The sequence below is a fragment of the Pseudalkalibacillus sp. JSM 102089 genome, from assembly GCF_041366475.1.
GTDB classification, from domain to species: domain Bacteria; phylum Bacillota; class Bacilli; order Bacillales; family Guptibacillaceae; genus Guptibacillus; species Guptibacillus hwajinpoensis_B.
Genome location: NZ_JBEWYW010000010.1, coordinates 1 through 112,979, shown reverse-complemented (window position 1 = coordinate 112,979; position 112,979 = coordinate 1). Strand labels below are relative to the sequence as shown.

The 112,979-nt window shown below is 39.3% G+C and carries 118 protein-coding genes (1 of these 118 running past the window's edge); 80 read left to right on the top strand and 38 right to left on the bottom strand.

Features of this window, described 5'->3' with window-relative positions:
- From ABVF21_RS18430 to ABVF21_RS18395, 8 genes are all read right to left on the bottom strand, one after another.
- A protein-coding gene (locus tag ABVF21_RS18430; protein ID WP_194220030.1) for an ABC transporter ATP-binding protein crosses the window boundary here: on the bottom strand, window positions 1-404 show its 5' end (the start). The gene continues 694 nt to the left of window position 1, outside the view; 404 of the gene's 1,098 nt are visible here — the first part of the coding sequence; its start codon is at window positions 402-404; its stop codon lies beyond the left edge, outside the window.
- Between the two features lie 169 nt (window positions 405-573).
- Complete coding sequence (locus ABVF21_RS18425) at window positions 574-1,464, bottom strand: PucR family transcriptional regulator (RefSeq protein WP_283153047.1); 891 nt, start codon at window positions 1,462-1,464, stop codon at window positions 574-576.
- Between the two features lie 173 nt (window positions 1,465-1,637).
- Window positions 1,638-1,853 carry a hypothetical protein gene (locus ABVF21_RS18420; RefSeq protein ID WP_283153046.1) on the bottom strand — a complete coding sequence of 72 codons (216 nt, stop codon included), beginning with the start codon at window positions 1,851-1,853 and terminating at the stop codon, window positions 1,638-1,640.
- A gap of 57 nt (window positions 1,854-1,910) precedes the next feature.
- Entirely contained in the window at window positions 1,911-2,132 is a 222-nt protein-coding gene (locus ABVF21_RS18415; protein ID WP_194220027.1) for a DUF5342 family protein, read from the bottom strand.
- Between the two features lie 44 nt (window positions 2,133-2,176).
- Window positions 2,177-3,340, bottom strand: coding sequence for a YheC/YheD family protein (locus ABVF21_RS18410; RefSeq protein WP_283153045.1), 1,164 nt, complete (start codon window positions 3,338-3,340; stop codon window positions 2,177-2,179).
- A complete protein-coding gene (locus ABVF21_RS18405) occupies window positions 3,337-4,710 on the bottom strand; it encodes a YheC/YheD family protein (protein ID WP_283153044.1) in 1,374 nt (457 codons plus the stop codon). Before ABVF21_RS18405 ends, ABVF21_RS18410 begins: the two co-directional genes overlap by 4 nt.
- Entirely contained in the window at window positions 4,707-5,768 is a 1,062-nt protein-coding gene (locus tag ABVF21_RS18400) for a YheC/YheD family protein (RefSeq protein WP_371018737.1), read from the bottom strand. The genes ABVF21_RS18405 and ABVF21_RS18400 overlap by 4 nt, the downstream gene beginning before the upstream one ends.
- Before the next feature lie 12 nt (window positions 5,769-5,780).
- A complete protein-coding gene (locus tag ABVF21_RS18395; RefSeq protein ID WP_371018736.1) occupies window positions 5,781-7,139 on the bottom strand; it encodes a YheC/YheD family protein in 1,359 nt (452 codons plus the stop codon).
- A gap of 127 nt (window positions 7,140-7,266) precedes the next feature.
- Between ABVF21_RS18395 and ABVF21_RS18390 the strand changes: the two genes are divergently transcribed.
- Window positions 7,267-8,409 (top strand): DUF445 domain-containing protein, encoded by a 1,143-nt coding sequence (locus ABVF21_RS18390; protein ID WP_283153041.1) that lies wholly within the window; start codon window positions 7,267-7,269, stop codon window positions 8,407-8,409.
- 83 nt (window positions 8,410-8,492) lie between these two features.
- The gene (locus ABVF21_RS18385; RefSeq protein ID WP_283153040.1) at window positions 8,493-8,861 is read left to right on the top strand and encodes a YlbF family regulator; all 369 of its coding nucleotides are present in this window, start codon (window positions 8,493-8,495) and stop codon (window positions 8,859-8,861) included.
- Between the two features lie 187 nt (window positions 8,862-9,048).
- Here ABVF21_RS18385 and ABVF21_RS18380 read toward each other — a convergent pair whose 3' ends face one another.
- Window positions 9,049-9,270 (bottom strand): hypothetical protein, encoded by a 222-nt coding sequence (locus ABVF21_RS18380; protein WP_194220020.1) that lies wholly within the window; start codon window positions 9,268-9,270, stop codon window positions 9,049-9,051.
- Between the two features lie 196 nt (window positions 9,271-9,466).
- Here ABVF21_RS18380 and ABVF21_RS18375 point away from each other — a divergent pair, with 196 nt between their 5' ends.
- Both ABVF21_RS18375 and ABVF21_RS18370 read left to right on the top strand, forming a co-directional pair.
- Window positions 9,467-10,318, top strand: coding sequence for a Cof-type HAD-IIB family hydrolase (locus ABVF21_RS18375; RefSeq protein WP_371018735.1), 852 nt, complete (start codon window positions 9,467-9,469; stop codon window positions 10,316-10,318).
- A 164-nt stretch (window positions 10,319-10,482) separates the two neighbouring features.
- Entirely contained in the window at window positions 10,483-11,964 is a 1,482-nt protein-coding gene (locus ABVF21_RS18370; protein ID WP_194220018.1) for an aldehyde dehydrogenase family protein, read from the top strand.
- A 123-nt stretch (window positions 11,965-12,087) separates the two neighbouring features.
- Here the strand turns inward: ABVF21_RS18370 and ABVF21_RS18365 are convergent, their stop codons facing one another.
- Window positions 12,088-12,273: a YhzD family protein gene (locus ABVF21_RS18365; RefSeq protein WP_194220017.1), complete on the bottom strand. Its 186-nt coding sequence runs from the start codon at window positions 12,271-12,273 to the stop codon at window positions 12,088-12,090.
- A 145-nt stretch (window positions 12,274-12,418) separates the two neighbouring features.
- Here ABVF21_RS18365 and ABVF21_RS18360 point away from each other — a divergent pair, with 145 nt between their 5' ends.
- The 9 genes from ABVF21_RS18360 to ABVF21_RS18320 all read left to right on the top strand — a co-directional run bounded on the left by ABVF21_RS18360 (window position 12,419) and on the right by ABVF21_RS18320 (window position 23,624).
- Entirely contained in the window at window positions 12,419-13,315 is an 897-nt protein-coding gene (locus tag ABVF21_RS18360; protein WP_283153038.1) for an ABC transporter ATP-binding protein, read from the top strand.
- Window positions 13,308-14,558, top strand: a complete 1,251-nt coding sequence (locus tag ABVF21_RS18355) for an ABC transporter permease (protein ID WP_371018734.1) — start codon at window positions 13,308-13,310, stop codon at window positions 14,556-14,558. Before ABVF21_RS18360 ends, ABVF21_RS18355 begins: the two co-directional genes overlap by 8 nt.
- Before the next feature lie 179 nt (window positions 14,559-14,737).
- Window positions 14,738-15,979, top strand: coding sequence for a metallophosphoesterase family protein (locus tag ABVF21_RS18350; protein ID WP_371018733.1), 1,242 nt, complete (start codon window positions 14,738-14,740; stop codon window positions 15,977-15,979).
- Entirely contained in the window at window positions 15,979-18,762 is a 2,784-nt protein-coding gene (locus ABVF21_RS18345; protein ID WP_371018732.1) for an ATP-binding protein, read from the top strand. Before ABVF21_RS18350 ends, ABVF21_RS18345 begins: the two co-directional genes overlap by 1 nt.
- A 12-nt stretch (window positions 18,763-18,774) precedes the next feature.
- Window positions 18,775-19,440 carry a response regulator transcription factor gene (locus ABVF21_RS18340; protein WP_283153034.1) on the top strand — a complete coding sequence of 222 codons (666 nt, stop codon included), beginning with the start codon at window positions 18,775-18,777 and terminating at the stop codon, window positions 19,438-19,440.
- Entirely contained in the window at window positions 19,437-20,804 is a 1,368-nt protein-coding gene (locus ABVF21_RS18335) for a sensor histidine kinase (protein ID WP_283153033.1), read from the top strand. Before ABVF21_RS18340 ends, ABVF21_RS18335 begins: the two co-directional genes overlap by 4 nt.
- Before the next feature lie 57 nt (window positions 20,805-20,861).
- Complete coding sequence (gene yhaM, locus ABVF21_RS18330; RefSeq protein WP_283153032.1) at window positions 20,862-21,830, top strand: 3'-5' exoribonuclease YhaM; 969 nt, start codon at window positions 20,862-20,864, stop codon at window positions 21,828-21,830.
- A gap of 148 nt (window positions 21,831-21,978) precedes the next feature.
- Window positions 21,979-23,256, top strand: coding sequence for an MDR family MFS transporter (locus ABVF21_RS18325; RefSeq protein ID WP_371018731.1), 1,278 nt, complete (start codon window positions 21,979-21,981; stop codon window positions 23,254-23,256).
- 89 nt (window positions 23,257-23,345) lie between these two features.
- Window positions 23,346-23,624 (top strand): sporulation YhaL family protein, encoded by a 279-nt coding sequence (locus ABVF21_RS18320; protein ID WP_283153030.1) that lies wholly within the window; start codon window positions 23,346-23,348, stop codon window positions 23,622-23,624.
- 45 nt (window positions 23,625-23,669) lie between these two features.
- On the opposite strand, the gene ABVF21_RS18315 is transcribed toward ABVF21_RS18320, so the two are convergent.
- Together ABVF21_RS18315 and ABVF21_RS18310 are read right to left on the bottom strand one after the other, a co-directional pair.
- On the bottom strand, window positions 23,670-24,596 hold the full coding sequence (locus ABVF21_RS18315; protein ID WP_283153029.1) for a peptidylprolyl isomerase: 927 nt from the start codon (window positions 24,594-24,596) through the stop codon (window positions 23,670-23,672).
- Window positions 24,597-24,857: 261 nt separating this feature from the next.
- Window positions 24,858-25,040, bottom strand: a complete 183-nt coding sequence (locus ABVF21_RS18310; protein WP_194220063.1) for a hypothetical protein — start codon at window positions 25,038-25,040, stop codon at window positions 24,858-24,860.
- Window positions 25,041-25,163: 123 nt separating this feature from the next.
- On the opposite strand from ABVF21_RS18310, the gene ABVF21_RS18305 reads away from it, so the two are divergent.
- The gene (locus tag ABVF21_RS18305; RefSeq protein WP_194220006.1) at window positions 25,164-25,760 is read left to right on the top strand and encodes a YpmS family protein; all 597 of its coding nucleotides are present in this window, start codon (window positions 25,164-25,166) and stop codon (window positions 25,758-25,760) included.
- Between the two features lie 233 nt (window positions 25,761-25,993).
- Here ABVF21_RS18305 and ABVF21_RS18300 read toward each other — a convergent pair whose 3' ends face one another.
- Window positions 25,994-26,539, bottom strand: a complete 546-nt coding sequence (locus tag ABVF21_RS18300) for a DUF3267 domain-containing protein (protein ID WP_194220005.1) — start codon at window positions 26,537-26,539, stop codon at window positions 25,994-25,996.
- 235 nt (window positions 26,540-26,774) lie between these two features.
- Here ABVF21_RS18300 and ABVF21_RS18295 point away from each other — a divergent pair, with 235 nt between their 5' ends.
- The gene (locus tag ABVF21_RS18295; RefSeq protein ID WP_194220004.1) at window positions 26,775-27,116 is read left to right on the top strand and encodes a DUF1878 family protein; all 342 of its coding nucleotides are present in this window, start codon (window positions 26,775-26,777) and stop codon (window positions 27,114-27,116) included.
- On the opposite strand, the gene ABVF21_RS18290 is transcribed toward ABVF21_RS18295, so the two are convergent.
- Both ABVF21_RS18290 and ABVF21_RS18285 read right to left on the bottom strand, forming a co-directional pair.
- Entirely contained in the window at window positions 27,113-27,685 is a 573-nt protein-coding gene (locus tag ABVF21_RS18290) for an HTH-type transcriptional regulator Hpr (RefSeq protein WP_194220003.1), read from the bottom strand. The two genes, ABVF21_RS18295 and ABVF21_RS18290, sit on opposite strands and share 4 nt — an antisense overlap.
- A 71-nt stretch (window positions 27,686-27,756) precedes the next feature.
- Window positions 27,757-28,125 carry a YtxH domain-containing protein gene (locus tag ABVF21_RS18285; RefSeq protein ID WP_303533172.1) on the bottom strand — a complete coding sequence of 123 codons (369 nt, stop codon included), beginning with the start codon at window positions 28,123-28,125 and terminating at the stop codon, window positions 27,757-27,759.
- A gap of 169 nt (window positions 28,126-28,294) precedes the next feature.
- Here ABVF21_RS18285 and ABVF21_RS18280 point away from each other — a divergent pair, with 169 nt between their 5' ends.
- Both ABVF21_RS18280 and ABVF21_RS18275 read left to right on the top strand, forming a co-directional pair.
- Window positions 28,295-28,492 carry a hypothetical protein gene (locus ABVF21_RS18280; RefSeq protein ID WP_194220001.1) on the top strand — a complete coding sequence of 66 codons (198 nt, stop codon included), beginning with the start codon at window positions 28,295-28,297 and terminating at the stop codon, window positions 28,490-28,492.
- Between the two features lie 120 nt (window positions 28,493-28,612).
- On the top strand, window positions 28,613-29,011 hold the full coding sequence (locus tag ABVF21_RS18275; protein WP_283153027.1) for a YkvA family protein: 399 nt from the start codon (window positions 28,613-28,615) through the stop codon (window positions 29,009-29,011).
- Between the two features lie 35 nt (window positions 29,012-29,046).
- Here ABVF21_RS18275 and ABVF21_RS18270 read toward each other — a convergent pair whose 3' ends face one another.
- Complete coding sequence (locus tag ABVF21_RS18270) at window positions 29,047-29,565, bottom strand: tryptophan transporter (RefSeq protein ID WP_194219999.1); 519 nt, start codon at window positions 29,563-29,565, stop codon at window positions 29,047-29,049.
- 130 nt (window positions 29,566-29,695) lie between these two features.
- Complete coding sequence (gene serC / locus ABVF21_RS18265; RefSeq protein ID WP_303533166.1) at window positions 29,696-30,784, bottom strand: 3-phosphoserine/phosphohydroxythreonine transaminase; 1,089 nt, start codon at window positions 30,782-30,784, stop codon at window positions 29,696-29,698.
- Window positions 30,785-30,981: 197 nt separating this feature from the next.
- Here serC and ABVF21_RS18260 point away from each other — a divergent pair, with 197 nt between their 5' ends.
- Window positions 30,982-31,881 (top strand): hypothetical protein, encoded by a 900-nt coding sequence (locus ABVF21_RS18260; protein WP_303533164.1) that lies wholly within the window; start codon window positions 30,982-30,984, stop codon window positions 31,879-31,881.
- A gap of 29 nt (window positions 31,882-31,910) precedes the next feature.
- Here ABVF21_RS18260 and ABVF21_RS18255 read toward each other — a convergent pair whose 3' ends face one another.
- On the bottom strand, window positions 31,911-32,348 hold the full coding sequence (locus tag ABVF21_RS18255; protein ID WP_303533162.1) for an HIT family protein: 438 nt from the start codon (window positions 32,346-32,348) through the stop codon (window positions 31,911-31,913).
- Between the two features lie 536 nt (window positions 32,349-32,884).
- On the opposite strand from ABVF21_RS18255, the gene ABVF21_RS18250 reads away from it, so the two are divergent.
- The 3 genes from ABVF21_RS18250 to ABVF21_RS18240 are packed head-to-tail and all read left to right on the top strand — an operon-like array spanning window position 32,885 to window position 35,624.
- Entirely contained in the window at window positions 32,885-33,625 is a 741-nt protein-coding gene (locus ABVF21_RS18250) for an ABC transporter ATP-binding protein (RefSeq protein WP_194219995.1), read from the top strand.
- Window positions 33,622-34,836 carry an ABC transporter permease gene (locus tag ABVF21_RS18245; protein WP_371018730.1) on the top strand — a complete coding sequence of 405 codons (1,215 nt, stop codon included), beginning with the start codon at window positions 33,622-33,624 and terminating at the stop codon, window positions 34,834-34,836. Before ABVF21_RS18250 ends, ABVF21_RS18245 begins: the two co-directional genes overlap by 4 nt.
- A 47-nt stretch (window positions 34,837-34,883) precedes the next feature.
- Complete coding sequence (locus ABVF21_RS18240) at window positions 34,884-35,624, top strand: EcsC family protein (RefSeq protein WP_371018729.1); 741 nt, start codon at window positions 34,884-34,886, stop codon at window positions 35,622-35,624.
- A 52-nt stretch (window positions 35,625-35,676) separates the two neighbouring features.
- On the opposite strand, the gene ABVF21_RS18235 is transcribed toward ABVF21_RS18240, so the two are convergent.
- Window positions 35,677-36,111, bottom strand: coding sequence for a ferritin-like domain-containing protein (locus ABVF21_RS18235; protein ID WP_098446445.1), 435 nt, complete (start codon window positions 36,109-36,111; stop codon window positions 35,677-35,679).
- 182 nt (window positions 36,112-36,293) lie between these two features.
- On the opposite strand from ABVF21_RS18235, the gene ABVF21_RS18230 reads away from it, so the two are divergent.
- From ABVF21_RS18230 to ABVF21_RS18220, 3 genes are all read left to right on the top strand, one after another.
- Window positions 36,294-36,809, top strand: a complete 516-nt coding sequence (locus ABVF21_RS18230) for a type 1 glutamine amidotransferase domain-containing protein (RefSeq protein ID WP_303533146.1) — start codon at window positions 36,294-36,296, stop codon at window positions 36,807-36,809.
- 18 nt (window positions 36,810-36,827) lie between these two features.
- A complete protein-coding gene (locus ABVF21_RS18225; RefSeq protein WP_194219992.1) occupies window positions 36,828-37,175 on the top strand; it encodes a DUF3243 domain-containing protein in 348 nt (115 codons plus the stop codon).
- Between the two features lie 103 nt (window positions 37,176-37,278).
- Entirely contained in the window at window positions 37,279-38,025 is a 747-nt protein-coding gene (locus ABVF21_RS18220) for a phosphatase PAP2 family protein (protein WP_303533140.1), read from the top strand.
- On the opposite strand, the gene ABVF21_RS18215 is transcribed toward ABVF21_RS18220, so the two are convergent.
- Window positions 37,990-38,883: a diacylglycerol/lipid kinase family protein gene (locus ABVF21_RS18215; RefSeq protein ID WP_371018728.1), complete on the bottom strand. Its 894-nt coding sequence runs from the start codon at window positions 38,881-38,883 to the stop codon at window positions 37,990-37,992. The two genes, ABVF21_RS18220 and ABVF21_RS18215, sit on opposite strands and share 36 nt — an antisense overlap.
- Window positions 38,884-39,128: 245 nt before the next feature.
- On the opposite strand from ABVF21_RS18215, the gene ABVF21_RS18210 reads away from it, so the two are divergent.
- Window positions 39,129-41,360: a YhgE/Pip family protein gene (locus ABVF21_RS18210; protein WP_371018727.1), complete on the top strand. Its 2,232-nt coding sequence runs from the start codon at window positions 39,129-39,131 to the stop codon at window positions 41,358-41,360.
- Window positions 41,361-41,409: 49 nt separating this feature from the next.
- On the opposite strand, the gene ABVF21_RS18205 is transcribed toward ABVF21_RS18210, so the two are convergent.
- The 3 genes from ABVF21_RS18205 to ABVF21_RS18195 form a co-directional block, all read right to left on the bottom strand.
- Window positions 41,410-42,273: a formate/nitrite transporter family protein gene (locus tag ABVF21_RS18205; protein WP_308809529.1), complete on the bottom strand. Its 864-nt coding sequence runs from the start codon at window positions 42,271-42,273 to the stop codon at window positions 41,410-41,412.
- Window positions 42,274-42,461: 188 nt separating this feature from the next.
- The gene (locus ABVF21_RS18200) at window positions 42,462-43,220 is read right to left on the bottom strand and encodes a PRC-barrel domain-containing protein (RefSeq protein ID WP_371018726.1); all 759 of its coding nucleotides are present in this window, start codon (window positions 43,218-43,220) and stop codon (window positions 42,462-42,464) included.
- Between the two features lie 60 nt (window positions 43,221-43,280).
- Window positions 43,281-43,790, bottom strand: a complete 510-nt coding sequence (locus tag ABVF21_RS18195; RefSeq protein ID WP_194219987.1) for an antibiotic biosynthesis monooxygenase family protein — start codon at window positions 43,788-43,790, stop codon at window positions 43,281-43,283.
- Between the two features lie 159 nt (window positions 43,791-43,949).
- Between ABVF21_RS18195 and ABVF21_RS18190 the strand changes: the two genes are divergently transcribed.
- The 10 genes from ABVF21_RS18190 to ABVF21_RS18145 all read left to right on the top strand — a co-directional run bounded on the left by ABVF21_RS18190 (window position 43,950) and on the right by ABVF21_RS18145 (window position 57,180).
- On the top strand, window positions 43,950-46,148 hold the full coding sequence (locus tag ABVF21_RS18190; RefSeq protein WP_371018725.1) for a transglycosylase domain-containing protein: 2,199 nt from the start codon (window positions 43,950-43,952) through the stop codon (window positions 46,146-46,148).
- A 172-nt stretch (window positions 46,149-46,320) separates the two neighbouring features.
- Window positions 46,321-47,364, top strand: a complete 1,044-nt coding sequence (gene hemE, locus ABVF21_RS18185; protein ID WP_194219985.1) for a uroporphyrinogen decarboxylase — start codon at window positions 46,321-46,323, stop codon at window positions 47,362-47,364.
- Between the two features lie 21 nt (window positions 47,365-47,385).
- A complete protein-coding gene (hemH, locus tag ABVF21_RS18180) occupies window positions 47,386-48,339 on the top strand; it encodes a ferrochelatase (RefSeq protein WP_371018724.1) in 954 nt (317 codons plus the stop codon).
- Window positions 48,332-49,744 carry a protoporphyrinogen oxidase gene (gene hemY / locus ABVF21_RS18175; protein ID WP_303533121.1) on the top strand — a complete coding sequence of 471 codons (1,413 nt, stop codon included), beginning with the start codon at window positions 48,332-48,334 and terminating at the stop codon, window positions 49,742-49,744. The genes hemH and hemY overlap by 8 nt, the downstream gene beginning before the upstream one ends.
- A 187-nt stretch (window positions 49,745-49,931) precedes the next feature.
- Window positions 49,932-51,182 (top strand): ATP-binding protein, encoded by a 1,251-nt coding sequence (locus tag ABVF21_RS18170; protein ID WP_371018723.1) that lies wholly within the window; start codon window positions 49,932-49,934, stop codon window positions 51,180-51,182.
- Between the two features lie 10 nt (window positions 51,183-51,192).
- Window positions 51,193-51,768, top strand: coding sequence for a TetR/AcrR family transcriptional regulator (locus ABVF21_RS18165; RefSeq protein WP_303533116.1), 576 nt, complete (start codon window positions 51,193-51,195; stop codon window positions 51,766-51,768).
- Between the two features lie 188 nt (window positions 51,769-51,956).
- Complete coding sequence (locus tag ABVF21_RS18160) at window positions 51,957-54,284, top strand: YhgE/Pip family protein (RefSeq protein ID WP_371018722.1); 2,328 nt, start codon at window positions 51,957-51,959, stop codon at window positions 54,282-54,284.
- A gap of 187 nt (window positions 54,285-54,471) precedes the next feature.
- Entirely contained in the window at window positions 54,472-55,611 is a 1,140-nt protein-coding gene (locus ABVF21_RS18155) for an ABC transporter ATP-binding protein (protein WP_303533110.1), read from the top strand.
- The gene (locus ABVF21_RS18150) at window positions 55,604-56,266 is read left to right on the top strand and encodes an ABC transporter permease (RefSeq protein ID WP_194219978.1); all 663 of its coding nucleotides are present in this window, start codon (window positions 55,604-55,606) and stop codon (window positions 56,264-56,266) included. Before ABVF21_RS18155 ends, ABVF21_RS18150 begins: the two co-directional genes overlap by 8 nt.
- 14 nt (window positions 56,267-56,280) lie before the next feature.
- Window positions 56,281-57,180 carry a glycine betaine ABC transporter substrate-binding protein gene (locus ABVF21_RS18145; RefSeq protein ID WP_226616095.1) on the top strand — a complete coding sequence of 300 codons (900 nt, stop codon included), beginning with the start codon at window positions 56,281-56,283 and terminating at the stop codon, window positions 57,178-57,180.
- 47 nt (window positions 57,181-57,227) lie between these two features.
- On the opposite strand, the gene ABVF21_RS18140 is transcribed toward ABVF21_RS18145, so the two are convergent.
- Genes ABVF21_RS18140 through ABVF21_RS18130 form a run of 3 tightly spaced genes read right to left on the bottom strand, consistent with a single transcriptional unit; the run spans window position 57,228 to window position 60,205 of the window.
- The gene (locus tag ABVF21_RS18140; protein WP_371018721.1) at window positions 57,228-58,151 is read right to left on the bottom strand and encodes a glycine betaine ABC transporter substrate-binding protein; all 924 of its coding nucleotides are present in this window, start codon (window positions 58,149-58,151) and stop codon (window positions 57,228-57,230) included.
- An 11-nt stretch (window positions 58,152-58,162) separates the two neighbouring features.
- Window positions 58,163-58,996: a choline ABC transporter permease subunit gene (choW, locus tag ABVF21_RS18135; RefSeq protein ID WP_194220255.1), complete on the bottom strand. Its 834-nt coding sequence runs from the start codon at window positions 58,994-58,996 to the stop codon at window positions 58,163-58,165.
- Window positions 58,997-60,205 carry a quaternary amine ABC transporter ATP-binding protein gene (locus tag ABVF21_RS18130; protein ID WP_303533102.1) on the bottom strand — a complete coding sequence of 403 codons (1,209 nt, stop codon included), beginning with the start codon at window positions 60,203-60,205 and terminating at the stop codon, window positions 58,997-58,999. It lies immediately after the preceding gene.
- Window positions 60,206-60,530: 325 nt separating this feature from the next.
- On the opposite strand from ABVF21_RS18130, the gene ABVF21_RS18125 reads away from it, so the two are divergent.
- The gene (locus tag ABVF21_RS18125; RefSeq protein ID WP_308809528.1) at window positions 60,531-61,070 is read left to right on the top strand and encodes a GbsR/MarR family transcriptional regulator; all 540 of its coding nucleotides are present in this window, start codon (window positions 60,531-60,533) and stop codon (window positions 61,068-61,070) included.
- 86 nt (window positions 61,071-61,156) lie between these two features.
- On the opposite strand, the gene ABVF21_RS18120 is transcribed toward ABVF21_RS18125, so the two are convergent.
- Entirely contained in the window at window positions 61,157-61,885 is a 729-nt protein-coding gene (locus tag ABVF21_RS18120; RefSeq protein WP_371018720.1) for an amino acid ABC transporter ATP-binding protein, read from the bottom strand.
- Between the two features lie 222 nt (window positions 61,886-62,107).
- Here ABVF21_RS18120 and ABVF21_RS18115 point away from each other — a divergent pair, with 222 nt between their 5' ends.
- The 4 genes from ABVF21_RS18115 to ABVF21_RS18100 all read left to right on the top strand — a co-directional run bounded on the left by ABVF21_RS18115 (window position 62,108) and on the right by ABVF21_RS18100 (window position 67,837).
- Window positions 62,108-63,781 carry an alpha-glucosidase gene (locus ABVF21_RS18115; protein WP_371018719.1) on the top strand — a complete coding sequence of 558 codons (1,674 nt, stop codon included), beginning with the start codon at window positions 62,108-62,110 and terminating at the stop codon, window positions 63,779-63,781.
- A gap of 249 nt (window positions 63,782-64,030) precedes the next feature.
- The gene (gene tkt, locus ABVF21_RS18110) at window positions 64,031-66,031 is read left to right on the top strand and encodes a transketolase (RefSeq protein ID WP_371018718.1); all 2,001 of its coding nucleotides are present in this window, start codon (window positions 64,031-64,033) and stop codon (window positions 66,029-66,031) included.
- A 109-nt stretch (window positions 66,032-66,140) separates the two neighbouring features.
- Window positions 66,141-67,091 (top strand): sugar-binding transcriptional regulator, encoded by a 951-nt coding sequence (locus tag ABVF21_RS18105; RefSeq protein WP_371018717.1) that lies wholly within the window; start codon window positions 66,141-66,143, stop codon window positions 67,089-67,091.
- 5 nt (window positions 67,092-67,096) lie between these two features.
- Window positions 67,097-67,837 carry an MBL fold metallo-hydrolase gene (locus ABVF21_RS18100; RefSeq protein ID WP_371018716.1) on the top strand — a complete coding sequence of 247 codons (741 nt, stop codon included), beginning with the start codon at window positions 67,097-67,099 and terminating at the stop codon, window positions 67,835-67,837.
- A 159-nt stretch (window positions 67,838-67,996) separates the two neighbouring features.
- Here the strand turns inward: ABVF21_RS18100 and ABVF21_RS18095 are convergent, their stop codons facing one another.
- Window positions 67,997-68,191: a hypothetical protein gene (locus ABVF21_RS18095; protein ID WP_303533091.1), complete on the bottom strand. Its 195-nt coding sequence runs from the start codon at window positions 68,189-68,191 to the stop codon at window positions 67,997-67,999.
- A 170-nt stretch (window positions 68,192-68,361) separates the two neighbouring features.
- Between ABVF21_RS18095 and ABVF21_RS18090 the strand changes: the two genes are divergently transcribed.
- The 10 genes from ABVF21_RS18090 to paaX all read left to right on the top strand — a co-directional run bounded on the left by ABVF21_RS18090 (window position 68,362) and on the right by paaX (window position 76,860).
- Entirely contained in the window at window positions 68,362-69,351 is a 990-nt protein-coding gene (locus tag ABVF21_RS18090) for a lipoate--protein ligase (RefSeq protein ID WP_303533089.1), read from the top strand.
- A gap of 245 nt (window positions 69,352-69,596) precedes the next feature.
- A complete protein-coding gene (locus ABVF21_RS18085; protein ID WP_371018715.1) occupies window positions 69,597-71,123 on the top strand; it encodes a fatty acid--CoA ligase family protein in 1,527 nt (508 codons plus the stop codon).
- A 144-nt stretch (window positions 71,124-71,267) separates the two neighbouring features.
- Entirely contained in the window at window positions 71,268-72,200 is a 933-nt protein-coding gene (gene paaA / locus ABVF21_RS18080; RefSeq protein ID WP_303533243.1) for a 1,2-phenylacetyl-CoA epoxidase subunit PaaA, read from the top strand.
- Window positions 72,201-72,206: 6 nt separating this feature from the next.
- Window positions 72,207-72,548: a 1,2-phenylacetyl-CoA epoxidase subunit PaaB gene (gene paaB, locus ABVF21_RS18075; protein WP_303533085.1), complete on the top strand. Its 342-nt coding sequence runs from the start codon at window positions 72,207-72,209 to the stop codon at window positions 72,546-72,548.
- Complete coding sequence (paaC, locus tag ABVF21_RS18070) at window positions 72,548-73,324, top strand: 1,2-phenylacetyl-CoA epoxidase subunit PaaC (protein ID WP_371018714.1); 777 nt, start codon at window positions 72,548-72,550, stop codon at window positions 73,322-73,324. The genes paaB and paaC overlap by 1 nt, the downstream gene beginning before the upstream one ends.
- 18 nt (window positions 73,325-73,342) lie before the next feature.
- Complete coding sequence (paaD, locus tag ABVF21_RS18065) at window positions 73,343-73,816, top strand: 1,2-phenylacetyl-CoA epoxidase subunit PaaD (RefSeq protein WP_303533081.1); 474 nt, start codon at window positions 73,343-73,345, stop codon at window positions 73,814-73,816.
- A 25-nt stretch (window positions 73,817-73,841) separates the two neighbouring features.
- Complete coding sequence (locus tag ABVF21_RS18060) at window positions 73,842-74,162, top strand: EthD family reductase (RefSeq protein ID WP_194220243.1); 321 nt, start codon at window positions 73,842-73,844, stop codon at window positions 74,160-74,162.
- A 19-nt stretch (window positions 74,163-74,181) separates the two neighbouring features.
- Window positions 74,182-74,955: an enoyl-CoA hydratase/isomerase family protein gene (locus ABVF21_RS18055; protein ID WP_371018741.1), complete on the top strand. Its 774-nt coding sequence runs from the start codon at window positions 74,182-74,184 to the stop codon at window positions 74,953-74,955.
- Between the two features lie 140 nt (window positions 74,956-75,095).
- Window positions 75,096-75,872 (top strand): enoyl-CoA hydratase-related protein, encoded by a 777-nt coding sequence (locus tag ABVF21_RS18050; RefSeq protein WP_303533078.1) that lies wholly within the window; start codon window positions 75,096-75,098, stop codon window positions 75,870-75,872.
- Between the two features lie 94 nt (window positions 75,873-75,966).
- Window positions 75,967-76,860 (top strand): phenylacetic acid degradation operon negative regulatory protein PaaX, encoded by an 894-nt coding sequence (gene paaX, locus ABVF21_RS18045; RefSeq protein WP_303533077.1) that lies wholly within the window; start codon window positions 75,967-75,969, stop codon window positions 76,858-76,860.
- Window positions 76,861-76,902: 42 nt separating this feature from the next.
- Here the strand turns inward: paaX and ABVF21_RS18040 are convergent, their stop codons facing one another.
- On the bottom strand, window positions 76,903-77,427 hold the full coding sequence (locus ABVF21_RS18040; protein ID WP_194220240.1) for a gamma carbonic anhydrase family protein: 525 nt from the start codon (window positions 77,425-77,427) through the stop codon (window positions 76,903-76,905).
- Between the two features lie 170 nt (window positions 77,428-77,597).
- On the opposite strand from ABVF21_RS18040, the gene ABVF21_RS18035 reads away from it, so the two are divergent.
- The 10 genes from ABVF21_RS18035 (at window position 77,598) to ABVF21_RS17990 (ending at window position 88,042) form a co-directional block, all read left to right on the top strand.
- Entirely contained in the window at window positions 77,598-78,566 is a 969-nt protein-coding gene (locus ABVF21_RS18035) for an NAD(P)H-dependent flavin oxidoreductase (protein ID WP_303533076.1), read from the top strand.
- Between the two features lie 228 nt (window positions 78,567-78,794).
- Window positions 78,795-79,766, top strand: a complete 972-nt coding sequence (locus ABVF21_RS18030; protein WP_371018740.1) for an ABC transporter substrate-binding protein — start codon at window positions 78,795-78,797, stop codon at window positions 79,764-79,766.
- Window positions 79,767-79,869: 103 nt separating this feature from the next.
- Window positions 79,870-80,904 (top strand): ABC transporter permease, encoded by a 1,035-nt coding sequence (locus ABVF21_RS18025; RefSeq protein WP_371018713.1) that lies wholly within the window; start codon window positions 79,870-79,872, stop codon window positions 80,902-80,904.
- Complete coding sequence (locus ABVF21_RS18020; protein WP_194220237.1) at window positions 80,870-81,664, top strand: ABC transporter ATP-binding protein; 795 nt, start codon at window positions 80,870-80,872, stop codon at window positions 81,662-81,664. Before ABVF21_RS18025 ends, ABVF21_RS18020 begins: the two co-directional genes overlap by 35 nt.
- Before the next feature lie 213 nt (window positions 81,665-81,877).
- Window positions 81,878-82,273, top strand: a complete 396-nt coding sequence (locus tag ABVF21_RS18015) for a thioesterase family protein (protein ID WP_371018712.1) — start codon at window positions 81,878-81,880, stop codon at window positions 82,271-82,273.
- Window positions 82,274-82,298: 25 nt separating this feature from the next.
- On the top strand, window positions 82,299-83,399 hold the full coding sequence (locus ABVF21_RS18010) for a Glu/Leu/Phe/Val dehydrogenase dimerization domain-containing protein (protein ID WP_371018711.1): 1,101 nt from the start codon (window positions 82,299-82,301) through the stop codon (window positions 83,397-83,399).
- Window positions 83,400-83,422: 23 nt separating this feature from the next.
- Window positions 83,423-84,487, top strand: coding sequence for a pyruvate dehydrogenase (acetyl-transferring) E1 component subunit alpha (gene pdhA, locus ABVF21_RS18005; RefSeq protein ID WP_371018710.1), 1,065 nt, complete (start codon window positions 83,423-83,425; stop codon window positions 84,485-84,487).
- On the top strand, window positions 84,484-85,479 hold the full coding sequence (locus tag ABVF21_RS18000; RefSeq protein ID WP_371018709.1) for an alpha-ketoacid dehydrogenase subunit beta: 996 nt from the start codon (window positions 84,484-84,486) through the stop codon (window positions 85,477-85,479). Before pdhA ends, ABVF21_RS18000 begins: the two co-directional genes overlap by 4 nt.
- A gap of 14 nt (window positions 85,480-85,493) precedes the next feature.
- Window positions 85,494-86,645 (top strand): dihydrolipoamide acetyltransferase family protein, encoded by a 1,152-nt coding sequence (locus tag ABVF21_RS17995; protein ID WP_303533070.1) that lies wholly within the window; start codon window positions 85,494-85,496, stop codon window positions 86,643-86,645.
- Complete coding sequence (locus ABVF21_RS17990; protein ID WP_303533069.1) at window positions 86,645-88,042, top strand: dihydrolipoyl dehydrogenase family protein; 1,398 nt, start codon at window positions 86,645-86,647, stop codon at window positions 88,040-88,042. Before ABVF21_RS17995 ends, ABVF21_RS17990 begins: the two co-directional genes overlap by 1 nt.
- Window positions 88,043-88,340: 298 nt before the next feature.
- On the opposite strand, the gene ABVF21_RS17985 is transcribed toward ABVF21_RS17990, so the two are convergent.
- Entirely contained in the window at window positions 88,341-88,910 is a 570-nt protein-coding gene (locus ABVF21_RS17985; protein ID WP_371018708.1) for a helix-turn-helix domain-containing protein, read from the bottom strand.
- A gap of 113 nt (window positions 88,911-89,023) precedes the next feature.
- Between ABVF21_RS17985 and ABVF21_RS17980 the strand changes: the two genes are divergently transcribed.
- The 8 genes from ABVF21_RS17980 to ABVF21_RS17945 all read left to right on the top strand — a co-directional run bounded on the left by ABVF21_RS17980 (window position 89,024) and on the right by ABVF21_RS17945 (window position 94,277).
- The gene (locus tag ABVF21_RS17980) at window positions 89,024-89,728 is read left to right on the top strand and encodes an AzlC family ABC transporter permease (RefSeq protein WP_303533066.1); all 705 of its coding nucleotides are present in this window, start codon (window positions 89,024-89,026) and stop codon (window positions 89,726-89,728) included.
- Window positions 89,721-90,026, top strand: a complete 306-nt coding sequence (locus tag ABVF21_RS17975; RefSeq protein ID WP_371018707.1) for an AzlD domain-containing protein — start codon at window positions 89,721-89,723, stop codon at window positions 90,024-90,026. The genes ABVF21_RS17980 and ABVF21_RS17975 overlap by 8 nt, the downstream gene beginning before the upstream one ends.
- 91 nt (window positions 90,027-90,117) lie before the next feature.
- Entirely contained in the window at window positions 90,118-90,240 is a 123-nt protein-coding gene (locus ABVF21_RS17970; RefSeq protein WP_303533063.1) for a hypothetical protein, read from the top strand.
- A gap of 204 nt (window positions 90,241-90,444) precedes the next feature.
- Entirely contained in the window at window positions 90,445-91,317 is an 873-nt protein-coding gene (locus ABVF21_RS17965) for a Cof-type HAD-IIB family hydrolase (protein ID WP_303533061.1), read from the top strand.
- A 133-nt stretch (window positions 91,318-91,450) separates the two neighbouring features.
- A complete protein-coding gene (locus ABVF21_RS17960) occupies window positions 91,451-91,702 on the top strand; it encodes a hypothetical protein (RefSeq protein ID WP_303533058.1) in 252 nt (83 codons plus the stop codon).
- Window positions 91,703-91,914: 212 nt separating this feature from the next.
- The gene (locus tag ABVF21_RS17955) at window positions 91,915-93,183 is read left to right on the top strand and encodes a M48 family metallopeptidase (RefSeq protein ID WP_303533055.1); all 1,269 of its coding nucleotides are present in this window, start codon (window positions 91,915-91,917) and stop codon (window positions 93,181-93,183) included.
- A gap of 131 nt (window positions 93,184-93,314) precedes the next feature.
- On the top strand, window positions 93,315-93,737 hold the full coding sequence (locus ABVF21_RS17950; protein WP_303533053.1) for a YueI family protein: 423 nt from the start codon (window positions 93,315-93,317) through the stop codon (window positions 93,735-93,737).
- Window positions 93,738-93,740: 3 nt separating this feature from the next.
- On the top strand, window positions 93,741-94,277 hold the full coding sequence (locus ABVF21_RS17945; RefSeq protein WP_303533050.1) for a redoxin domain-containing protein: 537 nt from the start codon (window positions 93,741-93,743) through the stop codon (window positions 94,275-94,277).
- Window positions 94,278-94,333: 56 nt separating this feature from the next.
- Here the strand turns inward: ABVF21_RS17945 and ABVF21_RS17940 are convergent, their stop codons facing one another.
- Window positions 94,334-95,671: a DUF2254 domain-containing protein gene (locus tag ABVF21_RS17940; protein WP_303533048.1), complete on the bottom strand. Its 1,338-nt coding sequence runs from the start codon at window positions 95,669-95,671 to the stop codon at window positions 94,334-94,336.
- A 158-nt stretch (window positions 95,672-95,829) separates the two neighbouring features.
- Between ABVF21_RS17940 and ABVF21_RS17935 the strand changes: the two genes are divergently transcribed.
- A complete protein-coding gene (locus tag ABVF21_RS17935; protein ID WP_303533045.1) occupies window positions 95,830-96,003 on the top strand; it encodes a hypothetical protein in 174 nt (57 codons plus the stop codon).
- A 98-nt stretch (window positions 96,004-96,101) separates the two neighbouring features.
- Here the strand turns inward: ABVF21_RS17935 and ABVF21_RS17930 are convergent, their stop codons facing one another.
- Both ABVF21_RS17930 and ABVF21_RS17925 read right to left on the bottom strand, forming a co-directional pair.
- Window positions 96,102-96,323, bottom strand: a complete 222-nt coding sequence (locus tag ABVF21_RS17930) for a hypothetical protein (RefSeq protein ID WP_303533044.1) — start codon at window positions 96,321-96,323, stop codon at window positions 96,102-96,104.
- Entirely contained in the window at window positions 96,323-96,883 is a 561-nt protein-coding gene (locus ABVF21_RS17925; RefSeq protein ID WP_371018706.1) for a histidine phosphatase family protein, read from the bottom strand. Before ABVF21_RS17925 ends, ABVF21_RS17930 begins: the two co-directional genes overlap by 1 nt.
- A gap of 245 nt (window positions 96,884-97,128) precedes the next feature.
- On the opposite strand from ABVF21_RS17925, the gene ABVF21_RS17920 reads away from it, so the two are divergent.
- Entirely contained in the window at window positions 97,129-97,689 is a 561-nt protein-coding gene (locus tag ABVF21_RS17920; RefSeq protein WP_371018705.1) for a GNAT family N-acetyltransferase, read from the top strand.
- Between the two features lie 47 nt (window positions 97,690-97,736).
- Here the strand turns inward: ABVF21_RS17920 and cls are convergent, their stop codons facing one another.
- A complete protein-coding gene (gene cls, locus ABVF21_RS17915; protein WP_371018704.1) occupies window positions 97,737-99,236 on the bottom strand; it encodes a cardiolipin synthase in 1,500 nt (499 codons plus the stop codon).
- A 51-nt stretch (window positions 99,237-99,287) separates the two neighbouring features.
- Window positions 99,288-99,695, bottom strand: coding sequence for a DUF948 domain-containing protein (locus ABVF21_RS17910; protein WP_303533036.1), 408 nt, complete (start codon window positions 99,693-99,695; stop codon window positions 99,288-99,290).
- 217 nt (window positions 99,696-99,912) lie between these two features.
- Between ABVF21_RS17910 and ABVF21_RS17905 the strand changes: the two genes are divergently transcribed.
- The 4 genes from ABVF21_RS17905 to ABVF21_RS17890 all read left to right on the top strand — a co-directional run bounded on the left by ABVF21_RS17905 (window position 99,913) and on the right by ABVF21_RS17890 (window position 102,469).
- Window positions 99,913-100,611 carry an AIM24 family protein gene (locus tag ABVF21_RS17905; RefSeq protein ID WP_283152995.1) on the top strand — a complete coding sequence of 233 codons (699 nt, stop codon included), beginning with the start codon at window positions 99,913-99,915 and terminating at the stop codon, window positions 100,609-100,611.
- Between the two features lie 3 nt (window positions 100,612-100,614).
- Window positions 100,615-101,385 carry a GNAT family N-acetyltransferase gene (locus ABVF21_RS17900; RefSeq protein WP_303533032.1) on the top strand — a complete coding sequence of 257 codons (771 nt, stop codon included), beginning with the start codon at window positions 100,615-100,617 and terminating at the stop codon, window positions 101,383-101,385.
- 91 nt (window positions 101,386-101,476) lie between these two features.
- Window positions 101,477-101,917, top strand: a complete 441-nt coding sequence (locus ABVF21_RS17895) for a hypothetical protein (RefSeq protein ID WP_194220215.1) — start codon at window positions 101,477-101,479, stop codon at window positions 101,915-101,917.
- Between the two features lie 171 nt (window positions 101,918-102,088).
- A complete protein-coding gene (locus tag ABVF21_RS17890) occupies window positions 102,089-102,469 on the top strand; it encodes a KGG domain-containing protein (protein ID WP_194220214.1) in 381 nt (126 codons plus the stop codon).
- A gap of 107 nt (window positions 102,470-102,576) precedes the next feature.
- Here the strand turns inward: ABVF21_RS17890 and ABVF21_RS17885 are convergent, their stop codons facing one another.
- On the bottom strand, window positions 102,577-102,774 hold the full coding sequence (locus ABVF21_RS17885; RefSeq protein ID WP_194220213.1) for a DUF2188 domain-containing protein: 198 nt from the start codon (window positions 102,772-102,774) through the stop codon (window positions 102,577-102,579).
- Window positions 102,775-103,083: 309 nt separating this feature from the next.
- Window positions 103,084-103,446 (bottom strand): DUF4870 domain-containing protein, encoded by a 363-nt coding sequence (locus ABVF21_RS17880; RefSeq protein ID WP_303533028.1) that lies wholly within the window; start codon window positions 103,444-103,446, stop codon window positions 103,084-103,086.
- A gap of 314 nt (window positions 103,447-103,760) precedes the next feature.
- Between ABVF21_RS17880 and mnmH the strand changes: the two genes are divergently transcribed.
- Window positions 103,761-104,822 carry a tRNA 2-selenouridine(34) synthase MnmH gene (gene mnmH, locus ABVF21_RS17875; RefSeq protein ID WP_371018703.1) on the top strand — a complete coding sequence of 354 codons (1,062 nt, stop codon included), beginning with the start codon at window positions 103,761-103,763 and terminating at the stop codon, window positions 104,820-104,822.
- Here mnmH and ABVF21_RS17870 read toward each other — a convergent pair.
- Window positions 104,785-105,249: a hypothetical protein gene (locus ABVF21_RS17870; RefSeq protein ID WP_303533022.1), complete on the bottom strand. Its 465-nt coding sequence runs from the start codon at window positions 105,247-105,249 to the stop codon at window positions 104,785-104,787. The genes mnmH and ABVF21_RS17870 overlap by 38 nt on opposite strands.
- A gap of 348 nt (window positions 105,250-105,597) precedes the next feature.
- On the opposite strand from ABVF21_RS17870, the gene ABVF21_RS17865 reads away from it, so the two are divergent.
- The 5 genes from ABVF21_RS17865 to ABVF21_RS17845 all read left to right on the top strand — a co-directional run bounded on the left by ABVF21_RS17865 (window position 105,598) and on the right by ABVF21_RS17845 (window position 112,813).
- On the top strand, window positions 105,598-107,730 hold the full coding sequence (locus tag ABVF21_RS17865; protein ID WP_303533020.1) for an ATP-dependent Clp protease ATP-binding subunit: 2,133 nt from the start codon (window positions 105,598-105,600) through the stop codon (window positions 107,728-107,730).
- 359 nt (window positions 107,731-108,089) lie between these two features.
- Window positions 108,090-109,358: an ATP-grasp domain-containing protein gene (locus tag ABVF21_RS17860; RefSeq protein ID WP_303533018.1), complete on the top strand. Its 1,269-nt coding sequence runs from the start codon at window positions 108,090-108,092 to the stop codon at window positions 109,356-109,358.
- A 32-nt stretch (window positions 109,359-109,390) separates the two neighbouring features.
- Entirely contained in the window at window positions 109,391-111,361 is a 1,971-nt protein-coding gene (locus ABVF21_RS17855; RefSeq protein ID WP_303533016.1) for a hypothetical protein, read from the top strand.
- A 137-nt stretch (window positions 111,362-111,498) separates the two neighbouring features.
- Window positions 111,499-111,795, top strand: coding sequence for a Dabb family protein (locus ABVF21_RS17850; RefSeq protein ID WP_303533015.1), 297 nt, complete (start codon window positions 111,499-111,501; stop codon window positions 111,793-111,795).
- Window positions 111,796-111,817: 22 nt separating this feature from the next.
- Complete coding sequence (locus tag ABVF21_RS17845; RefSeq protein ID WP_371018702.1) at window positions 111,818-112,813, top strand: zinc-binding dehydrogenase; 996 nt, start codon at window positions 111,818-111,820, stop codon at window positions 112,811-112,813.
- Window positions 112,814-112,979 lie beyond the last annotated feature (166 nt).

Here is a 112,979-nt window from a genome sequence, read left to right as displayed (position 1 = left end):
AGTGCTTTGGGTTTACGATCTAATAGGCTTTCAAGGCCAAGAATACGAGCAGCGTCCGTTACGCGGCGCTCAATTTCTTTTTTGTCGAACTTACGTAGTTTCAATCCAAATGCCATGTTATCGTACACGTTCATGTGAGGATACAGGGCATAGTTTTGGAATACCATTGCGATATCACGATCTTTTGGTGCAACGTCGTTGACGCGACGATCACCAATAACGAGGTCACCATCTGAGATATCTTCAAGGCCGGCAATCATACGAAGCGTCGTTGATTTACCGCAACCAGATGGACCTACAAACACAATAAATTCCTTATCTTTAATATCCAGGTTAAAGTCTTTTACTGCCTCGAACTTGTTATCATATCTTTTGTAAATGTGATTGAGAGCGATCTCTGCCATGTTAAAGCCTCCTATGAAATGAACTCTTTTGCTAGTTCTAAGTCTACTCTATGAAAACGCTATCGTAAATTGGAAGCGTGCACAAAAATACCACTAGGATTTGTGCATTCTGAACGAATTGGCATTATTTATAGGGAACATTGTTGTAAAAAATAAAAAACTGCGTTCATTAACGCAGTTCCATCGCAAGAAGAGACAGGTAAACCATTACAGCTCCTTGAAAGCTTTTGACATCAATTCCTGTTTTCTCTATAAATTTATCCACACGATATTGAAGACTATTTCGATGTACATAAAGTTGTTTAGCTGCAAGAGTAATATTTAAGTTAGATTCTAAGTAGATTCGAATACTCTTCAAAAGCTCTGTGTCATGTTGTACGGGTTGGATAGCTTTAATTAAGTAATCAATCGATTCGTCACTTGCCTCGTGGAAGAGGACGGATGGGACTATATCCTGGTGCGTAAATACCATTTGTGATGGCATAAGATTTCGTCCTGTTGAGAACCATTTTTTTTCGGCTTTATAAATCCGTTTTAAATGGCTGTTATCATAATGTTGAATCGTTTGTCCGACAAAAAGAGACATGCCTGTGAAAAAGTCGGCAGTAAGTGCAGCAGCTGTTTGTTTAAGTTCATCTACCATCTGTTCGTCAAATTCATTTGTTTGAACGAGCAGACCTTCTTTGTCATTTTCAAATAGGAGTACAGTTTCTTCTGAGAATAAGCCGGTCATAGCTTCTGTGAAATCGGATAGATCTGATGGAGCATTTTTGAGGTTGAAATGTATGTATCGAATTGGGAGATCTATTGTAAGGTCAACGCTGAGATCGTCCTCCAAAAGAAGAGATGTCCATTTTTTCTGAGTAAGGGTCATGGACTCATTTTCCAGTCGGACAGTAGGGAAGAAGGCATTTAATAACTCATTTTCCTCGTTTGTTAGTCGCGTTTTACGTATGCCAAATCGTTCACCATCGGTTGTTCTATACCAGTGGAAAAGATCAGGTTGATCGGAGGTAACGACGAAATCATTTCCATATAGTTCAGCTAGTTTTGCATTCATAAGTGCCCCTCCTAAGTAACAGTTAACATATAGTATAACGTAATGATGAACACAAATTAATAATGAATCAAAGAAAAGAACCTCTATATGTATAAGAGGTTCTTTTCTAAATTAGCAGTGGTTGTCTTCGTTCAGTTTAAGTGAACGAATGAAAAGCATTTACTTTTATGTGATTATGAATAGTTTTGTTGATCATCATTTCTTCTTTGTTTACCTGAACGATGTGGAGGCTCCTGTTCCATGAGTGGAATAGCTTCCTCGATTTGAGCCTGCTTGTAACTTTGATGAACGGCACCGCCGGCCATTCCTTCATTAACCATACGGTCAATGTCCATATCGTATTTATCGCGACCTTCGTACTGAGAGTCTTCAGTTCTTTTGTTCGGCATCCTTTTTCATCTCCCTAATTCTTTGAATAGGGTTATTATGTGAAGAAATCAGGAGAATTATGAGTCCTGCTGTTCATAGACGTGAAAAAGCATGAGCTCATGAATTTGAGATTGCAGTTTGTTTTGCTCCGATTCAGGTGGAGCAGGTTGATACCATTCGAATTGGCCAGTATGGAGATAAAGAGTACGATAATATGTTCCCTGATAGAAAAAAGATACTTCCCATTTAGGTTTTCTTATTTTTGATCCAACTGATTTATATTGAAAGTGCGAAATCATGGTATTCCCCCAAATCACCTTTTTTATCATCATAACATAGGAAGCTAATACGCAGAATACGTTCGAAAAGAAGTGAGGAGAGAACGTATAAATGCTTGATGAATAAGTGGTTCATCAAAACGCATTGGTTTCGAATTCGCTTCAAAAATCCAGAAATGTCCTTCGCTGTCTTTTCCAATGTCCAAAGAGCATTCAAGCATCTTTTCTTTTTCTTCAAGTGATTCTGCAGTGCGAATAGCGAGCTCTCTTACCCGAATTTCATCGTCATTGGTGGCCACCTTATGAAAAGGGAGGATTTTTCCTCCTCTTGGAACATGAGTCGTCAGGCTGTTATTCTGTGCAGCTCTTATGCCGATACCTGTGACCTGCCAACTTTTTAATGGTTTTTGCAAAAGAATTCTAAAATCATAAGGATATTCATTATGAGTTGCGAGATCAATTTCACGTTGGATCAAATATTGCTCATGAATTAAGGGAGTGACATGTTCTTTAACTAAGGCGAGATTTGGAAAGAAACGAGTGTTTTCGTGATCGGTGAATAGAAAACCGGACTTAACAGTTTTAACTTTAAATATTCCTCTACCTTTGCTTCCAGATGCAGGTTTGCAGAAAATAGATGAATATGTTTTTAGAAATGTATTAAGATTCGCATCTGTAAAGCAAGCTGTTGCTGGAATGTGATGCATTAAAGCTTCATTCTCAGCTAAGTGATCGAGTATTTCATTTTTGAGGAAAAAAGATCTGTTAAAAAAAGGAATGGATTTTAACTTTAACAAGTTGAAAAAAGATCTCACTTTTGGAGTGCGTTCTTCTGCCCTGTCAGGAATTCGATTGTATACAATATTAGGATATGGGAAGCGAAAACCTGTCCATTTTTGAGATGTAGCATCATAGAGATAACCATTGATATATGACGGATATATGTCATCAGGTGTAAAAACAAACGAAAGTCCTCCGGTATCAGTCAATTCATTTTGAATTGATTTGAAGATCGCGGCATTACCACTGAAATGGTGGTGTAAGTTAGACCCTGCAAGAATGCCAACAAGAGGTCGAATGGCATCATGAGAAGTTTGAAGCTTTATGATAGAAGAAGCGAAAGCAGGAGAGGGAGAGAGCCTGGATGGCTCTTTCCCCCAATATACATATTGATAGCTACTTTTTTGATGCCACCGATTATTTTCTCTACTGTAAAATAATTCGATCATACTGGTATAACCAGCTGTTTTTCAATAGCAGATCTTGCCAAAAATATCGCGTATTCCATTGGTAATGTTCTCGTTTTGGCTTCTTCCGCTTTCAATCTAGGATGAGCAAAAATGCCTCTTCCAGGTTTCGAATTTGCTTCAAACAAATAAATGTCCCCTTCTTTCGTAATCCCGAGGTCAAAACCAATTTCGCCAATAAAGCCTGAAACTCTTTTATCTATGGCACGACTTAGTTGAAGGGAAGCTTCCATTAAATCTGTTTCTACTTGTTTTTTAATACCAAATTCAGAAGTGAGTTCTCCAATTGTCTTAACTGTTCCGTTAGAAGCCATGTGAGTGGTTAAACTTCCAGCTCCTGCAATCTTTGCAGCGATTGCACTAACTTCCCATTTCCCCTCTTTGTTTTTGTTTGTATGAACACGATAATCCATGGAACGCTGATTAATCCGATGTAAGTCAATTCCTTGTTGAGCAATTAAACCGTTCATGCCGTTTGGATATTGGGTTTTAAGAAGGCGTGCAAGGGATGTATATCTTCTTAGACGATTTTCTTTGTCCGTTCTGAACCTGCAATAATAATACTTCTCATCGGCTGGTTTTAGAATTTGTTGAATCCCAAGCCCAAGACTACCGTTGGCAGGCTTAATAAAGATCTGTTCGTAATCTTTTAACATACGTGAGATTATGGCGCTCTTAGGACTTAACACAGTTTCAGGTAAATACGGCTTAACGATTGAGTCTTCACGTAGCTTTTCGAACATCGTCCATTTATCGAAAAATCCTGGGTTAAACCAGGGGGTGAAATATTGGGATTGAAGTTTTTCCATTGTAGTGCTTACTTGTTCGATGCTTGCTGAGCTTCGATTCGGTAGGCGATCGTATACAACATCAGGAATAGGAACAGTTACTCTGTACCATCCTCGCTTGTTATACATCAATCCTTTAATGCTTCCCGTTTTCCAATCAATATGATGAGCACCAAATGCAAACCCAAAAGCACCGCACTTAGAGGTAGCGGATAGTAACTTGGCAAAATACATACTGCGCTCTCCGATAGGTCTCATACTATCCTTAGTAAATCCAGCAGTGAAAATACCTACCAAAGGTCCAATATGAAGAGAATTTCCTTTTTCAAAAAGGTGAACAGACATCTCTTCAGGAACACCTAGTATTTTCCATAAATCTTCTGAAATAAGGTATTCTTCTTTGTTACTAGGGTGAGGAGAAACCGTGCAGAATGAGCGTCTTGATCCAAAACAAAGTTGATTTGGAAAAGAAACTTGGTCAACCCATTCCTTAAACTTTGTTGGAGGAACATAGAAATTCCCTTGAGAATTAATGTCCTTTTTTAATGGAAGAATCGTATTCATGATTCGATAACCCCTTTCTTCTCATTCATGAGAGACAGGCAATATTGAAACGGTATAAAATGTAAAGAATCATATGATTGAATGGCTTTGTGACCAGGTTTAGAGTTGGCTTCAAGTAACCAGACCTTACCACTACGGTCAATTCCGAAATCAAGACCAAGTTCAAACAACGGAGGAAACGTTCTCTCGAGGTTAGCAGCAATACAACGGGAGAGGAGATTAATCTTTTGATCTGCGGCTCGGAGAAAAGTTTCGGGAATAGAGAGCTTGTGATCACTTTGAATAGTGCCACCACTATGCAAATTAGATACAAAAGAGTCAGAACTCCCTACGCGCGTAGCACGGCCAATCTCCTTCCAATTTTTAATCGACGTTTTCTTCATGACCACTCTTCGATCAAAAGGTCGGTTGTTTTGGTCAAGTAAAGAAAGCCATTCTTGGGCTATATAGTCACGCTGGTTTTGAATTCTCCTCATCATTTTAAGGAAAGAACTGGTTGTATCATAAGTATGATGAAGGACGTTCCCATTATGATTGATTTGAACATCAACTTGATTTTGATTTCTTGTAAGGAGCATTAACCCATTTCCTTGAGAACCTACCACTGGTTTTAGAACGACCTTCTCGTGCTTCGTTAATAAATCGGATATAACGCTAGCACTAGTAGCAGGCTGAAGCTTAATTGTTTGTGGAAGGTGCCGATTTATAAATGGCTTTTGCTTTAGTTGTTTGTATATCGCCCATTTTCCTGGTAACCCGTGTCCTAGAAATGTAGCGTTCGAATCGCTTTTTAACCACTTAATAAAGGAAGCTTCCATTTCTGTTATGAAACCATTATGGAAGCAGCGATCATAAATAAAATCAGGAATCGGAAAATTTGTTTCCAGCCATTTTTTCGTCTTTGGATCGTATTTCATTCCAAGAAGACTATTTCGAAATTGCTGGTCTGGAGAAAAACGATAGACGTTAAATCCAGAAGTGGATCCTGCTTCACCTAATTTAGAAAGGTAATCTCCTTCATGTTGGAGCGAACGTTGTAAAATACCAAGTGATGTCATACCTTGCTCCTTTTAAGATGACGTGTACCAGTTAATTAAGCGGATAAGTGCTTTAACCGATGGGCGATAGGTACTTGGTGTGATTCCTTCAGAAGTCTTGGAAGGTTTTGTGTTCACTTCAATGATCCAGGGGTGGCCATCTTTATCAGAAGACATGTCGATTCCAAGCTCCGCAAACACTCCTTCACTTTCACGATCAATGATCTGTGAAATCTCACAAGCCAATTCGGGAAGGATTCGTTTCATTTGTCTTTTCATTGAATCCTCTAAGGGCGTGAGTCCCTCATCAAACTTTTTTAATAACGCGCCGCGTGCAATATTGGATACGAACTGGTCATTTGTTCTAGAAACGCGCGAAACGGCGGAGACAACTGACCACTTGTCTCCAATCCCTTTCAAGCATAAAATGCGGAAATCAACGGGGCATCCATTGACCTCAATTAGGGGAATGCCTTGTTGAATAAGATAAGGAATCGTTTTAGATCGTGAGCGAATGGTCGTATAAATGTTTTGAAGCGAATGTGACGTGAGCGTTTGATTGCCATTAAAGCTTGAATAATCAAGGTAATAGAGATCATCTTTTTGAGTGATTCGAAAAATATGTTTTCCCTGACTTCCATTTAAAGGTTTCAAATAAAGGATAGGGTATTTATCGATCATGAAATGAATATCGTCGATTGTCTCTAACAAAACCGTTTCAGGAAGATAGGGAGCGACTTCATCGTAAGAAAGTAATTTCTGATGAACATCCCATTTATCAAGAAAGGATTCATTAAAATAGGGGATCTGTTGATTACGCCAATAGGTTTTTAATTGTTGAATGAAAACGGACTTCTCAAGCTTTCTCGAATGAATTCGATTATAGATGACAGAAGGGATGGGTAGCGTGGTTTCTACCCAGTCTCGTTGGTTCCAAATCATACCCGAGACTTTAGTATCACTCCACGGTTTTAGTGTGTAAACATAGAACAGAATATGATGCTCTTCGCAGTATTCTGCCACTTCCTTACAGAATTCTGTATAGGATCCAAATGGTGTTTCTTTTAGTCCGGTGATGTTAATCGCAAGACAGAAAATAGGACCGATTGAGAGCATTTGTTGCTGATGATTATAGATAAGTGTAATCGGAAGAGATTGATTTGGAAGAGACAAAGTAGCTAGTAGTTCGGGTGAACAATATACGGTATGACTTGACGAAGTGCGATAGACCTTGACTGTTACAAATTCTTCAAGCACGCCACATCGAAGTCTAAGTGATGTATCTGAAAGCTTCCATTTTGAGGCGATGTTTTCTGGAATGGAAAGGGTATGATTAGATTGAGCTAAGGTTGAATTCTCTGGTTGTAATATAATCTTTTCAGTATGTTTCATTCAAGACCCTCGTTCAACGTTTTTTCTTTTTTTACCTTCCTTTAACTGGATAGGCAATAGCGGATATCGTATACTATGAAGATGGAGTTTACTATGTGAACGTGAGAAATAGAAAGGTTGAGGTACGATGTCGTCCATTATCATAACGATCCTATTTATGATTGCCATTGGCGCTGTTATAGGTGGGTTTACAAATTCGTTAGCTATTAAAATGCTATTTAGGCCATATGAAGCTCGTTATATAGGAAAGTGGAAAGTTCCATTTACCCCAGGATTAATTCCAAAACGTAGAGATGAGCTGGCAGTCCAGCTAGGGAAAATGGTCGTTGAACATCTTCTAACGGCTGAAGGAATACAGCAAAAAATGAACGATCCAGTATTCAAGCGTACGATGATTGAATACGCGCAAAAAGAAGTTCTTAAACTTTTAGAGTCAGATGAGAAAATTGAAACACTTTTAAAGAAAGGTCTTCATCTAGAGGATCCAGCCAAAGAAGTTAGAGCAAATGCAAGGTCCTACATCAATGGGAAAATTGAAAAGAAACTATTTGATTTGAAGAATAAAGAACTAGCTGAGATTCTTCCGGAAAAACTGCAAACGAGAATTGATGGCTCAATCGAACCAATTGCTGATCTCGTTTTAACAAAAATTAGTGATTACATTGCTTCTGCTGAGGGCAAACATAAGCTTTCTGTTATGATCGACCGTTATCTTGCAGATCGAGGAACGCTTGGAAGCATGATTAACATGTTTTTTACAAACACAAGACTAGTAGATAAAGTACAGCCTGAGTTACTTCGTCTTCTTAAGCAAGACGATATTCAAAATGTCATCATGACGATGCTTGAAAAAGAGTGGGATTCGCTTAAAGAAACGAAAGTTACAGCGTTTGAAGATAAATTTAATTCAGAAGAACTTGTCAAAGAGGTAACAGATCTCATTGTGAATGAACTCCCAATTGATCACGTTCTGAATCTTAGTCTATCGGAAGCAGTTGATCCATATAAAGGTCGCATTGTTGAAGACATAGTTCCACGACTAGTAGATGCTGCTGGCCAGTACCTCAGTCAGAATCTCCAGCCACTCATGGAACAATTACACCTGGCAGACGTAGTGAAAAGTCAGGTGGAGACGTTCTCTGTTGGACGTCTTGAAGAGATGGTTCTTTCGATTTCACGTCGCGAATTTAAGATGATCACGTACCTTGGAGCTGTGCTCGGAGGAATGATTGGTTTAATTCAAGGAGTAATCATTACCCTTATTGGATGAATTTCGTGTCAGTCTTTGTTATAGTGGGGAAGTACAGGGTTATGAGAGCGAAATAATCCTCATTTACTAAGGAGGTATATACAATGGCAGAGAAAAATCTTTACGACGTAGCACACGAATTAGAAAACGCAATGCGCGAGCACGAGGACTACACAAAGCTTAAAGAATTATATGATCAGGTAAATCAGGATGAAGTAGCAAAGAAACTTTTTGATAACTTCCGTAACATGCAAATGGAGCTTCAACAAAAGCAAATGAGTGGTCAACAGATCACAGAGGAAGAAGCTCAAACGGCTCAACAACAAGTTGAACTTGTTCAGCAGCATGAAGTGATTTCTCAGTTGATGCAACAAGAGCAGCGCATGAGCCAGGTTATTCAGGACATCAACAAAATCGTAACGAAGCCTCTAGAGGACCTTTACGGTAGCCCTGAAGAAGACGTTCAGCAATAATACAAAAAACGGTTCACCCAATAGGGTGAACCGTTTTTTGTATTCATAGTACCGATTAATTGTTCATAAGAAATAAGCGTATAACCTTAGTTGCTGTGTGATTTTGGGTTTATTCGAGTGAAACAAATGCTTCAATCGAATAAGCACAAAATGAGAGAGGTGGTATTAAAATATAAAAAAATAAGGACTATGAAGCGTTCTCTATCACGCCAACAACTTCAAATTGAGTTGGTTGCGAAATGATCGTTTCTTCAATGGCGCACTCAGGACAATTTAATTGAAGTTCTCTTTTCTCATTTCCTCCGATAGTACCTCGAAATTCATGATCACATTCAGAGCATTTGTAAATGTGAGGTTCATTGAATTCTCCTGTGCAGTCAAACCTGATTCTCTCTTTTCCTTTGGTCATAAGTAAAAACCCCTTTCGTTATTTGTAATCTATTTGTAATAAACTAGTTTCATATTAAAACTTCCCACGGTGTCCGTATTCTAAACGCCAAATTCATCCAAACATGTCATTATCATAAATTTAAGTGATAAGACAAGAATTACGAGTCATAGAGATAAGTGTTATAAGGACTACTTTTTACACAGGAGGGATCCGAATGGTCTATCAACTTCTTGCCTTAGATATTGATGGGACTTTGCTTAGATCCAATCATAAAATTGATAAGGAAACAAAGGACGCTATTAGCTATGTGAGAGAAAAGGGAGTATACGTTACGCTAACGACTAGTCGTAACTTTGCATCTGCTAAGAAAATTGCAAAGGCGGTGAAGTTAGATGATGTAATGCTTGTTACTCATAGTGGCGCGTTTATTGCTGAAGAGGTTGAAGAACCGGTTTATGAAGAGAGAATACCCAATCAGGATGTTCGTGAGATTGTTAAGATCCTAGAAGGATTTGACTGCCATATTCGCATTATTCATGAACGATTAGCCGTTGGTAATCGCGTAAAGCATAATCATTACTTGTCTGCTAAAATGACGCTCGGTATAGGAGATCCATTATTCTACCCCGTGAACTTTGTTGAAACCTTAAGTGAGTATCTCGAAAAGAAAGATCTATCCCCTCCGAAAATTGACGCTCATTTCTTTAATGAAGAAGAAAGAGAGGAAGCCCGTCTTCTGTTAGAAGAGCGGATTCCTTCTATATCGGTTGTTCGATCGACAAAATGTAATTTTGGCATCATTCCAAAAGGCGTCTCAAAAGCAAAAGGATTGCGCATTTTAGGAGAGAAATTAGGAGTATCTGTCGATCAAATGGTGGTAATTGGCGATGCGGATTGTGATGCTGAAATGATTCGTCAAGCGGGCCTTGGTGTCGCGATGGGAAATGCTTCTCATGAGCTAAAGCGACTTGCAGATTGGGTAACCCGCTCAAATGATCAACAGGGCGTATCCTACATGGTTAAAGAAGTTTTTAGAAGACAAATGCGAGTTCAATTAAAAAGGTAACGGTTAAAGAGAATAAAGACGCCTTCATCGAATCCTGACGATTTATGGGGAATGAAGGCGTTTTTTATGTTACTTTTGAATCATTTTAACGAAATGAAAAGGCTTTCACGAAAAAACCGCTAATATGTATAATGTTTGATAATTTTGAATTCTGGAGGGATAGTATGCAAAAATTACTCGACTTGAATCCAAAGGTGACTGAATTTCTGAAAGGAACGAAAAAACTTTATATTAATGGTCAATGGAAGGATTCGTTATCAGGAAGAACATTTGATACCCTAAACCCCTCAACTGGTGAAGTGCTTGCAACAGTTAGTGAAGCCGTGAAAGAAGATATTGATGAAGCAGTTATGGCAGCTCGTAAAGCTTTCGACAGTGGTCCGTGGTCACGCATGTCTGCGTCAGCTAGAAGTCGATTAATTTATAAGCTTGCAGATTTAATGGAAGAAAATAAAGAAGAACTCGCCATGCTTGATACGCTTGATAATGGTAAGCCGATTCGTGAAACGCAGAATGCCGATGTACCACTAGCGATTGAGCACTTTAGATACTACGCTGGCTGGTCAACAAAAATTATGGGACAGACCATTCCCGTTAATGGACCATATTTTAATTACACACGTCATGAGGCCTTAGGGGTTGTTGGACAAATCATTCCATGGAATTTCCCTCTACTTATGGCGGCATGGAAGCTTGGAGCAGCTTTAGCGACGGGGTGTACCGTTGTTCTTAAACCTGCTGAGCAAACACCACTTTCAGCTCTATATCTAGCGCAGCTGATGGAGGAAGCTGGATTCCCTGAAGGCGTTGTGAACGTTGTACCAGGTTACGGTGAAACAGCGGGTGATGCACTCGTTAAACATCCAAACGTAGATAAAATTGCATTCACCGGATCAACTGATGTAGGTAAGTATATTATGAACCAGGCTTCGAATGATTTGAAGCGTGTTACGCTTGAGCTGGGAGGTAAATCACCAAATATTATTTTACCCGATGCCGATATGACAAAAGCGATACCAGGCGCGTTAAGCGGTATTATGTTTAATCAAGGACAGGTTTGCTGTGCTGGATCAAGACTATTCGTACAAAAGAAAGCCTATGATAATGTGATGGCTGATTTAGTGAGTCATAGTCAAAAGATTAAGCAGGGAGCAGGGCTGGATCCTGAAACGCAAATGGGGCCACTCGTATCCGCTGAGCAGCATGAACGCGTAATGAGCTATATTTCAAAAGGGCAGGATGAAGGTGCTGAGTTACTTACTGGAGGACAGGTTCCTTATGATAAGGGATATTATGTCCAACCTACGATTTTCTCTGATGTAGATGATAAGATGACCATTGCAAAAGAGGAAATCTTTGGACCAGTAGTAGCAGCAATGCCGTTTGAAGACCTTGATGAAGTAATCGAGCGAGCGAATGCTTCGAATTATGGACTAGCTGCTGGACTATGGACAGAGAACCTCAAGTCCGCACACTATGTTGCAAACAAAATTAAGGCTGGTACTGTATGGGTGAATTGCTATAATGCATTTGATGCGGCTTCTCCATTCGGTGGCTATAAGCAATCGGGTATGGGAAGAGAAATGGGCTCCTACGCATTGAATAATTACACAGAAGTGAAGAGTGTTTGGATTAACTTAAAATAACAGAAGAAAAACCGCTCGTCCTTTACGGACGGGCGGTTCTTTATAATGTTCTATTCTTAGGTGAAGTACTTCCAAAGTTTCATTTCGATCAGCTAATCATCAGAAATTCAACATATGATAGCGCTATCTTTTTAATACGATTAATTTACCAGCAGAGGATACAACTCGTGCCGTATGGTTTTCAAAACCTTTTTGCTTTAAGAGTTCTTCGCCAACTTTTTTTGCTTCTTTGTCATCCTGTGCATCAAAGCTTTCATCTAGAACAGTCTCTCCGCTTTTTTCGAATGCCGTGATAATGTACTTTTCCATATTATCGCCTCCTCCTTTTAGTTTACCGATGTAATAATTTCTTGTCACTTATTTTTGGAAAAACGAATCTTTTGAGAAAACCAAACGTTATACTAGTTGGGAAGCTATTTTTCATATAATGAATGTCAATATAAAGGGGGAAGCTATGCTCGAATTTCAGAATGTATCAAAAAGATTCGGACCATTTATCGCAGTAGAAGGACTTAATTTATCAATTCCTGAGAATGAGATTTTTGGGTTACTTGGAGGTAACGGAGCAGGTAAGACAACAACATTTCGAATGTTATTACGCCTCATTGATCAAACAAGTGGAACGATTAGCTGGAAGAAAGAAGAAATTTCTTATGATTCAAGCCATTTAATTGGCTATTTACCTGAAGAACGCGGTCTTTATCCAAAGATGAAAGTGAAAGATCAATTAATTTATCTTGGTAAGTTACGTGGGATGAAGAAAACTGATATTGAGAAAGAAATTGTCATATGGCTTGATCGTTTCAATGTGCCAGAATATCTTGATAAAAAGGTAGAAGAATTATCAAAAGGAAATCAGCAAAAAATTCAATTTATCGCAGCAGTTATTCATAAGCCAGAGCTTCTCATTCTTGATGAGCCATTTAGCGGTCTGGATCCTGTCAATGTGGAAGTGTTGAAAGAAGCTGTTCTTGATTTAAAGAATGCAGGAACAACGATCTTGTTTTCTAGTCACCGAATGGAGCATGTGGAAGAACTTTGTGAGCATCTTTGTATACTACATAAAGGAAAAGCGGTTGTTTCTGGGAACTTAAAAGAAATCAAGCGTTCTTATGGTAAGAAAAACATTATCATTGACGTTGATTTTGATCTATCATTTCTAGAAAATATTGAAGGGGTTCATCACATAAAGCAAGGAATGAATCATAGCACTGTTCAAATAGCAAATGAGCAAGTTTCTCAGAAGGTTTTACATGAGTTGATGAACAGAGGGTTTGTTAGAAAGTTTGAACTAGAAGAGCCGTCATTAAACGATATCTTTATTGAGAAAGTGGGTGCGGCATATGAATAAATTTCTTATTGTTCTCTCCCAAACATATTTAAATCGACTGAAGTCCAAGGCATTTATTATTACAACGGTTATTACGCTACTTATGATCTTTCTCATTACAAATCTTTCGACCATTATAGATAATTTCGATTCGAGTGAAGCAGATCGAGTGGGAGTCATCGATACAGGTTCGTATTATACACAACTTGAAAACCAAATGAAGATGATGGACTCTGACATTGTATTAGAAAAATTCGATGGTTCTGAAGAAAAAGCCGAACAGGCTATTGAAGAGGGTGATCTCGATAGCTATTTGATTCTTAAAGAGAACGAAAATTCCGAACCGACGGGTCTTTATAAAGCGGAGACAGTAGCAGAACAAGTCACTCCACAAGTTCTTGAATCAGCACTTCAGCAATTGAAGAGTACAATTGCTGCTGAGAAAGCAGGGGTTACTCAGGAACAACTTAGTGAAATCGACCAACCTGTCCAGTTTCAAAAAGTTGCGCTAGAAAAAGGAGCAAAGACCGAAGATGAATTAAATCAAGCAAGAGTGTTCGTTTATGTACTCCTATTCGTCATCTATTTTTCAGTAATTTTCTATGGAAATATGGTTGCTGTGGAAGTGGCGACAGAGAAATCATCGAGAGTAATGGAAATCTTAATTTCAAGTGTTTCGCCAGTAAAGCAAATGTTTGGGAAAATACTTGGAATTGCCTTACTCGGTTTAACACAATATGCGGTCATTATTGCGAGTGGGTACCTCTTTATGCAAATGCAGGAAGATGATCTCGCAGAATCTGGTTTCCTATCCTTCCTTAATTTTAGTAACCTTTCAGCTTCACTCATCATTTATGCGATCGTATTCTTTATTCTTGGATATTTACTTTATGCGACCATTCTTGCAATGGTAGGGTCACTCGTTAGTAGAGCAGAAGAAGTTCAGCAAATGATTATGCCAGTCCAGTTTCTCATTATCATCGCTTTCTTTATTGCGATGTTTGGACTAAGTACGCCGTCTTCTACATTTGTCACCATCTCGTCCTTCATCCCTTTCTTTACACCAGTAGTGATGTTCCTACGGGTAGGTATGCTTTCAATTCCATTCTGGGAAGTAGCCGTTAGTCTTGCACTCCTAATAGGATCGATTGTGTTTTTTGCAATCATCGGGGCGAAAGTTTACAGAGGTGGTGTTCTCATGTATGGGAAATCATCTTCTTTAAAAGATATAGGCAAAGCGTTAAAGCTATCACGACGTGAGTAATAGCTTTCAACTAACAATCTTGAAAGTTCCGGAACTTGAGTTTCCGGGACTTTTCTTTTTGTTCTAATCGCATGATGAGTATAAAAAGATTGAATGAGAAAAAGCGGAATCGTGCGAACGTGCGCTCGTTTGATTATGGTAAAATAAGAGATAGAGAGCATTAGAAAGGGAGATGAGTGATGAAAGAAGTGACCTTTCTGCACTGCGCGGATCTTCATTTAGACAGGCCATTTTCCGGTACAAATCAGTTACCTAAATCCATCCATGAGTTTGTTCGAGAAAGTGCTTATCGTTCATTACGAGCCATCGTTGATATTGCTATCAATCAACGGGTAGATTTTGTGCTGTTTGCAGGAGATTTATTTGATAGTAGCTATCGTAGCTTGAAAGCACAGATGATTTTATTACAACAATTGAAAAGATTGGACGAGGCAGGCATTTATAGCTATCTTTCTCATGGAAATCACGATGCGCTAGATGGAGAATGGGTTGATTTAACGTGGCCTGATACGAGTTATTTTTTTGGTGCGGAAGTCGAATCTATTTCGTATAACAGAGATCAGACGCCAATCGCTTATATTCATGGCTTTAGCTATCCGACGCGTCATGTGAATGAGAAGATGGTTAATGCATACGAAAGGGTAGATGAAGAGAGTTTCCAGATCGGAATGCTTCATGGGAATTTAGAAGGACAAACTGAACATTCTTCCTATGCTCCATTTACAATAACTGAACTAATGAATAGGAAATTTGATTACTGGGCTCTTGGGCATATTCATCAGAGAGCAATACTATCAGAAGAGCCCCTTATTGTATATCCCGGTAATATACAAGGAGCACATTCGAAAGAACGTGGTGAAAAAGGGTGTTATGTTGTAAAGTTAAGCGATTCTGAGTCATCGCTTGTTTTTCATCAAACCGCTGATGTAACCTGGCACAAGTCTATTATTGATCTTGGACAGTGTGATACGATCCAAGATCTTTTAAATAACTGTGAAGAAATTTTGAACCAGGAAGCTTTCTCTACAGGAGGCCATTTCATTAATTTTGAATTAGTTGGCAATAGTCCGATACATTCAGAGTTAATACATGGGGATCATTTAGAAGATATATTGCAGACGCTACAACTTAATAGAGAAATGGAAGACGAAGGATTTGTTTGGCCATATAAATTCACTCTAAAATCAATGCCGCTCTGGGATCGCGAGAATTTAAAACAGCAGAATGGATTCATACAGGATATTTTATTTACCTCTGATCAGTACGAGCATTCCCAAATGAAAGAAGCGTTAGCTCCGCTATTTGAACATAGACGAGCTAGAAAAGCTCTCCACCCCATTGAAGAGGAACAACAATTAATAAAAGAAGCTGAAGAGCTATTACTTACATATCTCATTGAGTCAAAAGGTGGTGAGAGTTAATGAGGTTACTCGGTCTAACAATTTACGGATTTGGTAAATTTGAGAATTACGAAATCGAAGACGTTTCAACTGAACTTCAGCTTATCTTTGGAGAGAATGAGGCAGGGAAATCTACACTTATCTCTTTTATTGAATATGTTTTATTCGGTTTTCCTAGCAGGCAGGAGAACTATTATGAAATGAATCATCTCTCGCGTTTTGGAGGTAGTCTCTTTGTAGAAGAAAGTGGTAAAGCATTTAGCATTGAACGGACGAGAGATAGGAATGCTGAAACCCTTTATATCTATTTTCGAGACGGTACTTTAGGAAATAGTGATGATTTAAAAAAGCTCTTAAAAGGAATGAATCGAGCTAGTTTTAGACAAATTTTCTTTTGTAATCTTACTACTTTAAATAATGATCATCATTATGATGAAGAAGCGTGGAATCAGGTTTTATATGAAGCAGGAATGAGCGGTGGAGCTTCACTCCTTGAAATTGAAAAGAACTTTGACAAGCGGCAGGGCGAAATTTTTAAGCCTGGAGGAAGAAAACCTCAACTTAATCAAGATGTGGAATCCTACGAGTCTTTAAAGAGGAAAACAAACGAATGGGAAAAGAAAAATGAGAACTACAATGAACTGATCAAAAAAACAAAGGAATTAGAAATAAAAGTTCAAGAAAATGCTGAGCGGTTGCAATTCATCCAAAATGAGCAGCGAAAACTTGATCGTGAGAAGCATATTATTCCTTTATTGAATGAGAAAAAAAGACTTGAAGAAGAGATCGAGAATCTTCCTGACTTTCATCCCTTTCCTGAAGAAGGACTTATAAGAATGGATAAGTGGAAAGAACAAGCTGTTCTTCTTTCGGGGGAATTAGAAGGGTTAAAGAAACGAAAAGAACGACTAGAAGATGAAATTAATCACGCTCAGTTGCTTCCTGATTCGAATGCGTTCCTACAAGAGGTATCTTATTGGAATGAAGAAATGATTCTTTATCGTGGGAGAGCAGAAGAAAGAAGGAGACTACAGACTGAGATAAGCTCACTTAATACAACTTTAGAATCAGAGCTAATGGAATTTGGTCAGACTGAAGAAATTCTTAAGTCTATTCGTCCGACTTTTACTGGACGGGAGAGTCTAAAACAGTTGGTGGCATCCTATCAGCTTTCTGATCAGAAATACCAGTATATTCAAGAAGCTTTTCTTTCTGCAAGAGATGAACTGGAGAAAGAGGAGAATGAGTATGATCGTCTGAAAACACGCCTTCTTTCACCAAAAGATCGGGAAGTATTAGAAAAAGATCAATCGTCTTCTACTAATCAGAAGTGGTCGTTTGGGATGATAGCTGTCGCGTTACTAGTTTTTATTATGCTTGGCATTTATGAAAGTTGGCTGCTTGGTTTTGTAGGCGCGGCTATAGTGGTAGGCGGTGCCATTTTAATGAGATTGACCTCTAAAAGTACTGAGATGAAGAGTGAAGATGAGTTGCTTATTCGCGATAGAGAGTTGAGCAGACAAGCTGAGTCAGTAAAAGACCAGGTCGATCGCCTTAATCGAACCTATTTAAAAGCAGCTGAAAAAGTGGACTTGTGGGAAGCAGAAAGGTATCAACTTGATGATAAGTTAAAAGAGTGGAAAACGGTCCATGCTTTTCCTGAATACATTCCTACAGATTCGTTGCTTGATGCTTTTGATAGGATTGGGTCAATTAAGAAGGTTCAGAAGGAACGAAATCAAAAGCAGCAGCAATTAGAAGATCTTGACTACAGTTTAACGGTAGTTGAAGATAGAATAAAGAAACTATGCGAGCGTGTAAATGTTTCCTACCAGGAGCCTGATACAGCGATACAGCTATTGTTGCAGAAGGCAGAGGAACAAAGAGAATTAATGAGAGACATAGACCTCGCAAAAAACAAGCTTCAAGAACTTGAAGAAAAGTTTGGTGGAGAAACCGAAAAGTGGCAAAGCTGTAAGGATGAAATGAACGAGCTGATGCGCTTAGCCGGTGAAGATAATGAGGAAGCGTTTCGTGTGAAGGGAAAGGCTCATAAAGAAGCCCAAGAGCTTAAACGCCAGCTTGCAACGATTACTTCCCAATTAAGTGATGAATCGTTCGTGGAGCATACTACGGTGGAAGAAATCGATTATCATCGTGAACAGCTGGAACACGACGAAACTTCTATTATGAAAAAGCAGCAAGGACTTTATCAACAGATAGCAAATGAAAACGAACAAATTCGTCTCTTAACAGAAGATGGAACTTACGAAGAACTTCTCTTACAGCGCCAGCAGAAGGAAGATGAGATTAATTCTCTTGCGTGGAAATGGTCTGTACTGAAGGTAGCATCTGATTTTCTAACGAGGGCGAAGGCAAGGTATCAGGAAGAACGTCTACCCGAGGTCATAAAGAAAGCAGAGAGCTATTTCAACTTAATCACAGAAGGGCGGTATACAGCCATTTATCCTCCTGTAGAAGGTAATAAATTCCGAGTGCTGAACGTGGACGGCAGAGCATACAAACCGTCTGAGTTAAGTAGAGGCACCGCAGAGCAGTTATACCTTTGCATAAGACTATCACTTGCGTCTATTTCGACAGTTCAGATGCCTATTTTTCTCGACGACATTTTTGTGAACTTTGATGAAAAAAGAACAGATGTTGCGAAATCATTTATTAAAAGATTTTCAAAAGACCATCAGGTTGTTTTATTAACGTGTCATACAGCTACAACAGCTGGGCTTGATGACAGGATTCACATACTTGATCAGTCGCCAGCTTCCACAAAAAAAGGGACAATCTAATGAGGTGATCTTATGGAAGAAGTATATAAAATACATTTAGTTGAAGATGAAGAAAATCTTGTGCAAATTTTAAAAACGTATATGGAAAAAGAAGGGTTTCAAGTTAAAACGTTTATGAGTGGCGAGGAAGCACTCGAGAGTATTCACGAATCCTGTCACCTGTGGATTCTAGATATCATGCTACCTGGGATAGATGGGTATGAGTTATTAAAGAAAATAAAAGCTGAAGACGACGTACCGGTTATTTTCATTTCTGCGAGAGATGAGGATCTAGATCGTATTGTAGGACTGGAATTAGGAAGCGATGACTACATTGCTAAACCATTTATGCCGAGAGAACTTATTATTCGCGCCAAAAAATTATTAAAGAGAGTGTACCAACAATCTTCCCAGAAAAAGTTTGAGATTGTGGAGTATGAAATAGATCCGGTATCGAGAAAAGTACTTGATCGAGGAGAACCAGTTGAATTAACGACGAAGGAAATGGATTTAATTCTTTTCCTAGTCGAGCATGTGAATCAAACCTTATCCCGTGAACAAATTCTTGTTCAGGTATGGGGGGATGATTATGTGGGATCAGATCGTGCTGTTGACGATGTGATCAGACGAGTAAGAAAGAAAATGCCACGCATGAACCTTGAAACGTCATACGGCCTTGGTTACCGGTTGATTACATGATTCGCTTAAATTTAACGAAAAGAATCTGGCTCTCCTTTATGATTCTTGTTCTGCTTGTTGGGGTAGTGATTGCGGTGATTTACCCTCTCTCCATTAAAGGCACGCTAACTGAAGAGACGTATCAGATTATTGAAAGTGAGCAACAGCGATATACGTTTCCGGATCAAGACGGGCCACTTCCTCCTCAAACGGATCAAGATTTTATTGAACGAAGAGACGCGGAACGTTCGGTTGGTCATACGTTGATTACAAGACTTTATAGTGGACCATTGCAGGGAGACCCCATACCTGATGAAGTAATTATCGAAATGCGTAAAAACGCACTTGATCAGAAAGGAGAGAAGGGGCGCTATGAGTTAACGTATAATAATCAGGCATCCTTGTTTTATGTGATATCTAAAGTAGATGTTAATGGACAAGAAGCGTACTTTATCTCTTATATGTGGGACACGTATCGTAATCAAATGATTGATCGCCTCTGGTTTAGACTTATCATTATTTTGCTTTTTGCATTATTGCTTAGTCTTTTGCCTGCAGCGTGGATTGCAAGGTATTTACGGAGACCACTAACCGTTCTCGGAGAACGCTTCGACCAAATTGCTAACCGCAATTGGAAGGAACCTTTCAAGTGGGAAGGTGATGAAGAGTTCCAGAAGCTTTCCAATCAATTTGAATCAATGAGACAGAACTTAATGAGGTATGATAAGGCTCAGAAGACGTTTATACAGCATGCCTCCCATGAATTGAAGACACCAATTATGATCATTAAAAGTTATGCCCAATCCATTAAAGATGGCGTGATGCCAGATTCTCTTGATAATACAATGACAATTATCCTAAATGAGTCCGATCGGATGGATCAAAGGGTAAAAGGAATGCTTACTTATATTAAACTAGATTCCATTGATGAACCTGAGGGAAACTGGGAACCATTTCGATTTGGGGTTCTTGCTGAAGAGATTCGTGAACGATTCATGTTCCAGCGTGAAGATGTGACCTTTACAATATCCGGTGAAAATGTTGAATTGATGGCTGTTCATGAACAGATGTTAACCGCTATGGACAATCTTGTTCAAAATGCATTGCGGTATGCGAAAAGCGAAATTCACTTAAATGCAATCCAGAGGGATGAAACCATCATACTAGAAGTGTTTAATGATGGAGAGAAAATTTCGTTTCAAAAGGTAGAAAAAGAGCAGTTGTTTGAACCTTTCCAAAAAGGGGATAAAGGTCAATTTGGGATTGGTCTAGCTATTGTAAAGAAAATTGCTGAGCGTCATTCAGGTAAAGCAGAAGTGGCGAACTTGGACCATGGTGTGGTGTTCTCAATTATATTGCCAAAAAAAAGAAGTGAAAGGTCCTAATGATGTATTAGGGCTATGCTATACTAGGTAAATACATTTTGCCCCGGAGGTGGAAAGATGAAGGAATTCAAAGGAATCGGACATTATCGCGTAGGAGATCAAGTTGATCACTACTTATTAATTAAATCATCAGTAAAAGGTGTAGCAAGTAACGGAAAACCTTTCCTTACTTTAATTCTTCAAGATAAATCTGGAGATATTGAAGCAAAGCTCTGGGATGCTTCTCCAGACGATGAAGAAAGCTTTGATGCTCAGCAGATCATCAAGGTAAAAGGAGACGTGACAAGCTACCGTGGACGCAATCAGCTTAGAATTAAAGCGATACGTCTTGCAACAGACATGGATCAAGTCAAGGTGGGTGATTTCGTTGAAACGGCACCTCTTGAGGTGAACGAAATCATGGAGAAAGTGACGCAATATGTATTTGAAATGCGTAACCCAAACATCCAACGGATTACACGTCACCTTGTGAAAAAACACCAAAATGACTTTCTGACTTTTCCTGCAGCAACGAAAAATCACCATGAATTTGTGTCAGGCTTGTCCTATCATGTTGTTTCGATGCTTGATATTGCCAAGTCGTTAGCGACTCTTTATCCTTCTCTAGATACGGATCTGCTATATGGTGGGATAATCCTCCACGATCTTGGAAAAGTAGTCGAACTATCCGGATCCATCGCAGCAAGCTATACGAACGAAGGGAAATTACTTGGCCATATTTCCATCATGGTTAATGAAATCGGGCAGGCTGCAAAGGAATTAGAAATTGACGGTGAAGAAGTGATGCTTCTTCAACATCTTATCTTAAGTCATCATGGAAAAGCGGATTGGGGGAGTCCTAAACCTCCAATGATTCGTGAAGCAGAAATGCTGCATATGATTGATAATATTGATGCAAAAATGAATATGCTCGATAGAGCTCTTGATAAGGTAGAACCTGGCGAATTTACTGATCGAGTGTTTGCACTAGATAATCGTTCATTCTACAAGCCTAATATGAGTACTATTGATAGCTCGAAAAAATAAAACAGGCAAACCCAAGAGAAATGTGCTCTATGAGCCGTTTCTCTTTTTTTTTTGGCCCTGTTAAGTTAATTGTAAGCGTATAAACAAGCCAAGTATCCATTAAGTTTACTAAATTAGCCTTAGGATACATACATAGTGGAGGAAGTACATGAGAATAAAAGATTGGGATCGGAATTTAAAGATACGGCTTTTGGGTGAAGGGATGATGAACATTCTTTTTTGGATGTTCTTTCCGTTTATGGCTATTTACTTTTCGGAGTCCTTTGGCAAAGGAATGGCCGGACTCTTACTTGTTTTATCACAGGTTGTTGCTGTTGTAGCTAACTTAGTAGGAGGATATTGTGCAGATCAGTATGGACGAAAGAAAATGATGTTTATCTCTGCAGTGGGTCAAGGACTCACCTTTGTTGTATTTGCTTTTGCAAACTCCCCATGGCTTGTTTCACCAATGCTAACGTTCATTAGCTTCTCCATTCTTGGGGTGTTTGGGTCATTGTATTGGCCGGCTAGTCACGCAATGGTGGCAGATGTTGTGGCGGAAAAAGATCGTAATACGGTATTTGCCGTTTTCTATACAGCTTTAAATATTTCTGTTGTTGTAGGGCCAATATTAGGCGGTCTTTTTTTCTTTCAACATCGATTTCCTTTACTTCTTATCGCTTCTATTGTCAGTTTCGCCGTCGCGGCATTGATTGCAATCTACGTCCGTGAAACAGCACCAGAGAAAAGAGAAAACAGTCTCGTTTCAGATTCATCTGTAAAATGGACAAGGTTTATATGGAATCAGCTTCAAGATTATAGAATCATTGTTAAAGATAAGGTCTTTCTTTTATTTATACTTGCTGGAATATTAGTAGCACAAACGTTTATGCAGATGGACTTATTAATTGCCGTTTATTTGAGTGAAAAAGTACCTGACCAACCAGTGTTAACCATCTTTAATACAGTAATTACGGCCGACGGAAATCGCATTTTTAGTTGGCTTATTTCAGAAAATGGGTTATTAGTTGCTCTATTAACAGTATTTATGACGACTAAAATGAGTAAATTCAAAGAACGTAACGTTTTTATTTTTTCCTGCATGATTTATGCTGTCAGCATGATTTTATTTGGTCATGTAACATCTGTTTGGCTACTTGCCATTGCGATGCTTGTATTTACGATGGGGGAACTGATGGTTGTTGGTATTCAAGAGGGTTTTGTATCACGTCTGGCACCGGAAAATATGCGCGGGCAGTATTTTGCGGCTGCAAGTCTTCGCTTTACAATTGGAAGAACTCTTGCACCAGCTGCCATCCCACTCACAGCTCTTCTAGGGTTTCAATGGACTTTCTACCTCATTAGTTTCCTTGCGATCATTGCAGGAGTTATCTATTATGTAATGTTTGATATGCGAAGTAAACAGAGAGTGTTCGGGCAATCATAATTTTTCTAGGAGGAATAAATCACGTTCTTTGCTCATAAATTGTAATAATTAATGGAGCTTGTACGAAAGAAGGAAAGGAAGTGCTTTAGGTGAGAAAGAGTGTTCTTATACTTCTTGGATTTCTATTGATTCTTAGTCTATTCCAGCTTACAGAAGTGTCTTCAACGTTATCGGGAGTATTCTCTTCATTTCCCTGGTGGCTCTATTTTGTACTAGCAGGGATTGTTTACAGCGGATATAAAACGATGCAATTAACGGCTGAAGAGAAAAAAATCGATCAGATCCATATTGAAGAAGAAGGACGAGTATATGTGGAGAGAATGGAAGAAGAGCGGGAGCGGAGGAAACAGCGTATAACAGAACACTAAATAAAAAAAACGAAAGAGCTAATTTAGCTCTTTCGTTTTTTTTATTTATTCATTTGATTCTGTGGACTCTTCTTCAGTGTTAGCACTATCATCTGCTGGTTCGTCAGCAGCTTCTTCGACTTTAAAGAGATCTTCAAACTGATCGTCTTTTACTTTAATATCAGATTCTTTAATAAGCTCATCGATCACAGTTGGAACATCTTTTGCGTTTTGGAGCATATATTGTTCTTCAACTTGTTCTTTAGCATCTTCAAACGGCATTACCGTTTTCTTCTTTAGCTTAATAATATGATATCCAAATTGTGATTGAACGATATCACTTACTTCGTCTTCTTTCAATGCAAAGGCTGCTTCTTCAAACTCAGCAACCATGTCGCCTTTTTTGAAGACGCCAAGATCGCCACCGTTTTCAGCAGATCCATCTTTAGAATACTCTTTAGCAAGCTCAGCGAAATCGCCGCCATCTTCCAATTTCTTTTGAACTTCTTTAGCGGTGTCTTCATCGTCAACTAGAATATGGCTCGCTTCTAGTTCAGTGAAAAGGTTTTTGTTTTCATCGTAGAATTCTTTTAGCTTCTCATCTGAAACTTCTACTCCCTCAGTTGCAGCTTTTTGAGCTAATAGCTGCTTACGTACATCAACTTTGAATTGTTCAAGGTCTTTGTAACCATTTGACTGAAGGGCTTGTTCAAGTTGTTCATCAGTTTCAAAGTTTTCTTTGATTTTATCAAGTTCTGCATCGACTTCTTTATCAGATACATCATATTTATCTTCAAGAATTTTAGTTTGGACAAGGTCACTTAATACTGCTTCACCAGATTGATCTTTTAACGCTTGATAGAACTCTTCCTTTGTAACATCTCCAGCACTTGTTTCGACTACGGCTTCTGAATTATCCGCAGAATCATTGCTACAAGCAGATATCGCGAGTAGGGCGATCAATGCAGAAAGCATTATGAACATTTTTTTCATCAAACATACACTCCTAAAGGGTTAGTTAAATTTAACAAAATTGTGATACAGTTAATACTATAGCATAGAAAGATAAGTGAAGTTAAATTCAATTGGAAATATGAGAAAAATTACACAAAACAGGCGAATTTTATGGGGAATTGATATAATAAAAGCGAGAAAACAGTGTGATTCCCTAAACGGGTTAAAACCATAAAAAAAGATGAGGCATTTGGCCTCATCTTTTTCAATCGTTCGTTAGGTAATAGGCTACTTAAGATTCTAAGTGAATAAAACTTCTACATATGAAGAAATCAGCAAAATGGTAATAAGAACGTTAATGGTTCTAAATACATTAGGCTGTTTTTCTTCAGGAATGTTTTTCTTCAAGCATAGTGCATTTGTCATTGAATTAAATGTGACTAGAATGAAAGTCGCAAATAGGATGAAGAATATTCCAATCATGGTCATTTCAGTACCTCCCAGAGTCCAATTCGATAATTCGAAGAAATATATAACGGTTTACTTTAACTTATCTTTCAATCCGTAGTATCATGGAAAATATTCGTCCCATAAGGAGCTGTTCAAATGTTTAAAAACCGATGGAAGGCGGCCTTTATCATTCTCTTTGCTGCTGTCATTCTCATCTTCGCAGGAATAGTAGGATTCTATCAATACTATTTTCCTGAAAGTGAAATTGCCAAACTCTCAAATGAGAAAAATACAGAAGAACCTTTTGAAACAACTTTTTCCATCCAGATGAAAAAAGATGAATTGAACGAGATCATCAATCGAGAACTTGAAAAGTATAGCGAGAAACAGAAGAACATCGGTTATAATGTAAACCTTGATGAACTTGCAACTTTTCAGGGATATGTGACGATTTTTGATCGTAAAGTTGATTTTTTTCTTAAGTTTGAGCCACAGGTACAGCCAAATGGTGACCTTTTATTAAAAGAAAAATCTTTTCAAATTGGTTTGCTTGAACTCCCAAGTGATAAAGTTCTTTCTTTTATAAAAAAGCAGGCATCATTGCCGCCTGAAATAACAATTGATTCTGATGAAGGGACAATCTACATGGCTGTAAGCGAATTAGAATTGAAGAATGATATGAAACTAAGGGCTAAATCATTCGATCTTCCTAATGATGAAATTGTTTTCGATGCTTACTATCCTATTAATTAGTTCCTTGTCCTAATATTATTATGAAGGAAGTCTCATAAGAATTCAATACTGCTGACCTAGTGGCCAATCCAAAAGAACAGAGCGCTGAATTTCAGCGCTCTGTTTTTATTCTATTAGCCATGTTAATGAGCTCAAAATCGAGTAATCACTATTGTATAGCTAATCTATTAGGGGCATCGTATTTTATTCTTTCTCTCTGAAGTCTATTGTTTAATAGAGTGTCAGATTAGTTATTAAGAAGCCCGTTTAATAAGAATATGGAAACCTTCACTTCGATCCTCCACATAAGCATTCTTCGGTGCACGGAGCACCTGAGAAGCGTAAAGGAAGTCACTAAAGCTAAACCCAAGATTTATAGCTGCTAGGATCGAGAAAAATGATACATATGCTGGCATATAAACTGATGCAATTATAGCTGCGGTCGTAATCAAAACCGCAGGTGCAAGTGCCGCAATTAAAAAGAGGTTACGTGAAATTGGGCTGCACGTTTCACAGCGCATCATCGGTACGATTACAAATCCTTTTTCTAATTTCATTGTTGCTTTTAATCCGGCTATTGTTAAAGGAAGCCAGTGTATTAGCTTATGAATAGGGAAAAGGACAGCTAAGGAACCGAGAAACGGTAAAATTGGTACGATCGCATGTTTTGTTGTCGGGTATAACATACTGAACACAAGATAAAACGCAATAAAGTATAATAAGGTTAACAGCATCGAGAAAATCGTTAATCGATGTGTACCGAATTCGCGATGTAGATAAATCGATTTCCAACAATTCATAAGAATCACCTGCTTCCGTAGCTTTCAATTTAGTTGATGTTTATTGAATACTCGTATACTGTACAGCGATTCTCGGAAGAAATCAACACGTTTTTTTAGAAAGAAATTAGTCAAAATTATTTTGACAAAATCAGCGCTTTTTCGCGCTGGATTAGTCTGGAAAATACATTTCAATTTAAAACCCGTTCCGTTAAACTATAAGTACTATTGATTGCACAGTAAGGAGTTAAGTCCGATGGAAGCTATCCACAAAAGATTAGATAAAATTGAATTTCATATGCGCCTACTTGCAAAGATGGAAGAGGAAGGAGACTACCCCTTTTACCGCCTTGTGATTGACAGAGGGCTGACAGAGTCAGAAGTGTCAGAAGTATATCAACTATGCGTAGAGGTGAATCAAAAAATGCATGAGCAGATCGAGGAGGGTCTCTTGAACCGTTCCACGTTGCTCACGCATTTCGTAGGAATGTTAAATATTAAATTGGAGCCTCTCGCAACCATTAAAGCACTGCAATCTCAAGAAGAGGCTTATAGAGAACTTATGGAGACGCTATTAAAAGTGTCGCCTTATCGTTAGAAAAGTTTGGAACGCTCTTCATCATCTTGTTCAGTGAGTTCTCTAGAGAATTCACTTTCAAGCTTGGTGAAAGATTTTTGGAAGATTTCCATGAAGTCCTCACCATATAGTCCTTTAATGACACACATCATCTCAGTAAATTCAGGGAATTTACCGTATAGTTCTCTAATCGGCATCGAAGCTTTCAAAACACTATCTCGACTTGGTGAATAATGTTTCCATGTTTCCTGAAGCAGCTTCTCTCCTTTTTCGGTAAGCTGTACATATGTATTTCGCTTATCATTCTCTTTTTTTGAGAATGTGAGGAGAGACCTAGATTCAAGTTTTTTTGAAAAGTTAAACGCTGTTGAGACGTGCATAACGCCAAACTTCGCAATATCTGATATTGAAGAGCCGTCAAGATGATAAGCAATTGAAAGAATATGGTGCTCATTAATATTGAGATCGAATGGCTTGAGCCAATCTTGCCAATCTCGCTCAACAGATTTCCAAAGTGCTTTGCTTAATTGGCCAATTCGATGGCTAAAAATCATTGCTTCTTGAATAGAAATTTCCTGTTCTTCTTTCATAAATGCCCTCCTTTACAACTAGATGATTCAAGCTATATTAGAATATTGTTGATCTTCGGTAAAAAAACCGGCTATTTTGAAGCCGGACTGTTTACTTCTTCTTTGACTGTTTCAATCGTCTTCTGCATATCCTCGACATCTGCCTTTAACCTAGTTAAATTTGGTTCAATATCCTGTTGAAATGAAGAGATGGATCGTTTAAGGTCAGCGGCTACTTCCTGAATAATTTCTTTGCCTTCTGAAGAAAGCTGTTTTACTTGAGCGGTCAGTTCGTTAAGATCACTTTTAAGCTTAGTCAATCCTTCCTTTATATCATCACTCTTCTCTTTAGCGTCAGTCATTAATTCTTTTCCGGATTTCGGAGTGGTTAAAAGTACAGAAGCAGCGGAAACTACCCCGCCTACTAAAAATCCTGTTAATAATGTTTTTGCTTTTCCCATGATGTTCATCCTTTCCTATCCAAATCCTTATACTTCTACTTAAAGACATTAGTTCGCCATCCCAGTCAAGAATCCTGCTTTCTCCTTTCATTAATTCGTTGTGGTTATGAAAGCAGTGGGCATCACATATACCTTTTAGTATACGCTAAGGTAAATGGAGGGGACGGGTATGGCTGGATTTATCTTTTTCCTTATTGCAGCTGGCAGTCTACTATTAACCGCAACAGTAAGCAGGCTGTTATTAATTAGAAAATATTCATTTCACAATGAACGAATGATCCGAAAGCAAAAAAGCGCCTACTTATTTGGTACGTTTGCGATTGTTTTTCTTGTGCTTGGGGTATCGATGGCAATGCTTATTTTCTAATGATGTCCTTTATTTTCCCCACGGCTTTCAACTTGCAAACATAAAAACGATATAAAAGGTTAGAATCACGCTCATTTGAGGTATCTTATAGAGAGAAGGGTATTTAAGGAGCGTGAAATAATGAATCGCATGATTAAAAGTGTTTTTAAGAGAATGACAAAGAAGGCAGTAACGGTTATGAAGGATAAAGACAAAATGAAGGATGTTTCAATCGAATCCTTGAAAAAGGGAGCCTTATACAATGGTCGTAAGGGTATGGATGAGATGTGGGTAGACGTGAAGACGTTCTCGAGACTTGTCCAGGAATTTCGTAAAGGAAGTTATCGCGATATTTCAAAAAAATCAGTCGTTATGATTGTAGGAGCATTACTTTATTTTGTTAGTCCTATTGATGCGGTTCCTGATTTATTAGCGGGAATTGGGCTTCTTGATGATGTAGCAGTAATAGGATTTGTTGCAAGTCAATTAAAGCAGGAGTTAGAAAAGTTCCGAGAGTGGGAAACAGGAGTGAAAATATAAAAAAACGGCCAAATTGGCCGTTTTTTTGTGTTTATTTAGAAAGCGAAGCTAGTACGTTTAAGGATTGATTGTACAACTGGAAAGATTAGTACCATTGCAATGGTATTTACTACGGCAGTTGGAAGAACAACGGTAACAAACAGTCCAGTGAATGCGGCGCCACCAGGAAGTCCTGCAAAGATAAGAGCAGCTCCAAGGAATATAGCTCCACTGATCATCGTGCCGATTGCAGTTAAAATTCCAACTGTTACTAATGATTGGCCAAACCGCTGAACGAGTAAATAAAGACCAAAGAAAGCAAAAGCAGTCACAGGTTTATCAATCATGTTAGCAAGTTGTCCACCAGGAAATGTTGTCGTTGCAGCAGAGATAACTCCTGTCGCAAGTCCGAGTACGAGAACGCTTTTGCGCTCAGGAAATAGCAATATTCCTAGAAACATCATCGTAAGAAGCATATCGTTCTTCATTCCTGAAATTAAGCCAGGTATAATTGCGTGTAGAATTGTTCCAATACCGAGTAGTAAAGCCATGAGTACTAAATTTTTTGTTTTCATAAAGAAATCTCTCCTCTTCTCATCTCATTCTCCGTCAAAAGACGGTGTTCTCTCCATCAGTGCGCTATGTGCCTGCTGCGAAAGAACTAATTTTTTATATCATAACAAACGAATGTCCTATTGAAAAGTGTTAAATATTGTGTTTGTGATGGAATGTCTGCATAAAGTCACTTAATGCACGAACAGATTCAAGGGGAACAGCGTTATAGATGGAAGCACGACATCCTCCAACAGAGCGATGGCCCTTTAACCCAACAAACCCTTCTTCTGCCGCCTCATGTAGGAACAGTTCTTCAAGCTCTTTTCCTGGTAAATTGAAAGTTACATTCATTGATGAGCGACTTGCTGTTTCAGCTGTTCCGCTATAAAAACCTTTACTACTATCAATCGTGTCATAGAGTAGCTTTGTTTTCTCAGCATTCATCTTTTCGATTTCCTTAATACCACCCTTAGTCTTTGTCCATTCAAGAACAAGGGATAGCATATAGATCGCAAAGGAAGGAGGGGTATTATAGAGCGACTTCTTATCAACGTGAGTACGATAGTCTAACATTGTTGGAAGTTGATCTGGGATGTTTTGGAGCATATCTTTCTTTAAGATGACTACAGTTACTCCTGCTGGTCCAAGATTTTTCTGAGCACCTGCATAAATAAGACCAAATTGGTCAATTGGAAGGGAGCGACTTAATATATCGCTCGACATATCTGCAACGATAGGAGAATTCGTTTGCTTGGGGAATTCCTTCCACTGGGTGCCGTGTATTGTGTTGTTTGAAGTCAAGTGAACGTATGCATCTTTGTTACTGTATTGTAACGTGTCGAGCTCTGGTATACGTTTGAAATCATCTTGTTCACTACTTCCACCAACATACGTGTCTCCTAATTTCTGAGCTTCCTTTAATGCTTTTTGGGACCAGCTTCCTGTAAGAAGATAATTACCTTGCTGACCAGTTTGAAGAAAATTCATTGGAATCATTGAGAATTGTAAACTTGCTCCGCCCTGAAGAAAGAGAACTTCATAGTCATCAGGGATGTGAAGGAGTTCTCTTAAAAGCTCATTGGCTCCATCATGGATTTTCTGATATTCTTTGCTACGATGACTAAATTCCATAATGGACATACCTTGCTGTTGATAATTGAGAAGTTCTGCTTGAGCATGATTAAGTACATCTTGAGGTAAGGCGGACGGGCCAGCATTAAAATTATAACGACGTTCCACTAATAGACACTCCTTTAGTAATGTAATGCGATGCCTCGATTTAACTTGTACTCATCCTATCATTAAAGGATTCGGCGGTGCTATATTTTTTTCTAATCTTTTCGAATATTTCGTTCTATTGAAGCAGAAGCATTTGTTCTGCTTCATCATTTTGCTATTCTATATAGAAGTGAATGATAAGAAAGTGGTGTGAACTAATGTATCGAGAAAACAAACCAATTCATATCGGACCATACGATCATCCAGATATTTATCCTGGTCCACGACCAGCTTCATCTTTCCTATACCATAACGGGAAAGCACATCGAATTGATGAAGTTCAAAATACTCCAGTAGAGAAGCAAATTGTTCATTATGCAAGAGGGGAAGACGTGTCGGGTTCTCTTGCATTTGCAACGACAGAACAGTTTACAGTGGAAGAATTGCTGTTATCAGAAGGTTTATCTCCTATTGAAGACCGAATCCCGCTTCTCGCATATGGATCGAATGTCTGTCTAGCACAGCTCAAATATAAGTTTAGTCTCAATCCTGATGTTAGTGATTTCATTCTCTATTATCGTGCAGAAATAAAGGATACAGACGTCATAGCAGGTTCCTTTCTAGCACCATATGGAGCACTTCCTGCTGTCATTGCTCCCGTTCAGGGAGCGAAGACAGAAGTGTGGGTTACATTTGTTGATCGTGAACAGCTAGAACTGTTAAATCGTACGGAAGGCGGTTATGTACTAAGAGAGCACCTTCATGGCAAGCTTACCCTTAAAACAGGGGAGAATTTCGAACGAGTTTACGCATACTATTACCCACACGGTTACATAAGAGAAGGTTCTTATGTACGATTTAAAGATATACCGGGGGAATCAAATCTCCAATCTATGTGGCAAGCAGATTTATTAAATGAGCTGAAGGCTATGGTAGGGTATGGAGGTCATAGAGAAGAGTTTATTCATGAATTAAGGTGGAATCCAGACTTACGAACAAAGATGTCAACGATGTTAAATGGATTAGATCAAACGTTTGATCATCCAGATTGGGTTGTTCCGAATGGCTTTTATACATTAAAAGAAATGAAACGAACCCAAATGAAAAGGAGACCGTAAACGGTCTCCTTTTATGTATCAAGACAATTTCATTCAGAATTAATGTGCGAACGAATCCCTTCAGCAAGGCGCTGTAACTTCTCCGCATCATAGTCATTTTCGTGTGTTTTCCATACCGCTCCGAATCCGTCCCCTTTACCGTAGCGTGGAATAAGGTGTAGATGATAATGAAAAACAGATTGTCCGGCAATCGCTTCATTATTGTTAAGAAGATTCATGCCTTCAGGAGTAAAGTTCGCTTTTAAAGCATTTGCTATTTCAGGAACTGCAGCAAAGAGCTTTGAGGCTGTCTCGGGATCAAGCTCGTAGATGTTTTGCTGATGTTTTTTTGGAATGACGAGGGTATGTCCTTCTGTTACTTGTGTAAGGTCTAGAAAGGCTAGAACGTCTTCATTTTCGTAAACTTTCGCAGATGGAATATCTCCATTAATAATTTTACAGAATATGCAATCGGGGGAATGGCTCATGTTCATCATCCTTTCAATCTTTTCATATATCGTACCATAATTTTCATTTTCGTTAAGACCGCTTCTTCCTAATGTACATCCATATCTTGCAAACATAATCCAATGATCAAACGAAACTTCTATATGATCTAAGAAATATTTATTTCTAGGCACAATTGGATCGGAATAAGAAAAGGCTCTGCCGGGGGTGCAGAGCCTTGAGTGCAACTTATTTTAAGGGAAGACGCCACACTCTCTATAAGGATGTTCTTAATATCATCGATCTATTCATGTATTGTGAGTTTTCTTATCTCGATGATCGGCTACTTCGTCTGTAAACTAAACCTACACTTAACTGAGTCAATAACAAAAGTTAACAATATGGACGAGTATTTATAATGAAAAATGTCCTTTATGGAAAGTCTTCTGTGAAAAAGGTAAGATGTGGATAGGGGTAAGTGAGCAGGGTGCTGTACGAATCATTCCACTCATTGTTTCACGCTCCAATTGAAAGTTTGTTAAAATGTAAACAAATGACGCGAAATGAGAGGAACGCTATGACGAATTCAATTCTGGAAGTTAGCAATCTTACTGGTGGATACCAGGCGAATAAGCCTGTACTCCATGATCTTTCTCTTAATGTAAATTCAAATGAAATTGTTGGTCTCATTGGCCTTAATGGGGCTGGGAAAAGTACAACAATCAAACATATTCTTGGCTTACTTGACCCAATGAATGGTCGTATCCGCGTGGGTGGTACGAGCTTCTCTGAAAATAAAGATGGTTACCGTAAACAGTTTTCATATATACCTGAAACACCGTTGTTGTATGATGAATTAACGCTTTGGGAGCATTTACAGCTGACAGCTCTAGCTTATGAATTAAGTGAAGAATGGAAAGAAAGAGCTGAAGCACTTCTTAAAGAGTTTCGGATGACTAATATGAAGAAGTGGTTTCCGGGTCATTTTTCTAAAGGGATGAGACAGAAGGTTATGATCATGTGTGCCTTTCTCGTAAAACCATCTCTTTATATCGTAGATGAGCCCTTTGTTGGTTTAGATCCTATTGGGATTCAGTCCTTTCTTGATATGATGCTTGAGATGAAAGAGGAAGGGGCAGGGGTATTAATGTCGACACATATCCTTTCAACAGCTGAAAGGTATTGCGATCGATTTATTATTCTGCACGATGGCCGAATAGTGATGTCAGGTACTATGACAGAATTACGGCATCAAATCGGCAACAAAGCTGCTACGCTCGATGATATCTATATTGAAGCGACCAGGAGTGGCAAATGATGCAGCTTGAGACGCTATGGAAAGAAAGGGCAGGGGCCTTTTGGAAAATTGCCCTGCGTTACTTCAGACTAATTGGTAATAGCAGCTTTTTATTCACGCTTGTTCTTACCCTCATATTCGGGGCGTATTATTACAGTGAATTATTGAAAGTACTTCCTGAATCATTTCCTGGATTAGCGGTCATCACAGTCATTGCTGCAGTGACTGTGGTTCGAACGCCATTAAGGTTCTTTTTGTCAGAAGCCGATCTCGTATTTATGCTACCAGCGGAAAACCGTTTACACGGCTACTTTCGCAAATCTCTCTTGTATAGTTTCGGACTTCAAGTATTTATAACCGTTGTCGTTATGACGATTCTTGCACCTCTCTATCAGCACGAGATGTCTGCTGGAACGCCTTATTACGTGTTTGTAATTATTGTCCTGATTGCATTAAAGGGAGTTAACGTCATCATGAAGTGGATGGAACTCCACTTACCAGCTCACCAAACTTCCTGGCTTTATACGATGGTGCGTCTTTTTACTACAATGCTATTAACATATTTATTACTGGCGCAGGCATCATGGATTTTCGTAACGCTCTCATGTCTCATACTTGTAGCAATTCTTTTTCTATTCTTTCTTCCGTTACAACGTAAATATGCAATCAAATGGGAGAAGCTACTTGTTCTAGATGAACAACAAAGTATGAAGTTCTATCGAACAGCTAATTTATTTACGGATGTCCCTAAATTAAAACAGTCTGTTAAACAAAGGCGTACATTAAGCTCAATTGCGGAGAAACTTCTCCCAACAAATAATGTTTATGAGACGCTCTATCAAAAAGCATTTATTAGAAGTAATGAATATTTAGGTATCTATTTTAGGCTATGGCTTTTAGGACTCGTAGTGATCGCTTTTGTTCCTGGAGTTACAGGTAAAGTGGTTGGGACTGCGCTCATTATTTATTTAACAGCTGTTCAACTTCGAACATTGTTCCCTCACTACCAGGCACATGTGATGGTAAAACTTTATCCACTGTCAGATACAGAACAAGTAATAGCGTTTCGCGCCCTGCTAATTCGTTTACTAGGTGCACAAGCAGTTACTTTTGCTGTTCTTTCTTTTGTTCTTTCTTTTGACATTGGGTCGGCTGGATTGATCCTTATTGTAGGGGCAGCCGCAGTTGCTGTAGCCACATCTCGAAACAGTACCGGGAAACAGAAGATTTAGTTGACCGGTTTGGTGTTAAAAGTCAGAGCCAAAGGATGTTTTGCAGTATGAGTTATTTAAGTGAGGTAGAAGAAGAGCTTGAATCCTGGGAACGAAAAATAAAGAAAAAATCTTCTATGGTTTCCCGTTCAGCAAAAAAAATACAAAATCGGATTAACGATAAAATACCTGAACGTATCCATTCGATCGTCACAAATGGTATTAAAACAATGGTCCAAGGTGTTCTGGCTGGAAATACGTATACTGTTAAAGAACCAGATAACAATCAACCTCTTCAAGTGAGAGATGAAAAAGCAAGACGATTAATACTTAAGTATAAACGTATTGCTGCTACAGAAGGAGCAGGTACAGGCGCAGGTGGGATCCTTCTTGGTTTAGCTGATTTTCCTTTGCTTTTATCCATTAAGATGAAGTTCCTTTTTGATCTTGCCAGTGTTTATGGATATGATGCTAAGAAATTTGAAGAAAGAGTGTTTATTCTTACAATTTTTCAACTTGCTTTTTCAGCAGATGAGGCGAGAAGGAGAAGTTATGAGCGCATCGCTAACTGGGATGATACGCTTAACCAGTTAGAAATAAAAAATAAATTCAATGATGAACATGATTGGAAGTCATTTCAACTCGAGTATAGAGATTATATCGACCTTCCTAAATTACTTCAGATGATTCCTGGTTTTGGCGCAATAGTCGGGGCGTATGTGAATTATCACTTTCTTGACTGGCTAGGGGAAAATGCCATGAATGCCTATAGGAAACGTATCATTGAGGGAAAGGAACAAGAAGAGTAGAACAAAAAAAGGCCAGCCGGAAATCCGGCTGGCCTTTTTAAAATTATTTATCTTATTCGAATCGAGCATCGCTAAGAATGCGGTCCATTTCTTCCATATGGTGTGTTTCATCGGCGATCATATCATCAAGCTTCACAACTAGTTCAGTAAATCCTAGTTCCTCTGCTTGCTTTTTACGTTTTTCGTAACGATCAATGGTATCTTTTTCAGCCGTTCTAGCTTCAATAAGCATTTCTTTTACATCAGTAAGTTGTTTTACTTCAGCAGGAGCAGTAGTTGGTGTACCACCAAGTACTTTAATTTTTTCTGCAAGGTAAAGGGCATGGCCCTGTTCGTCTGCAATTTCACTTTCAAAGAATGGTTTTAGTGTTTGACGATATAAACCAGAGACTACAGCTGCATTGTATGTGTACATAATACTAGCTGCGTATTCATTTGCAAGGTCAACATTAAGTCCATCGATAAGTTCTTGTTTTTTGTCAGCCATTCTAAACATCCTTTCTAATTCTGTACTGTTTTGGTTCCATATTAATTTTACCCTTCCTCCTTGCTAATAAAACATAAACATTGAAAAAGATAGGAAGAATAGAATGGATGTTTGACTGATGATGGGAGGGGTAATATTCAACTATGTAAATCATAACTAGTTAATCTATAGGAGGGCCTAAATTGAGTAAAATTGCAGTACTTATGACAAGCATGTTTGAGGATGTGGAATATACAAAACCTGCTGAGCAGTTTAAGAATGCAAACCATTCCCTGACAGTAATTAGTACAGAAGCTGGCCAAGAATTAACAGGAAAACAAGGTGAGGCTAAAGTAACGTCTGATAAAGGAATCGATGAGGTAAAAGCGGAAGATTTTGACGTTCTTTTTATTCCAGGTGGCGTTTCACCTGATGAACTGCGTGCAGATGATCGATTTGTTGCATTTACGAAAAAAATGATGTTTCTAAATAAGAAAACTCTCGTGATCTGTCATGGTCCACAGCTGCTCATTTCTGCTGAAGTATTAAATGGAAGAAACATCACAGGATTTAAATCCATTCAAACAGATCTAAAATATGCGGGTGCCAATGTGTTTGATGAAGAAGTGGTTGTTTGTGGTGGAAATCTAGTTAGTAGTAGAAATCCAGACGATATTCCTGCATTCATTGAAAAATCTCTGTCTGTTATGGACAACTAATAAAAAGGAGTGGAAGTAATGAGTGAAAAAAATCATTTAGTTGATAAAGATAGTCAGCTTGATGTAAATAAAGTTGATGATACCCTAGATCGCATGAGCGATGACAAAATGGATGATATTCTCTCCAATTTTGAGGACTTTAAGAAATATCTTGCCACTAGAGTCGAAATCGGAGAAAAATTAGGACTTAGTGAAGAAGCGCTAGCTCAAGCTGCAGAGAAAGTAGCGGGTTATCTCGCGAAGAAGGAGGAGCCTAAGAATAGAGAAGAAAAGCTATTACAAGAGTTATGGCTCGTGGGAAGTAAAGAGCAACGTCATGAATTGGCCCATCTTCTTGTACGAATGGTTCTAACTAAAGATAAGTAAAGGCAAAGCCGCTGCTGACACAGCGGCTTTTTTAAAAAGAATTTTATGAGGTGAAGAACTTCACAGAGTTTGGAGAATTGAAAACGGTGAAAGGCGCGATATTATGAATAAAAATAATTTTTTTAGCTCCTTGCCAGGAGCGTTAAAGCAAAAAAAAGTGTGGTTTCCACTTGTGCTAAATGCATTTGGACTATTCATTGCTGTTTTGGCAATCATGTTGTTTTCAGAGTTAGCAGAAGAAATATTAGAAAAAGAAACGCTACAATTTGATCAAGCGATTATTTCTGGCGTAGACGGCATTCGTTCCGATGGATTATTAAGTGTGATGGAATTTGTAACAGAACTTGGCTCTGTTTGGTGGATTTCAGTGGTTTCTGTTGCGACTGTAGCTTTTCTATGGTTTAAACTACGTGATGGTTGGAGCATTCTCTTTTTTGTCATAGCTCAGGCGGCAGGCGGACTTTTAACGACAGAACTAAAACATTTTTTTGCTAGGTCAAGACCTTCTATCGATGCTGCTTATGATGCAGTGGGATATAGTTTCCCTAGTGGACATGCGATGGGATCTTTTCTACTATATGGATTTATTGGTTACCTTATTGTAAGAAGCCAGAGGAGTAGAACGACAAAGTGGTTAAGTGGAACACTTGTATTCTTCTTCATCGCACTGATCGGATTTAGTCGAATCTATTTAGGTGTTCATTATCCAAGTGACGTTCTAGCAGGTTATGCAGCTGGTACACTCTGGCTATTTGTTTGTATTTTCTCTCTTGAATGGGTTCTTTGGATTAAGAGATCCTCGTTAACATTGGGTTCATTCAGAAAAATTTTCTCCAGTAAGAACAGTTAAGTATGCAGGCAGTACTTCGAGCGTTGACGGAGTCGTATGATGACGTTCTCCGTCACAGTCGATATTTTGCTCTGGATCTGCTTCTATTTTTAAATTTTTTGTTTGGAAATGAATGATATCTTCGTTAAATCGCGACTGCTTGAAAACCTTCGATTGAAAAATGGACCAAAAAGTTGGGAGAGACGTTTCTTTAATGATTAAGACATCAAATTCACCATCTTGCAGATTATTGTCAGGGAAGAAAGCTTGGATCCCGCCAGTAAATGGACCGTTCCCTACGATCATCATGACAGCTTCCCCTTCAAAATTCTGCCCGTCGGCATCTACTTTAAGATGAAAAGGCTGTGGATTGTTGATCGTTTGTGCAGTACTAATGTAGTAAGAAAGCCTTCCAAAAACTTCTTTTGTATCAGGATTAATGTTCTCAGAAGCCTGAGTGATTAAGCCGATTCCCCAGAAATTCAAGAAATACTCATCATTTGATCGACCTACATCAATAAGGGAACGGTTGTCTTCTAAAAGCTGTTCAACTGCTAGAAGTGGATTTTGGTTAATCCCGATTGCTCTAGAGAAGTCATTGCAAGTTCCTCCAGGAATAATACCGAAAACAGGACGCTTCTCTCTTTGGCAAATCGCATTTGCTAATTCATTTATGGTCCCATCCCCACCAGCCCCAATGAGAATGTCTACTTCGTCGCCTAGTTCTGCGACTAATTCAGCACCATGTCCTTTGTATTCTGTTTTATAAAGGGAAACCTCATCATAGTTTTCTCGTAATCTTTCTTGGATCGTATCAACTTGGTTGACCATTTTAACATTTCCAGCTTTGGGATTTAAGATAATGGCTACACGTGTCACGATAATGACTCCTTTCGTATAATCTTCTTTTCTTATTCCCTTATATTCAGTGAAGTACACACAGATAGTAGAATTCGAAAAAAGTTGATTTCGAATTCAATTGGCTGAATACCTCCACATAGTAGCTATCGCAATTGGTTGAGAGACTGGACTGATAAACATTGGACTCATTTCTCATGACAATTCACTTATTAGGGAATTATACTAGTTGGAGGATACATATTTTGATGAGTAGGGGCTTGCAAATGAAGAATATCTTAAGAATTTTCAAGAAAGATTGGAAGGGAATTGGATCGAATTGGGTAGCTGCGATTCTATTAGGTGGTCTTATTATTCTACCTTCTCTTTATGCTTGGTTTAATATTGGAGCATCATGGGATCCTTATAGTCAAACGGATCAGCTTCCGGTTGGCATTGTCAATGAAGACAAGGGGGCAACGATTCGGGATAAAGAAATTGATGCAGGTGAAGAGCTAACGAAGGAATTGAAAGATAATGACAGTCTTGAGTGGCATTTCTCAAATCGAGAAGCTGCGATGGATAAGCTTGAGTATGGGGACTATTTTGCAGTAATCGTCATTCCAGGAGATTTTTCAGAGAAGCTCGGGACAGTTATTAATGATGAACCTGAGAAAGCGGAAGTAGAGTACTATGTAAACGAAAAAGTAAATGCGATCGCACCAAAGATCACTGAAAAAGGTGCGAGTGTCATTGTTGATCAAATTACAAGTAACTTTGTATCGGTTGTGAATGGGACAATCTTTGAAGTATTTAATGATTTAGGAGTAGAATTTGAAAAGGACTTATCAGACATAAAACAATTCGAGGAATATGTATTCAAACTAGAAGAGAAACTGCCAGAGATCAATCGTTTGATTTCCGATGCTCTATCTGACTCGAGAGATGCTGAAAATGTGATAAATAAAGTTCAAGGACTTCTTCCGGAAGCTCAGCAAATTACGAGTGAAGGCATTAGCACGATTGATGAAACCACACAATTTTTAAACGAGTCAGAAGATCGATTGAATAAGCTTGCACCGCAAGTAGAGGAAGATTTAACTAAAGCTCAACAAACAGCTGAGGATGTAAATAAGTTCTTATCGGATTTAAAATCGCCAGATATTGATTTATCCTCAGTAGAAGAAATAAGAAATCAGATAAATCAACAAGTAGATGATTCTGTTCAGCGTATTGATGATGTTCAGGTCGTATTGAAGCAAGTACAGGAAGCTAGCGATAATAACGAGAATGTGGAGTCGCAGGAAGAAGGAGAAGAATCTCCTCAAGAGAGAGTGCAGGAGCCTTCCGCTAACTCGCAGCAGCAAGAGGTTATCGATGAGGCAATCGCTGATCTTGATCAAGTTAAAGAACAGTTACAGACGATTAAAGCAGATAGTGGTGAAATTGGATCTACTTTGGCTGATAAGCAAGAAGAAATAGATGATATTTTAACAACTCTTCAGGAAAAATCCGGAGAAACAGCTGATCGAATCGATTCATTCTTAAAAGAGTACAAGGAAGACATTGAGCCTCGTGTTCTTGCTGAAGTGGCAAGTGCGAAAAAGACGTTATCGAATGCTCGATCGACGTTAAAAGAAGCGCAAACCACCATCCCTGAAGTGGAACGAATTCTTTCAAGTACTGAAGAGAATATAGGCGAAGGTCAAGATATTTTAGCATACATGTTGAATGAATATCCTTACGTAAATGATAAAGTGAACCAGCTTGCGGATCGAATCAGAGAGATTCAAGGAGAAACAGATATTAACGAGATCATTGATTTACTGAAGAATGATCCAATGGCAGAGCAAAGCTTTTTCGCAGAACCTATTGTGTTAAGTAAAAACTCACTCTTCCCGATTCAAAATTACGGTACAGGTATGACACCGTTCTATACTGTTCTATCGTTATGGGTAGGGGCACTTCTTCTTGTTTCATTACTTACCACTGAAGCCACAGGTTTTGAAGAAGCGTCTAACCGCCAGGTGTATTTCGGGAAATTATTGACGTTTATTAGCATTGGTATCCTTCAAACACTTGTTGTAACGTCAGGAGATCTCTTTATTCTAAATGTAGATATCGTAAATCCAGTTCTTTTTGTACTATTTGGACTCTTGATTAGCTTTGTGTTCATGTTAATGGTTTATACTTTAGTTGCTGTATTTGGGGATGTAGGTAAAGCGATGGCTATTGTCTTTCTTGTTCTTCAAATTGCTGGATCAGGTGGAACGTATCCAGTTGCTTTGCTACCAGAGTTCTTTCAAGCAATCCATCCTTATTTACCATTTTCGTACGCAGTAGATTTAATGAGAGAAGCAGTAGGCGGAATTGTATGGGCACGAGCAAAAGAAGATTTATTCTTTTTGGGGATTTTTTCTGTTGTGTTCCTTCTCATAGGAGCGGTACTTAAGGAAGTTATCATTAAAAAGACAAAGTATTTAATGAAAAAGTCCAGAGAATCAGGGTTATTTCATTAATATCCTCTTTGAATAAAAAGCAGCCTGTCAACTGACAGGCTGCTTTTTCTCACTCTGCTTCTTCTTTTGGAAGGCGTTCTTCATTAATTTCTTCTTTAAACGCATACGTAAATGTTAGAGCAACGAGTACCCCACCGCCAATCAGGTTACCGATACTTGCTGGAACAAGATTAAAGAACAGGAATTCCATCCAAGAGTATTCAGAGCCATGAATAAAGGATGTGCTGAAATACCCCATGTTGGCTACACTATGCTGGAAATTTCCTGCCACAAATATAATAACAGGAAGTGTAGTTGCAAGAACTTTACCTGTTAAATCACGAGCTGCGGTAGCAAGAAACGCAGCCATTCCAATAAGCCAGTTCGCAATAATACCTGAGAGAAGAATTTGAAACCATCCTACCGTTCCGTGAGATAGGAATTTCATTTTGTGTTCTGTATACGTAGCTAATTCGCTATAGAATTCAGGGGTTAATGATCCTGATGCAACGACAAGAGTACCTACCAGCAGGGCACCTAGTAAGTTACCAAAATAACAAACTATCCAAAACTTCATTATATTCTTAGGAACCCAAAATCTTCTTTGGAGGATGTACGTAGGAAGGAGCACGTTAACTTCAGTAAAGAGAATGGCTCCCGAAATAAAAACAATCGCGTATCCTGTTACAAATCCTATTCCTGAAAGGAGATTACTAACACCTTCCGTTTCAACTCCCATCGCAATTAGAACAGAGAAAATAGCTCCGAATGTAACAAATGCACCAGCTAGAATTGATAAAATGAACTGGCGATTCAATGGTCTGTCACTATGAGCTTCTCCTTTTGCGATAAATGTTTCAACAATTTGCGCTGGAAAATAAAATTGTCTTTCAGGATATTTTACTTGTTTGTCTTTTTTGTTAGAATTCGCCACAATAAATCTCCTATCTATTTCTTGTCCTATTATTTTCGCTCTTGTTTTTTGGACTAAACTGACGAATGTGCTTTTACTTTGCCATTAATATAAAAAAATCCAGATTTGCTGTCAACAAGTTAGATTTCCTGGGAAATCAACTCAAAGTTTGTCTGAAATAAGCGAGGTGAATGGCCACCTCGCTTTCATTAAAATTTCCAGTATCCCGTTTTCCCATAGTGCGTATGAAGGTCTTCTTCGAAACGGCGAGTAATGGGTTCGTTTAGACGAAATTCTGGTGATTGACGAACTTCTTCTTTTTTTATATTTACAACTACCGATCGATCTTGCCAGTGAATGTCATGAATCCATTTTGTAGAGAGCAGTACTTCTTTTCCGGAAAACCAGTTTTTAGTATCGACAATGATATATCGAAGCTGCCATGATTCTTCATCAAAAATGAAATCTTTAACATGACCAATTTCACCGTCAGTCGCCTGAATGTGGTATCCAGCTACTTCATTACTACTTCGCAAGTGATTTTCTTCGTCTTGTTTAGAATGATGCAAGGTTGAATCAGCATCAGGTAAATCATCAGCCATAAACGGTCTTGGATACATCCCGTTACCCCAGGCGTTAGTTCCTACCCAATAATAAGGCCAGCCAAAATGGCGGTTCAGTTCCATTTCGTGTTTTCTAGAAATAGGTTGATCGGTATCAATATCAGGGCTTTCACTTACTTCTTCAGATGTAAGTGAAACTGAAATGGCTTCATTCTCGTGATTCAATTTCTCGATTGAAATCGGAGAAATCAATACCTTTCGACCAGGTAACCATTTGTGTGTATCGACAACAAGATACCTTATAGTCCAATGTTCATCATCGAAAAAGAGCTCTTTTAAGACGCCTTTGTTGCCATCTTTTGTATCGATCGTGTATTTATTCACTTCACTCTCGCTTACTAACATGAGGCTCACTCCTATATGAATAATTCACTTAAGCTAAAAACTACCCGACCACGTTAAGAATTAAACCGAATCTGTTTTTTCGACTTGATAAGTTTTAAGATATGGCTTTCCTGAAAAGATCGTTTTTGGAAGTCCTTTACTTGTGTTACGATTTTTGTGCGCTGTTTGATAAGCTTCAGAAGTTTGCCAATTCTTGAAGTCCTTCTCAGTATTCCAGAATGTGGCGACGATATATGGATCGTTATGAACTGGACGTAAAATTCGAATTCCTTGACACCCGGGTTCATTTTCCACTTTCCCAGCGCGGTTTTTAAACCTATCTTCAAATATCGCTCGTTCACTTTCCTCAACAGGAATATGGTTTAAAACAACAAAACCAGGATCAGTTACCTCGCCCTTTTCGTCCATTAATTCATATTTCTTAGCGTTTTTGAAAAAAGTTTCGGAAGACGTTTCGTGATAAAGTGCAGCACCATCAGAATTAGAAAAAAGCTTTACATTTTCTCCGTCATGATCTTCTTTTACCTTTGATAAATAGTCGTATGTTCCATATGTAACGTAAACGTTCATCTTATTCATCCTTTCAATGAAGTGATCAGGGAGAATTGCCTGATACTTTACCCTTATTTGGCAAAAACTAAACAGAATCGTCATTGTATATAGTACAAATATAACATTATTTCATGTAAGCTTAGCTGTAATTAAGTTAATAAGGGAGTGCCTCATAGAATGAAAAAACTCGGCATCGGCTTAATCGCAACATTAGCTGTATTCCTCATTGGATTATTAGGGTATTTGGGGATATTACTTGCTGGAAACTATGTCATCGACGAAAAAAAGCTTGTGATGAATTCAGCTACCCAACTTGTCGATAAAGATGGGGAAATTATTACTAAACTTTATTTTGAAAACCGTGAGCCGGTCTCAATAGATGATATTCCAGACCATGTTCAGGAAGCTTTCGTTGCAACTGAAGATAGCCGATTCTACGATCATCATGGTCTTGATGTAAAAGCAATTGGCCGAGCGCTTTATCGTGATATTCTTGCTGGAAAAAAAGTAGAAGGCGGAAGTACGATTACACAGCAATTAGCGAAGAATGTTTTTCTAACTAATGACAAATCTTGGTTAAGAAAAACGAAAGAAGCTGTTATCGCAATTAATTTAGAACGTAACTATAGTAAAAAGAAGATATTAGAAATGTATTTAAACCAAATTTATTTTGGACATGGGGCTTATGGTATACAGTCAGCTTCAATGTTGTTTTTTAATAAACCAGTCTCAGAGTTAAGTGTTGAAGAAGGAGCCATGTTAGCTGGACTTCCGAAAGCACCTTCAAATTATTCACCAATTAATCATCCTGAAGAGAGTAAAGAGCGTAGAGATTTAGTGTTATCTTTAATGGAAAAGCAGGATTATATAACACCCAAAGAAGCGGTTCGACTTCAAGGAAAGACGCTATCTCTTGATGTGGCAGAAGTAACAAAGGAAGCAGCTTTCCTTACGTACATTGATATGACGCTTCAAGAAGCGAAGACTCGATTTAATCTTTCGAATGAAGAAGTATTACGTGGTGGTTATAAGATCGTAGTGCCAATGGATAAAGATTTGCAGAAAGCAGCTTATGAACAATTTCAAAACGGAAAGCTTTTCCCAGGAAGTGATCCTAACAATCCGCCTCAAGGGGCTCTGACGATGATGGATGCAAAGAGTGGTGGAGTAGTAGCGGTTCAGGGAGGTCGTGATTATGTTCAGAAGGGTCTTAACCACGTGACCTCAAAGAGACAGCCTGGATCTGCATTCAAGCCTATAGCCGTATATGGGCCAGCAATTGAGAAAAAGGAATACAGTCCTTATACATTATTAAAGGACGAAAAGACTGACTACGATGGGTACTCTCCATCTAACTATAATAACCAATACGCTGGTCAACTCTCTCTTTATGATGCTGTCAGAGTATCTGCTAACGCACCTGCAGTTTGGTTATTAAATGAGATTGGAATTTCATATTCAAAATCTTTTCTTGAAAAAAGTGGCCTTTCAATTGAAGATAATGATTTAAAAATCGCTCTTGGAGGGATTGATAAGGGCGTTTCTCCCTTTGAAATGATGGAAGCCTATCGTCCTTTTGCTCAAGAAGGAAAGCATGTCGATCCATATTTTATTAGTAAGTTATACAATAATGACGGCAAGGTAGTAGGTGAAGCAAAACAAGAGGAAGAGAAAGTATACTCCAAACAAACGGCATGGTATATGACAAGAATACTCGAAGGTGTCGTTAAGAATGGTACCGCCATAAGTGGAGAAGCAGATGTGGCTATCGCTGGTAAGACTGGAACAACTTCGTATGAGGGAGTATCGGGTGGTTCGCGTGATGCCTGGTTTGTCGGTTTTACACCAGATTTGGTGGGTGCAGTATGGATGGGGTATGACCGGACAACGGAATCACAGTATCTGACGGGTGGAAGTGAATATCCGGTTCAACTTTTTAAAAAGGTGGTAAATACTTCAATCGATGAGAATAGTACTAAGGAATTTAGTAAGCCTTCAGGATTGAAAGATATGGAAAAACCTATTACCCTGCCAAAAGTGAATGATTTGAAGGCAGATTTTGATTTCCTTTATGGTCTTCCCGCTGTCAAATTGAATTGGGCAGCATCCTCTGATGATCGTATTGTTTATCACATCTATGAAATAAAAGATGGGGAGAGAAAAAAGATAGCTGAAGTTGAAGGAAAAGGGGAATATACAAGAAACTCGATCTCATTCTTTGGATCTGTATCTTATCAAGTAGTTCCTTATAATCCGTTAACAGAGCAAGAAGGAGAGGCATCTAATGAAGCTTCCGTCAGTTTGTTTGATCGGTTTAAAGGTAATGAAGAAGAGAAAGAAGATAAAAAGATAGAGGAAAAACAAGTAAATGAGTGAGGATTTTCACTTAAACGATCGGTTACTTATGGTAAAGTAGACGATGTAAACGGCTTCAAAGTTGGACGATTTTATGACTTTTTTCTTCAATATCTGTACACTGAAGCTTACGATCGCTATAGTATGTAAGGATGTAAAAAAGTACGTTTTGCAATTAGAAAGGTGGACAAGCATGAATAAAGCATCATTTAATGATCAATTTCTTCGGGCATGCCGAGGAGAAGCGACAGATCATACACCTGTCTGGTATATGAGACAAGCAGGTCGATACCAGGCTGAATATAGAAAAATTAGAGAAAAATATTCATTTCATGAAATGAATCTAAACCCAGAAGTAGCGGCTGAAGTGACGCGATTTGCCGTTGAACAGCTTGGTGTTGATTCAGCTATACTATTTGCAGATATTATGACGCCACTTCCATCTATCGGTGTGGATGTAGAAATTAAATCAGGTGTAGGCCCTGTTATCGATAATCCCATTAAGAGTAGATCTGATATTGATCGACTAGGTGAACTTGATCCACTGAAAGATATTCCTTATGTAATGGAAACTATTAAGATGCTACGGGAGCAATTGTCTGTTCCTTTAATTGGATTTAGCGGAGCGCCGTTTACTGTTGCAAGCTATATGATTGAAGGTGGACCCTCTAAGAATTATCATAAAACGAAAGCATTCATGTATTCTGATCCAGAAGGATGGTTTCAGCTAATGAATAAGCTTGGGGATATGACAATTGCTTATCTTACAGCTCAAGTAAAAGCGGGTGCTCAAGCTATCCAGTTATTTGATTCATGGGTTGGTGCGTTAAATGATATGGATTATCGGACGTATATTGCTCCTGTTATGAATCGCATATTCTCTGCTTTAAAAGAACTGAATGTCCCACTCTTAATGTTTGGCGTTGGAGCGAGTCATCTTATTCAGGAATGGAACAAGCTCCCTGTTGATGTAATTGGAATAGACTGGAGAATTTCAATTAAGAAGGCGAGAGAAGTTGAAGGGATTAAAAAGCCGCTCATGGGGAATCTCGAGCCTGCACTTCTACTTGCACCGTGGGAAGTCATTGAACAAAGAACAAAAGAAATTCTTGATCAGGGAATGGAGACGCCAGGATTTATCTTTAATCTAGGTCATGGGGTGTTCCCACAGGTTCAAGTTGAGACATTGCAGCGTTTAACGAATTTTGTACACGAATATACGCGTAAGAACAGTTAATGGAAATGGGGGAGGTATGGCATGAAGCGAACCATTGGCCTTTTAGTTATGGCTTACGGTACACCGCGAAGTGAAGCAGAAATTGAACCATACTACACACATATACGTCGGGGGAAGCGACCTACAGAAGAAATGTTGGAGGATTTGATTGAACGGTATGAAGCGATTGGTGGTATATCTCCCTTATCGGATATAACAACAAAACAGGCTCAGAAGCTAGAGGATCGTATGAATGAAGAATTTGGCGAAGAGGTAGAGTTTAAGAGCTACCTTGGCTTAAAGCATATTGAACCTTTTGTAGAAGATGCCGTTCGGAATATGCAGAAAGATGGGATTGAGGAAGCCGTTAGTCTTGTTCTTGCTCCGCATTACTCTACATTAAGTGTAAAGACCTATAATGAACGAGCGAGAGCTGAAGCAGATAAACGGGGCTTCCCCAGTATCTATTCGATCGACCAGTGGTACAACGAGCCTAAGTTCATCCAATATTGGGTGAATCAATTACAATCGTGTTTAAGCCAGATTGATGCTAAGGAAAAAAAGAAAACCATTGTTATATTCTCTGCTCACAGTTTGCCTGAGAGAATCTTGCAGAACGGGGATCCTTATCCAGGACAGCTAGAAGAAACAGCAAAGCATATTGCTGAACGAGCTGGGATAGAACATTATGCCATTGGATGGCAGAGCGAGGGCAATACGCCCGATCCGTGGATTGGGCCAGATATTCAAGATTTAACTCGAGACTTATTTGAGCAAGAAGGTTACACAGGATTTATTTACTGTCCGGTAGGATTTGTCGCTGATCATCTCGAGGTGCTATATGACAATGATTACGAATGTCAACAAATGACCACTGAACTTGGTGCAGCCTATCATCGTCCGGAAATGCCCAATGCAACGGATGAATTTATAGAGATATTAGCAACAGTTGTGAAGCATGAACTAATAAAAAAGAAGATGATACAGTATGAGTAAACAAACAAAAAAAATCGTGATTATCGGAGGCGGGATTACTGGATTAACCGCCGCCTATTACCTTCAAAAAGAGATGAGGAACGAAAATCGATCCTATGAAATCACGTTACTTGAAGGCAAAGATCGTTTAGGTGGAAAGATTCAAACGGATACGACAAATGGTTTTGTGATTGAACGTGGTCCTGATTCCTTTCTTGCTAGAAAGGAAAGCGCAGCACGTCTTGTGAATGAAGTGGGAATGGGAGATCAACTTGTTCCGAATTCCACTGGACAGGCCTTCGTATTAAATAATGACCAGCTCTATCCGATTCCAGGTGGAGCAGTAATGGGAATCCCAACGGAGCTTTCTCCATTTATCTCGACAAAGCTATTTAGCTTAAAAGGGAAAGCTAGAGCAGCAGGAGATTTAGTTCTTCCGAGGAGAGAACAGGGAGAGGGAGATCAGTCACTTGGACTATTCTTTCGAAGACGACTTGGGAATGAGGTTGTTGAGAATTTAATCGAACCTTTACTGTCAGGCATTTATGCAGGAGATATCGATAAACTCAGCCTTATGTCAACCTTCCCTCAGTTCTCAGAAGTGGAAAGAAAGTACCGTAGTTTAATTCTAGGGATGAAGAAGACGACACCACCTTCTCGCCGAAGCACTGGTAAGAAAAAGCCGGCTTTCCTTACGGTCAAATCAGGTTTACAGTCATTTGTGATGGGAATTGAAAGATGCTTAACAGACGTTAACATTAGAAAAAATGTTAACGTGGATCAATTAAAGCAAAATGAGGCCGATGGATCTTACACGCTTAAGACAACAAACGGCGAGGAGTTATCAGCTGATTCTGTTATCATCACGACCCCGCATCAGCAGGTATATCATATGTTACGAGACCATCAGGAAGTAGCTCCACTAAAGGACATGCCTTCCACAACGGTTGCAACAGTTGCAATGGCTTTCCCTGAAGAAGCCATAAAAAAGGCAATGGACGGAACAGGATTTGTTGTATCTAGAAACGCTGATTATACGATTACCGCCTGTACCTGGACACATCGTAAGTGGCAACATTCTGCACCAAAAGGAAAAGTACTTCTTCGTTGTTATGTAGGTCGAGCAGGTAATGATGGAATTGTTGAGAAAAGTGATGAAGAAATCGTTCAGACAGTATTAAACGATCTGAATCAAATTATGGAAATTGAAGGCCACCCTGAGTTTTACCGAATTACGAGATGGAGACAATCTATGCCGCAATATGAGGTTGGCCACCGTAATAGAATTGAAACCGTTATTTCAGGAATTGAAAAGAAAATGCCGGGCGTTTTTCTAGCTGGAGCTTCATACAATGGAGTAGGTCTCCCTGACTGTATCGATCAGGGGGAGGCAGCTGTAGCCTCAGTTCAAAATTTCTTCAAATAATAAGGAAGGTTCACCGAATGCGGTGAACCTTTTTTATATTTCTATTCGCTATCATTCACTTAAAGGAGTGGATTTTGTAGAGATTAACAAATGTTATACTGGAACTATTATCTATTTTTGTTAGTGTAGATGAAACTCTAATGGTAGAATATAAATGGCAACAATTAGTAATAAAGGAGTACGAATCATGTCGGAAATGGCAAGGCCCTTACTTATTAATATTTCAATGCTCTTTTCAGTCTTATTTCTCTGGAATATGGTCATGCCATTTACAAGAGCAAGCTCGATTAACCTGAAAGAGAAGATGATTTATGGAGTGATCAGTTCCTTGATGGCTCTGCTTTGTATGCTCTTTCCGTTAGAAAAATTCGGAGATACAGTATTTGATTTAAGAGTTGTTCCTCTTATTCTTGTAACATTATACGGTGGCAAACTGCCTGGCCTCATTTGCATGATCACGATTTCTGTAACACGAACTTGGATGGGTGGAGAAAATGCTTGGGTTGGAGTTCTTATTGCGATTGTTGGGTTTCTCATTGCAATTGGATTTATGAACCACTTTCAAAGATCAATCCGAAAGTGGAAAGGGATTATTTTCACAGGAATTCTATTTATCATTTCGTATATTGCCATCATTCTTATTTTCTTAGAACCGTTAAAAACCTATTTTTATCCGATCTATTTCACGTCATTTGCAATCGCCTATTTCATTATTTTCTATTTAACTGAACGACTTGTATTAATAAATATTCAACTTCAAGAAACGGTTTATCTTGAGAAACTATCAGTTGCGGGAAAAATGGCTGCTGCTATCGCTCATGAAATACGGAATCCGCTTACGACTGTCAAAGGTCTTCTGCAGTTTATTTCGGCTGACACAGTAGACACCAAAGTTCAAAATTATGCCCCATTGATGCTTGAAGAAATCGAGCGGACGAATAAAATCATTACAGATTATTTGATGCTTATCAAACCTTCCAAAAGTGACTGTGAACAAGTAGATTTGAATAAAATTGTCAGAGATACAGTTGCATTAACGGAAGTATTAGCCTCGTACTACGCGGTTAAAATTCAATATGATGAAAAGGGCGCATTTCATATATGGGGTAATCCCCAAGAATTAAAACAATGTTTAATAAACGTTATAAAAAATGCAATTGAATCAATTGAAGGAGAAGGATTGATTCATGTTGCTTTGCAATACGGAACAAAAAGAGGTACGGTAGATATCGTTATTCGTGATAATGGAGCCGGGATGAGCAAGGAAGAGCTTGAAAAGATCGGACTTCCATTTTATACAACAAAATCGAAAGGAACCGGCTTAGGTACAATGATCACGAACCGGCTAATTCGAAATATTGGTGGAAGAGTGAATTACACAAGTTTACTAGGCGAAGGAACGACGGTTACAATAACACTACCAATCACCAAGCAATAGGGGGATAATGATGACGTTCGATCGAAGAAAAAGCATTTTAGAAGCAGCAGAAAAATCTTTTTCCATGTTTGGTTATAAAGCAACGACAATGGATCAAGTCGCTAAAATTGCGAATGTAGGAAAAGGAACCATATATACCTTTTTTAAAAATAAAGAAGAGCTATTCAATGAAATTGTAAGAGGTATGGTATTGGAGTTGAAGGGGCTTGCTCAAGATTCAATTCGTAGAGAGGAGTCCTTTTTTGTCAATCTTCATCGGGCTCTTTATAGTGTGCTGGAACATCGGAAGGAGCACAAATTAGCTATAAAGCTATCTCAAGAAGTGCGTGAGATTGGAACGCCTGCAGCAATGGACGCCCTTGATCTTGTTGAGAAGGCCATTCTTTCTTTTCTAGAACAAGAAATCGAGAGAGGTATTTCTGATGGTGAAGTAAAGAAGTGTGATCCTTCTCTTACAGCATTTCTTATGTTTAAAATGTATATTGCACTCATTTTTGACTGGGAAAAAACTCATTCTTCATTTACGAAAGAAGAGATCGCAAATCACCTGGAATTTTATATGATGAGCGGGATTAAATTGAAGTAGCAGTATCCAAAGAAAGTGGAATACTGCTATTGCTATTCTAACGAAACGGTGATATATTACTTTTTGTAGCAAAAAATGACCATAATTAAAAAATGGTCAATTGAGGCGTTTTTATAAAAAGAACATTGCTTTTTTTTGGCTTAAAATGACTAATTGAGAAATTTGGTCAAATAGACAGGAGGACAAAAATGAAAAAATCATCTCGGCTATTTCGGTCAGAATGGTCGTCATTGTTAAAAAATAAAAAAATCTTAATTCCCGTTATTGCGGTGTTATTTATTCCAGTAATGTATAGTGGAATGTTTTTGTGGGCATTCTGGGATCCTTATGAAAATTTAGATCAAATTCCCGTCGCTGTTGTTAATAGTGACAGTGGGGCAGATTTCGAAGGGGAACATCTTGAAATCGGTAATGAATTAGTAGATAAACTGAAAGATGAACCGGAATTCAAGTGGGATTTTGTAGATGAAGAAGAAGCGAACAAAGGGCTTGAAGATCAAACTTATTATATGAAAATTCAAATTCCCGAGAACTTCTCTCAGAAATCGACAACTGTTCTTGATGAACACCCGGATAAACTAAACCTTGAATATGTTCCCAATGAAAGCTTTAACTTTCTAGCTGGACAGATCGGTGGAACGGCTGTTAGTGAAATTAAATCTCAAATTGCTGAGAACATCACTGAAAATTACAGTGAGCTTGTCTTTGATAAGTTCAGTGAAATAGCTGATGGTTTATCGGAAGCAACAGATGGTGCAGGTGAGCTTGCTGATGGCTCTTCCGAATTAAAAGACGGTACACAGCAGTTGAAAGACAACTTAGCCTCTCTCAATGAAGGGTCAATTGAGTTAACCAACGGCATTAGTAGTGCAGAAAACGGGTCCGTTGATCTTGCAAATGGCATTAGTAAGGTAAATAAAGGTACCACCGATTTATTAAACGGTTTAAAAGAAAAACAACCAGAAGTTAGTGAGCTAGCTGATGGAGCTTCAAGAGTAAGTAATGGGCTTGGAGAACTTGGTACTAAAATGAGTGAATTTAAAGTTGGCCAAGAAGAACTTCTATCTGGTATAAAAGAAAGCCGTGCTGGAACGAAGCAGTTAATGGCTGGATTAGATCAATCTGTTGCAGAATTAGAAAATAGTTCATTACCAGAAGTTGATACAGAAGGATTAAAACGGTCACTAACGAGTGGAGTTACGAATGCAACAGCGGTACCTAAAGAACTGCAAGGCGTAATTGAATCGATTCAAGCAAGTGATCAATATACGGATGAGCAGAAGCAGGCGCTAATTAGCCAGCTTCAACCGATTGCTGAGAAATCTGGTTCAGCGGCGAAGTCAGTTGGAGAAGTAGCAGCGACATTTGCTAACGCTTCAGATAAACTTTCAGGCGTCTCTTCTAAGATGAATGCTCTATTAGAAGGACAAAGGAAACTTGCTCAAGGTGCTAGTGGTCTTTATGAAGGACAAGGAAAACTAGAAGATGGACTTAGTGATCTGGGTGATGGCATTAATCAAGCAGAGTCTGGAATTGCTCAGCTTCAAGATGGAGCTATGCGGGTTGCAGATGGTAACGATACTGTAGCGACTGGTTGGAACAGCATGATTGATAATGTTGGCACAATCAACTCAGGAATGAATGGACTATCTAGTGGTTCACAAGAGCTTGTGAGTGGGCTAACAGAATTAGAAGGTGGTTCGTCTGATTTATCATCCGGTGCAGGTCAATTAGCGGATGGATCTAAAGATCTTGACAGTGGGGCTCAGAAACTCACAGATGGTACAACAGAGCTTCGTGATAAACTTGGCGAAGCGGCTGAGGAAACTTCTAATACAAATGCTGATGAGGAAACGTACAATATGTTTGCGGATCCAGTAAATGTAGATACAGAAGCCGTTTCATCTGTACCAAACTATGGAACAGGTTTTGCACCATACTTCCTTTCACTTGGTCTATTTGTAGGAGCGCTACTTATGTCCATTGTGTTCCCACTTCGTGATCCGGCTGGAAGCCCACGTACAGCAATTGGATGGTTTATGAGCAAATATGGCATTCTACTATCTGTGGGAGTAATTCAGGCGCTTGTGTCGGATGCGCTTCTATTATACGGATTGCAAATCGAAGTACAGAGTATTCCCTTATTTCTACTCTTCTCCATTGTATCAAGTCTCGCTTATATGGCGTTGATTCAGTTCTTTGTTACAACGTTAGGAGATCCAGGACGATTTGTAGCGATCATTGTTTTGATCTTACAATTAACAACAAGTGCAGGTACCTTCCCGCTTGAGTTAATTCCAGAAGGACTACAAATCTTTAACACATGGTTGCCAATGACGTATACAGTTTCTGGTTTGAAAGCCGTCATTTCAAGTGGTGATTTTGACTTCATGTGGCAAAATGTATATGTTCTGTTAGGGTTTATTGCGATCTTTGCTATTGGAACCATTACCTTCTTCTTTGTAGAATTGAAAAAGCGTAAAAAGCATGGCTTGGAACCAGCTATGAATGAATAATGAAACAAGGAGGCTGTCTCTATCAATTGATAGAGACGGCCTCTTTTCTTTTGATAAATGGATGGAAAAACGATACAGTAATAGTAAGAAAGTTGTGATGAAGCGCCATTGAGGGTTTCATATTAGGTTATGAAAGGGTAAGTATTATGAAGTTATGGATTTTTCGGGAGGCAGGAGAGGCGATAGAATGATTACTTTCGAGCATATTAATAAGAAATTTGCTGATGGTACTGAAGCACTAAAGGATATTAATTTACATATTGAAAAGGGCGAATTATTAACGCTCATTGGGCCAAGCGGCTGTGGAAAAACGACTACAATGAAGATGATTAATCGATTAATTGAGCCAAGTGGTGGACAAATTTATATTGATGGAAAACCAATATCAGATCAGGACCCGGTTGAACTAAGGAGAAGCATTGGATATGTCATTCAACAAATCGGACTTTTGCCACATATGACAATCGCTGAAAATATTGCCTTAATTCCCAAACTGAAAAAATGGGACAAAGATAAAATAGATAAGCGCGTCGATGAAATGCTTAATCTTGTAGGGTTAGAACCTTCTATTTTTCGGTCTCGCTATCCACTAGAATTGAGTGGCGGTCAACAGCAAAGAGTGGGTGTCATTCGTGCACTTGCAGCAGAACCACCAATTATTTTGATGGACGAGCCATTTAGCGCATTAGACCCTATTAGTCGAGAACAGCTTCAGGACGAGCTTGTAAAGCTTCAGAAAGAAATTCAGAAAACAATTGTTTTTGTTACGCACGACATGGATGAAGCTATGAAAATCGCCGATCGTATTGCCATTATGAAAGATGGCGAAATTCTTCAGCTAGATACGCCGGATCGCTTGTTACGCCACCCTAAGAATGAATTTGTCCGCAATTTCATAGGTGATGAACGAATGGCTAAAGGGCAAGCTCCAACAGCTGTCGATTTAATGATTAGAAAAGTAGCAACTGTGAAAGAAAGTAGAGGTCTTGCAGAAGCGTTCCGTCTAATGAAATCAGAGCGAGTCGATAGCCTGGTTGTAACAGGGCCAGAGCAGGAATATATCGGTGTCGTTACGCTAGAACAGGTTCAAAACCATTATGGTGATGATGGGAAACGAATTGTGGATGTGATTGAAGTGATCGAGTCCATTAATGAGAGCACGCTCTACCCTGAAATAGCGAAACGATTTGCTGAAAATCAACCGATCAATATCCCTGTGGTTGAAGATAATAAGCTCACAGGATTAGTTACAAGAAGTAGTATGATGCGAGGGTTAGCAGGACTTGAACAATATGATCAAAGAGAGGGGGGGAGCCTGAATGAATGACGAGAATTTTTTCATTCTATTTATTGAGACGATGCAGAATCGGTGGGATGATATACTAGTAGCACTTCAGGAGCACCTATTCCTTTCGTTCATCTCTATTGTGATTGCCATATTAATATCTGTTCCACTTGGTATTTTTATTTCACGGAGAAAGAAGCTAGCGGAGCCATTCATTGCGGTGGCAGCTATCTTTCAAACAGTACCAAGTTTAGCCCTGTTCGGATTTCTCATTCCCTTTCTAGGAATTGGAAACATAACAGCTATTATTGCTTTAACGGTTTACGCGCTTCTTCCAATCCTCAGAAATACGTACACTGGCATCACTTCCGTAGATCAATCTTCTATTGAAGCTGGAAGAGGGATGGGGATGACGAATATGCAAATTTTGATGAAGATCGAAGTTCCTCTTTCTCTACCGGTTATAATGGCTGGTGTCAGAACAGCTACTGTCCTAACAATCGGAGTAGCAACTCTCGCTACTTTTGTAGGTGCAGGAGGACTTGGCGATATTATATATCGTGGTCTTACCTCGAATAAAGATGAGCTCGTATTAGCTGGTGCACTTCCTGCAACTATTCTGGCTCTTGGATTTGATTTAATTCTAAAATTATTAGAAAATGCGGCAACTCCTAAAGGAGTTAAAGCAAAAAAATAAAGGGAGAGATTCGTTTGAAGAGAATTACCTTACTTTTACTAGGAGTTGTAATGGTTCTTGCTGCATGTGGAGGAGATAGCGGAAGTGAAGAAAGTGATCCGATCGTTATTTCTGGTAAGCCCTGGACTGAGCAATATATCTTACCACACCTTCTTGCAGAGTACATAAAGGCTAACAGTGATTATGAAGTAGAGGTTGATGCCGGTGTTGGTGAAGTGAATATTCTACAACAGGCGCTTATCGATGGTGATATTGATATGTACGTGGAATATACAGGTACAGGTCTTGAAGCGGTACTTAAGGAAAGTGCTGAATCCGATGAGTCAGCTGATGAGATTTTTAAACGGGTGAAAAAAGGATACAAAGATGAATATAATCTTGTTTGGCTTGAACCACTTGGATTTGAGAATGGCTACACGCTTGCTATGACTCAAGACACAAATAAAGAGGTAAATGCAAAAACGTTCTCGGATATTATCCCAGCTTCAGATGATTTGGTATTTGGTGGACCACACACGTTCTACGAAAGAGAAGATGGTTACGATGCCCTAGTAGAAGCTTATGGTTTTAATTTCAAAGACGAAGTGAGTCTTGATCCGAATATCATGTACGATGCTTTAAATGAAGGTGAAGTCGATGTGATTCCTGCCTTTACCACTGATGGAAGAATTGCTCGTTTCGATCTTGCGACAACTGAAGACGATAAGCAATTCTTCCCACCATATTATGCTGCGCCAATTGTTCGACAGGAAGTTCTTGATTCACATCCTGATCTTGAGAAGGTTGTGAACGAATTTGCTGGAAGTATTTCAGAAGAAGAAATGTCTGAAATGAATGCAAAAGTGGATATGGATGGAGAAGAGCCTGAGGATGTTGCAATGGAATTCTTGAAAGAAAAAGGATTGATTGATTAATAAAAAAAGCGAGATGAGGAATTCCTCATCTCGCTTTTTCATTTATGTTATTCAGCTGGTTTTAAATCTTCAATAGAATCAGCTTCAACGTATGATGGAACAACAAGTCCTGTTTTCGCACCTTCAAGGTTTACTCCAAGACGGTCCATGTTGTCACCATATTCATCTAGAAGGTCAGCGTGTGTAATTGGAAGCCATCCAGCTACCATTGCGTCAGCATCACCTTCAGAAACAGCGATGAACATAGAAGCTGCATCAAGTTGAGTTAATTTAACCTCATAGCCTACGCTCTCAAGAACTTTAGCTACTACGTTCGTACTTGCGATTTCAGAATCCCATGCTACATATGCAAGTGAGATTTCTTCACCGTCTACTTCCTCAGCACCTTTAGTCCATTCTTCTACCATGTCGGAATGTTCGTCTACCCAGTTTTGTGCTGCTTCTTCAGGCTTTGCACCTTCCTGTACTTCGACCATAACATTGCCCATGTCTTCTGGAGTCCAGTTGAACTGATCAAGAATTGTATGAGCAGAAGGCTGATCTTCTTTTAACCCCATACGTGCAAAAGTTTCGATGTTTTCTTCTTCACCATAAAGGCCTTGTGGATCTTCAAGATATTTAAGGTCGTATTTCGCGAACATCCAATGTGGTGTCCAACCAGTAACGATAATCGGTTCTTCATCATCAATTGCTTTACCAAGTTCTGCCGCCATAGCAGCTGAAGAGGATTCGATTAATTCCCAACCTTTAAGGCTATCGTACTCTTCAAGTGCAGATGTCGTAGCTTTCATAATACCAGCGCCTGGCTCAATTCCTACAATTTCGTAATCTACTGCTTCTCCAACGTTAGTACCGCCTTCGCTGGAACCTTCACTACTATCTCCGGCATTGTTACCGCCACAAGCAGCAAGAATCAATGTGAGTGACAAAAATAGTGCAAGTCCTGTTAACCCTTTTTTAAAGTTAAACATGTAATTCCCCCTTAATTTTTTGTTTTACCTATATTTTGAGAAATCCGGTCAAGCATAATTGCTAGAATAACAATGGCAAGACCAGCTTCAAAACCAATACCAACTTTGATCTGCGTTACAGCACGATATACGTCTGCTCCGAGACCAGGTGCACCTACTAGAGATGCAATAACGACCATTGAAAGTGAAAGCATGATACTTTGGTTAATTCCTGCCATGATCGTGGGAGTAGCTAGTGGGAGTTGTATTTTAAACAACTTTTGTTTTGTTGTAGATCCAAATGCATTAGATGCTTCGATTAAATCTTCCGGCACCTGACGAATGCCAAGATTCGTAAGACGAATCGTAGGAGGCATTGCAAAGATGACAGAAGCTATGATTCCGGGTACCATACCAATCCCAAAGAATAGAATAGCTGGGATGAGATATACGAATGCAGGCATTGTCTGCATGAAATCCAATATCGGTGTGATAATTCCTCTTACACGGTCACTTTGTGATGCCCAAATCCCAAGTGGTACACCGAGAATAATCGATATAATGACCGAAGTTAATACGAGTGCTAACGTTTGAATAGTTGGATCCCAATAACCGAGATTATCGATTAAGAGAAGTCCGAGTAACGTGAATACAGCTATTGGCCAGCGACTTGACCACCATGCAAGGATCGTAAAGATTGCAATGAGAACAAGAGCTGGCGGGAAACCTAGTATGGAAACGATCCCTTCTACGAACCAATCAATCCCAGATGTAATACTATCGAAAACTGGTTCAAGGTTATCGGTTAACGTATCAACAATACTATCAACCCAGTCAGCTAGTGGTATTTTAGGAAAAAGTTGCATTTATTTCACCTCGCCTTTCGCGGATTCAGTTTCGTGGCCTGCGAGTGCCCCGATAACTGCACCTCTTACAATGATGCCTTGAAATTTATCGGCTTCATCGACAACGGGGAGAGGAAGGGATGAGTCTGCCATTTTTACAAACATATCCGTGAGTAAAGTCTCTGGTGATACAGTAGGAAGGTCTGTGATTAAAATGTCATTGATATCTTTCTTTTCCTCAATAGCTTTTGCCGTGGCATCTGCTGTAATAGCGCCTAACAGCTTTTTCTTTTTATCAACAATATAAAGACTAGATAATTTTTGTTCTCTCATAAGCTCCAGCGCAACACGTGGCCCACGATCAGCTCGTAGCGTTTCAGCACGTTTCATTACGTGTGAAGCTGTTAACACTTTTGAAAGATCCACATCTTCAACGAAGCGTTCAACATAGTCATTTGCAGGATTTGTCATGATTTCTTCTGGAGAACCAATTTGAACGATAGAACCATCTTTCATTAATGCAATGCGATCTCCGATGCGAAGTGCTTCATCGAGGTCATGGGTGATAAAGACGATCGTTTTTTCCATTGATTCTTGAAGTTCAAGGAGCTCATCTTGCATGTCTTTACGAATAAGGGGATCTAGTGCACTAAATGCCTCATCCATTAATAGTACATCTGGATCGTTCGCAAGAGCACGAGCAAGACCAACACGCTGCTGCATACCACCACTTAATTCAGAAGGAAAGCTATTTTCATATCCTTTCAAACCAACAAGTTCAAGTGATTCTTGCGCTTTTTTTGCTCGGTTTTCTTTGCCAATACTTTGTACCTCTAGTCCATATTCCGTGTTTTCAAGAACAGTTCGATGTGGGAAAAGAGCAAAGCGTTGGAATACCATACTAAGCTTCTTTCTTCTTACTTCACGAAGCTGTTCAGGTTTCATCCTGACGATATCTTCATCATCAATGAGAACCTGACCTGAAGTTGGTTCAATTAATCGATTGAGTAGACGAACAAGCGTAGATTTACCACTACCTGATAGTCCCATGATGACAAAGATTTCACCGGGATATACATCGAAGCTTGCTCGATTTACACCCACAGTATTTCCAGTTTCTTTAAGTATTTCATTTTTTGATTTGCCCTGATCTAATAGCTTTATAGCTTGTTTGGGCGATTTGCCAAATACTTTTGTTACATCTTTTACAGTAATTTTGGCTTTTTCCATAGTTTCACCTCTACCTTTATTAATAAATTTCAACGGTTAAAGTTACAAAAATCACTGAAATATGTCGAAATTTACGATAATCAGTCATTTACTAGTCTTTTTTTACCGACCTATTAAGTATAGAGTGTAGGTACTTAATACTACAAACGGCGTGAGAGCTCAAAATCAGTTAATTCAGTACATACAGAAAAAACTGTACAAACTAAACGGGTAAATGCTTAAGTATCGTCAAAGATGCTAGTATATGCTACAAGGTTCACATGTAAACTTTACAATCAACGAGGTTAACACTAAACTATGAAATGACAAACGATTGGAAAAGTAGGTGCATAGTTTGCAAGACAATAGAGTTGAGAATGCGAGAGAACGTGTTATTGAATCCATCTCTAAAAATATGGATATATATAGCGTCACACCTTCTGTGGGGCGACTATACGGTGCAATGTTCTTTGAAAAAGAGCCAATGACTCTTGATGAAATGAAAGATAAACTTCAAATGAGTAAGACAAGTATGTCTACCGGAGTAAGAACGTTAATCGACTTAAATATGGTTGATAAGGTATGGAGAAAGGGCGAGCGTAAAGATCTTTACGAGGTGAAGTCAGATTGGTATCAAACCTTTACAGATTTCTTTTGTATTCACTGGCGTAAAGGGATTGAAATGAATAGAGATGCTTGTAGAGAATCCATTTCTGAACTTATGGACGTACTGGAGAATGATATTTCTAACGAAGAAAGAATGACGGCAGAAGCTGATTTAGATAAAATGTCTTATGCGTTGGGATACTATGAGTGGTTGAATAAGGTAGTGGACTTATTTGAATCTAGAAAGATATTCGATGTTATTGATAATGAAGAAAAGTAGTGGATATTAGCAAGATATTGCTTCATAAAAATTTTGAATGCGCTCTACATAATAACAAAACGTGCAGGGAAACCCTGCACGTTTTGTTATAGGATTTTACTTAAAAAAGCTTTCGTCCGCTCGTTTTGAGGATTTGAGAATAGTTCATTAGGAACGTTTTCTTCAACGATATATCCACCATCCATGAAAATCACACGATCGCCTACTTCGCGAGCAAACCCCATTTCATGTGTGACAACAACCATCGTCATACCTTCTTTGGCAAGGTCTTTCATGACTTCTAGAACTTCACCAATCATTTCAGGGTCAAGTGCAGAGGTTGGTTCATCGAAAAGCATAACTTTTGGCTCCATAGCAAGAGCCCTTGCTATAGCGACACGCTGCTTTTGACCCCCAGATAATTCCCCGGGATAATTATTGGCTTTATCTTCAAGGCCAACTTTTGCGAGAAGCTCCTTCGCCTTTTTGGCTGAGTTTTGTTTATTATCCCCTTTGACTTTGATTGGGGCTAAAGTCACGTTTTCAAGCACGGTCTTATGAGGGAAAAGGTTAAAATGTTGAAAAACCATTCCAACGTCCTGTCGAACTTTGTTGATATTCGTCTTAGGATCAGCTATGTTGTGGCCATTTACGATCACACTACCACCAGTTATTTCTTCTAATTTATTTAAACACCGAAGAAAGGTACTTTTACCTGAGCCAGAAGGACCAACGACGCATACAACCTCTTTTTCTTTTAAGTCTGTATTAATATTCTTAAGTACTTCTAAATCTCCGAACGATTTCTTTAGATCTTTTACTTGGATGATGCTCATTGTTGCTCCTATCTCCTCTCGTTCTACATTCTTCCTTCGTTTGGAAGGGTTTGCCGATAAATTCTATTATACCAATCCTTGATTCATTTATAAAAGAAGTTGTTCTTATTGATAGAAAACCAGGGATTGTTAGCTGTTGTACTATAACCAGCATTCTTTTATAATAGTTAGTGAAAGCGTTTGCGCAAATTGAGGAATTATCTTTTTCTAGGAGGATGCAGCATGGCACAGCAGTGGTGGAAGGAAAGCGTTGTTTATCAAATATATCCTCGAAGTTTTAACGATAGTAACGGTGATGGCATCGGCGATATTAAGGGAATTACGGAAAAGCTCGATTATTTAAAGGAGTTAGGAATAGATGTCGTTTGGCTCTCACCAGTGTATCAGTCACCGAATGATGATAATGGATATGATATAAGTGATTATCGAAACATTATGGATGAGTTCGGTACGATGGAAGATTGGAATGAGATGTTAGAAGAGATGCACAATAGAGGGATTCGTCTAGTTATGGATCTCGTTGTTAATCATTCTTCTGATGAGCACAAATGGTTTTCTGAAGCGAGGAAATCGAAGGATAATCCATATCGTGATTACTATATATGGCGAGAAGGAAAAGGGGATCAGCCGCCTAACAATTGGGGCTCCTTTTTCGGTGGGTCTGCATGGCAGTACGATGAGGAGAGTCTGGAATATTTTCTTCATCTTTTTTCAAGGAAGCAGCCTGACTTAAACTGGGAAAATGAAAAATTGAGAGAAGAAGTCTATGATCTGATGAAATTCTGGCTAGATAAAGGGGTGGATGGATTCAGAATGGACGTCATTAATTTGATTTCCAAAACCCCTGGTTTACCGGATGCCGAAGTAACCGCAGATTCTCCTTATCAATGGGGAGGAGAGCATTTTGTAAATGGACCTAAATTTATTGATTATATGAATGAAATGAATGAAAAGGTTTTGAAGAAATTCGATGCTATGACTGTTGGTGAAATGCCAATGGCGACACCTGAGGATGGAAAAAGGTACACAAATGAAGACACCGGTATTGTAAACATGCTCTTTCAATTCGAACATATGGATGTGACGAGTGGACCTGGTGGGAAGTGGGATCAGCAGCCGTGGAAACTCACTGATTTAAAGCGAATTATTTCTAAATGGCAAACTGAGCTACACGGAAATGGGTGGAACAGTCTTTACATGGAGAATCACGATCAACCTCGCTCAGTTTCCGTATTCGGTGATGACCAGGAATATCGAGTAACATCAGCAAAAATGCTTGCAGCCTGGCTTCATTTTCTTCAAGGTACGCCTTATATTTATCAGGGGCAGGAGCTTGGTATGACGAATGTCTACTTCGATTCAATTGAAGAATATGAAGATATTGAAACGCTCAATATGTATAAAGAAGAAGTTATTGATAAGGGAGAAGCACCAGAGAAAGTTTTAGAAGCAATCCATAAAAAAGGTCGTGATAATGCGCGAACTCCTATGCAGTGGACTGAAGAGGAGAACGCTGGATTTACAACGGGTAATCCGTGGCTAAAAGTAAACGACAATTATCATGAGATTAATGCGAGAAAGGCTTTAAGTAATGAAGATTCTACTTTTTACTTTTATAAGAATTTGATTCGACTTCGAAAAGAACTTCCAGTGATGATCCATGGTGATTATCAGCTACATTTAGAAGAAGATGAGAATTTGTACGTGTATACAAGAAGCTATAATGGTAGAAGCCTACTTCTTGCAGCAAACTTCTCAAAAGAAACATGTGAGATGAAGCTACCTCACACACTAAGTGGTGGAGAGTTACTGGTTCATAATTACCAGGAAGTAAGTCATCACTTGCAGAATGAATCGATTATGAGACCGTATGAAGTGAAAGCATATTTACTATAGGAAGAAACGTGGGCATTCGCTCACGTATTCTTTTGTACAAGCTATCATAGGCTTATTTAGTTATCACTTTATTGGTCTTAAAAGGATTGAATTCTCTGTTTCGAGGGAAGCTATTTTTGGGAAAAAGAATTTACATGAAAAGTGATCGGTTTCCTTTTTCTTTTTGATTAAGTCATGTATAATAACAAATGTACATTTGTTCATGAGTGTGTTTACTAAATTTCAATATAAAAAAAGGAGTGTATACATATGACAACGACTCAAATGGATTCACTTGCTGTTAACACGATTCGTACGCTTGCAATCGATGCGGTTGAGAAAGCGAACTCGGGACACCCTGGGATGCCGATGGGTGCTGCACCAATGGCTTATACGCTATGGAGCCAATTTTTAAATCACAACCCTTCTAATCCAGAATGGTTTAACCGTGATCGCTTTGTTTTATCTGCAGGACATGGTTCTGCTCTTCTATACAGCATGCTACATTTATTTGGTTATGATGTTTCAATGGAAGACTTAAAATCATTCCGTCAATGGGGAAGCAATACACCAGGACACCCGGAATTTGGTGAGACACCTGGAGTTGACGCAACGACTGGTCCACTTGGACAGGGGCTTGCTATGGCAACTGGTATGGCGATGGCTGAGCGTCATTTAGCAGCAACATATAACCGTGACGACTTCAATGTTGTGGATCATTACACATATAGCATCTGTGGTGATGGTGACTTAATGGAAGGTGTATCTTCAGAATCAGCTTCTCTAGCTGCTCACTTGAAATTAGGTCGTCTTATTGTGATGTATGATTCTAATGATATTTCTCTTGATGGTGATCTTGATCAGTCCTTCTCAGAGAACGTACAACAGCGTTATGAAGCATATGGCTGGCAAGTTATCCGTGTTGAAGATGGTAATGACATGGATACAATTGCAGACGCTCTTAAACAAGCGAAAAACAATACTGAGCAACCAACACTAATTGAAGTGAAAACTACAATTGGTTATGGTTCTCCAAACAAAGGCGGCAAAAATACTTCTCACGGTGCTCCTCTTGGTAAAGATGAAATTGCACTTGTAAAAGAGAACTATAAGTGGACGTTTGACGAAGACTTCTATATTCCTGAAGAAGTGAAAGGTCAGTTTGCTGAATTTAAAGAAGCTGGCAGTAAGAAAGAACAGGAATGGAATGAATTGTTTGCACGCTATGAAGAACAATATCCTGAGCTTGCTAAGCAATTAACTGCTGCTCTAAATAATGAACTTCCTGAAGGATGGGATAGTGAAGTTCCTACTTATGAAAGAGGAACAAGCACAGCATCTCGTGCGGCATCTGGTGAAGTTCTAAACGCACTTGCTAAAAACAATGCGCAAATCTTCGGTGGATCAGCTGACCTTGCATCTTCTAACAAAACAATGTTAAAAGATGAGCAGGACTTTTCACCAGCGGATTATAGTGGACGTAACATCTGGTTCGGAGTACGTGAATTCGGCATGGCTGCGGCGATGAACGGAATCGCGCTTCATAAAGGTCTTCGCATCTTTGGAGCAACGTTCTTTGTATTCTCTGACTATCTTCGCCCTGCACTTCGTCTATCTGCATTGATGGGAGTACCGGTAACATACGTATTCACTCATGATAGCGTAGCGGTAGGAGAAGACGGTCCAACTCACGAACCTGTTGAGCAACTAGCTTCACTTCGAGCAATGCCAGGTCTTTCAGTTATTCGTCCTGCTGACGGTAACGAAACGGCTGCTGCTTGGAAGCTATCCGTTGAAGAAACGAATCACCCAACTGCTCTAGTGCTTTCTCGTCAGAATCTTCCAGTTGTGACAGATTCACATGATCAAGCATACGAAGGTGTTAAGCGCGGAGCTTACGTTGTAGCTGGTGGAGAAGATGCTGAAGCGATTCTTCTTGCATCTGGTTCTGAAGTAGGTCTAGCTGTTGAAGCTCAAGAACTATTAGCAAAAGAAGGTATTTCTGCATCAGTTGTCAGCATGCCAAGCTGGGATCGCTTTGATAAGCAGTCTGCTGATTATAAGCAAAGTGTACTACCTGACAATGTAACAGCACGTCTTGGTATCGAGATGGGCGTATCATTTGGCTGGGATAAGTATGTTGGCCAAAAAGGTGATATCCTTGCAATTGATCGCTTTGGAGCTTCTGCACCTGGCGATACGGTAATCAAAGAGTTTGGGTTCACGCCTGAAAATGTTGTAACTAAAGTTAAGACAATGCTCTCTAAATAATACAATAGGTTTTAGTTGAGAGTGAGAGGCTTTCAGAAGGCGAAAATGGTCTTTCTGAAAGCCTTTTTCTTACCAAAAGATAACCAATTTTGAATATACAGGTGTTGCTATGGAAAAGGATAAACTTACAAAGGTAGTAGAGGCCGCACGCTTATACTACCAATTAGACTATAGTCAACAGGAAATCGCTAAGAGACTTGAGGTTTCAAGGCCAACTGTTTCCCGTTTATTAAAGCAAGCGAAAAGAGAAGGAATTGTTGAAATTAAGATTCATGATCCTTCACAGGATGTGCATTTGCTTGCTACCGATCTTGCAGAAGCTTATGGACTTATAGATGCCAGAGTCGCAATTGTTCCAGAATTTGAAGATCAAATTGTAAAAAAACATATCGGTAAAATTGCAGCTGATTATTTAAATGCCACCATTCAAGATAATGATTTAATAGGAGTTTCCTGGGGAACAACTCTGAATGAAATCGGTAAGAATCTTCGTCATCAATTACTTAAAAACGTTTCAGTTGTACAATTAAACGGAGGAATTAGTTATTCCGAAACTAACACATACGCCTACGAAGTCATTCAAATGATTGGTCGTGCCTTTCATGCTACAAGTCACTTCTTGCCTGTTCCGGCTATTGTAGATCACCTTCTTGTAAAGCAAACAATGGAAGAGGATAGGCACATTCGGCGTGTGCTTGATATGGGCCGAAATGCGAATATCGCTCTTTATAGTGTTGGAATTCCAACAAATGACTCTGTTATTGTTCAAGCAGATTATGTGTCAGAACAAGAGCTTGAAGTGATTCATTCAAAATCTGTAGGAGAAATTTGTTCACGCTTCTTTGATGAAAAGGGAATGCTTATTCATGAGGAGTTAAATGAACGAACAATCGGAATTGATCTTGAAGATCTTTCAAGGAAAGAGAAATCAATATTAGCTGCAGGCGGTCCGAAGAAAGTTGAAGCGATTTACGGGGCGTTGCAAGGTGGCTACGCAAATGTTTTGGTAACGGATCATTATACGGCTCGTGCCTTATTAGAGAAAAAACAGGAGGGGTAAAAAGCATGAAAATCACTGTTTTAGGTCCATGGGGGGGATACCCTAAGGCTGGAGAAGCGAGTGCAGGATATCTCATTCAGAGTGAGGGGTACAACCTCTTAATCGACTGTGGAAGTGGAGTTCTATCTCAACTCCAACATCATCTATCTGTAGAAGAACTTGATAGTGTAATCATTAGTCATTACCATCCTGACCACATTGCAGATACAGGGGTTCTTTACCACGGTCGCTTAATTCAATCAAAAATTAAATCTGAGCTTCCAGTGTTACCAATCTATGGTCATTCATATGATGAAGTTGGATTTAATAACTTGGATCATAAGCCTTATACAGAAGCAAGGGAATATAGAGAAGAAGATACTTTGGAACTTGGTCCTTTCTCTATTACTTTTCAAAAAACAAAGCACCCGGTTATTTGTTACGCAATAAGGATAACAGATGGAGAGCATAGCATGGTGTTTACTGCCGACTCTAGCTATATGAAAGAATTTGAAACGTTTTCTGCTGGAGCTGACTTACTCATTTCAGAATGTAATCTATACAGTGATATGGATGGCTCTCAGATGGGGCACATGAATAGTACGGATGCTGCTAAAATTGCAAAAGAAGCGGATGTATCTACACTGATGCTGACACACCTTCCGCACTTTGGTGATTTATCAGAACTTGAGAAGGATGCTAAACAACATTTTGATGGTGAAGTGATGCTTGCACCTACGGGGCTCGTGTGGAATTCCGAAAAATAGTTATAAAGAAGACCAGAACGATGTTACCGTTCTGGCTTTTTTATGTTATGCAGCGCCCAGCCTCTCGATCGCTTCACCCTCTAAAATGAACACAAAGACCGTGTTCAAATGAAAAGGCTCCAGCGCTTGTCGAGGCTAAACGGGCGCTTTCGCTTTTCTTTATTCTCCTAATGTTGAGTCTAGTTTTCCGTTCATGTCCATTAGGAAGCCGATTTCTCGGCCGAGTAGTCTGGCTAGTTCTTTGGATTTTTTTTCGCCTTCGGATTTGATTTGTTCAATGGTTAGGCTTGAGTTTAAGTTTGATGCTCCTACGACGACAGGGATTTCACCTTTTTCGTAATAAACGATTTTCATATTGCTCCTCCTCAAAGTACGTTTGTTTACAATATTCGTAGAGCGAAAGCGGGGAAAGGGTAGTGTAGGCGGGGTTTTTCGTTCTTTAGTCAGGGTGTCATAAGTATCAGGTTTTGATTCCTTACTGATATTTCATTAGAATAGAAGAAGAATATACAGGAGGTAAGGCTATGCTTTATATAGATAATGAAAATATCATGGATGCGGGGCTTAATCTGGCAATTGAGGAATACATTTTGAAGGAGCTTGATCCTGAGGAAACCTACTTGTTGTTTTACTCGATGAATCCGACAGTGATTGTAGGGAAAAACCAGAACACTATTGAGCAGATTGATACGAGTTATATACGCGAAAATAACGTGGATGTGATCCGTCGTCTTTCTGGTGGTGGGGCCGTCTATAATGATCAGGGTAATTTAAGTTTTAGTATTATTACAAAGGATGATGGAAACAGCTTTCATAACTATAAGAAATTTACGGATCCGGTTGTGAAGGCTCTTGGTAAGCTTGGTGTCGACGCAGAGCTAAGTGGACGAAATGATTTGCTCGTGAATGGCAAGAAAATTTCAGGTAATGCGCAGTTTTCGACAAAAGGTAGAATGTATAGTCATGGTACGCTCATGTTTAATGTCAACTTAGAGAATGTCGTAAAAGCACTTAAAGTTAACAAAGAAAAAATCGAGTCGAAAGGGATTAAATCGATTCGAAGTCGTGTTACGAATATTAGCGAGCATATGGATCGGGAGATGACGCGAGAAGAGTTTAAACAAACGCTCCTTCAGTATATTTTCGAAGAGAAAGAGGAGATCCCATCTTATAATCTGAAGGAAAAGGATTGGGAGGCGATTCACAAAATTGCTGAAGAGCGCTATAAAAACTGGAACTGGAATTATGGTCGATCGCCGAAGTTTAATGTTCAGCACTCCAAACGCTTTCCAATTGGTTCGATTGATGTTCGACTTGAAGTTAAAAAAGGATACATCGAACAGGCTACCATTTTTGGAGATTTCTTTGGTGTTGGTGATGTAAAAGAACTTGAAAACAAATTAGTTGGTGTTCGCTATGAACCTGGTTCATTGGAAGAAGCACTTCAACATTTAGATGTTTCTCATTATTTTGGGAAAATAACAAAAGAAGAGTTTATCGATCTTCTTTATTAGATGAAAGAAGCTGGGAGACCAGCTTCTTAATTTTTTTATTTCCTGTGAGATTGGCTATCTAACTAGCTTAATAAAATAAGGGAGTATTAGTTTTTATCACGATCTTTCCAAAAAAAACACTTTTGCTGTTGTGATTAAAATTATGAACTTTACTCTGTTCCCCTTGCTACTGAAATTTTCTTCCAATATAATATATTTAGAAAATTAAAAATGAATGATTACTCATTCACATAGGAGGAGAGCGAATGAATTTATCTCAGCAATTAACAGAGACAGCTGCCACTTATCCTGAGAAACAAGCATACATTTATCAAGATAATGCTGTATCTTACAAAGAGTTTGAGCATAAGGTTTCTATGTTTGCTGCGAATTTATCGGCAGAAGGAGTAAAGAAAGACGATCATGTTGCCCTTATTTTAGGAAACTCGCCGGAATTTCTAATTAGTTATTACGGTGCATTAAGAGCGGGTGCAGTCATCATTCCAATCAATCCTATCTATACCCCTGATGAAATCGGCTATCTCCTTCATAATGGAGATGTGAAAGCAATCGTGACGTTAGAGCAGGCACTACCTCTCGTTGAAAAAATGGCCGATCAACTTTCTGGTGTAGGTCTTGTTGTTTATATTGGAGAGGGAACAGAAAGTAGAATGATTTCAAACACCAAATTGAAAACGTTTACAAACATGCTTGAAGATCAAGGTAAGTTATTACCGGAAATAACCATTAATGAAGATGATCTTGCTGTTATCCTTTATACATCCGGTACTACCGGAAAACCAAAAGGTGCAATGCTTACCCATAGGAATATATTTAGCAATGCATCAGATACAGGATCATATCTCCAAATCTCCTCACAGGATGTGGTGATTACAGCCCTTCCGATGTTTCATGTATTCTGCATGACTGTTTCAATGAATGCACCGCTTATATCAGGCGGAACCATTGTCATCCTTCCTAAGTTCAGTCCTCAAGAAGTTTTTCGTGTTGCTGAGAAATACAAAGCAACAATTTTTGCTGGTGTACCAACAATGTATAATTTCCTCTATCAATATCCTGAAGGCCGTGCTGACTACTTTCAACATATGCGTATTTGTATTTCTGGAGGGTCATCCTTGCCTGTCGCCCTTCTTCACCGTTTTGAAGAAAAGTTTAATGTCCGCATTTCTGAGGGATATGGGTTATCAGAAGCGGCTCCCGTAACGTGCTTCAATCCATTAGACCGACCTAGGAAAGCTGGTTCAATCGGTCGGAACATCACTAATGTCGAAAACAAAGTAGTTGATGAACTTGGACAAGAACTTTCGGTAGGGATGGTTGGTGAACTGGCAGTTAAGGGACCTAACGTGATGAAGGGGTACTATAAAATGCCGGAGGATACAGCCGTTACCCTTAAAGAAGGGTGGCTATTTACAGGCGATTTAGCAAGAATGGATGAAGAAGGGTACTTCTATATAGTGGATCGCAAAAAAGATATGGTAATCGTCGGAGGTTACAACGTTTATCCAAGAGAAGTAGAGGAGGTTCTTTACAAGCACCCAGAAATTGTAGAGGCTGCAGTTGTCGGGATACCTGATCCGAATTTTGGGGAAGCTGTGCAGGCTTTTGTTGTAACGAAGCAAAAGATTTCAGAAGAAGAAGTTATGAGCTTTTGCAAAGAACATTTAGCGAAATATAAGTGTCCCACGACAATCGAATTCATTGAAGAACTTCCGAAAAATACGACTGGGAAAATTCTGAGAAAAGCCCTTAGAAAACAAATAAACGTCTAAACAAAAAAGCTGATCCTATTGGGATCAGCTTTTTGTTATGAATAATCAGAAAACAATTGATATTTATATGACAATAAAATATAATGACGTTAAATAAACGTTATATAGGTGGTGTGTGGAATAGTGAGAACTTCGGAAGCTCAAATGGCTAAGTTTATGGATCGCATTGATAAGGGAGAAAAGATTGAAGCGGATGATTGGATGCCAGATGATTATCGAGAAGCCTTGATTAGGTTAATTTCAATGCATGGAATTAGTGAAATCATGGGGGCGTTGCCAGAGAAAGAATGGGTTCCTAAAGCCCCTACCCTTTATAGGAAACTTGCGATTATGGCGAAAGTACAGGACGAAATGGGGCATGGACAGCTACTGCTTCGTGTAGCTGAGGATTTAATGGAACCACTAGGAAAAGATCGAGATGACATTATGCAGGACCTTTTTTCTGGAAGGTTGAAATTCCATAATGTTTTTCATATGGAGGCACCGACTTGGGGAGATGCCGGAGTGATTGCTTGGTTAGTAGATGGTGCGGCAATTATTTCGCAAACGATGATGTTAGGAACTTCTTATGGACCGTATGGCCGTGCTTTGAAACGCATCTGTGCGGAAGAGGTGTTTCATGCTCAGCATGGGGAAAGCATTATTATGGCTCTAGCGGAAGGAACTAAAGAACAGCGTGCCTTGTTACAAAATTCTATTAATAATTGGTGGCCATCTCTTCTTATGTTTTTTGGACCGAAATCAAAAGCGGATACTGGTCATACGAATCAGGATAAGAATATGCGCTATAAGCTTCGAACGAAAACAAATGAACAGCTGAGACAGGAGTTTCTTACGAAGTATGTTCCAAGAGTTTGGGCGTTGGGATTAACCATACCAGATGAGACGTTAACGTTTGATGAAGCAACTGCTCAATGGACGTATCAGCAGCCGGATTGGCAAGAATTCAAGCAAATTGTTACTGGAAATGGACCTAAATCGAAAGAGCGATTAGCACTTCGCGTTCGTTCATATGAGATGAATAGCTGGGTAAGAGATGCACTCGGTTCAAGCGTAAAAACGAATTTAGTGAGGTGATAGGGTGTGAGTGAAGAAAATAATCAGTTTTATGAAGTTTATGAGGTTTTTAGTAAGAAGACGGATACCGCATCACTACAGCATCAGTTTAGTCTTCTTGCACCTAATCGTGAGCTCGCCTTTATTATGGCGAAAGAAAATTTTTTTAGGAGAGAGCAGGCAGCTGATATTTGGGTAGTGAAACGTGATCATATTAAACGGATGAGTCAAGAGGAACGAGAGGCAATGAAGCATCTGGAGAAGAATTATCGTGAGACTAAGGGATACGGCTATTTAAGGAAAAAGTGGCGTCAGTATGAGCAAGAACAGCTTACTGAAAAAGACATTATGGGAGGAGGCGAGGGGTAATGAAATCTGAGGAATATCAACGATGTATGATTGAACTTATCTATCAATTAGCAGATGATGACTTTATTCTAGCTTATAGGGGATCAGAATGGCTCGGCCTCGCTCCTCATATCGAAGAAGATGTGGCGTTTGCATCGATTAGCCAGGATTTAATGGGGCATGCAGCGCTTTATTATTCATTGTTAGAAGAACTTGGTGAAGGCGAGGCTGATGTTTTAACACATCAACGAACAAGTGAGCATTTTCGTAATTCAGTGCTTGTGGAGTTACCGAATGGAACGGGGACTTATTTAGATAATCCATCGTATGATTGGGCTTTTACTGTTGTCCGAAATTACTTTTATACACTCGCAAAAAAAATCCGGCTTGATTCTATAAAACAAGAATCTTATGAGCCTCTTCAACACATTGTTCAAAAAATCTCTATTGAAATGAGCTACCATATGATGCACTGGGAAGTGTGGTATGGACAGCTAATGAATAGTACTTCTGAAGCGAGGATCAGAATGGAGAAGGCGATCAGCACCGTGCTTGAAGATCTAGGTGGTGTTTTTTCATACGGTCGTTTAGGAGATCAAATGGTGCGCCTCTCGCTTATTGAAGGCGAGGAAATTCTTAAGCAACGTTTTATTGAATACTTAAATAAAAAAGAGTCTACTTTTACAATGGGCATGAAGCAAGGAGATGGACGAAACGGGATTCATACAACGCATTTAATGACAGCATTGGTTACTCTTTCAGAAGTCTATCAATCTGTGCCTGCAGCTGAGTGGTAAGGAGGGGGACAACATAGAATGTTTCTTAAAGAAAGAGTCATGGAGGTTCTTGAAACTGTAAAGGATCCTGAAATTCCAGTTGTAAGCGTTGTCGATCTTGGGATAATACACGAAGTTCACATCTCCAATCACCGAGTGACAATTGAAGCTATGCCGACATTCTCTGGCTGCCCCGCCCTAGATATGATCAAAAGGAATATTGAGTTGGCTGTAGAAAGTATTCCTGAAGTGGATTTTGTAACTGTCACTTTCATTCGGTATCCGATCTGGACAACGGACCTTGTTTCTACAAAAGGAAGGGAAGCCTTGAAAAAGTTTGGCATTGCTCCCCCAGAAGTACACGATGGGAAGGAATGGAGAGTACCCTGTCCTTATTGTGAATCAGTGTATACAACGATGGACAATATTTTTGGGCCGGCTGCTTGTCGAAGTATATTGTATTGCAGGTCGTGTAAGAATCCATTTGAAGCGATGAAGCCTGTGTCGATTTAATTAAAAATAGAGAGGTTGATGAAGAATGGTCAAATTAATCGCATTGTACAAACAACCGGAAAATGCTCAAAAGTTCGATGAACATTACTTTAATACACATGCTCCGATTACATCAAAAATTCCCGGTCTTAAAAAAATGGAAGTAACTAAAATAGTTGGTTCACCAATGGGGAAAAGTGACTACTATCTTATGTGTGAAATGTATTATGAAGATCACGAAGCGATGAAAGCTGGTATGAAGTCGCAAGAAGGAAAAGCCTCAGGGAAAGATTTGATGGGGTTTGCGGGAGATCTTGTTACACTAATGGTTGGCGAAGAAGTTGGAGAGACAGCAGATACAAAGTAGAAGAGGCGGTGTTAGTAAGATGTTCGAAACGATTGAGTATGAAGTGAAGGATCGTGTAAGTTGGGTTCGTCTAAATCGACCGAATAAATTGAATGCGTTTACATCCTTGATGAACAAAGAAATAGCTACAGCGGTCAATCAAGCAACAAACGATCAAGAGGTTCGCTGCATTGTTATTACAGGTAATGGAAGAGCTTTCTGTTCTGGTCAAGATTTAGGTAGCGTTGAAGAAGGTGTGGATCACGCGGAAATGCTCAGGTCTACTTATAACCCAATGGTGAAAGAAATAACGTCATCAAGTAAGCCGGTGATCGCTGCTGTGAATGGAGTAGCGGCGGGAGCTGGAATGAGTCTTGCTCTAGCGTGTGATTTTCGGTTAGCTCATGAGCGTGCAAGCTTTATTGAAGCTTTTGTTCATGTTGGGCTTGTTCCTGATTCTGGGAGCACTTACTTTCTACCGCGCTTACTTGGTCATGCGAAAGCACTGGAGCTTGCTATGCTTGGAGAGAAAGTAAGTGCTGCAGATGCCAAAGAGCTTGGTCTTGTGACAGACATGTTCTCAAATGAGTATTGGGAGCAAGGAATTAACCAGTTTGCTAATCGCTTAGCGAGTCTTCCTCCTAAAGCGGTGCAGCACATTAAGCAAAACTTTCAAAGAAGTTGGGAAAGTAATCTTGATGAAGTACTTGAGATGGAAGCTGTGACTCAAGGAGAAGCTGGAAAAACGAATGATCATCTTGAAGGCATTCAAGCATTTACCGAGAAACGCAAACCAATTTTTCACGGCAGTTAAGTTATGAGAGAAAAAAAGCAGGAAAATGGGGGCAAATCAAGAATAGATGCTATAGAGTGAAAGTAGCCGTGGTGGTTGATTGCGTAATCAGCTCCCCCGGCTCTTTCCTATGCTTACAAACATAGAGGAGGTTTTTTTTAATGGCTGTCGTTACATATGAAATGAAAAACCATGTGGCATACGTAATGTTAAATCGTCCAGATGTATTAAACTGCTTTAATTATGAAACACTCTCAGTTCTTCAAGGCATTGTTGATGATATTTACTCAAATCGAGAGGTACGTGCCGTTATTTTTATGGGAGCCGGTGAAAGGGCTTTCAGTGCAGGGGCGGACTTAAAAGAAAGGCGAACGCTTTCTGAAAGTGAGGTACGGCGAAATGTAAAGAAGATTCGTGAGGTTTTTTCCTCTGTTGAATCGCTTCCCCAGCCAACGATCGCTGCGCTGAATGGTTTTGCTTTTGGGGGAGGGTTTGAGCTCGCTCTTGCATGTGATTTTCGATTTGCCGTCGAAGGAACAAAAATGGGCTTAACTGAAACGAGCCTTGGCATCATACCTGGTGCGGGAGGAACGCAACGATTACCTCGTTTGATTGGAACAGCGAAAGCGATGGAATTAGTTTTAACTGCTCGCAAACTATCATCTGTAGAAGCATACGACTACGGAATTTTAAACGGTGTTACGACTCGTGAGAATTTACTAGGTACGTGTGAAGAGCTAGCGAGAGAGATCTGTCAAAATGCTCCTGTTGCGGTACAGCAGGCGAAATTTGCCGTTCGTGAAGGTATGAATGTGGACTGTCATACTGGTATGGCTATTGAATCTAAAGCATATGAAGTAACAATTCCAACAGAGGATCGTCTCGAAGCGTTAGATGCTTTTGCAGAGAAAAGAAAACCAGTGTTTAAGGGAAAGTAAAAGTTGCTTTGGACCAATGGCTCTGGTAGTATAACATCATATTTAAGCGACGTATTCATAACGGAATGAAGTTGTGATGAGCGGGGGTATGATGATGAGTGAAGGGTTAAATACAAGATCAATGATTTTTACACTGTATGGAGAATATATCAGACATTATGGAAATGAAATTTGGATCGGAAGTCTGATTCGTCTTTTGAAAGAGTTTGGTCATAACGATCAATCTGTTCGAGCGGCCATTTCAAGAATGAGTAAACAAGGTTGGGTGGAATCCAGGAAAGAAGGTAACAAAAGTTTTTATTACTTAACAGATCGCGGTGTTAAAAGGATGGATGAGGCTGCGCGAAGAATATTTAAACTTCAACCTTCAGAGTGGGACGGAAGATGGCGAATGTTGCTTTATAACATTCCTGAAGAGAAACGTCATATTCGCGATGAGCTGCGTAAAGAGCTAGTGTGGAGCGGCTTTGGAAGTTCTTCTGCTAGTTTATGGCTATCTCCCAACCATCTTGAAGAACAGGTGAATTTGCTAATTGAGAAATATGATATTCGCGATTATATCCATTTCTTTATAGCCGATTACAAAGGACCGCACGAGAGCATGGCTCTTGTAGAGGAATGCTGGGATTTGAATGAAATTAGTAAGAAATATCGTGAATTCATCCAAATGTATAGTGAGCGCTATGTGATTGATCGAAGTAAAATTGAAAAAGGTAAGATGAGTGATGGGGAGTGCTTTGTTGAACGGGCAAAGCTGGTTCATGAATATAGAAAATTTCTCTTCGTTGACCCAGGACTCCCCTCAGAACTATTACCTGAAGAGTGGCCGGGCGAGCATGCGGCTACGTTATTTAGTGATTATTACAGAACACTTGCACAGCCGGCTTCTCGCTTCTTTGAAGAAATTTTTAAAGAAGGAAATGAGTTAACAAACAAAGATAATGGTTATGATGCCTTACAGCATCCTCTCTTAACGGATCGCCTATAAAAAGAAGGAACGGAGGATTAACCTCCAGTTCCTTCTTTTTTTCTATTCTTTAATTTCGAACGAGCTTTCTTTAAATTCTTTCCCTTTTGTTTTATAAGTTTCAATGGTTAGCTTGATCAGCTCTCTATCTTTATCTGTCAGTTCACGAATTACTTTACCTGGTGAGCCAAGCACCATGCTGTTTGGCGGGATTTTTTTACCTGATGGAATGAGTGTATGTGCCCCAATTAAAGAACCTTCTCCTATATCAGCTCCATCAAGAATGATCGCGCCCATTCCGATTAAAGCACCTTTTCGAATGGTGCAACCATGAAGAATGGCGTTATGACCAACTGATACCTCATCCTCAAGAACGAGAGGATACCCTTCAAATAGATGACAGGTGCAGTTGTCCTGAATGTTGCATCCTTTCCCGATACTAATCGGTGCTTCATCACCTCTTAACACAGCGTTAAACCAAACTGTAGAGTCCTCTCCGATTGAGACATCTCCGATGATTTTTGCTCCGGGTGCGACAAAAACATTTGGAGCGAGAGTAGGTGCTATACGATTATATGAAAATAACATAGTTGCTCTCCCTTCTTTTTTAGCTTACAAACTATTTTTTCAGTGTTTCAAAATAGAAGTTTCATATTAAGCAGGAATTATGTTGATCTTCTTTGAATGTTATTAATAAGTATAACACGAATGTTTAGTTTCGTATCATTATCGTTATATGAATGAAAGGAGGGATATAAATGAAAAGAGTCTGTCAGCTATTTTCCATTCGTTATCCAATTATACAGGGGGGGATGGGGAATATTTCGAGTCCGATTCTTGCATCGGCGGTATCTGAAGCAGGAGGACTAGGAACGATTGGAACTGGAACGCTTAGTCTTGAAGAAGTGGAGAGCCTCCTTCTTGATATGAAACAGCGTACAGCTAAACCATTTGCTCTCAACATACCAATTACTGTTACAACAGATTTAAAGGGGATGTGTGAACTTGCAGTAAAACATGCAGTTCCTATTGTTTCTCTTTCCGCAGGAAATCCTGCACCTTATGTTCCTTTTCTTAAAGAGTGCGGTATAAAAGTTATTTGTGTAACGGCTAGTGTCAAACAAGCGAAAAAAGCAGAAGAATCCGGTGCAGATTTAATCGTAGGAGAAGGGTATGAAGCAGCTGGAATTAATTCTCCACTTGAGATTACTACGATGACCCTGATTCCTCAGCTCGTAGCAAGTGTGCAAATACCAGTTATTGCAGCAGGTGGGATTGGAGATGCTAGAGGGTTTGCTGCAGCCTTAGCTCTTGGGGCAGAAGGAGTACAGATGGGTACACGATTAATTGCGACAGAAGAATCGCCATATCATGAGCGATATCTAACAAAGCTTCTAGAAGCTAACGATACTGAAACAGTTATCGTTGGGAGATCTGTTGGAAAAGTGAGAAGGGTTTTGAGAACTGAATACGCAGATCAGTTATTAAAAGCTGAATTAAGTGGAGTAAAGCCTGAAGACTTTGCGGCGATGACTGATGAAGAGAAACATCGGATAGGAGCAGTAGAAGGACGACTTGGAGATGGATTTATTAATGGAGGACAAATAAGTGGGATAGTTAATTCTATTCCTTCTGTCCAGAAACTATTTGAAGACATGGTTGAAGGGGCATTACTAATTTATAAAAGCAAATTGGAAGAGTTTGAGAAAATATCTATGAAGAAGTAGTCATATATCAAGTGTTATTTTTAAAATATATTAAATAATTCCAATTGTTTGAATATTCGTTGACAAGCTAGAATAGCAAGTGTACCATAACGATACGATATCCCGGTTTAGTCAAGGCTTTTCAGTGGATAAAGAATATAACAACAATAAGTTTAGAAAACTTATTTGGGGGAGGACAGGCGTTTGAGATCCTGGAAAAAATGGTTAGGTATTTCTCTAGTTAGTGTGATGGCTCTTGCGGGTTGCGGAACGAACAATTCCTCATCAAACACGGATTCTAGTAGTGGCGAAGCAGAGGATAAGGAGTCTTATACAATTGGCGTGACTCAAATTGTTGAACATCCTTCTCTAGATGCTGCTTATGAAGGATTTAAAATGGCGCTTGAAGAGAATGGATTTAAAGAAGGCGAGAACATTTCCTACGATGTTCAAAATGCGCAGAACGATATGAACAATAGCAATACGATTGCACAAAATCTAGTTGGAGATGAAGTCGACCTAATCTTTGCTAATTCAACACCAAGTGCACAATCTGCATTAAATGCGACCTCAGATATTCCAATTCTTTTCACATCCGTGACTGATCCAGTCGGTGCAAAGCTTGTTGAAGATTTTGATAAGCCGGGAGAGAACATTACGGGAACGACTGATACACATCCAGAAGCCATTCCGAAAACAATTGAATTTATAGCAAGTGAATTTGACGCAAAAAATGTAGGACTCATCTACAATGCTGGTGAACAAAATTCTGTTGCGCAAGTGGACATTGTAAAAGAAGCGATGGAAGGTACAGACCTGAAGGCTGTTGAGAAAAGTGTCTCTACTTCAGCTGAAGTTAAACAGGCTGCAGAAGCACTTGTTGGTAAGGTGGACGTGATCTACATTGTAACTGACAATACTGTCGTATCAGCACTTGAATCGGTTATCAGCGTAGCGAATGATAAAGATATTCCGATGTTCGCAGGAGAATTCGATTCTGTTAGCCGAGGAGCATTTGCAGCATATGGCTTTGACTATAAAGATATTGGATATGAAGCTGGCCTGATGGCTGCGAAAATTTTGAGGGGGGAAGAGACGACGGCAGATATCCCCGTTCAATACCCTCAGAATTTAAAACTTAAAATGAATCAAACAGCGGCAGAAGAAATGGGCATCGAAGTGAAGACAGAATGGGAAGAGATGGGGGAATATATCGAGTAGATCAATAGGTTCGAAAAAGAGAGAGTTTTCTTTTTCGAACCTATTTTTATCAGATGGACTATGAACGTGTTTTCAAATGAAATGGAAGAGGAGGGCGCTTAAAATGGGCTCAGCAATGTTTGGGGCAGTAGAATCTGGCATTATATATGCCATTATGGCACTCGGAGTGTATTTATCATTTCGAATTCTTGATTTTCCAGACTTAACTGTTGACGGAAGTTTCGTAACAGGGGCAGCCATTGCTGCTATTCTGATTGTAAACGGAACAAATCCCTTTTTTGCTACGCTTGTAGCCATTGGAGCTGGTTTCTTAGCGGGTTGTGTGACGGGTCTTCTACATACTAAAGGGAAGATTAATCCTCTTCTTGCGGGAATCTTAATGATGATTGCTCTTTACTCAATCAATTTGAGAATAATGGGGAGATCGAATGTTCCACTCTTAAATGAACAATCCATTTTCACAAAGATAGAAGGCTTTTTTGAGACATCGGGACTTGATTCGGTTTTAAATAATATGACATCAGGTATTGGCTTAGGAAATCTCACTTCAACATGGGCTATATTAATAAGCATGCTTGTTGTTACGACAGTGATTAAAATTTTGACTGATCTTTTCTTACGTACTCAAATTGGTCTTGCCCTTAGAGCGACAGGTGACAATAAACGAATGATTCGGAGTTTCTCAGCAAATACGGATGGGCTAACAATTATTGGACTTGGACTCTCAAATGCACTTGTTGCGTTAGCAGGAGCGTTAATTGCTCAGTATAGTTCATTTGCAGATGTGGGTATGGGAATCGGAATGATCATTATTGGTCTTGCGTCGGTTATTATTGGGGAGGCTATCTTTGGAACAAGGACGATAGCTGTGACCACATTCGCTGTTATAGGTGGTGCAATTGTCTATCGTATTGTTGTGAGTCTTGCCCTCCGAGTGGATTTTCTTGAAACAGGTGACATGAAATTAATTACCGCAGTTATCGTTATTGCTGCACTTGTTCTTCCGCAATTAATTGATGGGCAGAAGGAGCGAAACCGTAAAAAGCGAAAACGCCTCCGGCAAGAAGTGAAATTGAAAGAAATGAAGGAGGGGGAGGAAGGGTATGCTTCAACTAAATCAAATTCACAAAGTATTTAACGAAGGGACTCTTGATGAAAAAGTAGCGTTAGAAGACATTAACCTAACCCTTAAAACCGGCGATTTTGTAACCGTTATTGGAAGTAACGGGGCTGGTAAATCGACTTTAATGAATATGGTATCTGGCGTCTTAACACCTGACGTTGGGGACATATTCATTGATGAAAAAAAGATTACAAGTTTACCAGAATATAAGCGGTCAAAATTGATCGGGCGTGTTTTTCAGGATCCTATGGCTGGAACAGCGCCATCGATGACGATACAAGAAAATTTAGCATTAGCTTATAATCGAAATCGGAGACGAACGTTAATGAAGGGCGTGACGAAGAAACTGAAAACAACTTTTCAGGAAGCGCTCGAAACACTTCACCTCGGCCTTGAAGATCGCTTATCCGCAAAAGTTGGTTTGCTTTCAGGAGGAGAAAGACAAGCTCTCTCCTTATTAATGGCGACCTTTACAGAACCAAAAATGCTTTTATTAGATGAACATACTGCAGCACTTGACCCAGCAAGAGCAGCCCTAATCACAAAACTAACCGGAGAAATTGTGGAGCGAACGAACTTAACGACACTCATGGTTACTCATAATATGCAACAAGCCTTAGATTTAGGGAACCGTTTAATTATGATGGATAGCGGTAAAATTATCTTAGAAGTAGAAGGAGAGGATAAACAGAACTTAACGATTGAAGCGTTACTTCATGAATTCCAGCGAATAAAAGGGGCCAAAATGACAAATGATCGCGCCCTGTTAGGATAGTGAAGTTAGATAATAAGAGTAAGAGCCCCCACTTAGCGAAATATGAAGTGGGGGATTTGTTCCTATAATAGCTCGTCAATTGACTCATAATCTTGAAATTCACTATATTGTTTTGATTTTTTTGACAATTTATTGACGGTTAATATACGCAATGTTATTATATCGTTAAATAAACGTCATATATTATATCGTGATGTTGAAGGGGTGAAGCAGGTGAAGAGTGGTATTACGATCGGCCAAAGTGCTGTTATTCAAATAGAGGTAACCCCTGACATGTATGCAAAATTTGAAGGGAAAGTAGTCCACAAGGCATATTCAACTGTTTCGATGGTTTACCATATGGAATGGGCAGCAAGACAGCTAATTCTTCCTTTTCTTGAAAAAGAAGAGGAAGGTATTGGTGGGGGTGTTGAAGTAAAACATCTAGGGCCAGCTTGCGAAGGACAAATGGTCGAGATCTTTGCCGTTATCATTTCGCTAACACACAAATCTGTCATTAGTCGAGTAGACGTGAAAAGAGGATCAGAACTTATCGGGACAGGGAAAGTGATTCAGTTCATTCTTCCTAAGAACGTTATCGATGAAAAATTAGCAAGCACTAAAATGTAAGCGATTTCATAAAGGGGTGAGAATCGTGTTTGATCGAATCATTGAGCATGAACAGTTACTTTTTTGTAATGATGTCGATACAGGTCTTAAAGCCATCATAGCCATACATAACACAACACTTGGTCCGGCGCTTGGAGGCTGTAGAATGAGACCTTATGAAACGGTCGATGATGCGATAGAAGATGTGTTAAGGCTGTCAAAAGGGATGACATATAAATGCGCTGCCGCAGACGTTGACTTTGGTGGTGGAAAAGCAGTCATCATCGGGGATCCGTTAAGAGATCGAACTCCAGAGCTTTTTCGCGCATTTGGCCAGTTTGTCGAATCGTTGAACGGGCGGTTTTACACTGGTACAGATATGGGAACAACGCCTGATAATTTCGTTCATTCATTAAGAGAAAGCAGCTGCATTGTCGGCGTTCCGGAAGAGTATGGCGGAAGTGGAGATTCGTCCGTTCCAACCGCTAACGGTGTGGTCTATGGAATACAGGCTACAAACAAAACTGTGTTTGGTTCAGAAGAGCTAGGAGGGCGCACTTACGCTATTCAAGGGCTTGGGAAAGTTGGATATAAAGTAGCAGAACTGCTTCTAGAGCAAGGTGCAGATTTAATTGTTTCAGATATTAATCAGCATGCGATCGACCGTTTGATTCAAAGGGCTATTGATCTAAACCGTGGGGTGAAGGTTGTTTCTGGAGACGAAATCTATGAAGCGAATGCAGATGTATTTGTCCCTTGCGCCCTTGGAGGAATTATTAATGACCAAACGATTCATAAGCTTAAAGTACGGGCAGTTGTTGGATCGGCTAACAATCAGCTTTTAACAAATGAGCATGGTGATTTGTTAAATGAACGCGGCATTCTTTATGCTCCTGATTATATTGTAAATAGCGGCGGTTTGATTCAAGTATCTGACGAGCTTTATACGCCAAATCCAAAACGAGTATTGCAAAAAACGAAAGCCATTTATGATACATTGCTATCTATTTTTGAGCAAGCCGAGACGCATTCTTTTTCTACGATAAAAGCAGCGAATCTTTTTTGCGAAAAGCGTTTGGAAAGTAGAAAACGAAGAAATAGTTTTTTTGCACATAAGAAACCTGGGAAATGGACAGTTCGCTCTTAAAATAGAATGAAAGGTGGATGTCAATGGATCTAGTTGAGCAGTTTCCGTTGAGACAACTCGTTAATGGGGAAGGTAGGCAATTGGAAGAAAGTGAATATGTCACAGTAGAGAACGCCAGGCGCTTTTATGAGCAAATGACGTTCTCACGCATGTTTGACCGAAAAGCAGTCAATCTTCAGCGTCAGGGACGAATTGGTACGTATGCTCCATTCGAGGGTCAGGAAGCTTCTCAAATCGGAAGTGCGCTTGCTTTAGAAGATGGAGACTGGATGTTCCCAACGTATCGCGATCATGCTGCAACAGCTGCTTTCGGACATTCCCTCGTTAATATTTTTCTATATTGGAAAGGTTGTATTGAGGGGTGTGTCCCACCAGAGGGTAAACATATTTTCCCGCCATCTGTTCCAATCGCATCGCAAATTCTTCATGCTACAGGTACTGCGTGGGCGGAGATGAAAAAAGGAAGCGATCGAGTTTCTATAGTGTATTTCGGTGACGGGGCAACATCTGAAGGGGATTTTCATGAAGGGCTAAACTTTGCAAGTGTGTTTCAAATCCCAGTTGTATTCTTTAACCAAAACAACGGGTATGCGATCAGCGTTCCTCTTGAAAGACAAATGAACTCTAAGACGATAGCTCAGAAATCACTTGGTTATGATATGCCAGGCGTACGAGTGGACGGCAATGATGTCTTTGCTGTTTATAGTGAAACATTGAAAGCCGTAGAGCGAGCGAGGAAGGGCGAAGGGCCAACGTTAATTGAGGCCGTTACGTGGCGCTATGGGGCACACACGACGACAGATGAGCCTTCGAAATATCGCGATCAGGGGGAAAGTGAACGGAGAAGACAGATGGAAGATCCCATTAAGAGAGTGGAGGAATATCTTAAAGCTCGCAATGCTTGGGAATCTGAGTGGGTGGAACAGCTCAAGAACGAAGCAGAAGATCGATTAAATACTGCTGTCTCGGAAATGGAAAAGACAAAGAAATCAGATGAAGCTCTTATGTTTGATCATGTGTTCGGCACTAGCGTTTGGCCAGTACAGGAACAAAAAGAGCGCTTTTTTCACAAGGAGAGTGAAAAATGAGTATAGCAGTGAATATGAAAAAGCTAACGATGGTGCAGGCCATTACGGAAGCTTTAAAGGTGATGCTTGAAGAAGATGAGTCCGTTCTTGTACTTGGGGAAGATGTTGGGAGAAATGGCGGTGTTTTCAGAGCCACAGATGGGCTTTATGAACTTTTTTGTGATGACAGAATCATAGATACGCCGCTTGCGGAGTCAGGCTTAATAGGAACTTCGATAGGACTTGCGATGAATGGCTTTATACCAGTAGTGGAGATACAGTTTCTAGGGTTTATCTATCCAGGTTTTAATCAAATCATGACACATGCGACGAGAATTCGAACGAGAACGCAAAGTCGTTATACAGTACCTTTGACGATTCGAGTGCCTTACGGGGCCGGTGTAAGAGCACCAGAAATTCATAGCGATAGTACAGAAGCACTATTTGCTCACATACCAGGGTTGAAGGTTGTCGTGCCATCAACGCCACATGACGCAAAAGGGCTCCTTATTAGCAGTATAAAAGATCCTGATCCAGTCTTGTTTCTAGAGCCTATGAGGATGTATCGCACAGGCAAAGGTGATGTACCAACGGGAAGTTATACGATACCACTAGGCAAAGGGTACAGACGGCGTAATGGTAGTGATGTTTCTCTTTTTGCTTGGGGAGCTATGATGAAAGTGGCGGAGCAAGCTGCTGAAAAAGCAGCTTCCAATGGAATTGAATGTGATGTAATTGACCTCAGGTGTCTCTATCCACTTGATAAAGAATTGATCTCTGAATCAGTCCAAAAGACTGGGAGAGCGGTTATCATTCATGAAGCTGCCTCGTCTGGAGGAGTAGGAAGTGAAGTTATCTCAATCATTAACGATACTTCGTTTCTCTATATGAAGTCACCGATAAAAAAAGTAACGGGCTACGATGCGCCAGTGCCGTTATTTACGCTCGAAGATGATTATCTACCTGATGCTAGTAAAGTTCTGCAGGCGATTGAAGAAACAGTTCGTTTCTAAAGGAGGGATCGTATATGGACGTGAAATTGCATGACATTGGAGAAGGGATGTCAGAAGGTGAAATTGTACAGCTGCTTGTTAAACCAGGTGATCAAGTCATAATTGATCAGCCGTTGGTCGAAGTGCAGACTGATAAAGTAACCGCTGAGCTTCCATCTCCGCTGGCGGGGAAAGTAGAAAGAATTCATGTAGCGGCAGGTGAAGTAGTTGAAGTGGGCGGTACGTTATTAACCATCTCTCCAATCTCTCAACACGTGGAGCAAACACTTATTCCAAACCGAACGAAACGAATTTTAGCTGCCCCATTCACGAGGAAAATAGCGCGAGAAAATGACGTTGATATTGAGAGGGTAACAGGTACCGGGCCAGGGGGACGCATTACAGACGAAGATGTTTTAAGACATATTGCCACGTTACAAAGTCCTCGAGAGCCTCAAGAGCAAGAAAAAGCAAACGAAACGAATCTATTACAAACTGATACCATTCCATTTTCAGCGAGACGGAAACAAATCTCAGAAAAAATGAAAAAATCTACTCTCACAATACCTCATGTTACACATTTTGATGAAGTAGATGTGACGAATGTATTAGAGATGAAAAAGACACTTCAAGAAAAAAGTGGGGTATCTATTTCTGTTGCTGCCTTTTATATTAAAGCAGTATGCCTTGCACTTAAGGAATTTCCCATTTTCAATTCGGAATTAAAAGAAGAGGAAGGTCTCATTTATTTAAACCCTAATATCCATATTGGTTTAGCAACTGATACGGAGGAAGGGCTCATTGTGCCTGTTATTCACGACTGTGACAAACTTTCAATTAAAGGCATTCACACTAAGATGAAAAACCTTCATCAATCCGCTATGAGTAATCAGCTCAAAAGCAAAGACCTTTCATCTGGTACATTTACGATTAGTAACGCAGGACCGCTTGGTAGCACTGGGGCTACGCCGATTATTAATTATCCAGAAGCGGCTTTACTTGCTTTCCATAAAACAAAAAAAATGCCAGTTGTTACGGAAAAAGACGAAATCATTATTCGCTCAATAATGTCGATATCAATGACGTTTGATCATCGTATCGCAGATGGAGGGACATCTATGCGCTTTACGAATCGCTTTATTGAATTGATTGAACAACCTTCTCTATTTATAACGGAGCTTGTCTAATGGTTGTAGGTGAAATCATTCATGAAAAAGATGTTGTCGTGATTGGCGCAGGGCCAGCTGGTTATGAAGCCGCTCTTCGACTTACGAAGCATGGAAGAGACGTTACTATGGTAGATCGATCTCGATCAGGTGGGGAATGTCTTCATAGAGGATGTATACCATCAAAACTACTGGCATCTTCAGCGAGAAAAATGAAGGAAACGGCTCCAGGGGTAACGATAGCGTCATCGTTTTCTATGGAAAAATGGCATAGCGAGAAAAATCGCATGATCGATTCCATGGAAAAAGGTCTTGAGATGCGTTTTAAGTCAAATAACATCGACCGTGTAAAGGGAAATGCAGCGTTTTTATCTTCTGAGCGAATTGGTGTAGAACAAGGGGAGAAATTTGAAGTTTGGTCATTTAACGATGCGATTATTGCAACGGGGAGTCGACCAAAAACTCCATCCTTCATTTCAAGCGGAAAAGAAAACATTTTCCCTGTAGAACAGCTCTATGCATTATCCTCCCTGCCTAATCGACTTGTAATTTTTGGAGCAGATTATCTTACGGTAGAGGCGGCGAGTACGTTTCGCTCGCTGGGTGTAGAAGTAACGATTGTGACAGACCAAGAAGCGATTCTTTCTGAATGGGATGAAAGCATTCAACGTGAATGCAAAAGGCAATTTAAAAAGCAAAAGGTTCAGGTGTTCAGAGGAGTATCTGATTGCAGTGTAAAGGACGATGGTCTTGGATTGATATTCCGTAACCAAAACGGAGAAAACGTTGAATTAGAAACAGAAATAATTGCCTATTCGATTGGAAGGATTCATAATAGCGATTCGCTTGGATTGGATCAAGCGGGATTTGACTTACAAGATGATGGATATATTCACATTTCTGAGGGATGTGAAACGTCAATACCAACGATCTATGCCTGTGGTGATGTAACTGTGGGACCCTCGCTTGCTGCGAAGGGAATTAAGCAGGCCAAGACGGCGGCCGATCGCTGCTGCGGTATAAAAGCCGCTTTTACACTCGATTGTCTTCCGCAAGTCATCCAAACTCAAATTCCGGTAGCATCTGTAGGTTTAACGGAGAAAGAAGCGAAAGAAGCAGGGTATGAGTTTATGACGGCAAGTTCTTCTATGCAAGCAAATGGTTATGCAACAGTCATGGGCCATACAGAAGGTCGGATCAAAGTCATTCGAGATCGACAGAGTCATGTGCTTCTAGGATTTCATGCTGTGGGTGCTGGTGCTGTTGAACTGATCGAAAAAGCAACGCTAGCTCTTGAGATGGGGGCAAGGGACGAAGATTTTGTCTATCCTTATTCCCCGCATCCAGGATATGGTGAAGCCTGGACAGAAGCGGTTGAAATGACTGTTGAATCTGAAGTGAAAACAAAAGTTAGATGATAAAAGACCAGGCGAGCGAATATTTTCGCTCGCCTGGTCTTTTATATGGGGGAATTCAATGTTTTTTAATCCTAGCAGTTCGTATTCTTGTGAAAATAGCTAGTAAAAGTATAGCAATTAATCCGGTCATGTTAATGATTGTTTGTAGGGAACTGTTTTCGATAAAAAGGTTGATGGAAAAAGACGCTATTACAATCAGTAGAGTCACTATAAATAAAGCTTTCCTCATCACAAAGACCTCCTACAGAACTTTTTGAAATAAATGGGGAGAACTATATCTTCCGTATAACTCTCTGTCTTAACGTATAGAACTCGGATAGTGAATGATCATCATAGCTTTACATGATTCACTGTAAGGATTTCGATAATAATGTGGATAATTTGCAGTGAATCTTAAACTTTCTCCACTAGAAATGATGTATGACTGCGTATCGACCTCAAGGGTCATACTGCCTTCTTCAATAAATAAATATTCTTCAACACCATCAGGATGTGGATTAGAATGATAGTCACATCCTGGTTCAAGTTCAATATAAAACGTTTCAAACGATTTTCCTGGTTCCATCGGAAAGAGCGGGACGACCTTCATTTTTCCGCTTTCTTCAATTAATGGTTCGATTTCAGATCGATTGACTTTCTTGATAACCGGCTGTTCTGCATCGATGAATGCCGTGAAAGACACGCCAAGTCCATTTGCAATTTTCCATAGTGTATTAACGGTTGGGTTTGACGCACCTCGTTCAATTTGAGCAAGCATTGGCTTGCTTACTGAGCATCGAGCGGATAGTTGATCGAGACTTAACTTATTTTCAAGACGAAGCTTTTTTAGTTTTTCGCCAATTTGTTTTGTTAGGGATTGGTTTTCCATGGAATACTCCTCTTTTAGCTGATACATATTTATTCTTTATATTGAAAAAATGTATAATATAACATACAATAAGTTTAATATAATAGACAGTTTAGAGCAATAGGAGGGATAAAATGGAGGCTATCGTAACAAAGAGTGATTCTGATTTTGTAGATGGATTAAAAGCAGGTGTAAGCATAGCTGTCGGATATATGCCGGTTGCTCTCACATTTGGCTTACTTGCAAGAACAACAGGACTAACGCTTTATGAAGCGGTCCTTATGAGTATTCTCGTCTTTGCAGGTGCTGCTCAATACATTACGCTTAGTTTAATTGCCATTGGGACAGGTGCCTTTGAGATTATTTTTACAATCTTTATTGTTAATATTCGCCACCTATTGATGAGTGCCTCTATAAATGAAAAAATAGAAGCAGATATTCCATGGAAAAAAGCTGTTTACGCCTTTGGAATTACTGATGAAACGTTTACCGTTTCCGCAACAAAAAAAGGTACTTTGACAACAGGTTATATGTTTGGATTATGTCTGATTTCCTACTCAAGTTGGGTCATCTTTACAGGGGGAGGATACATTGCTGGGGCAACTCTACCTGAAGTGATTCAGCAGGGTATGAGTGTTGCGCTTTATGCCATGTTTGTAGGGTTACTTATTCCTTCTGCTAAAAAAAGTCAGAAAGTGCTTTTTCTTGCAGCGTTAGCTGCAATATTTAATAGCATTCTTACGTTGGCTCAGTTTCCAACAGGTTGGGCTATCGTGATTGCCACTCTGCTTTCTTCCATAATTGTTGAATGGTTTGTAGGGAGGGGAACGAATGAGTAATTCTATGATTTGGCTTATTGTAGGACTTGCAGTTGTCACTTATATTCCAAGAATGATTCCACTCGTATTCTTTAATTCTGATAAAATACCGCCTGTTATTCAAAATGTACTAAAGAACGTTCCCTTCGCGATTTTGGGTGCGCTCATCTTTCCGGGTATTTTAACAATCAATGATGATATGATGTTTGGTGTTATTGGGGCAGTGGCAGCAATCGTCGCAGCATACCTTGGGGCGAATTTAATTGTTGTTGTTATGTTTGCTGTTGCAGCGCTCAGTACGTATGCCTATTTTATTTAGTAAATGTGAAATTAATTGATTTGAATTTTTTGATTTTTGTGATATAACTAGATCAAACAAAATATTGAGAGTTAAAGAGGAGGAATGAAACATGCATTTGTTTCGTATTTTGATGGTTGGGTTTTTCTCAATGACCGCCGTGTCACTCGTCTGGTTCCAATCTGTCGAAGTAATATCCTCATTCATTGACTTGTTCTTTCAAAATAAAAAGTAACGTGTTAGTTAAGAGCTTTCTTGAAAGCTCTTTTTTGTTTGTTTAGAGCTAGGTTCGATTTTTGGTTCATTCGATCGTTCGTCACAGGGGTTAAATGAGCCAAATATCAACAACGTTTATTTTTTTATACAAGCATTACTTTTGCTATACTATTTAAGAAGTTTGAAAGAAGGATTGGACCAAATAGAAAAGGATGTTGCCCTAATGAGATGTATCTCAATTGATATGGATGGAACACTTTTAACGAATGAACAAACAGTCAGCTTTGAGAATGTTAATGCGATTAGAGAGGCACAGAGTCAGGGGATAACGGTTGTACTTAACACTGGACGCGCCTATGATGGTGCGATGAAGCCACTTGAAGGAAGTGGATTGGAAGTTCCTGTTATTTGCTATAACGGCGCAGAGATTCGCTCTGTTGAAGGAGAGATCTTGCACGCCATTTACCTTGATCGTCAGCAAGTCCAATTGATTAAACAAATACTTGATAGTGAAGAGATTTATTATCAGCTATTTACAAATAAAGGTGTTTTCACTCACGATTATGATGGAACGATTGATTTAATTATGGATATGATGAAAAGTTCGAATCCGGCCCTAACTTCAGAGGAATTGAAGGTTGGAGCAAAGCGTCAGTTCGAAAGCTTATCACTTAAAGCCATTAATGATTTTGATGAACTACTAGAAGATGAAAGCCTTCATGTGTATAAATTCCTTAGTTTCTGTTTTGATGAAAATCGATTAGGGCGAGCGGCATCTGCAGCTGAAAATGTACAAAATACGGTGGTTACATCTTCAGGTAAAGAAAACTTGGAAATTAATCATGAAGATGCTCAGAAGGGACTTGCGCTTGAAACATTTGTAGCGCAAATGGGGCTGGATATGAAGCAAACCGCCGCAATTGGCGATAATTATAATGACGTTTCGATGTTCAATAAAGCCTCCTATCCTATTGCAATGGGAAATGCGGACGAGCAAATAAAAAAACAGGCTTCATTTGTTACAAAAACCAATGAGCATGATGGCGTTGCTCATGCCATATATAAATTAATGGACGAAGATTTACTGTCTAATTAACATTGTGAAAGATGTTTGATTTTTTTCACAACGGGAACCCTCATTACAGGAAGGGATTCCCAGTTTTTTTGGAGGTTTTCCGGGCCCTTGTTTCTGCAGTCTTTGAATTACTCTGCTAAAGGAGCTGGAAAAAATGACATTAAAGCCAACCGAAATTGAAGAAAAAGCAACGTGTCGAATGTGTGAGACTGAGTATACGTGGTTTATTCCAATTGCCAAGGAACATGTATCTATGGAAGAACGGGTTGAGGCAACTGGAATTACGACGAAAAGTAGCCAGGCACCCATTGTTGAACTGCAAGTTCTTGCAGAGTGTCCCATTTGTGGAATTCTCAATCGATTTGATCACAGTTATGATCGAACGAACGCTTACGCGGAAAGTTAATAAAAGATTTTGGAAGCCGACAGATCGCTCTGTCGGCTTTCTATATGGAAAGAGCGAGGGAAAGATTTGGTTAGGCTTGAAAGAGAATGGCATGTTTTGTAGAAAACTACATAGAAGAGTAGTTAGTATTCGCAATCGTTAAGGGGAAAGGTTCTAAAAAGTTGTTTTGCTCGTACTATTGATAATGAGATCGTATCGGGAGGAGAATGAAGATGAAGAAACGCATAACCTGGCTCATTCTGGGATTCTCCATTTACGCCCTGATCCTGGGACTCTATTTATTTAATTGGGCGGACTTCGGGGTACCTGAAGCATACAAGGGGACAGCGGCAGATCCAGCAACATTTATGACAGACAGGCAGTTAGAATTATCGGAGGAATATTCACGCTATAGAAGCTTTCTCTCGTTTATTGCGATTCCATATGAGTGGCTCATCTATCTTGGCGTTCTCTGGTTTGGATTATCAAAGCTCTTTAAACAATTCGGTGAAGGTATTTCAAAAAAACGGATAGTCGTTGTTCCGTTGTATATCATTTTATTAACGGCTTTTACATGGTTACTAACATTTCCACTGCACTATTGGGCGAGGTCTTTATCCGTTAAATATGGGATTAACACGCAATCCTTTTCTGGTTGGATGAAAGATGAAATGATCTCATTCTGGATAGATATTTTACTTACTTCCCTTATTATCGGTGTTCTTTATGCGCTAATGAATCGTTTTAAGAAAAAGTGGTGGCTCATTGCGTGGGGATTAATGGTTCCGTACCTTGCTTTTATGATGTATATTCAGCCGGTCGTAATTGACCCTTTATACAACGACTTTACATCTTTAACAGACAAAGAATTAGAAGAAGAAATACTCAGTATGGCTGATACGGCTCATATTCCTGCAGACCGTGTTTTTGAAGTGAATATGTCAGAAAAAACGAATGCAATGAATGCTTATGTATCTGGTATTGGCGACAATTTACGAATTGTTCTTTGGGACACGACCTTAAATAAGCTTGAGGATGACGAAGTGCTTTTTATTATGGCTCACGAAATGGGTCATTATGTTATGAATCATCTATATGGAAATTTGGTTGGCGCTCTAGCAACAAGTTTTATAGGGTTATACCTGGCATATCGGCTTCTTGGGAAGATGACTCGAAAGTGGGGCGACTCATGGGGAGTTCACTCAGAATCAGATCTTGCATCTTTACCAGCATTATTGCTTCTTTTCTCGATCATGTCTTTTATTGCGAGTCCGGTAGAACTTGCGATTTCTCGGCATGCGGAGATGGAGGCAGATGAATATGCCATTGAAATGACCAGTGATGTGGATGCAGCGATTGGTTCCTTTCAAACACTGACGGTTAATAGTTTAAATGAAGTAAATCCACCTTTCATTGTGAAATATTTTAAATATGGTCATCCAACGATGATGGAACGGTTGATTATGTTGAATGACTATGAAGAAGATGCCCCCACGGAGTGATGGGGCATCTTTTTTCAGTGAATCATCTTTAGTTTGAGAGGGAATCCTGTTTCAAGATACATGCCTTCACTTTTAACAGAACCTTCACTTTAAGAATGAGCGGAGATAGTATAGGATGAAGGTAGAAGTCAATGAAGCAAAGCAATTTACATGATGAGGTGGCAAACGTGAACGAAGATATTAAGAGAGTACTTGATGCTGGGATCTATGGTGCGCCAGAATTAAAACCAGCAGAAAAAGCGTTGTTCTTATCAACTTTTCGAGAGCGTGTCTATGTGGCTCTTACAAAAAGACAGGTTGCACAAAACAACGTATATCAAGAAGTAGTTAATGAAATGAAACGTATTCGGAATGGCATTCTTTATTTAAATGGGGATTTATCTTACTCCATGCTTTCAAAATATATTAAAGAAGCGAGCAAAGCTTCTCTGTCATTTACGATTGTGAATGATAAAGAAACAGATACTCCACTTGGGCTTGTCTTAGCCTCAAAGCAGGATGCGATTGAACGAGAAGAGATCTTTGTTCATGATGATCGCTTTTCGTTGGACTAGAACATGAATAAAAAAGATCGTATGAAATTGATTAAGAAGTTTGTACTAATCGTTCTTGCTGTTGCTCTTCTATGGGGGATTTATAATACAGTTATCGCCGATCGAAGTGTAGGAACGGAAGTTGGCGATAAGGCAGCAGATTTTAACTTAGAAACCCTTGATGGGAAAGAAGTGAGTCTTTCAGATTATGAAGGGGAGCCCGTTTTTCTCAATTTCTGGGCGACATGGTGTCCACCCTGTGAAGAAGAAATGCCGGATATTCAAAAATTTGCTGATGTGCATGGTGAAGAAGTAACGGTTCTATCCGTTAATTTCACTAAATACGAGCCAAAGAAAGAAGCGATTCCAAAATTTGTTGAATCACATGAGCTTCGTTTTCCAGTTCTTATGGATCGAGAAGGTAACGTCGGTGAGAATCTCTACCAGGTTATTTCTATGCCAACGTCGTTTATGATTGATGAAGAAGGAATTATTCGTGAGAAACGAGTGGGACCTCTTACGCTGAAAGATATGGAAACATGGCTTGACCAAGTAAAATAATATCAAAAAACGGTCTCTCTAGTGAGATCGTTTTTCTTATGGAGATTTATAACGCGCTATTCATGTGAGATCGGATGAAAAGCATCTTGAAAACCAGTTGCGTTCGCGAGTCGCTCAAGCTTTTCATTTATATAGCGATGATCGAACTTATCGAGCACTTTTGGATCAAATCCTCTAATTACAAATTGCCCGAATTCCCATATAGTTTCGTGCGTATCATGTTTATTACCGTCTGCTGCTAATTCTAAAGAATGAAGAATCGAGCCAAGAACGGATACATCTTCTTTGGCATAATGCCTAATTTGATAAAAGCTTTTATAGAGGTACGTATCATACGTAATAGGTTTTGTGATCACGCGTAAGTTTTTCTTTTCATCATGATACAGGGGGTGTGGGATGTGTTTTTGGCCAAGTCGTGATAAGACTCTCCCAAGTCGGTTGATGCAATTAATGGCTGTATTGGGATCATTAATTCCAGGTGAGATCGCTCTTAATGCAATTTCAACTAGTTTTTGGATGCCATATTCTATGTCTTGATCAGTTGTTCGTTCTGTTCCAAGAGATAACGTATTAAGAAGGATATGAGAGTCAGGAGAAGAATCCATTGATGCCCAATAAGAAAAAATAACCGTACCTTCATCAATATATTCTCCGATATCTCTCTCGAGGCGAATAATAAAATCTTTGTTAGTGGCAACCGAAATCAAATCAGGTAAATCAATATTTTGTAGGTACCCTGATTTAGTGGATCGAATGGCAATAGGTTTTTTCATTTTTATTTCATCCAATTCCCAAGAATCCCAAGAAGCGATATTACCATGATTGGCTTCTTCAAAATCTAAAAAGGTACGGTCGATTGTTGTTAAGGTATTAGTAGTGATATGTTGTATCAAATTTCCAACGAGAATCCAATTCGATACGTGATGGATAAAGAAAACGAAATAGGCGACACAGACAATGGCATAGATCACAGCGAAAAAAGGTGCAAGATAGACAACATCTTCTTGACTACTTTGTTCAATTAGGAGAAGAAGAATAATAAAGTAAATAATTCCTCCAACAAAAATTCCAAGCACTCTTTTCGTAATACGATCGGTAATAAAATTCTGCAATGTTCGTGGTGAGAAGTTCGATAAATACGTTGTTAAGACAACCATAATCGTCGAAAAAGTAATGGTAGTCATTGTTAACATGGAAGATACGAGCGTACTTAAAATAGTGACGCTTGTTTCATAGGAAGCAAAGAAAAAATAGGGAAGAACCATCGCGCTACCTTGGATGATCGTTCGGTCTATAATGAGTGTGATAATAGCTGCGAGAAAAGCGCCAACACCATAAAAAGTTGGAATAAACCAGAAGCTTGATCGGATTCGCTTGAATTTATTGTGCTCCATACCCCTTTTCCTCCAAAAAAGAATGATTTTGGATAGTATGTGAAGAAAGGGTAGTGTTTCATGCATCATCATCCTAAACGTGATAAAGGCAAAATAGGTAATTAGACATCATTAAATTAGGGTATAGACATAGAAAGGATAATAAGGAGGAAGAGCAGATGAAGATTGATCGGACGGGCATCGTTGAAAATTTCTCCGAAAAGAGATATGAATACTGGGTAGTTGAGAATGAAGAAGTTAAGATTATGGCTTCATGGATTAGCTGGGACCTTCCTCAAGAAAAAATAAATAAATGGATGGAAGAGATGCAGCTATCAGGTACATCTTTTTGAACGAATGATTCACATTGATGAGAATAGTGACTCGTTAGTTAAGGTAGTCTAGAAACCTCCTTTTTAGGGAGGCATTTTTTCTACTTTTCTTAAGAACTTCACTCAGTTTTCTTAGAAGAAGGATCATCCACCTTCTCTAGTGCTTTCTCTTTCTCCATTTTTTTCTTAACAATTTCTTTCGGCTCCCAACAGTTAAACTGGTAGGTAGGCTTCGTTTCAAAGCCGAGTCTTGCGCATCGATAGCTTGTTTTTTCTGCTTTCACCACTTCAAAATGAATGCAAGTAGCGCAACAGTGGAAACGAGAATAGAGTTGAGACATTACAATGCTTCCCCCGATAACGTAACGTTTTCAATGGATTCGATCGTATTATTATGAAAAGTAAGGCAGAAGACGTCTGGATTCCGAAGTTTCTTCCATGTGTTGAACTGATAATCTGTATTATAATGATGCAGTATTAAGGTTAATAAATTCCCGTGTGTCATGATAAGACAATATTCTTTCGTATAGAGAAGGGCGTCATTTAAAACCGCAATACCCCTTGAAATGGCTTGCTGGCTTGATTCTCCGCCTTCAATGGTGTAAGACAGATCTACAAATGTTTGCTCTAGTTCTTCTAACCAGTTTTCAATAGGAACAGCAGATAACTTTCTCTCTTCTAGCCGATCATCAATAGTAATTGGCTTATCTAATTGAAGAGCGAGTGGCTCGATCGATTGAAGGGCACGTCTAAAAGGTGAACTATATAATTTATCAAATGGAATATTTCCAAGAGATTTTGCTAATTGAGTCGCTTGAGTGCGTCCTTCTGCCGTTAAGGAAGCATTAAATTCTTGTCCTGAGGCGCGACAATGTCTGACCAAATATATTTTTTTATTCAATGTAATCACTCCTAGAATCGTTTGAGCGTGCTTATGATCTATTTTACCATTCAGATAGAGTGAAGAAAATTATTCATAGAATATTGAAACTTTTAATAGCGCTTATTCGTTATAAGATAGACCCCTTTTTTAAAAGATGTTTTACCCCCTGTATGCTTAAAGAATGCCAGCCATTCTTTAAGCATTTTTTTATACGAAGTGTTATGAAGTGCAAATAATTCAAACGAGAAATAGGAGTGGATGGAATGGAGATGGAGAGTTTTCCAGAACTAACTACAAATCGCTTAAGATTAAGAGAATTAAGAGAAGGTGATGCTCCTGTGTTATTGTCGATATTTTCGAATCCTCACACGATGAAATATTACGGAAGTGAGCAAATGGGCGGTCTTGAAGAAGTAGAAGGAATGTTGATGAGCTTTAAGAAAGGATTTGAGCAAAGGCAGGCGATGCGATTTGGAATAGAGGTGAGAGAGAGGGGAGAATTGATTGGTACTTGTGGCTTTCATAATTGGGCTAAGCGAGTCAATCGCATTGAAATGGGTTATGAATTAAAACAAACTGAAGAAGGAAAGGGGTATATGACGGAAGCTTTATCAGCCATCATTCCCTTTGCCTTTCAGCAGTTAGATATGAATCGTATTGGTGCATTGATTCATCCAAATAATGCATCATCGAGGAAACTTATAACCAAACTGGGATTCCAACAAGAAGGACTATTGCGTGATTATGTTCTCGTTGGTGGAGAGTATATGAATCTGATCATGTATTCTTTATTAAAAAGGGAATGGGAATCTTCTCGTGCGTAATATCTGAATAAAATCATGCAGCTACATAGTAATCAAATATCTTCTCGTTATAATACTGGTGAAAACAGTCGGGCGAAAGATTCTTTTGTGCGGTGCTTAAGTCCACGCTTACTATAAGATTCTTTTGTCACGCTGACTGAATCATTCAAATCATTTTGATAAGCTGCTACAAGGTCATGAACCGTTTTTGATTGAAATAGAAACATATTCACTTCGAAATTTAAATTCAATGAACGCATATCCATATTTGCTGTGCCGATTGTGGCCAGATCATCATCAACAATCATAATTTTTTGATGGAGAAATCCTTTTCGATACATATAGATTTCTACCCCATAATCAAGAAGCTCTGAGAAGTAGGATCTTGTTCCGTATTGGGTAAGAAAGCCGTCACTTACTTCAGGAACAATAAGTCTCACTTCAATACCTCTCATAGAAGCCATGGCTAGAGCAGTACGGATGGCTTTGTTTGGAACAAAGTAAGGAGTAGCAATCCAAACTCTATTTTTTGCAGAAGTTATCAGACTGAAATATAGATCTGACATAGCGCCTCGTTTTGTATCTGGCCCACTAGCCACAAGCTGAGAACCACCATCACCTTCGACATCATATGTTTCGAGGTACTTGTCATTTAGGAGTTCCTCACTACACATATAGGACCAATCCATTAAGAAAACGCCATGGAGGGCAGAAAGCACCTCTCCTTTAACAAGTAGGTGAGAATCACGCCAGAACCCCATTTGATTCATATCTCCAGCATACTCGTCACCGATATTTAAGCCACCTACAAAACCGACTTTACCATCAATGACAATGATCTTTCGATGATTTCGAAAATTTATGGTTTGATTGACGAATCCATATTTAATTGGGAGAAATTGCTGTACACTTGCACCAGCTTCCCTTAGGGCTGTTTTAGAAGCTCTTGAAAGGTTATGGCTTCCGATTGAATCATAAAGAACCCTTACCTCCACGCCTTCTTTGGCTTTATTAACGAGTAGGTCGATGATCGAGAGTCCGAGTTCATCAGAACGAAATGTATAATATTCCATATGTATGTACGTTTCAGCTTTTTGAATTTCATGTTTAATCGCCGTAAACGTCTCTCTACCATTTAGCAAGAGGTCCGTTGTGGATCGCATACTAATAGGACTTGCAACCATCGTGGCAATAAGGTTTGAGAAATTTTGGTTTCGCTCACTTAGGTCATGCCATTTTTCAGAAGCTGGAAAGTTTACGTACTTCTTGAAAAATTCAAGGCCGTTCGTACGTTTTTCTTTAAATAAATGTCCTTTTACTTCCAGTTGACCAGAAAATAAGAAGAAAACATAACCTACAATGGGAAAGAAGATTAATACGTATATCCATAAAAGCGATTTGTATGGAGATCTACCTTCTAGTAAAAGTACGAATAAAATAGAAACTAGAATGGCTACATAAAGAATACCTGCAGCCCATTTCCATGTTGGTGATAGCGATGTGAACAAGATGATCGAAAGTGAAGTTGTCATTAGAAGAAAGAAAATGATTTGTCTTGCTTGTTTCATAATATAGCCCACCTCATTTGAATTTGACCAAAAAAAGTAAGGGCATAGCCCTTACTCCGCATGTTTTGATTTCCGTTTAAGACGATATCTTCCCCATAAGTCTACAAGTTGATCACCAATTTCAGTTAACTGTGAATCTCTTGCTTCACGCTGCGGATTTGGCGTGTTTTTAATTGATGAAACAAGGTCTTTAAAGGGTTCAGGTGTGCCTTTGGCAACTTGAATAACGCCTTGAACGGTTTCTTTTTTCGATTGGATGCCTTCAGAAATGGTTGTAGTGGTCGCTGTTAATTGATTTGTTTCCTCAGTGATTTTATCTACTTTTTCTTGAAACCTTGCTGCAGTCTCGGATAAATCATTTAAAGATTTTTTGGTTTCTTTGAAATTTTGAAGGGCTATGTATCCCAGGTAAATAAGTGAAAGAACTACGATTGCAATACTAATGTAAACGATAACCATATGATAACCTCCTACTCGCGATTATAGTTAATGTTACCTTACCCTTAACATGATATGTGCAAACAATTTGATGAAAAAGAGCTGAGTATAAGCAGAATTTATTTATTAAATACAAAAAAATGAGTTGTATGAGTTCGTATATAACTGAAAATTAAGTAGAAAGTTGAAACGTTTTGCAGTAGCTATTCGTAATAGTTAATTAGAAGGAGAGATGAAAATGAATCGATACTCAATAGAAGAATTTATTCAATCAACAGAACAAAAAGATAAAGGGGAAGGATTTTTCGAGTTAGAAACGCCAAGAATGTTAGAAGTTAATCTCGCTGGGCGTGTGTGGGCGAAATCTGGTGCTATGATTACTTACAACGGTCAGATTAAATTCGAGAGAGAGGGAATTCTTGAACACGGCCTCGGGAAGATGTTTAAAAAAGCCCTTACAGGTGAGGGAGCTTCATTAATGAAAGCTGAGGGAAATGGCAAGTTATATCTGGCGGATTCTGGGAAGAAGATTTCCATCCTACATTTGCAACATGGTGAATCAATTAGCGTAAATGGAAACGATCTACTCGCATTTGAAGATGGTATCCAGTGGGATATCAAAATGATGAAACGAATTACTGGAATGATGGCAGGTGGATTATTTAATGTCACTTGTCAGGGTCCGGGAATGGTTGCGATTACAAGCCATTATGAACCACTTACAATCCGAGTAACTCCGGGAAAACCAGTCATTACAGATCCTAATGCAACGGTTGCCTGGTCAGGTCAATTGCAGCCGAATTTTCAAACGGATGTGTCGCTGAAATCCTTCTTTGGAAGAGGAAGTGGTGAATCGGTTCAAATGAGATTTGAAGGAGAAGGGTTTGTTGTCGTTCAACCATTTGAAGAAGTATATATGCAAAACAATCAGGGGTAACGTATGGTTTTCTCATTGAATGAACATGAAGAACAGTTAGGTGTCAAATTACTTGATGGAAGACCTTACTATCTTTCAATCGAAGGTGTAGAAAAACTCAAGCGTAGTCCTGAGTTTGATTTGTTACTTGATCGATTAAATGTTGCTCTAGATTCAAAAGAGGTTCATCACTGTACGGTAACGGTAGAAGCATCTTCCGAATTAAAAATACAGGTGCTAGAAAATAATTTTTTTGCTTTAAAGTCTGAGTCCATCGAGTACTATAAAAGTTTTCAAATGGAAAAAATGCATTTTAATCACAATAGTAGTATTACTTACAAGCTAGTTGATGAGAGGGATATCAAACTCTTTCTTGAAATGTGGCAAGCATGTTCAGAGGGATCACTTAATGCTCCTTCCGCTCACCCTATCGAAATGCAGTATGAAGCGATGAAGCAAGAAATTGGTGAGCAGTACAAATCTAGCTGCTATTCTGTGTATTGGAATAAAAACCTCTTAGGCGTAGTTATTCCAATTATTGAACCGGGCACGGAAGAAGAAGGTAGACTATTTTACATGGGTGTATTGCCCCAGCAGCGTGGGAAAGGATTCGGAAAGCAATTACATCAACTAGGTTTGTTTCTTTTGCAAGAAAAAGGCGCGACTTATTATATAGGTAGTACAGGTGTAGAAAACAAACCAATGCAGCAAATATTTCAATATAATGACTGTCATCCAATTTTTCATGCAGTTACGTATACAAAAGCGAGTTCAGAAGTGCGAAACTTATCATAATATGCTGAAGGAAGTAAAATATTCCTATTGAAATTAATAGAATTTTCATTATAATCATACAAAAGGGTTCTTTACGAAGGAGAGTGCATGTATGATTCGTTTTGAAAAAGGCAACCTTCTTAAAAGTGACTGTACTGTAATTGCACATCAATGCGACTGTTTTAATGCAATGGATGTTGGCATTGCAAAATCGGTAAAAGAAACGTACCCTGAAGCCGCTAAAGCAGATGAAGACTTTCCGTTTTCTCCGAAGAAGAAGTTAGGTAAATGCTCGTTTGCTTTAAGTCGAGATAATAAGCGTATTATTGCTAATCTGTATGGACAGTATAAGCCAGCTGGACTTCAAACCAATTATCCCGCCTGGTTGAAATCATTTGAACACATGATAAAAGAACTGAAACCATTTGAGGAAAAGGGATTTAAAATCAAAATCGGTTGTGGCATTGACAAAGACGATTTAATCAATGTCAAAAAGTCTCTTGAGAAACTTTCGAAGAAATATGAGAAACCGATCCATGTTTACTATTCTTAATTTAAACGCTCCCAATTTTGGGAGCGTTTTTTTGTTGGTTAAGAGCTAGTAATAGTAAGATAGAATCAAAAATGTAAAAAGAAACCATTTTCCCGTTTATCTATTAAGGGAGGTGGAATACAACAAGTGTAGCGCAAGATGTAAAAAAATTACTAGAGGAGGATTTTTTAAATGGCTAACAATAGTAATGACAAAATGAGCAGAGAAGAAGCGGGACGTAAAGGTGGCAAAAAAACATCAAGAGAACATAACAAAGAGTTTTATCAGGATATTGGAGAAAAAGGTGGAGAAAAAACAGCAAAAGAGCATGATCAAGAGTTCTATCAAGAGATAGGAGAAAAGGGCGGTAATAAAACGGCTCAAGAGCATGATAAAGAATTCTTCGAGGAAATTGGAGAAAAGGGTGGTAAGAAAACCGCTCGAGAACACGATAAAGAGTTTTATCAAGAAATTGGAGAAAAAGGTGGAAACCAAACATCCAAAAATCAAGATAAAGAATTCTATGAGGAAATTGGGAAAAAGGGTGGAAAAAAGAGCGGCGGAAACAAATAGAAACAGTAAAGAGCGAAGGGATTTCCCTTCGTTCTTTTTAATGAAATCCTATTTGAAATCTACATAAAGAAGCCCTCCGTAAGCTACGAAGGGCTTCTTTATGTAGATTAAAATGAGCGTTCTTCTTCAACTTCATGCTGTTCATTTAAAATCAATAAGCGACTTGGAGAATCTCCTTTAGCCATTTCCTCTGCTTTTTCAATAGCTGTTGAGCGCATATCGTAGAGGTCTGTTGGAGCGACGTCCTCAATTTTAACGTACCAACCTGTTACATCTTTATTTGGTGCTACTGTAAATTCCTTCATGAATAAATCCTCCTTTAAGCTGTGTATAAGGAACAATTCCCATCATATGTAGTGATAAAACCTGCTTTTAAGAGAATTAAAAAAAACCAGCGCATTGACGCTGGTTTTACTGTGGACGTGAAATTATGTAGAAACCAATAACAAAAGCAATTGGAACGATCCAAACCATAAAGGCAAGTGCCCATACAGTGAAACGGTTCCATTCTTTTTCCTTAACAGCCAAGAGCAGACCCTCCACATCATAAGTTTAGTTTCATTATAACATGGACATACCTAAATTATGTGTAAACGCTTGAAATTCTTGAAAAATCAAGATACAAATCGAATGGTTAAGGGGTAGCGATATAAAGTGCCCTGATTCGACTTGACCGATGCAATCACAATAAAGATAAGGTGCATGACAAGTAAAATAGGGAGAAGGATAAGCCCTATAAGGACTAGACTTAAGATCCCAGCAATGACTAGATAGAGTGTCATACTTATTTGGAAGTTAATGGACTCTTTTCCTTGATCATCGATAAACGGTTCATCTTCTCTTTTAATTGACCAGAGGATGATTGGAGCAATAATATGTCCCAGAGGGATTAAATAACCACTCAATGCAGAGAGATGAACATACATAGCCCATTGTCTTATTGTTTGATCAGGAACCGTTACGTCTTTATTGTCCATCTCAATACCTCCCTATATAGCTCATCTATGATCAGCATATTACTCATTATTTTGAGATATGCCTTTAATAGTGTAGGTAACAAAAAAAGGAACCACCTTTGGTTCCTTTAATTGGAATTGTAGTTGATGTGATAAGATGTCCGCTTACCCATTCAGTAAGCGTATTACGAACTTCTGTGAGCATAGTTGACGCATTGATTGGATCACTTTACTATCAAATTCCCCCATTTATATATTGGATAAACAGTACAAATGAACTTGGCAAAGAGATGATGATATACTTGTGCTATGTAAATATATAAAGGATGAGTGTCATGAAAACAATAACAATCGATGAAGTTTTGGAAAGAAAGATGCTCTTATTAGATGTTCGTACACCGGCAGAATATGAAAAGTTTCATATCCCAGGTGCTGTGAACCTACCTATTTTCTCTAATGAAGAAAGAGAAATTGTCGGAACAACATATAAGCAAAAAGGAACTGAAGCAGCGAAGGAATTAGGGATTTCTCTTGTTTCGCCTTTACTTCCTGAGTTTTATAAACGAGCGAAGGAAATAACAAAAGGTGAAGAATTTGCTATTTACTGCTGGCGAGGCGGAATGAGAAGTAAAAGTTTGACAGTTATTTTTGACATGATGGGACTGCCGTGCCGACAGCTAGAAGGAGGTATTCGTTCCTACAGACAAAAAGTGACGGCTGGTTTAGAATACTTTGCGAATCAGACGACACCCTATCTTGTTTTGGAAGGACTAACCGGTACATCTAAAACTGAAATACTTAATGATTTAGAAGAGAAGGGCTATCCTGTTCTTGATCTTGAGGGACTTGCAGCTCATCGAGGTTCTGTATTTGGAAGAGTTGATTTGCCTGAAAGAAGTCAAAAAGAATTTGAAGCCATGCTGTACCATAGATTAGGAGAAATTGGAGAAACGTCTTATTACATCATTGAATCTGAAAGTAAGCGACTTGGAAATATTATCATTCCAGAGTTTATTTTAGAAGGCAAACAAAAAGGGACGCGTATACAAGTCCACGCCCCGCTTTCTTATCGAATTCGTACGATCTTAAATACGTATCATCCTGAACATCATCACGAAGAAATCACAGGAGCTATTAACAAAATTGAGAAGCGATTTTCGAATGAAGACAAAGAAGTGATTGCCGATGCTCTTGCTGAGAATGACTATGCCTTGATTGTTGAACGGCTCCTGATTTATTATTATGATCCTCGTTATGAATACAAAGCATATGAGAACGAAGGTAACATTATTAACCTAACGTATGATTCACTTGAGGAAGGAACTAAACTTGTCCAGAATGAAGTAGATCGCTTCGAGATTAAGCTTCGATCAGAAGGCGAGAAAGTTTCGCTTTAATGGATTTTCTTTCTTCAGGAAGCTGTTCATTGTTATACCGTTCAATAAGGTCATCAATGCGTTTAAAATACAAGTGACTTACCCACGCGACATAGCTTCTGTAAACGGGCGACTTTAGAAAATGAATCAACATATTGTCGTCGGGGCCAAAGTAGTATGTTTTATCATCAAAGAAGGTGGAAAAGCGTCTGAAGGATAATTTGGTGAATGAGTTGTCCAATTCAAATCGAAATTTATTAAGGGCATCTGGAATCAAACGGATTGTGAACACATCATCACTATCAAACATTTCCTTAGGCGTGGGTAAGATTAAATAGGGATAGTCTCGATCATCAAGGGCAATGAAGAAATCCTCAGGCGTCTCGTGGCAGCTAGGCACTCGTTTGACGGTTGTTTCAACAATCAATTGATAGACTGAATCATTCATAAGATATCCTCCCTTTGTAATCTATCATCATTGTTACCGTACTAGTAAACTTGTATACCCCTTTGTCGAAAAGTAGTTATTACAATCTATTATCCAACCTCTAAAAAAATTCCTCTATTTCAAATATTACAAATATTTTTAAGAACCTTATATGAATGATAATTTCCTGAGTCGTTAATCAGTTAGAAAAAAATAAAATTTGGATGAGCAAAAGACTTGAAAGTCAAAGATAGTCAAATTATAATATAGTTACAAGGTCAAAGATAGTCAAAGTCAAAGCGAGTATCTTTTACCTTTTATCTTAATTTCATAAAATGTACGTTATATATATTATAAGGAGGCCATCATATGCTTTGTGATCATTGTCAACAAAATCAAGCATCGGTTCAACTTAATGTCCAGATGAATCAGAATAAGAAACAAGTACACCTTTGTAGTACGTGTTACGCAAAAGTGATGAATGGTCAAACTGCATCATCACCAAAGGGTCAAATGGATGAGTTCTTTCAATCCTTTATGAACCAATCAGGTCAACATGGATTTAACGCACAGCAGGAGGGTCCGCAAACCGAGTTTGGAAATGGAAAAGGTGGTTTACTTGATGACTTGGGACGAAATCTTTCTGACGCCGCAAAAGCTGGATTAATTGATCCGGTTATCGGGAGAGAGAATGAAGTATCGAGAGTGATTGAGACGTTAAATCGCCGAAATAAAAACAACCCAGTCTTGATTGGGGAAGCTGGTGTCGGGAAGACAGCCATAGCGGAAGGCCTTGCTCTTCGGATAACAGAGGGCAATGTCCCTTCTAAGCTAAAAAACAAAGAAATTTATTTACTTGATGTAGCTTCACTCGTTTCAAACACAGGTGTGCGTGGTCAATTTGAAGAGCGGATGAAACAGTTAATTTCTGAGCTTCAAAGTAGAAAGAATGTTATTTTGTTCGTGGATGAACTACATCAAATCGTTGGAGCTGGATCTGCTGAAGGCTCAATGGATGCAGGTAACATTTTGAAACCAGCGTTAGCTAGAGGTGAACTTCAGTTAATTGGGGCAACCACTCTTAAAGAGTATCGCCAAATTGAGAAAGACGCAGCGCTTGAGCGTCGCTTCCAACCAGTTATGGTTAATGAGCCAACTGTAGATGAAGCCATTGAAATTCTGAAAGGTTTGCAGTCTAAGTATGAAGACTATCATGAAGTCAAGTACACAGATGAAGCCATTAAAGCATGTGTAACATTGTCTAATCGTTTCATTCAAGACCGCTTCTTACCAGATAAAGCAATCGACTTAATGGATGAAGCAGGAGCAAAATTGAACCTAACGTTTGCAGAGTCTAGCCACGATGAAATTCAGCAACGTCTAACAGAAATAGCTGCTGAAAAAAATAAAGCAGCCGAAGCAGAAGATTATGAGCGTGCTGCCAAGTTAAGAACTGAAGAATTACAGCTTGAGGAGCAGCTCGAGCAATCGCTGAAAAATAAATCAAGTGTGAATCATTTAGTGTCTCTTGAAGAGATTCAACACATTATAGAAGGAAAAACAGGTATTCCAGTACGGAAACTTCGCGAAGATGAACAAACGAAAATGAAAAATCTTGCGGATCGACTTAATGCGAAAGTAATTGGTCAGGAAGATGCCGTAAATAGAGTCGCTAAAGCAATTCGCAGAAGTCGTGCCGGATTGAAACGTCAAAATCGCCCAATAGGCTCCTTCTTATTCGTTGGACCAACAGGAGTCGGTAAAACAGAGCTATCCCGATCACTTGCAGAAGAAATGTTTGGTGATCGTGAAGCCATGATCCGTCTTGATATGAGTGAGTATATGGAGAAACACTCTGTATCTAAGTTAATCGGCTCGCCTCCTGGTTATGTTGGTCATGAAGAGGCTGGGCAATTAACCGAGCGAGTAAGGCGTAAGCCATATAGCATCATATTAATTGATGAAGTTGAAAAAGCTCATCCTGATGTCCAAAATATGTTCCTACAAATTCTTGATGATGGGCGTTTAACTGATAGTCAAGGTAGAACTGTTAGCTTTAAAGATACGGTTATTATTATGACAAGTAATGCTGGAACATCAGAGCGCAGAATTACAGTTGGTTTTGAATCAGCTGAAAGCTACACGGATGTGATGGAGAGTCTTGGTGGTTACTTTAGACCTGAGTTCTTGAATCGATTTGATGGAATTATTCCATTTAAATCACTCGAACAATCCAGTCTCGTTACAATCGTTGATTTAATGATTGAAGATTTGGATGAGAGTCTCGAGGAACAGAATATTTCTCTGACAATTAGCGATGAAGCGAAAGAGAAGTTAGCCTCACTTGGCTATAATCCGCAGTTTGGTGCGCGACCACTTCGCAGAGTGATCGAAGAACATGTTGAAGATGGTATTGCCGATATACTAGTGGATGAAGGAGAGCTTCAGTTAGTTACAGTTGAAGTTGTAGAAGATAAACTCGTCGTATCTAAAGAAAAATAAGTCGCATTCTTGAAAGTCGTTCCAATGGAGCGGCTTTCTTTTTTATTAGCTATAATAGCTTATATTGCTGAAATCTCGATTTTTGGTTCATTCGCGAGTGAATTCAAAAAAAGAGAAGAAAAAACTTTGTTTCTATGGATCTTTTTGTTACTTTTTTACAAAAAGAGGGAAGGTATAATTATGGTATCCTGACTGTACTTTTTCTATAGCGTTGTCGAATGGTAAAGTATTGTGACTTGTTTTGTATTTATAGGTCGAAAAGTCAGAATATTAGTTAAAATTAGTCTTCAAATCTGCTACGTTAGATAAGGAAGGTCAGGAAAGACTTCTCTACTATTTCATAAAGGAGCGAGAACAAAATGGAACTGGATCAACTAGAAATGAACCAGACGTTACAAGAAAGTCAGCCAGAAGGAAAGACAATTCCATATTTAACAGCATTGATTGGATGGAGTCTTCCCGCAATTGAGGCCTGTGACAAGTTGAATCGGCCTTTTGTAGTGGTTGGTCCTCCTGATTTTAAGGATTATGCCGAGAAGCATGACATCACTTTCGTAGGTTGGGAGTTTGATAGATTGAATGAAGGATCAGACAAACTCTATAAGCAACTTAAAGCTTTAGGCGCAGAGGTTGCTGTCCCCCTTTATGAAGAGTGTGTGGAATGGGCAGGAGCTCTGAATTCTCGCTTTAGAGAAGAGCCTAGATTATTTAACCGTTCTCTATTGTTAAGAGATAAAGGAATGATGAAACGAAAGGCACAGATGGCTGGTATTAAAGTAGGTGTTTTCGAAGAAGCAAGAGATAAAGAAGATGTAAAGCGCTTTCTTAAAAGGGTCAACGATGCTCTTTTGAAAGTGGATGGAGATAAATACGAGCCGATTCATTGTAAGCCTTTAGATAAGGCTGGTTCAGTAGGACATCGAGCCATCGATGATCCTGCAGATATTGACGCATTAACAGATACTGATTTTCCTTTATTAATGGAAAGTCATTTGGACGGGCAGGAATTCTCATGTGAGGTTTTTGTACATGGTGGAAAAATTCAATTTCTTAATATAACAGAATACGTAAAACTTGGGTACTCAAATTTTGTTCCACCTTCTCCTTCTCTTGAAGAGAAGCGTCCCGTTATCCGCAAAGCGATTGAACAATTAATCGAAGCGTTCGAAGTGGAGAACGGCGTGATTCATCCTGAGTATTTCATTATGCCTGATGGCACACTTCACTTCGGAGAAGTAGCTGCTAGAGTACCAGGTGGCCATATTTTTGATCTAATTGAACGCGCTTACGGTTTTAGTGCTTATGAAGCTCAAATTCTATGTAGTGATCCAAATACGACTGAAGAAGAGTTAAGGAAATTCTTTCCCGGCGAAGATGAAGCTATGGGGTATGCGGGTTGTTTAATGGTACATCCACATGTGAATTACATTGAAGAGTTAAATATTCCTGAAGAGCTTGAGGAACATCAATTCTTTGAGAAGCATGACATGTTTACTCCTCCACAGGGGAAAGTAGCTGAGCGGGTCGGTTTCGGTAATCATTATGGGACTATTTTCTTCTTCGGAGATGACAGTGCGGAGATAACGCGGTTACTTGTAGACTACGAAAAATATGATTTCTATCTGTAGATAATTATTTTTACCATAAAGGAGAATTTAGCATGCCATCTGAAGTAACAGAAGGAAAGATTGCAAGGTTTTCCAGATCACTCACTCGTCTTGAAGAAGCACCATCCTATGCGAAATCTCGCTATCAGACAGACGTTTTCCAGGAAGCGAATCGGCTTTTGGAAACCGATGAAGGTCTTGAGTATCTATATCAATACGCGCAACGTTTTGATGAAGCGGGCGTATTCCAGGATGGACCGTGGGAAGATCCCTCTAAGCTCCAGCCGCCTCTTGTTGCAGGATCACTTCAAGCAAAGGGTCTTCCTTACGTGATCGAAATGCTTAGCGATCTGCGTATGCTTGCGATTGCGGAAGGGAAGGGAAGTCATCCAAAGGTCTCACAAGAAATGGCGATGGACTTCTTAAACGAAGTTATGGCGTTAAATCTAGATATCCTTTTCCCAAATGCTTCAGAAGCTTCCCGAATAGAGGAGAAGGAGAATACGATTGAAACACAGAGGCTGTTTCAATTTATATCACAGTATCTCTCTTCAAGTGCTCTATCAGAAACACTGATCTATGAGATTGAACGTTTAACAGCTCAACGACCAATTACGGTTAAAAGAACAGTTTCCATGATTAAAATGGCTAAGGAAATGTTGAGGTCAGAAACCAGTGAAGAGCAGCGGTCTACTCTTGAAGGATACGTGGCTTCGATTGAAGGGCCTTCTGAATTAAGTCACACTTATCAGTTGCCGAATGAATACCGTAAACAACTGATGGGACTATCAACAGAGGAGCTTCGAAGAGAAAGTGAGTTACTCGGTCTTTCTATGAGAAAAACCGGTCTTTGTTCTCCACACCATAGTGTGCTTGCTCGCTTCTTAAGTCGAAAATCACCTCACCTTCTACCTGTACTACTTCAATTAACTGGGAAGGGAAAGGCGAATCTTGAAGAACATGGGGAGCTTATTCATCAGCTCATTAAAGTTGCGCTATTTCCATCTACTTGCCAATCCGTCTATGGATTAGCATTGTTATTAGAGAGAGGGGTGCTTTCGGCTTCTCCTGTTATGCCTGGATTAAGACGTATGATTGAGCTAGATATACGTCCAGAAGTTCGAAGCGCATTATTCAATACAGTTGGAGAAGGTGAAGGGTTAACGGCTAATAGCATTTTGCTTGCAGGTGTCATTAGCGTCCTTGGACAGCCGCTTGGTGTTGGTCAAGGACTTAATCCAACATGTCAAGCGGCAAGAGGAATAAGCTTATGGGCTCAGCATGCTCCTGGCTATCTACTTGAGATCATTCCAAGAGCTGCAAGAGATGGTGACATTGATATGGTGTTTGAAGGTGTTCAAATTCATTCGAAAGATCTTCACGGTGGTCTCGCTCCTGATCTTCACCCAGAGCTTGACCCGGTGTCGCTTGTGCTCGTTCCACATCTCGATCGAATATACAGTGAGATGATGAGCAGAGTAGCGCTAAGAGGAGAAGATGGACATCGCTGGGTCAACCCTGCTTTTTATGGAAATTGGGTTCAAAAAGGCTTTAGTACCGTTATCGAGCCGATTACTGGCAGCGTAACAGACTATCCTGGTTTCGTCAGATTGTTTTATGCGACGCATCATCCTGAATACAACGATGAATACGAATTAATATATCCGAATCCTGTTGGAATCTTCATTACGAATGTTCATGGAAAAATGCTTGGGTTCCATGCTGTTTCGATCCAAAGAATCGCAAAGAGTCCCGATGGAGAGTATCGCGTTTATTTTTATAATCCTAATAATGATGGTTCCCAGAATTGGGGGCAGGGAATTGAATCCACTGTTATGGGAAAAGGGGAGCTTTCAGGAGAAAGCTCGCTACCATTTGAAGAATTTACATCGCGTTTATATGCATTTCATTATAATCCTTATGAACAAGGAGATGCGTATGCGGTTGAAGCCGAGCACATCTCAATTGTGAAATCACTCGCGATAGATAGCTGGGGACACGAGTATACTTGGCTAAGTAAATAAGAGGTTATATATAACGGTTTTTGGGGAAAATTATAAGCAGAGGTGCCAGGGATATCATTTGTTTCCTGGCGCTTTTTTTGATTAACTTAACTTGTCATATTGAATTGACAAGCTTGATATAAGAAGGAGGAAATAGAGTGATTGAACACGTTGTTTTATTTAAATTCAGTGAAGAAACGACCATGGATCAGAAAGAAGAGGGCATGAGAAGATTAATTCAAGTGAAGGAGAAAATTCCTGGAATCATTGATATTCAAGCAGGAAATAACTTCACTGATCGTAGTCAAGGCTTCGAAAGTGCTCTAACGGTTCGGTTTGAATCAAAAGAAGCGCTAGAAGCATATGGTCCACACCCGGCGCATCAAGAAGTAGTCGCATACTTGAAAGAGGTTGGAATGAGAGATGTCCTTGCACTAGATTTCGAATGTCTATAAATATGGAAAGGAGCTTTTACATATGAAAGGATTTGTTCACGGCAATGAAGCAGGTCAAAAAGGGCTATCGCTTAAAGATCATATTGTTGAGTCGGAGCCTCGCAAAGGTGAAGTGAAGATTAAACTAAAGGCAGCGGGGTTAAATCATAGAGATTTATTTATACCAGATCGTCACGATCCGAAAGATCCAGACGTTATTCTTGGTTCAGACGGTGCCGGTGTTGTTGTTGCAGTTGGTGAAGGCGTTAATGAGATTCATGAAGGTGATGAAGTGATCATTAACCCGGGTCTTGGTTGGGAAAAGAATTCTCCTGTTCCTCCAGCTGGATTTCAAATTGTAGGTTTTCCAGGTGATGGTACATTTGCTGAAACGATCGTTGTTCCAGCTGAAAATGCTGTGAAAAAGCCAGAAAACCTTACTTTTGAAGAAGCATCTGTCATAGGTTTGGCCGGATTAACGGCGTATCGTTCATTATTTACAAGAGGCCAACTTCGAAGAGGACAAACTGTTTTTATTCCTGGAATTGGTGGAGGCGTAGCAACGTTCTTGCTTAAGTTTGCGAAAGCGGCTGGTGCGAGAGTGATTGTTAGTTCCAGAAGTGAATCTAAGCGAAAGGCCGCTCTTCGACTTGGTGCGGATCGAGCTCTTGCCGATGAAGAGGATTGGACTGAAGCAGCTGAGGATGAAAGCATTGATTTGGTTATTGAAAGTGTTGGTGCCGCTACGTTCAATCGATCTCTCGGAGTACTGAAAAAGGGTGGAACCATTGTTATTTTCGGCTCTTCAACAGGGGATACAATTGAATTTGACTTGCGCTCATTTTTCTATGGCCAATATAACTTGCTTGGCTCAACGATGGGAAGCGCTGAGGAATTCCTAGAGATGGTATCTTTCGTAAATGAACATTCTATCAAGCCAATTATGGATGAAGTCTATTCTTTTGACGATATTCAAAAGGCTTTTGCTCATTTGAGTGATAGTTCCCAATTCGGGAAAATTTCATTAAGTATGAGGTAGTGTTTTTTGAAATATTCATAGAAAAAAGGAAGCCGTTTGGGTAGTGCACCCCGGAAGTTAGAGTTAAAAAACTAACTTCCGGGGTGTTTTTGTATGTCAAAGTATAGTGAGAATTTTAAATTAGAAGTTGTGATGGAGTATCTTCAAGGGTCTCTAGGATACCCTT

What these genes read in the sequence shown, in the direction of transcription:
- ABVF21_RS17855 (WP_303533016.1), top strand. Translation starts at nt 109,391, where the DNA reads ATGCCATCTGAAGTAACAGAAGGAAAGATTGCAAGGTTTTCCAGATCA.
- mnmH (WP_371018703.1), top strand. Translation starts at nt 103,761, where the DNA reads ATGAAAACAATAACAATCGATGAAGTTTTGGAAAGAAAGATGCTCTTA.
- ABVF21_RS17955 (WP_303533055.1), top strand. Translation starts at nt 91,915, where the DNA reads ATGAAGAAACGCATAACCTGGCTCATTCTGGGATTCTCCATTTACGCC.
- ABVF21_RS18140 (WP_371018721.1), bottom strand. Translation starts at nt 58,151, where the DNA reads ATGTTTAACTTTAAAAAAGGGTTAACAGGACTTGCACTATTTTTGTCA.
- ABVF21_RS18415 (WP_194220027.1), bottom strand. Translation starts at nt 2,132, where the DNA reads ATGATTTCGCACTTTCAATATAAATCAGTTGGATCAAAAATAAGAAAA.
- hemH (WP_371018724.1), top strand. Translation starts at nt 47,386, where the DNA reads ATGAAGCGAACCATTGGCCTTTTAGTTATGGCTTACGGTACACCGCGA.
- ABVF21_RS18025 (WP_371018713.1), top strand. Translation starts at nt 79,870, where the DNA reads ATGGGCTCAGCAATGTTTGGGGCAGTAGAATCTGGCATTATATATGCC.
- ABVF21_RS18050 (WP_303533078.1), top strand. Translation starts at nt 75,096, where the DNA reads ATGGCTGTCGTTACATATGAAATGAAAAACCATGTGGCATACGTAATG.
- ABVF21_RS18040 (WP_194220240.1), bottom strand. Translation starts at nt 77,427, where the DNA reads ATGTTATTTTCATATAATCGTATAGCACCTACTCTCGCTCCAAATGTT.
- ABVF21_RS17930 (WP_303533044.1), bottom strand. Translation starts at nt 96,323, where the DNA reads ATGTCTCAACTCTATTCTCGTTTCCACTGTTGCGCTACTTGCATTCAT.
- ABVF21_RS18120 (WP_371018720.1), bottom strand. Translation starts at nt 61,885, where the DNA reads ATGAGCATCATCCAAGTAAAAGATCTAAAGAAATCGTTCGGAGATTTA.
- ABVF21_RS18115 (WP_371018719.1), top strand. Translation starts at nt 62,108, where the DNA reads ATGGCACAGCAGTGGTGGAAGGAAAGCGTTGTTTATCAAATATATCCT.
- ABVF21_RS17950 (WP_303533053.1), top strand. Translation starts at nt 93,315, where the DNA reads ATGAAGCAAAGCAATTTACATGATGAGGTGGCAAACGTGAACGAAGAT.
- ABVF21_RS18200 (WP_371018726.1), bottom strand. Translation starts at nt 43,220, where the DNA reads ATGTTAGTAAGCGAGAGTGAAGTGAATAAATACACGATCGATACAAAA.
- ABVF21_RS18425 (WP_283153047.1), bottom strand. Translation starts at nt 1,464, where the DNA reads ATGAATGCAAAACTAGCTGAACTATATGGAAATGATTTCGTCGTTACC.
- ABVF21_RS17865 (WP_303533020.1), top strand. Translation starts at nt 105,598, where the DNA reads ATGCTTTGTGATCATTGTCAACAAAATCAAGCATCGGTTCAACTTAAT.
- paaD (WP_303533081.1), top strand. Translation starts at nt 73,343, where the DNA reads ATGTTTCTTAAAGAAAGAGTCATGGAGGTTCTTGAAACTGTAAAGGAT.
- pdhA (WP_371018710.1), top strand. Translation starts at nt 83,423, where the DNA reads ATGGATCTAGTTGAGCAGTTTCCGTTGAGACAACTCGTTAATGGGGAA.
- ABVF21_RS17935 (WP_303533045.1), top strand. Translation starts at nt 95,830, where the DNA reads ATGAAGATTGATCGGACGGGCATCGTTGAAAATTTCTCCGAAAAGAGA.
- ABVF21_RS18245 (WP_371018730.1), top strand. Translation starts at nt 33,622, where the DNA reads ATGATGCAGCTTGAGACGCTATGGAAAGAAAGGGCAGGGGCCTTTTGG.
- ABVF21_RS18390 (WP_283153041.1), top strand. Translation starts at nt 7,267, where the DNA reads ATGTCGTCCATTATCATAACGATCCTATTTATGATTGCCATTGGCGCT.
- ABVF21_RS18270 (WP_194219999.1), bottom strand. Translation starts at nt 29,565, where the DNA reads ATGAAAACAAAAAATTTAGTACTCATGGCTTTACTACTCGGTATTGGA.
- ABVF21_RS18395 (WP_371018736.1), bottom strand. Translation starts at nt 7,139, where the DNA reads ATGAAACATACTGAAAAGATTATATTACAACCAGAGAATTCAACCTTA.
- ABVF21_RS18165 (WP_303533116.1), top strand. Translation starts at nt 51,193, where the DNA reads ATGACGTTCGATCGAAGAAAAAGCATTTTAGAAGCAGCAGAAAAATCT.
- ABVF21_RS18405 (WP_283153044.1), bottom strand. Translation starts at nt 4,710, where the DNA reads ATGAATACGATTCTTCCATTAAAAAAGGACATTAATTCTCAAGGGAAT.
- choW (WP_194220255.1), bottom strand. Translation starts at nt 58,996, where the DNA reads ATGCAACTTTTTCCTAAAATACCACTAGCTGACTGGGTTGATAGTATT.
- ABVF21_RS18275 (WP_283153027.1), top strand. Translation starts at nt 28,613, where the DNA reads ATGAATCGCATGATTAAAAGTGTTTTTAAGAGAATGACAAAGAAGGCA.
- ABVF21_RS18155 (WP_303533110.1), top strand. Translation starts at nt 54,472, where the DNA reads ATGATTACTTTCGAGCATATTAATAAGAAATTTGCTGATGGTACTGAA.
- paaA (WP_303533243.1), top strand. Translation starts at nt 71,268, where the DNA reads ATGGCTAAGTTTATGGATCGCATTGATAAGGGAGAAAAGATTGAAGCG.
- ABVF21_RS17980 (WP_303533066.1), top strand. Translation starts at nt 89,024, where the DNA reads ATGGAGGCTATCGTAACAAAGAGTGATTCTGATTTTGTAGATGGATTA.
- ABVF21_RS17860 (WP_303533018.1), top strand. Translation starts at nt 108,090, where the DNA reads ATGGAACTGGATCAACTAGAAATGAACCAGACGTTACAAGAAAGTCAG.
- ABVF21_RS17985 (WP_371018708.1), bottom strand. Translation starts at nt 88,910, where the DNA reads ATGGAAAACCAATCCCTAACAAAACAAATTGGCGAAAAACTAAAAAAG.
- ABVF21_RS18300 (WP_194220005.1), bottom strand. Translation starts at nt 26,539, where the DNA reads ATGAATTGTTGGAAATCGATTTATCTACATCGCGAATTCGGTACACAT.
- ABVF21_RS18160 (WP_371018722.1), top strand. Translation starts at nt 51,957, where the DNA reads ATGAAAAAATCATCTCGGCTATTTCGGTCAGAATGGTCGTCATTGTTA.
- ABVF21_RS17940 (WP_303533048.1), bottom strand. Translation starts at nt 95,671, where the DNA reads ATGGAGCACAATAAATTCAAGCGAATCCGATCAAGCTTCTGGTTTATT.
- ABVF21_RS18000 (WP_371018709.1), top strand. Translation starts at nt 84,484, where the DNA reads ATGAGTATAGCAGTGAATATGAAAAAGCTAACGATGGTGCAGGCCATT.
- ABVF21_RS17975 (WP_371018707.1), top strand. Translation starts at nt 89,721, where the DNA reads ATGAGTAATTCTATGATTTGGCTTATTGTAGGACTTGCAGTTGTCACT.
- ABVF21_RS18105 (WP_371018717.1), top strand. Translation starts at nt 66,141, where the DNA reads ATGGAAAAGGATAAACTTACAAAGGTAGTAGAGGCCGCACGCTTATAC.
- ABVF21_RS18260 (WP_303533164.1), top strand. Translation starts at nt 30,982, where the DNA reads ATGTATCGAGAAAACAAACCAATTCATATCGGACCATACGATCATCCA.
- ABVF21_RS18375 (WP_371018735.1), top strand. Translation starts at nt 9,467, where the DNA reads ATGGTCTATCAACTTCTTGCCTTAGATATTGATGGGACTTTGCTTAGA.
- ABVF21_RS18240 (WP_371018729.1), top strand. Translation starts at nt 34,884, where the DNA reads ATGAGTTATTTAAGTGAGGTAGAAGAAGAGCTTGAATCCTGGGAACGA.
- ABVF21_RS18195 (WP_194219987.1), bottom strand. Translation starts at nt 43,790, where the DNA reads ATGAACGTTTACGTTACATATGGAACATACGACTATTTATCAAAGGTA.
- ABVF21_RS18255 (WP_303533162.1), bottom strand. Translation starts at nt 32,348, where the DNA reads ATGAGCCATTCCCCCGATTGCATATTCTGTAAAATTATTAATGGAGAT.
- ABVF21_RS17910 (WP_303533036.1), bottom strand. Translation starts at nt 99,695, where the DNA reads ATGGTTATCGTTTACATTAGTATTGCAATCGTAGTTCTTTCACTTATT.
- ABVF21_RS17845 (WP_371018702.1), top strand. Translation starts at nt 111,818, where the DNA reads ATGAAAGGATTTGTTCACGGCAATGAAGCAGGTCAAAAAGGGCTATCG.
- ABVF21_RS17990 (WP_303533069.1), top strand. Translation starts at nt 86,645, where the DNA reads ATGGTTGTAGGTGAAATCATTCATGAAAAAGATGTTGTCGTGATTGGC.
- ABVF21_RS18355 (WP_371018734.1), top strand. Translation starts at nt 13,308, where the DNA reads ATGAATAAATTTCTTATTGTTCTCTCCCAAACATATTTAAATCGACTG.
- ABVF21_RS17870 (WP_303533022.1), bottom strand. Translation starts at nt 105,249, where the DNA reads ATGAATGATTCAGTCTATCAATTGATTGTTGAAACAACCGTCAAACGA.
- ABVF21_RS17995 (WP_303533070.1), top strand. Translation starts at nt 85,494, where the DNA reads ATGGACGTGAAATTGCATGACATTGGAGAAGGGATGTCAGAAGGTGAA.
- ABVF21_RS18100 (WP_371018716.1), top strand. Translation starts at nt 67,097, where the DNA reads ATGAAAATCACTGTTTTAGGTCCATGGGGGGGATACCCTAAGGCTGGA.
- ABVF21_RS18235 (WP_098446445.1), bottom strand. Translation starts at nt 36,111, where the DNA reads ATGGCTGACAAAAAACAAGAACTTATCGATGGACTTAATGTTGACCTT.
- ABVF21_RS18085 (WP_371018715.1), top strand. Translation starts at nt 69,597, where the DNA reads ATGAATTTATCTCAGCAATTAACAGAGACAGCTGCCACTTATCCTGAG.
- ABVF21_RS18190 (WP_371018725.1), top strand. Translation starts at nt 43,950, where the DNA reads ATGAAAAAACTCGGCATCGGCTTAATCGCAACATTAGCTGTATTCCTC.
- paaX (WP_303533077.1), top strand. Translation starts at nt 75,967, where the DNA reads ATGAGTGAAGGGTTAAATACAAGATCAATGATTTTTACACTGTATGGA.
- ABVF21_RS18350 (WP_371018733.1), top strand. Translation starts at nt 14,738, where the DNA reads ATGAAAGAAGTGACCTTTCTGCACTGCGCGGATCTTCATTTAGACAGG.
- ABVF21_RS18210 (WP_371018727.1), top strand. Translation starts at nt 39,129, where the DNA reads ATGAAGAATATCTTAAGAATTTTCAAGAAAGATTGGAAGGGAATTGGA.
- ABVF21_RS18315 (WP_283153029.1), bottom strand. Translation starts at nt 24,596, where the DNA reads ATGAAAAAAATGTTCATAATGCTTTCTGCATTGATCGCCCTACTCGCG.
- ABVF21_RS18280 (WP_194220001.1), top strand. Translation starts at nt 28,295, where the DNA reads ATGGCTGGATTTATCTTTTTCCTTATTGCAGCTGGCAGTCTACTATTA.
- paaC (WP_371018714.1), top strand. Translation starts at nt 72,548, where the DNA reads ATGAAATCTGAGGAATATCAACGATGTATGATTGAACTTATCTATCAA.
- ABVF21_RS17965 (WP_303533061.1), top strand. Translation starts at nt 90,445, where the DNA reads ATGAGATGTATCTCAATTGATATGGATGGAACACTTTTAACGAATGAA.
- ABVF21_RS18380 (WP_194220020.1), bottom strand. Translation starts at nt 9,270, where the DNA reads ATGACCAAAGGAAAAGAGAGAATCAGGTTTGACTGCACAGGAGAATTC.
- ABVF21_RS18305 (WP_194220006.1), top strand. Translation starts at nt 25,164, where the DNA reads ATGTTTAAAAACCGATGGAAGGCGGCCTTTATCATTCTCTTTGCTGCT.
- hemE (WP_194219985.1), top strand. Translation starts at nt 46,321, where the DNA reads ATGAATAAAGCATCATTTAATGATCAATTTCTTCGGGCATGCCGAGGA.
- ABVF21_RS18360 (WP_283153038.1), top strand. Translation starts at nt 12,419, where the DNA reads ATGCTCGAATTTCAGAATGTATCAAAAAGATTCGGACCATTTATCGCA.
- cls (WP_371018704.1), bottom strand. Translation starts at nt 99,236, where the DNA reads ATGAAACAAGCAAGACAAATCATTTTCTTTCTTCTAATGACAACTTCA.
- ABVF21_RS18345 (WP_371018732.1), top strand. Translation starts at nt 15,979, where the DNA reads ATGAGGTTACTCGGTCTAACAATTTACGGATTTGGTAAATTTGAGAAT.
- ABVF21_RS18335 (WP_283153033.1), top strand. Translation starts at nt 19,437, where the DNA reads ATGATTCGCTTAAATTTAACGAAAAGAATCTGGCTCTCCTTTATGATT.
- ABVF21_RS17895 (WP_194220215.1), top strand. Translation starts at nt 101,477, where the DNA reads ATGATTCGTTTTGAAAAAGGCAACCTTCTTAAAAGTGACTGTACTGTA.
- ABVF21_RS18055 (WP_371018741.1), top strand. Translation starts at nt 74,182, where the DNA reads ATGTTCGAAACGATTGAGTATGAAGTGAAGGATCGTGTAAGTTGGGTT.
- ABVF21_RS18170 (WP_371018723.1), top strand. Translation starts at nt 49,932, where the DNA reads ATGTCGGAAATGGCAAGGCCCTTACTTATTAATATTTCAATGCTCTTT.
- ABVF21_RS18250 (WP_194219995.1), top strand. Translation starts at nt 32,885, where the DNA reads ATGACGAATTCAATTCTGGAAGTTAGCAATCTTACTGGTGGATACCAG.
- ABVF21_RS18225 (WP_194219992.1), top strand. Translation starts at nt 36,828, where the DNA reads ATGAGTGAAAAAAATCATTTAGTTGATAAAGATAGTCAGCTTGATGTA.
- ABVF21_RS17885 (WP_194220213.1), bottom strand. Translation starts at nt 102,774, where the DNA reads ATGAAGGAATTTACAGTAGCACCAAATAAAGATGTAACAGGTTGGTAC.
- ABVF21_RS18150 (WP_194219978.1), top strand. Translation starts at nt 55,604, where the DNA reads ATGAATGACGAGAATTTTTTCATTCTATTTATTGAGACGATGCAGAAT.
- ABVF21_RS18130 (WP_303533102.1), bottom strand. Translation starts at nt 60,205, where the DNA reads ATGGAAAAAGCCAAAATTACTGTAAAAGATGTAACAAAAGTATTTGGC.
- ABVF21_RS18030 (WP_371018740.1), top strand. Translation starts at nt 78,795, where the DNA reads ATGGCTCTTGCGGGTTGCGGAACGAACAATTCCTCATCAAACACGGAT.
- ABVF21_RS17945 (WP_303533050.1), top strand. Translation starts at nt 93,741, where the DNA reads ATGAATAAAAAAGATCGTATGAAATTGATTAAGAAGTTTGTACTAATC.
- yhaM (WP_283153032.1), top strand. Translation starts at nt 20,862, where the DNA reads ATGAAGGAATTCAAAGGAATCGGACATTATCGCGTAGGAGATCAAGTT.
- ABVF21_RS18290 (WP_194220003.1), bottom strand. Translation starts at nt 27,685, where the DNA reads ATGAAAGAAGAACAGGAAATTTCTATTCAAGAAGCAATGATTTTTAGC.
- ABVF21_RS18095 (WP_303533091.1), bottom strand. Translation starts at nt 68,191, where the DNA reads ATGAAAATCGTTTATTACGAAAAAGGTGAAATCCCTGTCGTCGTAGGA.
- ABVF21_RS18285 (WP_303533172.1), bottom strand. Translation starts at nt 28,125, where the DNA reads ATGGGAAAAGCAAAAACATTATTAACAGGATTTTTAGTAGGCGGGGTA.
- ABVF21_RS18400 (WP_371018737.1), bottom strand. Translation starts at nt 5,768, where the DNA reads ATGACATCACTTGGTATTTTACAACGTTCGCTCCAACATGAAGGAGAT.
- ABVF21_RS18060 (WP_194220243.1), top strand. Translation starts at nt 73,842, where the DNA reads ATGGTCAAATTAATCGCATTGTACAAACAACCGGAAAATGCTCAAAAG.
- ABVF21_RS17920 (WP_371018705.1), top strand. Translation starts at nt 97,129, where the DNA reads ATGGAGATGGAGAGTTTTCCAGAACTAACTACAAATCGCTTAAGATTA.
- ABVF21_RS17900 (WP_303533032.1), top strand. Translation starts at nt 100,615, where the DNA reads ATGGTTTTCTCATTGAATGAACATGAAGAACAGTTAGGTGTCAAATTA.
- ABVF21_RS18220 (WP_303533140.1), top strand. Translation starts at nt 37,279, where the DNA reads ATGAATAAAAATAATTTTTTTAGCTCCTTGCCAGGAGCGTTAAAGCAA.
- ABVF21_RS18420 (WP_283153046.1), bottom strand. Translation starts at nt 1,853, where the DNA reads ATGCCGAACAAAAGAACTGAAGACTCTCAGTACGAAGGTCGCGATAAA.
- ABVF21_RS17880 (WP_303533028.1), bottom strand. Translation starts at nt 103,446, where the DNA reads ATGGACAATAAAGACGTAACGGTTCCTGATCAAACAATAAGACAATGG.
- ABVF21_RS18385 (WP_283153040.1), top strand. Translation starts at nt 8,493, where the DNA reads ATGGCAGAGAAAAATCTTTACGACGTAGCACACGAATTAGAAAACGCA.
- ABVF21_RS17905 (WP_283152995.1), top strand. Translation starts at nt 99,913, where the DNA reads ATGAATCGATACTCAATAGAAGAATTTATTCAATCAACAGAACAAAAA.
- ABVF21_RS18310 (WP_194220063.1), bottom strand. Translation starts at nt 25,040, where the DNA reads ATGATTGGAATATTCTTCATCCTATTTGCGACTTTCATTCTAGTCACA.
- tkt (WP_371018718.1), top strand. Translation starts at nt 64,031, where the DNA reads ATGACAACGACTCAAATGGATTCACTTGCTGTTAACACGATTCGTACG.
- ABVF21_RS18410 (WP_283153045.1), bottom strand. Translation starts at nt 3,340, where the DNA reads ATGATCGAATTATTTTACAGTAGAGAAAATAATCGGTGGCATCAAAAA.
- ABVF21_RS18370 (WP_194220018.1), top strand. Translation starts at nt 10,483, where the DNA reads ATGCAAAAATTACTCGACTTGAATCCAAAGGTGACTGAATTTCTGAAA.
- ABVF21_RS18295 (WP_194220004.1), top strand. Translation starts at nt 26,775, where the DNA reads ATGGAAGCTATCCACAAAAGATTAGATAAAATTGAATTTCATATGCGC.
- ABVF21_RS18340 (WP_283153034.1), top strand. Translation starts at nt 18,775, where the DNA reads ATGGAAGAAGTATATAAAATACATTTAGTTGAAGATGAAGAAAATCTT.
- ABVF21_RS17960 (WP_303533058.1), top strand. Translation starts at nt 91,451, where the DNA reads ATGACATTAAAGCCAACCGAAATTGAAGAAAAAGCAACGTGTCGAATG.
- ABVF21_RS17890 (WP_194220214.1), top strand. Translation starts at nt 102,089, where the DNA reads ATGGCTAACAATAGTAATGACAAAATGAGCAGAGAAGAAGCGGGACGT.
- ABVF21_RS18035 (WP_303533076.1), top strand. Translation starts at nt 77,598, where the DNA reads ATGAAAAGAGTCTGTCAGCTATTTTCCATTCGTTATCCAATTATACAG.
- hemY (WP_303533121.1), top strand. Translation starts at nt 48,332, where the DNA reads ATGAGTAAACAAACAAAAAAAATCGTGATTATCGGAGGCGGGATTACT.
- ABVF21_RS18090 (WP_303533089.1), top strand. Translation starts at nt 68,362, where the DNA reads ATGCTTTATATAGATAATGAAAATATCATGGATGCGGGGCTTAATCTG.
- ABVF21_RS18365 (WP_194220017.1), bottom strand. Translation starts at nt 12,273, where the DNA reads ATGGAAAAGTACATTATCACGGCATTCGAAAAAAGCGGAGAGACTGTT.
- ABVF21_RS17970 (WP_303533063.1), top strand. Translation starts at nt 90,118, where the DNA reads ATGCATTTGTTTCGTATTTTGATGGTTGGGTTTTTCTCAATGACCGCC.
- ABVF21_RS18020 (WP_194220237.1), top strand. Translation starts at nt 80,870, where the DNA reads ATGCTTCAACTAAATCAAATTCACAAAGTATTTAACGAAGGGACTCTT.
- ABVF21_RS18325 (WP_371018731.1), top strand. Translation starts at nt 21,979, where the DNA reads ATGAGAATAAAAGATTGGGATCGGAATTTAAAGATACGGCTTTTGGGT.